This is a genomic window from Chitinophagales bacterium (assembly GCA_016787225.1).
Classification (GTDB): domain Bacteria; phylum Bacteroidota; class Bacteroidia; order Chitinophagales; family JADJOU01; genus CHPMRC01.
In genome coordinates this window covers 115,343-207,699 of sequence record JAEUUY010000006.1, presented here as the reverse complement: position 1 = coordinate 207,699, position 92,357 = coordinate 115,343, and the positions used below count along the sequence as shown (strand labels likewise).

Below are 92,357 nucleotides of genomic sequence, written 5' to 3'. Positions count from 1 at the left end.
ATAGGGCGAGGTCTGCAAAAGGGCGTTTTCTATTCTGCGCTTCATATAATCCGTTAAGTGTTCATAGCGAGCATTTGTCAGGTATTCGGTGTATTTTATAAATAGTTTATGTCTGCGCTTCTCATCTTCTTGGATATTTTTTTGGTTATTGAGGTATTTATAAAAGTTCTCGCGCTCTGCCATGAGCCGATCTATATCGGCTAGCATGATATAGTTTTTTATCAGCATGATTTTATACTGTGGAAAATAATAAATAGAGTCCGATGGATTGATAATTGAAATTTTTCTGAGCGATAGCTTGAAATCCTTTTTAGCAAAGGCTATCCGAGACTCAATTAAGTACTGAAAAGAGTCTTTCTGCGCAGGCGATATCACTTTTAGGCTCTCCTCTAATAGCTGCTCGGCTTTTTCTATAGTACCGTAGCGGAGTTCGAGTATAATATAAGAAATTAGTCGAACTAATGAGAATACGCCTTTTGAATGCATTACATTATTCTTATCAAAATACATAAATAACATATAATTTTCGTGTTCATTTAACTCATTTCCTTTGTGAACACTGTTATTTATATAATTTACAAGTACTGGTATTATTTGAGTTTTTATGTTTATAGATAAAGTTTCAAAATTATCATAAAGCAAATTTCTTAACAAGAAATAACTTGATTGGTCAATATTTAATTGTATATCTAGAATCAATGCTAGAATTTGAATTGAAACATTACTAGATTTTTTACCTTGAATTAACTTATTATTTATTTCACTTCTATCCAATAGGTAAACTTTATTTGCTTGATTTAAGAATGAAAATAATGAAATAAATAACTCTAGACTATAGTATTCGTAATACTCTTCGAAGGATTTGATTTGATCGAATTGACTAATTATTAGATTTTCATAATTTTTTTTTGTCAAAATTAAATGTTCGTAAAAAAATTTCTCTCGCTGATGAAAAAAAAGTTTCATTAAAGGATAATCATTATCTTCTATTTCTTTTTTGAAATTTGTGAGTTTCAACAATAAGTTCCTCTTAAGTCTATTCTCTATTAAAACCTCTCCCCATAATATTTCAGTATAAACATTTTTCTTTCTAACTTTTGACAAAATAACAAACTCCTTTATATGATTGATTAGTAGGTTATTATATGTAGTAAGCTTAGACACACTTTTAGTATCACCACCGAAAAGCTCGGCTTTGAGATAATCGGTGTCTAGCTTTGCCAGCATAGCCTGATGCTTGACATCCACCATTAATTTGTGTAGCTGGTAGAGCATATTGTTTTTACCTACTGTATTTTTCTGCAAATACAGGTCTAGTCCCTTGACTTCCTCTGTACTCAGGCTCTGATAAAGCTCACCCAATGTAGTTTGACTCAGTATCATCTTCTATTCATTTTTGACAAAACTAGTTTTTTTTCTTAATATCTCATCAATTATTCACGCTATTTTTGTCTCAGATTTTAGGAAGAATGTTTTAAAATCTATTAAACCGAGTTCTTTGACCTATTTTATTTCTTTCTGTCGTGGCTAGTGCATAAAGCTTAATGTACTCCAATGTATATAAGAATAGTTGGTAGTAGAAACGAATCCATATACTAGCATATAGTCTTTTCTGAACCGATTTATAGCCTTTAGAATGTATTCGTTTTCAAAAAGCTGCTTATTTTTATAGACAGATTTTCACCTGCTACGGTGCTTAGTTTAGCAAATTCCGCAGTTATCTGTATAAGGTCTCGTAATAGGATTGACAAAATCAACTATAAGCAAATTAATGTAATTTTTTATATTAATTAATTGTTTTACAAAGCCTTAATTTATCCACATATAGTCTATTCCCTAAAAAAAGCGGTAGTTATAAACTAATTTTTCCCTTAAACCTATTGGTTTTCTGTAGGACAATATTGACAAAAGGCATATTTTTTCCCTATTTTAGGTTATCCACATGCGCTAGATTTGCACTAGATTTAAACCCCCACAATAATCTAAAACACGAAAAAATGAAAAAATTAGTTTTACTCTTTATACTAGCTTTCGCCTTCAATCAAAATGAAATTCAAGCGCAGTCAATAGTTAATCCAGTTGAAGATGGATTTCCAGCATTTGATTTTAACGCTACAGATATCATATTAGAAAACAAATCGACCAGAGAGGTTTTGGTTTTCAGCACGACAGCAGAGTTGTATGCAAGCTGGTCTCGACTAAGCTCTGGCAGATATCAAGTAGAATATACTCTGCATAACGAAAGAAATAAAATAAACTTAACAATAAGAAATAATCAATAACGATATAAGAATCGTACTATACAGAGCTCTGCTGAGGCATTAAATATCATCCTTATCGGCAACTATCGGGAGTTCACAAAGATGTATAGAAGATTCTTAAAAGTACCAAAAAGTACAACATAGATTAGTATTTAAAAAAAGCGAGTTTGGGTTCTGTTGATGCATAAAATCTCACCCTTATCGATAGTTGTCGGGAAACAAACTCGCTAATACTAATAAAACTCTGAAAACAATAAACCTAAACTAAATCGTATGTGACCGGTGCAATGCCGTTTTATACATAACCTTTCATTTATACCTTTCATAAGCGCCTCCTTTACCTTTCTTCATATATCAGGGGGCGCTTTATTTTTTTTAGTTTGTTTAGCCACGAATTCACGAATTAAAATTATTTTATTCGATAGTCCGTAAGACTACCTTTGGTATGGAGATTTCCGTGATTTCCGTGTGATTTTAAAAAACTTAGTGAAACTCTGTGTTTCCTTTGTGTATCTTTATGTAATAATCAACTAACCAACTTTCAACTTCAAAAATTCTGTGATTTCCGTGATTTCCGTGAGAAAAAACTTAGTGAAACACTGTGTCTCCTTCGTGTATCTTTGTGAAACAACCAACATACGAACTTTCAACTTCAAAAATTCTGTGATTTCTGTGATTTCCGTGAGAAATAAAAAACTACATGCTCTAAGCTCGAGCAAACAAAATCTGACTACTGAGAACAGCCATTGCCCACTATTTTACCGCAAAGAACACAGAGTTCTCGCAAAGATTGCAAAGATTTTTTCTCAGGAAAATTAAGCATTAAACTCAAGAAAAGTTTGAATCCACCAATAATACCAATAGCGGTTTTAAAATGAGCCAACCCATTTTAAAACCTTGCTATGGTAAATGCCACAACTGTATTTGTTTAGTGCAATGAGCCATGCGACATTGGACTATTACTAATACGCTGACGGTATAAAAAACTTTGAAAAACCTATCTGACACCAAGGCAGGCTTTGTGCTCTACCCATCAGCAAACAAAAACTGACTTCTGAGAACTGCGACTACTCACTGACAACTGACAACTGCAAACTGACAACTGCAAACTAAACTATATGCTTCTCTGCATGATAGCTGCTACGCACCATAGGGCCGCTTTCTACATACATAAAGCCCTTTTCTAGCGCAATAATTTCATAGCGTTTAAAATCTTCAGGGGTAACATAGCGCTGCACCTCCAGATGTTTTCTGGTCGGTTGTAAATATTGTCCCATGGTCACGATTTCTACTTGGGCAGCTCTCAGATCATCTAGGGATTGAATAATCTCCTCATCCGTTTCCCCTAAGCCCAGCATAATTCCAGATTTGGTTCGGCGAATTCCATTTTCTTTTAAATACTTCAATACCTCAAGGCTTCTCTTGTACTGTGCTTGAATTCTCACCTGTCGGCTAAGCCTTTCTACTGTTTCAATGTTGTGTGATACCACCTCTGGGTTTACCTCAATAATTTTATCTAGCAAATCCGTCTTACCTTGAAAATCTGGAATCAAGGTCTCCAAAGTAACGCCTGGAGCCTGATGCCGAATAGCGCGTATAGTAGCCGCCCAGATACTCACTCCACCATCCACGAGATCATCACGGTCTACAGATGTTATAACTAAATGTTTCGCACCCATTAATTTGACTGATTTCGCTACGCGACCAGGTTCGAAGATATCGACATCCTCTGGTTTACCGGTCTCCACATTACAGAACTGACAGGAACGAGTACAGACATTACCCAATATCATAATCGTAGCCGTACCAGCCCCCCAGCATTCTTCTTTATTGGGGCATCGCCCGCTTTCACAAATTGTGTGTAATTTATTCTCCGATATATTTTTATTCAGCTCCGTAAAACTATTACCCGTAGGTAGTTTTATCTTGAGCCAATCCGGTTTTTTGATTCTTTCTTTTCTGAGTTGTTCTTGGAGCATCTTAATTTGATTGAACCTGCCCTATTTTGCGTGGGCTGAAGTTTTTAGATATGCGATAAAACTCCGCGATATGAGCTGGTGTGGTTCCACAGCAGCCTCCGACAATGTTCACCAAACCTTCTGACATGAACTGTTCTACCTGTCTGCCCATAAACTCAGGGGTTTCATCGTATTGTCCAAATTCATTGGGTAGGCCAGCATTGGGATAGGCGCTCACATGGAATGGCGCTTTTCTTGACAGCACTTCTATATATTGCTTCATAGTCGATGCGCCTAAGGCACAGTTAAAACCAATACTCAACAAGGGTACATGTGAAACGGAGATAAGGAAAGCCTCAGCCGTCTGTCCGCTCAGCGTTCTGCCACTAGCATCGGTAATAGTACCACTAACCATCACGGGTAGCTGAATATTTCTTTCTTCAAAAACTTCTTGTATAGAAAATAAAGCTGCTTTGGCATTGAGCGTGTCAAAGATCGTTTCTACTAAAAGAATGTCCACGCCTCCATCTATTAAAGCCTCAATTTGTTCTTTATAGGCTTTTGCCATTTGATCAAAGCTAACGGCTCGATAACCTGGTCTATTAACATCTGGAGAAATAGAACAGGTTCTATTCGTAGGACCGATAGCACCGGCCACAAATCGTGGTTTATCGGGAGTACTCATTTCTACCGCCACGTCTTTGGCTATTTTAGCAGAGCAAAAATTGATATCATACACCGCAGATTCTAACTCATAATCTGCCTGCGATATTGTAGTGCCACTAAAGGTGTTGGTCTCGATAATGTCTGCACCTGCCTCAAGATATTCTTTGTGTATAGCCTTGATAATATCAGGACGAGTAATGGACAATAAATCATTATTGCCCTTCAATGGAATTTTAGAATGGACAAATTTATCTCCTCTAAAATCTTCTTCTGTCAAAATATAGCGCTGAATCATGGTGCCCATGGCTCCATCCATGATGAGAATGCGCTCTCTTAGTAATTCTTGAATGGTCTTCATGGCTGAAACGCCTTATTTGAAAAGTGTTTTATAATCTTCTTCTGCGGTAGTTTTTTTCACCACAGGGTTTTTCTCTCCTTGTCTAAATCGATCGAATTGAGGCGCTTGATCTTCCGTTAATCTTCGACCTTGTTTGATTTCTTCCTCTTTCTTTCCTTTTTCTACAGCCAGTTGGGCTTCTTTCTCTTTCCTTATTTTTTCTTCTTCTTCGAATTTCTTTCTCAAATCATTATAATATTCTACAGACTTTTCATCTGCTTTATATTTATAAGTTTTCGCTACAGCGGCACTCGGCGTGCGAGCTTCACCATGAGCTATGGCAGAGGTGTTGGTGGGGGTATTATTAGGTTTTTTGCTTGATGACTTTTCATTTTCTATTTCAGTGGCAGGTTTGTTTTCAATATTTACCACTGGCAAATCAGAACAATTTTCATTACTAACAATTTTCGCCAAAGGCGACAAGTACATATCTTTCTTTAAATTTCTATTTGTATTAAATTTGTTACCAGCTTGCATATTTCCTCCAAAGTCTTTGTGAGCCATATTCATGTTAATATCCATATTCATCCGATAATAATAATGTATAAGAGAATAGGTTTCTGCATCATATATAAAATACCATTCTGGCATTGAAATCACAGGATCGAAAATAAGATAGCGAGGGTCGCGGTCTTGAATGGCCTTCTGGATTATACTTTTTTCAACATATTCAAACTTAAAGGGATAGTTCTTTTGAAAGGACTCCTTCGTTGGTAATATTTTTCTTCCTTTATCTACTAGAAGTGTTTTGCATTTCATTAACCCAAAGTTTGACTTAAATTTATCATTCATATATTCTCCTAATTTGGGAAGTTTTAGTCCCCGAAAATTATCTAACTTCAAAGTATCATAGTGTAAAATCAATGATTGAAAGTTTTTTACAATTAACGGAATTCTCCAGTGTATGTCTGGGAAATTGGGTTCACTACCAAAAAAATCATAAGGCATGCCGATATAAACAAGATCTTCCGCAAGGTTTTTTGCATTAAATTTTACATCATCTCCTGTGATAAACGTAAGTTGTTTCACTACATTTCTTTTATCCTTTATCAGTTCAAATTTGATTGCATTCATATATTCTTCTAAAGGTACTAAATAATTGAAATCCTTAGAAATTTTTTCTTTCGTGATATCTATGTTTACAAATTCATATTCAGACAATGTCCAACTTGATTTTATAGCATCACGTATGGCATTATCATAGTTCTTATCATTAATCAGGACAACTTTTAGTTTTCTTGATTTAATATCCTTCAAATCGGGAAGAGTTTTCTTTAAAACCCTAGTGGCATTTAAAAATGGAGCTATTTCGTAGACTTTAGAAAATCCGAAACCGATTCCAAAACAATTTTGAACACAACCAAGCAGTAAAATAATAAAATAAAAAGTCCTCATTCTTCTGTTTTTTTTTGGCAAATTTAATTACTTAAACGAAAAACAACAAGATTATTAACTTTGCCTACTATTATAAAAATCTATGTCCTTCCTATCCGGCCTCGAACCACTCATAATCTCCAAATCCTCCAATTTCGTCAATATCGGAGAACGCACCAATGTTACGGGTTCGGCCAAATTTCTAAAACTAATTAAAGAAGGAAATTTTGAAGAAGCCCTATCGGTAGCGCGTGATCAGGTAGAAGGAGGGGCTCAAATACTGGATGTCAATATGGATGAGGCCATGATTGATGGCAAGACGGCTATGGTCGAATTTTTGCATCTTATCGCTTCTGAACCGGACATTGCTCGTATCCCTATTATGATTGATTCTTCTAAATGGGAAATTATCGAAGCTGGACTCAAATGCATTCAAGGCAAAGGAATTGTCAACTCCATTTCCTTAAAAAATGGTGAAGAAGAATTTCTTTATCAGGCAAAAATGATTCAACGCTATGGGGCTGCTACCGTCATCATGGCGTTCGATGAACTCGGGCAGGCAGATACATACCAACGTAGAATTGATATCTGTAAACGAAGTTATGACTTATTGATATCCAAGCTAAATTTCAATCCCGAGGATATCATTTTTGATCCTAACATTTTCCCTGTGGCTACAGGAATTGACGAGCATAGAAATTATGCCTTGGATTTTTTTCGAGCTACAAAATGGATAAAAGATAATCTTCCAGGCGCCAAGGTTAGCGGTGGTGTGAGCAATGTATCATTTTCATTTAGAGGCAATAACACCGTTCGAGAAGCTATGCACTCTGCGTTTCTCTATCATGCTATTCAGAATGGTATGGATATGGGAATCGTCAATCCTACCATGCTAGAGGTCTATGATGAAGTACCACAAGACCTAATGGAATTGGTAGAAGATGTATTGCTCAATAGAAAAGATGATGCTACCGAGCGATTGCTCGACAAGGCCGAATCTCTTAAAAACACCAAAAAAGACAGTACTGCCAATATCCAAGAATGGAGAATAGGAACCATTGAAGAACGCATCAATCATGCTATTGTCAAAGGGGTCGTGGATTATATCGATTCAGATACTCTTGAAGCTCTGGAAAAATATATAGAGCCCATTAAGGTTATCGAAGGGCCACTGATGGCTGCGATGAATATTGTTGGCGACCTTTTTGGTTCGGGTAAAATGTTTTTGCCTCAAGTGGTAAAATCTGCTAGAGTAATGAAAAAGTCGGTTGCAGTGCTCGAGCCCTATTTGTTGAAATCTGCTGGCGGCTCAACCTCTTCTGGCAAAATACTAATGGCGACCGTCAAAGGCGATGTACATGATATTGGAAAAAATATTGTCGGCATTGTACTGCAATGCAATAACTTCGAAGTGATAGACCTAGGTGTCATGGTGCCTAAAGAAAGAATCTTAGAAGAAGCCATCAAACATCAGGTAGATGTCGTAGGGCTGAGCGGTCTAATTACCCCGTCCCTAGATGAAATGGTAGATGTCGCCACGGAATTTGAAAAACACAATTTAAAAATACCGATACTTATCGGGGGTGCTACTACAAGTGAGATTCATACCGCAGTAAAGATAGAGCCCGCATATAGCGGCGCTACCATTCATGTGCTCGATGCTTCGAAATCTGTGCCTGTAGCCACCCAATTGGTCAGTAAAGACCTAAAGGCAAACTATATCACAGAGCGAAAAAACCACTATGAAGCGATGCGAATTGATTATGCAAGTAAGAACAAAAAGGTGGAGCTCATTTCTCTTGAAGAGGCTCGCAATAATGCATTTCAGTATGATTGGGAGAATTATACTCCAGAAAAACCCAATCATTTAGGAGTAGATATCAATGAAAATTTGCCTATAAGTCTTGTAAGAAAATATATCGATTGGGGGCCATTCTTCAATAGCTGGGAATTGAAAGGAACATTTCCTCGTATATTTGAAAATGATAAATATGGTAGTGAAGCTAAAAAACTATACGATGATGCCAATACTTTGCTAGACCAAATAGAACAAGATAGAATACTAAGTATCAATACAATTTGTGGACTATTTGCATGTTCCAAAGAAAATGAAAGTCTAACACTTTTTGCTGAGGATGCCAAACAGAATGAGTTGGGCAAACTTCATTTTCTAAGACAACAAGCCAAAAAACAAGATGGGCAAAAAAATCAATCTTTGGTTGATTATATTTCTCCTAAAGGTGATTATATAGGTTTGTTTGCAGTGACCGCTGGCATAGGAATAGAGCGTTATTTGGAGCAATATAAAAAAGAGCATGACGACTATAAAGATATCCTTCTCAAGGCAGTAGCAGATAGACTGGCAGAAGCTGCTACAGAATGGCTTCATGAAGAAGTTAGAAAAAACTTGTGGGGATACGCTGCTGATGAAAACCTATCCAACGAGGACTTAATTCGTGAAAAATATAAAGGTATTCGTCCCGCACCGGGTTATGCTGCATGTCCAGACCATAGCGAAAAGGCAACTATCTGGAATATCCTAGAAGTTGAAGAAAAAACTGGCATTCAACTTACTGAAAACTACGCAATGTTCCCTACAGCATCCGTATCGGGATATTATTTTGCTCACCCAGACCTTGGATATTTTGGCATAGGTAAAATAGGAGAAGATCAAGTGGAATATATTGCTAAAGCTAAAAACATGTCTTCAGAGCAAGCTAAAAAATTTCTAAGACCTAATTTAGATTAATGCACCCCCTAAAAACTACCATTTTAGACTATTGTCTCTCTCTTCCCTATACGCAAGAAGACTTTCCATTTGATGATAAAGTATGGGTAGCCAAGGTCTATGGCAAGATATTTATTCTGATGAATTTGGTAGAAGATGATGTAAGATTAAATCTTAAGTGTGATCCAACACGAGCAGAAGAACTTCGTGCAGAATATGATTTTGTGAAACCAGGTTACCACATGAATAAGAAACATTGGAATACCATACATTGGATAGATTCTGGACTAGACTGGCTGACACTAAGAGAATGGATTGACCATTCTTATGACTTGGTTTTAAAATCTGTACCTAAATCTAAGCGCAGTTAGTAGTTTACGGTAATTCCCATAGCAATATTTCTTCCCAAATCATCAGTAAAATACCGCAAGCGATTTAAATAGTCTCTATACCTTGCATTGAGTAGGTTTTCCGTTTGAAAATAGATTTGAATTCTGGCAGACTTTATTTGGCGCTCTATGGATATTCTGCCTCCTAACAAGAAATAGGCTTCTGGCGCAGGAATAAAGTCTTGACCAGCTTTGAGATTATTTTGTCGAAAGGTATATTGTCCAGAAATGATTAATAAAGGGTTTTCCCACTTTCCCCATTTATGAGTTGATAGTTCTGCTTCGCCTCGAATACGATTAGCAGGCATAAAAATCAAAGGTAGATTTTCTGTTAAATTCATGCCTTTTAAATACGAATAATCTAACGTAAAATCCAGTCCTTCAGTTATTTTATATTTCCCTCTGAAATCTAGTCCATATATCTGAGCATGGGTTTGATCATATATAAAGACGGGATAAGCTCCCCGAATGGTTAGTCGAGATTGCGACTGTGGCTTTAGAAAAATAAAATCATTGATATTATGAAAATATATCTGAGCTTCTGTAGATAAATTTTCATTCCATATCGTTTGCATTGAAAGCGATGTTTTAAAAGACTTCTCAGCTGCCAAGTTTGAATTGCCCTCTTCTATGCTAGCTACCCCTTGATGAAGCCCAAAGGAATATAGCTCATTGACGGCGGGATTTCGGATAGTTAAACCTGTATTAAATAGTAGGTCGGTTTTCTTGTCTAGATGATACAAATAAGAGAGTGATCCTGTACCATTATGAAATACATGTGAAAATTCTACGTCCTGTCGAGGTATGACTCGTGTCGTAGTGAAAATGTGAAGCTTTTGCATATCATACCGAAATCCTAAGTCGAGCTTGGAGTTATCATAGCTATGACTATGTGTAATAAATACTGACGGCTCTATAGAACTATAATTTGGTATTAATGGTGTAATACCAGTTTCTGGTTGATTAATATTCTCTGTATATTGAAGTTGTAAGCCCGATTTCGTAATAGAATTTTTACGAGATTTGGTCCACTTCAGTTCGGCGAAATGACTATGCTGCATTATATATAGGGCTGGAATCTCGGATCGTCCACCTCGTCTGATATCGTATTCTTTTCTATTATTTAGCTGACCTCCATACATAAGAAATATAGCATTGTTAGAGTCTAATATTCTACTGCTGGTTATTTTCCATAAATGATGACTTACTTCTTGTCTAGGAGGAGCTATTTCTCTGCTAAAAAAATCTTCGGTAAAAAACGGACGATCTCGACCTATGGCTTCGTTCAAGTCCGTCGTATTGGTAATATGAGATCCTCTTAAGACTCCAAGCTCTGTATTAAAGCTGCTTAGATAAAGATTCGTTTTCCATGTATTAAACAAAGTTTTTTCTAATAAAGCAGAAAAGTTAATTTCTCTGTTGCCCGTATTTCTTAGATAATAATCTGCAGTCGATTTATCGCCTGTATTTTTGTAGGTACCAGTCAATCTCCAAGCAAGACTTGGGGAATTTTTCTCAATCTGAATATTTGTTCCAAATCCCAATCCATTGGTTTCAAAAAAACTGGATGCTTTTCCATGCAGGTGTGGGTCATCTCTAAATCGATTAGATTCTATAGAAATGATTGCACCGAGATTTACCCCCTTATATTCCACGGAAGATACGCCTTTAATTATTCGAATTTTATTGCCTGCTAATGGGTCAATCTCAGGGGCGTGGTCATTGCCCCACTGCTGTCCTGTCTGGGCTAAACCTTGATTCAGAATGGTCAATCTATTGCCATAGAGTCCTTGCACAATAGGTTTGGCTATATTGTTTCCGTTTTTTAGAGAACGAACTCCTGTCGTTTTTTCTAGCAGATTCGTCAAATTCTCTTTAGCCAATACATCCATTTGCGTTTGTGATACCATATCCACCATAGGATTTCGTCTCGCACCTACTTTTACTTCTTGTAGATGTTTATGATAGTGATGAAGATAAAATACTATAGATGTGTCCGTTTTTAGATCAAGGTGATGGGTTTCTGTATGACAGCCTAGATGGGAAAGACTGAGATGAAACTCCTTATCTGTAGATATTCTTAGAAAAAACGCTCCCTTGGAATCTGTCTGAGTTATAAGGTTTAATTCTACTATATTACAACTTACTTGCGATAAAGGGCTCTTGGTTATGGCATCAAGAACTAATCCACGAAGCAAATAAGAGCGGGACTTTGATAACACCGCCCCGCTACACAGTAGAAAAAAAACTAGAACTAATTTTTTCGTAATAAATTAGTTTACTGTGATTGGAAAGCTAATATCTACATCTGTTTCGCCTCCTGCATTGGTCACATCGCCGCCAGCCACACCTGCAGCAGACTTATTGGGCTCGTGTTTTAAAATCACTTTTAATGTCCCGGTACCAGCTGCGGCTGTTTTTAGATTGTTTGTGAGGCCAATTGGATTATTCGCAGCATCTTTATCATCATAAGTAACTACAACACCTGCCGCTGTTGAACTAAAGAAAAATTGATGTTTAGTGCCTTCCGATAATATTTCACTAGTTAAATCATCATAGTGATTATCGTGAAGGGTATAAAGTTTTATGCTACCAGTATAAGTCGTATTGGCTTTTAGTGTGCCCCCTACAATAACTGGAGCCGCTCCACCATCGCCATCAGGGTCATTAAAACTTAAGGAGATGGTTTCTGTACCAGCCTTTAATTCATATATGACACGATTGATGCTATCATGATCACTATGGTTATGGTCGTCTTTTTTACAACTCGTTGTGAATAGTAATGATGATGTTATAATAAAAATGGAATAAAATAAATTTTTCATTTGATTTGTTTTAAGAAATAATTAAATTGATTTCCTGTATTCACTATCGTGGTAATAATGGCAAATAAAGGATTTTAAGAAAGCTTATGATAAAAAACAGTTATCCTTTTCTCGGACAGTGTAGTTTTAAAATAAGCTTAAAGATAACATTGACTTTGGATTAAGTCTAACCAAGAGGTGGCCCTCGGAGTGAATGATGAATACATGCATCTAAAACAAGAGTCCTATAACTTGATAAATACTCAATCTCTTTCTGAATATCAAAACAGAAGTTATACGATAAAATAGCTACTTGGAAAATAGAAAACTCAAAGTCGCAAATAGCACATTCTTCTTGTGCTTCATTTATCTGACACTTGGACGTATTTTGAAATCTTGTTTTTTTCTCTAAATGATGAGTATGCGCAAACTTCTCTACCTGCGGATATATGAACAGGGAAAGTAGAAAAACCGCAATAAAAGACTTCTTGTTCAGCATTTAGGTGCCAAAATTACATGAGAAAAATTAATTCTTGCCTAAAATCTAGATACCTATTACCTTTACCTTATTATTTTGACTATGATCTATCTCAAAAGATTTTATCTTATACCATGGACACTTTGGTGTGGGCTTAGTTTTCTGGCTCTCAATATTTTGTTTTTTCCTTTTATGTACTTCTTCCTTTTATCAGGCCATCCCACCTTGTATCGCTGGACCCATCAGTTGCCGACTATCATCGGAAGAATTTCTGCCTTTTTATGGGGCATCCGAGTTGTAGAATCAGGAAGAGAAAACTTTGACCCTCATACACAATATATTTTTGTCGGCAATCATCGATCTTTCTTAGATGCTATCATATCTGGAGGCTTTATTTATAATTATAAAAAATTTATAGGCAAGGCAGAAATCTTAAAATGGCCCTTCATGGGATTCATTCTCAAAAGGCTTTACATTCCTGTAAAAAGAGAAGACAAAGACTCGCGAAAAAAGTCTATGGAACAATTAATCGAAAAAATGAAGGAAGGATATTCTATGGTGGTATTCTCAGAAGGAAAAACCAATACAACCGATGAGCCATTGCTGCCCTTCAAAGATGGCGCCTACAACACTTCTTGCGCTACAGGTATTCCTATAGTACCTTTCGTCATGTATGGAGCCGAAAACCTGTGGCCAAGAAATACTTTATTAATACGACCAGGTAAGATTTATCTCGATTTTTTACCTATAGTAGAATCCCTCAATAACGATGAGGAGGGTGTTCAGAGGCAAAAGGATTTGGTATTTGAAGCTATAAAGAAAATGTATTTGACTCGTAGTAGTATATAAAATGTTTTCTTGCTCTGTTCGGCGTAGTCTCACGACTACGTCGCAGTGTATCGAAATCTCCGATTTCATTCTTCATATTTATCAGAATACGAATATAGCCTTTTTATTTTGTAAATTACAAATTTACTAACGCACTGACGAAGTCAAAGACTTCGCCAAACCCTGCACGAATTTAACTATAGACTACGGCGAACTGAGGCTTAATTGTTAAATTTTATACTAAAAAAGGGCAGTTTGAGTTTTGTTTAAACCAAAATATCTGCTCTATGTACCGCTTGCCCATTTTAGTTTCTTTGTTTCTAGTTCCTTCGGTTTTTATAGCTCAACAGGAGCTGCGAAAGAAATACTATTTTGAAAACAATAGTTCTACGCTAAATACCAATGAAGAGTCTAAGCTTCGTTCAGAGCTAACACAACAAGACAGGTCAGTCTCAATCCTTGTTTTAGGATATGCCAATAAACTCGGTGCAGAAGATAAAAATTTAAACTTATCTCAAAGCCGTGCAGAGGCAGTAAGGAGTATTATTGCGTCACTTGGATTTGCGGAGAAAAATATCGAAGTTAGGTTTTTTGGTGAAAAAATGACGTCATTAACACCTGATGCTGAGGCCGAGTTTCGACGAGTAGATGTTATTATACGATCATCTGAATTTGAGAATTTTAATCCGCTCGAGGCACCAGATACACCTAGCGTCTTTACCATAGATGCTACTATGGATACTACAATTGTTTGTAGAAATGGCACAAAAATTTTTATTAAGGGGCGCTCATTGTACAATATGAATACTGGCGAATTAGCCGAAACAGTAACTATAAAAGTCAATGAGTATATAACTATGCTAGATTTTCTAGAAAAGGGTCTAAGTACCCGCAGCGATGGACAAGCGCTAGAGTCAGGAGGAATGATTCAAATCGAAGCCAATGAAAACAATCAAAATGTAGCAGTCAGAAAAGGAGGAAACATAAGGATAAGCGTCCCTTGCAATAATTGCCAGACAGGAATGTCCACGTTTTATGGTGTCAAAGAAAAAGGAACTATCAACTGGAAAACATCTTATGAAAAGCCAGGTAAAGTTATTTCTAGAAAAACTCTTCCAATATTTGCGGAGGGTCAAGAATCATTAAAGCATTTTATTCAACAAAACCGTCGATATCCGACAAGAGCATTTACAAAAGGAGTAGAGGGTGAAGTTAAAATTAAATTTCTAATCACTGAAAAAGGTGAAATTTTTGAGCCTAAACTAATAAAAGGAGTAGAGAGCTCCTTGGACAAAGAAGCACTGCGACTGGTGGAGCTTATGCCTCGTTGGACACCAGCCATGCTTGATGACAAACCGATAGATTATACTTACACTATTGCTGTTCCATTTAAAATAACTAGAGAGCCTTTTGGAGGCATGAATATCACTTCGATAGGCGGCGATGTGAGTGACTATAATGTAGATAAAGGAACGGATAGTATTCGAAAGGTTCGGGAGGAACAAGAAATGATCGCCAGAAAAGAAGCGGCTCAAGCTATTGTTGATTTTGGTTACTATGTAATAACAAGTGCCAATCTAGGGTGGATAAACGTAGATAAGTTTGACAGAAATCAAATGACAAACTTTATAGTAGATGCCAATACTATAGACTATGTTAAAGTGTATGTCATAATGAAGCAACAAAAATCATTGTTTCAAAATGAATATAGAACTAACTCTAAATTCAATTTTAGAAATATGGGATTAAATCAAGAAGTCTACGTGCTCGGCATTAAAATGGTGGAAGGGAAAATGCTATCAACACTCTTATCTGCGAATACTTCACAAAAGTCAATAATCCTCGACAATTATAAAGAAACAACTAAGGACGAAGTAAAAAATCAAATTTTAACTCTTTATGGACGCAATTAGGGTTTGCTGAAAAACACTCAATAAATGTAATAGTTTAGATTTAATCTGACGGTTGTTAAATCTAAACTATTACAATAAAGTATACCTTGGTTACACTTTAGCATCCGCTAAATCCATTGCACAATTTAATATATGCTCTAACTTATCCTTAGCCTCTACACAATTCTTAAAGATTGAGAATTCCAGTATAATATATTGACTGGTTTGTTTCATTGAACTCCCCACGGGATATTGTGCGAGATAATTGAGTATTTTTCCAAAAATTTCGGATTGATAAAACTCAGATTCTTGACTCTGAACTAAGTAACATCGCATTCGTCCATTCTTGATACTTATCCTTTCCATACCGAGTTTTGTTGCTATCCATTTTAGGCGAATAGCATCGCAAATATCGCGAATCTGTAATGGTAGTTTTCCGTATATGTCTTTTAGTTTTGCTAGGTAGTTGACTAACTCCTTTTCTGTTTTTATCTGATTAAGTTCAGTGTATACATTCAGTCTTTCTTGCGATCCTGTGATGTACTTATCTGGTATATACATATCATAATCTGTTTCTATTTGGCATTCCTTGACATATATTTTTTCCTTTTTCTCATCAGTATAAAGATCTTTGTAATCGACTTCTTTAAGTTCTGTGATAGCTTCATCCAGTATTTTCATAAATGTATCATAGCCAATATCTGATATAAAGCCAGATTGCTCTCCTCCCAGTAGGTTTCCAGCTCCTCTCAAATCTAAGTCTCGCATAGCTATCTGAAATCCAGAACCCAATTCTGCATTTTGTTCCATTGCGTTTAATCGTTGCTTGGCATCACTAGTTAAGGTACTGTATGGTGGTGATAAAAGATAACAATAAGCTTTGCGATCACTTCTCCCCACTCGTCCTCTCAACTGATGCAGGTCGCTCAACCCAAATTGATGTGCATTATTGATGATAATGGTATTCACATTAGATATATCAATTCCTGATTCTATAATATTCGTGCTGAGCAATACATCATACTTTTTCTCTATAAAGTCCATTATTGTTTGCTCTATAACTTCTCCTTCTAACTGACCATGCGCAAGAGCTATATCTAGATTAGGTAATATCGTCTGAAGCATTTCCTTCATTTGAAATAAGTCTTTGACCTTATTATGCACAAAAAAAACCTGTCCACCTCGTCCTACCTCATTCTGAATTATTTCTTTGAGGTATTCTGGATCTAAAACGGTTTGCTCAGTATAAACAGATTGACGATTAGGGGGAGGAGTTTGAATCAAACTATAGTCTCTAGCTCCTAATAATGAAAATTGAAGGGTTCTCGGGATAGGGGTAGCAGTTAAAGTGAGGGTATCTACATTGAGCTTTAGTTCCTTTAATTTTTCCTTGACCTGTACTCCGAATTTCTGTTCCTCGTCTATAATTAGCAATCCTAGGTCTTTAAATTTTACATTTTTACCCACGATAGCATGTGTTCCTATTAAAATATCTACCTGACCTAGCTCTAGTCTTTTGAGAATCTCATTTTTCTCCTTAGTGGTTTTGAATCTATTGATAAATTCAATATTACACGGTAAGTTTTCTAATCGTCTTTTGAAGGTATGATAATGCTGAAAAGCAAGTAGAGTAGTGGGAACCAATACTGCCACTTGTTTAGAATCTGCGACTGCCTTAAATGCTGCACGGATAGCTACCTCTGTTTTCCCAAATCCCACATCCCCACAAATAAGTCTATCCATAGGAATCTCCTTTTCCATATCTGTCTTCACATCTAGAGTAGCTTGTGCCTGATCAGGCGTGTCTTCATATTCGAATGATGACTCTAACTCTAGTTGCAGATACGTGTCTGGAGAAAAGGCAAAGCCTTTACTGGCTTTTCTTTTAGCATACAGCTTAATTAAATCTTCGGCTATATCTTTTATTTTTTTCTTGGTCTTGCGCTTGGTATTTTCCCAAGTATCGCTTCCCAAACGATGCATTCTAGGCTCGCTACCTTCTTTGCCAACGTATTTACTAATTTTATGTATCGAATTGATATGAACATAGAGAATATCATTATTGGCATAGATGAGCCGAACCGCTTCTTGAATATGCCCTCCTACTTCTAATTTCTCCAAACCAGAAAATCTACCTACTCCATGATCGATATGAGTTACATAATCTCCTGGAACTAATTCTTTAATTGATTTTAAGAGTTGTGCTTGTGCCGATATATTCGTTTGTGTAGACAATGAATCCCTCATTCTGCGAGCAAATATTTCATGCGTTGTGAAAACAGCTACTTTCTGGGTAGTATCTACAAACCCTTTCGATAACTCATGGTTTAATTCCATGAATGGAATACTTTCACCCAAATCATGAAAGATTGCGCGATAACGGTCATGCTGATTTTCATCTTCTGATTGAATATAAATTTGATATCCGCCATTCTTTAATTCACTGAGTGTTTGATGTAGTTTGTTAAAATTCTTATGAATTATAGGCGTGGGTTGAACTGTATTTTTTAATAGATCTTCAGGGTGAATCAAGGAAAAGACTTGAGGTTGGCTATGAATATTGGGGATTTGAGATTCAATTATTATTTCATTAAAATCGACAGAGTCTAGGGCTTTTATTGACTCCAGCTCTCGGGTTAGTTTTTGATAAAAAAACTGTTCTACCCATATAGTATCCTCCTTCCTGATGAGGTGAAAGGGGTGAATCTTTTCTGTCTTGCGATTGCGAGCGATGAAAGAAGGAGAGGGAGAGATGACAGCTTCTTTTCTCAATAAAATAGATTGCTGTGACTCTATATCAAATTCTCTGATTTCTTCGATGGCTATATCGAAAAGTTCTATCCTCAATGGATGCTGATGAGCAAAAGAATATATGTCTATAATATTTCCCCGAATAGCATATTGTCCGTATTCATAAACATAATTGGTTCGCTCATACTCTAGTTCTTCTAAAAAATGTATCCAGTCAGAAAGCTTTATTTCTTGTCCAGTTTTAACTTGCCGTCTTAAATCTTGCGAGGAACAGATGAGTGTATTCTCTATAAGGGATAAAGGATAAGCTATCAAAACGATTTCAGGAAGCTGTCTAAAAGACTCAAAAGCTCGTTGCCTCAAAATTTGCTTATGTCTAGTTGGTTCTAGGTGATTATTTTTTATCGTAAAGGACGGCTCTAATAAAACACACTCGCACTCGACATTTAAGCACTGTAAATCATGTAATAAGTTTTTTGCATCTTCTTCTGTATTCAAGAAAAACAAGTGTCTACCTTTATTTTTCTTTATTGTATGATAATAGACTAATGCATCAAAAGATGTTTTTGACAAATTAAGTTCCGCCTTTCCCAGTAAATCAATCCTTGAGTCTAGGTTATACTGGGAAATTAAATTTTGCATAATTATTCAGAGTTACTCTCTCTTTGTTTGCCACCACTTTTCCATAACCAAATTATCAAACCGAAAAAAATAAGCCAGCTAATAAAATAGGTGAATCCCCTCCCACTTGCATAATAATCTTGACTAGCCAAACCTTTATTGAGATTACCAATGGCCTTGGGTGCGTTACTTAAATTAACTATGAAAAACAAACCAGCTAATATTCTTTTAAACATAAACTTAGCTCATTAAATCCTCTATTTCTTCTACCTCTATTGGGCAATTTTGCATGAGATCTAAAACACTATTTGAGGTAATAACTAAATCATTCTCTATTCTAACTCCCAAATTTTCATCCCAAATATATATACCAGGCTCATTGGTTATCACTGCGTTTTCCGGCATTTTTATATAATGATTTCCCACATCATGTACATCTAAACCTAAATAGTGACCCAATCCATGAGGAAAATACTTTTTATAAAGCGGATTGTTTGGATCTTGATTTTTAACATCGACTTTATCTAACAAGCCTATTTCAATCAATTTTTGCTCCATTATTTTCTTGCCTTCATTATTCCATTCCATGAGGCTAAGGCTAGTGTTTGCGATTTCTTTGGCAGCCTTAAAAACATCTAGGGTAGCATTGTAAATTTGTTTTTGACGTGCAGAAAACTTGCCTCCTATAGGAATCGTTCTAGATAAATCTGAAGCATAGTTTGAATACGAACAACCAAAATCCATCAACAATATTTCTCCTTTGATTAATGGCCTATTGTTGTCATTATAATGTAAAATGCATGAGTTCTGACCACCAGCAATAATGGCATTGTATGCTTGAATCGCCTGATTCTTATGAAACTCATACAAAATAAACGCCTCCACTTCGTGTTCCGATTTGAAATTCTTTATTTCTTTTAAAAGTTTTACAAATGTCTCTGTGGTAATATCCGCCGCTTTTTGCATGACATCTATTTCTTCCTTGGTTTTTGCCATTCGCAATCTACCCAGAATAGGAGCACTTCGCTCATATTTATGTGCTGGAAAATCTCGTTGAATACCTCTCAACTTTCGCAAATCCATATAATCTCCATCATAACTTGCTCTATCGTGCTCATTCAGGTTTACATAGATGTGCTCTGCATAATGCATCATTGTTTTAAGCAAACTATCAGCACTCTTATTCCAATTGACATTCGCAATACCCGAGATAGTCTTAGCTTCTTCTAAAGTATATTTAAATCCTTCCCAAACTTTGATATATTCGCTCGTTTCACGTATAAACAACACCTCTTTCCATAAGGGGTTAGGTGCATCTGGAAATAAAACTAAAATGGTTTCTTCCTGGTCTATGCCAGATAGATAAAACGTATCTGGGTTTTGAAAAAAAGAAAAATTAGCGTCTGCAGATTTATGAAAGATATCTCCTGAATGAAAGATAGCAATTGAGTTTGGTTTTAGGTTTTTTAAAAACTGATTTCGCCTTTCTTGAAAAAAATCGGATGCTAAAGCTAGTGGTCTCTTCACTGTAGAAATTTTGACTAATGAAAAAAAAAGTCGGCCAAAAAGCCGACTCTATAATTTAATGTTATAATTAATTAAAAGTAGAAGCTCATAAGTGCTGCTATGCTTAGGCCTGTAAATTGCTTAGTATTAGTTGAGAATCTATTGTAAAACATCGCTCTTGGTGCTAAACTGAAGGCAGCATAGCTATTTCCTTCAAACTTAGTTTTGATACCAAATTCTGCTCTAGCGCCTAAGTTAAAATTGTCAAAGGTATTGTTCACTTGATTAGAACTAGCAGCGAAACTTCCAAAAGGGACAATGGTGAAGTTTGACTCCGATCTTAATGTAACGCTATTGATTAAGGTGAAGTTTGTAAAAAACCCTCTTGGAGACTCTTTTCCTAAATTAAAACCTAACCCTATTGGAACCTCTAATGCCGTTATTTGATCAAAGGAAGTTTTACTTTTAACAGAAGGATCATCATTTATCCATCTTTCAAAGCCTCCAGATGTGATTCCAATGCCTATAATACCATACGCTCTTTTCGAAAAAGTTTTATTAACCTCGAAGCCTCCATTCATGCCGAATCGACCACCTTTCATTACAGAGTGTTCACCTTCGTACATAAAATCCATAGAAGGGCCACCATATATGCGCATATTCAGTTTCTTAGTTACCGACACAGCATCCTTATCTGATATGTTCTTCAAAGATGTGGGATTGTCTTGAGCCTGGACAAAGATAGAATATGCTGCAAAACCAGCAACCATAGACAATTTTAATAGTTTATTCATAAATTTAGATTTTAGAATTTTAAGATTTTAGAACTATGGCAAAGATATAGAATTTATTAATATTGTATAAAATAAATTGCACAGTGTCTAATTTTAAGTTATACCTTGACCCAAACTTTTCACATTCAACGCATAAGATTGGTTTAAAAGACTCTATTTTCCTTATAGGATCTTGTTTTTCTGAAAACATTTTTGCTTTATTGTCCCAGCGGAAATTCTCTGTTATGTCGAATCCATATGGCATTTTATTTGACATTTTGTCTATTGAACGATGTTTTTCAGAAATTTACAACAAAAAAAAATACCGCTTGGAAGACCTTTTTCTTTATCATGATCTATATGGCAGTTGGAATCATCACACCAATTTTTCTAATTTATCTGCTCAAACCGCGCTGAAGAGTATTAATAATTCAATTATTAAAAGTGAAACCTTCTTATCTCAAGCACAACATGTAATTATTACTTTAGGAAGTGCCTTCTCATATTTTCATAACGATGAGAATATTTGGGTAGCCAATTGTCACAAAGCACCACAGAATGATTTTCGAAAAACTTTGTTACCAATAAACGATATTTTAAAAAGCCTAGAAAATATATATGACTTATTGCTAAAAATTAATCCAGGCATTAAGCTGACATTAACTATAAGTCCAGTAAGACATTTAAGAGATGGTGTGATAGAAAATAATCGCAGCAAGGCACGATTGATAGAAGCGATTAATCTAATTACCCAAAAACACCCTGAAATCTATTATTTCCCTTCCTATGAAATTGTAATAGATGTATTAAGAGACTACCGATTTTTTGACATAGATTTTGCTCACCCAAACTACTTGGCAACTAATATTGTATTTGACTATTTTAAAAACTTATGTATAGATTCAAATTCATACGAAGATATGGACAAATTTCATCAACTACACCTTGCAATGAATCATAGAGCAAAACATGGCGGCACAGTAGAACACATAAATTTTTTAAAATCCTATATAGCTAAAATATTTGAATATATGAAGTCTAATCCTCATATAAATTTTACAAAAGAACAAGAATACTTTGAGAATGAATTAAAAAATCTAGAAATTCGGTCTTAAACTTTCGTGCGCATAAAACTTTCGTACTACTGCCATCGCCTCATCGGTAGTATCGACAATTTCTAGAAAGTTTTCATCTCCATCGGATATATATTGAAACTCTTTCATGGTTTGAATAATCCATTCTTTTAAGCCACCCCAAAAGTCACTTCCGTATAAAACAATTGGTATTTTATCAATTTTATTAGTTTGCACTAAGGTCAGTACTTCAAACAATTCATCCATAGTGCCAAATCCCCCTGGAAAAATGATAAACGCTTGTGCGTATTTTACAAACATAACCTTACGTACAAAAAAGAAATTATAATCAAATGACTTATCGATATCAATATATTCGTTGGGTTTCTGCTCATGCGGTAAAACTATATTGAGACCTACCGATTTTCCTCCAGCGGCCTGAGCGCCTTTATTTGCAGCCTCCATAATCCCCGGCCCTCCTCCTGTAATAATGCCAAATCCCTCGTGAACTAATTTCATGGCCATTCGCTCCGCCTTCTCATAATAGGGTTCATCAGGCTTAGTACGTGCACTCCCAAAGATAGAGATGCAAGGCCCTATCTTGGGCATTTTCTCAAATCCTTCCACAAATTCGCTCATGATCTTGAACATCAACCATGATGATTCTGCTTTAACTTCACTCCAATTCTTTTCCATTGTTTGTATTATTTAAACTTAGTTTTACTTAGATTCCTGAACTACTCTACGCTGCGTCACGAATGACTGTTAATTACTAAAGTCAACTCACTATCTGTACTTTTGCATATTTTAGCATTATCTTCTTTATATTGCCATTGAAATCAATCGTGGCTATTTTCTTGTCTCCATCTCCTGAAATTTCTGTGATTTTTCCGTTGCCAAATTGAATATGTAAAATTTCCATCCCTGCTATGAGTTTGTCTGGACTATCTGCTACGAAGTTTTTAGCATCTACTGCAGATGCTAAATTAACCTGTCTTATTGTCTTGACCAAGGAATTAGGTTGGTATTGCAATGTTTTTTTCGCAAATGGATTTTGATCTAGTTCAGGGTTAGGCGCTCCTTTAAAGTCTATTATTTCCGAGGGAAGTTCTTTTAAAAATCGACTTGGTTCACTTGGGTTAATTTGACCAAATTTATACCGACTCGTCGCAAAACTTAGCATTAAATGCGACTCTGCGCGTGTCACAGCAACATAAAACAGCCTGCGCTCTTCTTCTAAGTCCTCTAAGGTATAGCTCGAACGCTGAGAAGGAAATAAATTTTCCTCTAAACCTACTAAATATACCGCCTTAAATTCCAGACCCTTTGAAGCATGGATGGTCATCAATTTAACAGAGGGCTTATCTTCAGTCTGTGTGTCTTTATCTGTAAGTAAGGTAACGGATTGTAAAAATGATCCCAGCGACTTATCGGTTGCCATTTCTTCATTTTCTATTACTTCATCATTTTCGACAAATTCTTTTATAGAATTCAATAGCTCCTGTAAATTCTCGTATCGACTCACGCCTTCTACTGACTTATCTGCATAGAGTTCTCCTAATAATCCGGATTGTTTTGCAATTTCTGTAGCTACTTCATGCGCGTTCCGTTCACTTTGCACTTGTTGCGCTCGAATCATAGTATAAAACTTTTCTATAGCTTCGGCCGTGCGACCTGTAACCACCTTATTTTCACTTATATTTTCTATGACATCCCATATCTTCATGTTATTACCAGAGGCATAAACCACCATTTTTTGAAAACTAGTGTCTCCTATACCTCTTAATGGATAATTGATAACACGTTTTAGTGCCTCTTCATCATATGGATTGACAATGAGTTTTAAATATGCTATTAAATCTTTGACCTCTTTTCGCTGATAAAACGAAATACCGCCATAAATAATATAAGGAATATTTTTTCTACGCAATGCTTCTTCAAAAGAGCGTGATTGAGAGTTGGTGCGATAGAGAATAGCCACATCCGCATAGGAAATTTGCTTGGTCATACAGAGATGAAATATATCATCTACTATTTGCTTGCCTTCATCATTGTCGGAAAACGTTTTAAGTAGTTTTATTTTTTCTCCTTGGCTATTCGATGTCCATATTGTTTTTTCTAGCTGATGCTGATTGTGCTTAATAATCTTGTTTGCAGCGTCTACGATGGTTTGTGTGCTTCGATAATTTTGTTCCAATTTAAAAACTTTGGTATCTGAATAGTCTTTTTGAAAACTCAAGATATTGTCAATACTCGCGCCGCGAAACGCATAAATGCTCTGACTATCGTCTCCTACAACACAAATATTTTGATAGACATCCCCCAACTTTTTGATAATTGAATATTGCGCGAAATTCGTATCCTGAAACTCATCCACCATTATGAACTGAAACTTGTGCTGAAATTCATAGAGCACTTCTGGGAAACGAACAATTAGTTCATAGAATTTCAACTGCAAATCGTCGAAATCCATCGCATTATTCTTAAAACATTTCTCTGAATAATGTCGAAACACATCTCCCATTCGTGGGCGATTGGCTTCTACATCCTCTGCTATCAAGTCTTCGCTAGTTGCGTAGAGTCGATAATTGATAAGATTATTTTTCAAATTGGAGATTCGACTATAGACATAATTAGCTTTGTACAAATCTTCATTCAATCCTAATTCCTTTACAATAGCCTTGATTACAGACTTGGTATCATCCGAATCATAAATACTAAAATTATTTGTATAGCCTAGCATGGAGGCCTTGGTTCTCAGTATTCTCGCGAATACACTATGAAATGTACCCATAAAAAGATTGCGCGCATCTGAACCTATTAATTTCTCAATTCGCTCCCGCATTTCCTTACTAGCCTTATTGGTAAAGGTTAATGCTAATATATTATATGGCTGGACTCCTTGTTCCATCATAAAGGCGATTCTATACGTCAATACTCTGGTCTTACCTGAGCCAGGTCCTGCATTGATCATTACGGGGCCTTCAAACTCCGTCACAGCCTGTCGTTGAATTTCGTTAAGTTCGTCTAAATAGTGCACTATTATTAATTATGAATTTATAATTCTAAATTTTGAATATTTGACTTGTAAAAATAGTTGAACTCTATTTAGTCTAGGATGGATTTTACCAACATTATACCAATCTTACATATTAAATAGTCCTAGTGTTTTATATGCATAGATTGGTAAATACCGTTGTGAATTGTGTTTAGTCCATTGGAGCGTAGCGTCCCGATAGCTATCAGGAGAACTATTACAGAATTCTAAACGGCATTAGATTATAAATAAGTCTGTATTTGATTGATATTTACTGTCGACTGAAGGCGTTGTTCTAGATCCTTAATAGTAACTTGCTTGCTATTAAATTCGTTTTCACCAATAATAATAGCATAGGTATAACCAGCCTTGTCTGCATAAGCGAGTTGCTTATCCATTTTAGCTATACTAGGATATAAATCTACGATTTTACCTGCGCCGCGAATTTCGCTTAGTAAAGAAAAATATTGGCTTGTCGCTGCCTCTGTCAAATTGAGTATCAGTGTCTTTTTTGCTTCAGAATTTTCAGGAAATCTCTTCAGTTCGGTCATAACATCAAAAACTCTATCTAATCCAAAGGAAATTCCTATTCCCGATATGTCTCGCAAACCAAATATTTCCGTTAAATTATCATAGCGACCGCCACCACCGATGCTTCCATAAGCCATTTCTGCAGAAACCACCTCAAGAACTGTACCAGTATAATAGTCTAATCCTCTGAGTAGTTTAAGGTCGAATTTTAGGTTTTCTGATTGCGCATGTGTGAAAATATATTTGAGCTCGGTGAGACCTTCCGTCAATTTTGAATTTTCAATTTTGAATTTTGAATTGAATTCGTCAAGAGTTTGAACAGACAGAATATTTAATAACTTGTTTGTTTTTTCTTCACCTATGATTTGTGCTAACTCTTCTTTTACCTTTTCTTCTCCAATTTTATCCCATTTGTCGAGAATGGTCGAAACCAATGTTATATTACTTTCTTCTATACCAATTTCCTCACATATTCCATTGTATATCTTTCTATTATTTATCCTTATTTCAACTTTTAGCTTAAGTTCTTGAAATACCGTTAGGAACAGAGAGGCCATTTCCACATCGCCTACCAGTCCTTTGGAGCCGACGATATCAGCATCGCATTGAAAAAACTCTTGATAGCGACCTTTTTGAGGTCTATCCGCCCTCCAAACAGGACCTATCACATAACGCTTAAATGGAAAAGTCAAATCATTCTGATACTGAGATACGAAACGAGCAAGAGGAACGGTATGGTCATAGCGAAGGCCTTTGGAAGAGATTTCTTGGGTAAGCTTTCCAAACTGAATAGGCTTAGTCTCTAAAATTTTTAATCCCTTTTCATCTAGATATTCACCTGAATTCAAAATTTTGAATAACAGTTTATCCCCTTCCTCGCCATATTTTCCTTGAAGGGTTTCTAATCGTTCAAATACCGGATTATAGATTGATTGAAAACCAAATAACTCAAAGTGTTTTCTCATGACACCAATGATGTATTCGCGTTTTCGATTTTCCTCGGGCAAAAAGTCTCTAACGCCTTTAGGGTTTTGTGGTTTGATTTTTAACATGGGGCGAAATTAAGGATTTTGTAGATAAATAGAATTATTTACATTGGAATATTTGTCTAGGTGTTGACTAGTTGAGGTATTGATTTGCCGAAAATTTTCTGCTTTCTATATGATTGCGCTAAAACATAAAACCACAAAAGAACGGGCATTAGAGCTCGAAATCCCCTAGCGTGAAGTATTTCCTGTTTAAACTCTTCAGGATAACCTGTTATGGAAGGAATAGCAGTAAAAAGCATGTAGCATACTAAAAATAAATAGCTCATAACCGTTTTTTTCTTTTCTATTAAATTCCACCACAGGGCCACAGCCGTTGACGAAATTATAATTGTAGGCGATTCTGAACTACTATTAAAAATGAAACAAGACAAGATCCCAAGAACCAACAATTCATATTTTAGGTTTTTAAAATACCAGTTTTTAACAAAGAGTGGGAATAATGAGAAGATTCCAAAAAGTAAAAAAAGCCATGTTGAAAAATTTATATAGTTCAAGTTTTTTCTAAACAATCCTGGCAAGGAATAATCTATCATAGAATTCGACTGGCAGTTCAATGAATCTTTTAGCTGAAGTGCCTTAAACCATTCATAATAAGAGTTTAAAGTATAATCAAGATTTGAGAAAATCGCAGGCAAAAAAACTGCTAAAAACAAACCAAAAACAAAGCCAAAAATAAACTTCTTTTCAGGCTTTTGAGAAAAAAACAAAAGGGTTACTACTGGAAAAAGTTTTATTGTAGAGAAAAAACCCGCTATAGACCCGGAATGAAAAAATCGGTGCCGCTCTATGAATATAAATGACAAAACAATAATACCCACCATGGCATTTGTGATTTCAAAAGATAACCCCGAAATGTATATGTCCTGGAAGCAAATAAATATCCACGAATAATAAAATCCCTTTTTATTATCGAAGATCTTATCCATAGCATAGATATACAAAAGACCATTAAAAACCACCCACAAAACTTTATCGACATGAAAATAAATCTGAGAAAAAGGAGCGACTATGAGAGAAAATGCAGGTCCATACAATAAAAAATCAAAATATTCCTCAGGATAAGCATTGTGTAATGGAAGCATTTCTATGAAATGAAAATAGGCTCCCTGAAAAATTTTAAAGTTGTTTTGATAATTTTTTGCCGTAAGGGCTCCAATAACAGCCAAGGTTATAGCTATGGAAATGCTAATTCTTCTTTCATTATTTATAAAAAACGCTGTTTTGTTATTCAAATTTTTTCAATATCTCTTTAAACCAAAAACTAAACTTTTCTGGCTCATTTTCAATCTCTTGGGACAAACTGTCTAAAGCTATCCATCTAATAGATTCAATCTCATCGGGGTTGAATGGAACATCTCCATCATAGATACCTTTATATACTACATCGTATTCATGTTCGATAAGACCTGTTTGTTCATCTTGTGCTTTATATACAAAGCGATATATTTCTTCTAATGAACATCTTATGTTTAGCTCTTCCTTTAATCTTCTCTCGGCGGCTTCCTGAAAACTTTCATTTTCTCGTGGATGTGAACATACCGCATTGGACCAGATCAGAGGCCAATGATATTTAGTCTTAGCTCGCTGTTGAATCAGCATTTCGCCCTGGGAATTGTATAAAAGAATACTAATAGCCCTATGAAGCATACCTTTTTCATGTGCTTCTATTTTGGGCATCAATCCCATAACTTCATTTTCCTCATTAACCAAAACTACGCTTTCTTCCATTTGCTATATTTTTTCGACAAAGGCTCTAAGACACATAAATCACTTTAAATTTTTATCTAATTTCTAATATCTCAAATCTATCTTCTAATTTTTTTTAAACCAAGAGCTGTACATGACATAATTATTCGAAATTCTTTCTAGAGTATCTTTTTGTAATTCTTCGTTGATATCTTTAATTTTTCTTGCCGGAACACCCGCCCACACTTCGCCAGATTTTATATGAGTACCTTCGGTAACGACTGATCCTGCACCAACGATAGAATTAGACTCAACAATTGCGTTATCCATTACAATAGCCCCCATCCCAATTAAGACATTATCGTGAATGGTACACCCATGGACTATAGCTCTATGGCCTATCGATACATTATTGCCGATGTTTGTGGGGCATTTTTGATAGGTGCAGTGAATGACGGCTCCATCCTGTACATTGACTTTATGACCCATTTTGATATAATGCACATCGCCACGCACGATTGCATTAAACCATACGCTGCATTCTTCTCCCATTTCCACCTCGCCCACTATAGTACAATTGGGTGCTATAAAGCACGATTTCGGAATATTTGGCGATTTTCCTTGGACAGGCAAGATAATAGCGGACATATATTTCTAACTTTTGTGGTTAAGGGCTTGTAATTTTTAGCAAATAATCTGTTTTTTTGGGTTCCAACTTAATGGTTTCTCGGTACAACTGTTCTGGTTGTATATCCTTTTCTATGTCTCCTGTGGTCCATAGTCCATCGTTGTTCATGTCTATAAGAATATCGAACTTCAATTCATCTCCATATACATTGTTAAGTTTCAGTTTCGCTTCTTTTGCTATCGGTATCCATTCATTATCAATAATCTGAAACAATTTAGCTTTTTTATTTGAAGCTAGATTCGGATCTAGGGTTATGGTTAATTCTTTATAATATTTTTCCTTCGGAAAGGTTGTTATTGTTTGGGTTAGAGGTAAATTATATCGAGCGGAAGAATATATCGCTTGGCTATCTATTATTAATTGATATTCTTGACCTAAATCTAATCCTAAGATTAAAAGTTTGTTTTTGTGTATAGAAAATTGCGATTTATTATTCAATGCTTTTGATTTTAGTTTGATTCTTGTGGTATCTATTTTGGTAATAAGTGCATTAAAGTGAATTTTTACGGTGTCCGCTGGAACTAGCTCCGTGCTTCGAGATTCAATTTTTGATAATTTTTCAATATATTTACTGGGTTTATTTGCCGCTAATTCTAAAGTTTCATATTTGTCTAATCCGTGTCTTATCCTAAGCGATTGTGCGGAAACACTCGTTTTTACAATTAACTTAAAATGACGGGGGCTTAGTTTTATCAATTCGTTTTCTAAATCTAACAGCTGCGGAAAAAAAATATCTTCACTTGCTGTAATATCGTATTCGGTTGTGCTAATAGGAGTTACAAAGAAATTCGTTTTCTTTTGGTTTTGCTGAAAAAGCTTGATTTTATGGTTTGTTCCCGCCTTGTGGGGTTCATTTAAAAATCCTATGGCCTCTGTTTTTTCCCAAGTCATATTCATGTTAGAATCCACAAAAGCATATACATAAAATGGCTCTTGAGTTAAACTGTAAAAATCTGACAAGCCATTTGACGCATTGGCAACATATTTATAATTTTTACCAAAAAAATCAGATTTGTTTTTCACTAAACATACCTTGGTCATATCACTAGACAGGCCTGTCTTAGCATCGTTTACAGTTACCAATAGTTTTCCCGAATCCAATCTGGGTCCTGTACTAAATGTTAATCTATAATTTGAAATTAAGTTGCCTTCATTAAAATCCTTAATGGCATTGTTAAAATCTATGGTGTAGGTTGTATTCTGCTTGAGCCCTTCTTCAAAGTTTAAAACCACCTTTTTTCCTATCACATTCGTTTTTGGCTTTATAATGGAATACGGAGAGACCGAAATGTTTGTTTGCGGTGTATTGAGCTCAACGAACTCATTGAAATGAAGGACAATTTTATTGTCTGAAAAGTTAACTGACTTATTTTCAGGAAAAGCTTTGATAATTTCTGGTGGTGTGGTATCTTTCGGTCCACCGCTTGGCATAACAATGGTAGCACAAGAATAAATCAAGAGCAGAAAACAAAAGACAAAGAGTTTAATTGTAAATTTCATCTCGTCTAGCAAAGGTAGTTGAAAGTTGAAAGTTAAAAGTTAAAAGTTTGAACAAATTTTTGTTTCTGTTCTTCTAGCTTTGAAATTACTGAATTCTAAAAATTACTTCAACTTGTTTTTCAATGCTAATAGTTTAGCCTGAAAATCATCTACCGGCTCATCTTTTTTCTTCTGCACAGTCTTATTGGTTTTAGTTGAAGTTTGATAATTCGATTTTTGGTTTTCACCTTTCATCGATAGAGAGACACGATTGCGAGCGATATCTACTTCTGTTACCGACACCATCACTTTTTGACCCAGCTTGACTACCTCATTGGGATCCGAGATGAAATTGTGGCTCATCTGTGAGATGTGCACCATGCCATCTTGCTTAACCCCAATATTGACAAACGCGCCAAATTTAGTGATATTGGTTACTATCCCAGGCAGGGTCATTCCTTCTCGCAAATCATCAATAGTAGAAATTCCGTCAGCAAATCGAAACTCCTCAATAGGCGAACGAGGGTCGCGACCTGGTTTTTCGAGTTCCTTTAAAATATCATTCAAGGTAAATAGTCCTGTTGTATCTGAAATATAGGCACTAGGTTTGATTTTCTCTCTTATTTCTTTATTTTGAATAAGTTCTGCTATACTACAGCCTTGATCCTTAGCCATTTTTTCTACGATATGGTAGCTTTCTGGATGTACCGAACTATTATCCAAAGGGTTTGCCGCTTTCGGTATTCTCAAAAATCCTGCACATTGTTCAAAAGCCTTAGTTCCAAGCAAGGCCACTTTTTTCAATTCCTGACGGGTTTTGAATGCACCATTCGATACTCGATACTCGACAATATTCTTGGCAGTAGAGGCCGTTAATCCTGACACATAAGACAAGAGATGTTTACTAGCAGAATTGACATCTACGCCTACAAAATTTACACAACTCTCCACTACCGCATCTAGGGAAGCCTTGAGTTTGGGTTGATTGACATCATGCTGATACTGACCTACGCCGATACTCTTAGGGTCAATTTTTACTAGCTCACTCAAGGGATCCAGCAATCGACGACCTATACTGATAGAACCTCGGACGGTCACATCTTCGTTGGGAAATTCTTCGCGCGCTACTTCGCTCGCCGAATAAATAGATGCGCCACTTTCATTGACCATAAAGATAGAAACATCTTTACCAAAATCGATACTGCGAACTAAGGCTTCTGTTTCTTTGCTGGCAGTGCCATTGCCATAACCAATGGCTTCAATATCATATTTATCCACCAGATGCATGAGCATGTTTTTGGCTTCGCTCCATTGGTTTTGGGGAGCATGGGGAAATATAGTTTCATATTTGAGAAAACTGCCATACTTGTCGAGACACACAACCTTGCATCCTGTTCGGAATCCCGGGTCTATCGCCATTACTCTTTTCTGACCTAGAGGTGACGCCAATAATAACTGGCGAAGGTTTTCGGAGAATACATTGATGGCTTCTTCATCTGCTTTTTGCTTGCTTGAAAGTCTAAATTCTGTTTCGATTTGCAATTTTAATAATCTGGCATAACCATCTTCTATAGCCTCAGCCACATGATCGGCGGCAGGAGTTTGGTTTTTGATAAAAATATGCTTGAGGCTAGCTTCGGCTATTTCTGGGGAAATACTAATATCCATAGCCAATATGCCTTCTTTTTCTGCTCGGCGAATAGCCAGCAATCTATGTGATGGACATTTCGCCAGCGGTTCGTCAAATTTGAAATAGTCGCGGTATTTCTGAGCTTCTTCCGTTTCTTTTTTGGTGGAAACAACTTTGGAACTCAAAATAGCGCCATCTGCGAAATGCTTTCGTATGATATTTCTGGCGCGCGCATCTTCGGTTATCCATTCTGCTATTATGTCTCTAGCGCCTTGGAGTGCTTCGTTGCTATCTTTTACCTGTTCGTTAATAAATTTTTCTGCTTCCGATACGGTGTCAAAATTCTCTTGTTCATATATCTTTTTTGCCAAGGGTTCGAGGCCTTTTTCGATAGCCATTGTCGCTCGTGTTTTGCGCTTTGGTTTATAAGGCAAATAAATATCCTCCAATATGGTGGCGTTCATGCAACCTTCAATTTTGGATTGGAGCTCGGGGGTTAGTTTCCCTTGTTCATCGATACTTTTGAGTATGGCGATTTTGCGTTTGTCTAGCTCGGTATAATAGGCGATTTTTTCTACGACGTCGGCTATTTGCACCTCGTCGAGATTGCCTGTAGCTTCTTTTCGATAACGTGCGATAAAGGGAATGGTGCAGCCTTCGTCCACCAATAATGATACCTGCTGGACTTGACGCTCTGAAATGGATATTTCTTTTGAAATGTGTAAAATATAATTGGACTCCACTGAAAAATTTTGAAGAGCGAATGTAGGAAAAATAGAGACAATTTGAGTTAGTTTTCTGTGAGGTTTTGTGTTATACACAGAGATTCACAGAGTTTTCTATGAGTTACACAGAGTTAAGGTGTGGAGCTCTTTGTGCCTTCGCGTTTTGGAGGCGAAATAAAACCTTATTTGTTTAATCTACCTTAGTTTTGCAGAACTTATGTCGGTCAGCATCAATAAATATATAGGTTCGTCGGGATACTGCTCACGGAGAGAGGCCGATGTGCTGATCGACGATGGTCGGGTAATGATCAATGGTCGCTTGGCTATGAAATCTGACCTCGTTTATGACGGCGACGAGGTACGTGTGGATGGACTGCACCTTAAGCCAAAAAAGAAATTTACTTATATCGCTTTTAATAAACCTATCGGCATAACCAGCACCACCGATCTCAAGGACAAAACCAATATTATCGATTTTATCAATCACCCCAATCGTATATATCCGATAGGACGGCTAGACAAAGATAGCAGCGGACTTATCTTGCTCACCGACGATGGCGATATCGTAAATCATATCTTGCGGGAAGAAAACTATCACGAAAAAGAATATCTCGTCTATGTCCGGCAAACCATTCAGCCTGACTTCGCACGACTTATGAGTGCTGGCACCATGTATATCGATGGCGTCAAGGTCAAGCCCTGCAAGGTTAAAGTGCTATCCAAGCATAGCTTCAAAATAACCCTGACCCAAGGCCTCAACCGCCAAATCCGCAAAATGTGCTCCAAGCTAGGCTATACCGTTTATGAGCTCCAGCGTGTGCGCATTATGCACATAGCACTAGGAAACCTCAAGATAGGGAAATGGAGAAATCTGAGTGAAGTGGAGGTGAAGGGTTTGATGGGAAAGGGATAATTCTAATTAACAATCTTCATCACAACTTAAACTCCACCCATAGCGGGTAATGGTCTGACATCATAAAGGATAGTGCTTGTTTAGCTAATTTTCGATTGGCGAGGGCCTTGCCTACAAAATCATAATTGCCTCCCGTTTTATAAGTCATAGATAGATTGGGAACTTTTTTAGCATTATTAAACCAAGCTATCTGATCATAATACTTCGTTTCATCAAAGATAGAGCGTGTGACGGTTTCGTTTTGTAGCTCTTTGGGGATAAACAAACCTTCCGAAATAAAAGTATCATTTAATAAATCGCCTCTCTTTTCTATATTAAAATCGCCAAGACAAATTAAATTTTGGTGAAAGACATTGACATTTTTTGCCCAGTCTGCCATCCATTTTGCTATGCCTTTCAGCTCCTTGATTCTATCTTTAGAAGCTTTGCCATAGAGTATGTGCAGTGTGACCAATATGAATGTTTGATGGTTTGATTTAAAGCTTACTCCATAGGGTGAGCGCACGAATTGTTCTGTCAGCGCATCTTCGGAGGCAATTTTCATCCATTCTTGTGGCACAACCAGTTCACATGCCAAGCCAGACATTTTCACTCTACGCATATCGAAAATATAACCCATGCGTTCATCATTGCCTGCATCGCCGCGATTGACATCCGTAATGATAAACGCCCAATGTTCACCTAGAACCTTCATCAAATCTCTAAGAGATTTCAGATTGCCTTTGATTTCTTGAATGGCTATCACATCAAATCGTTTGATGATTTCTGCAATGCAGAGCAAAGAATGAAAATCTCTTTTGGGGCTATCATTGGCAGCAGAGCGCTCCTTTTCAGTGATATCTCCAAAACCACGAATGTTCCAAGTGGCAATAAGGAGATTTTTATCTAATACTTTGGGTGGAATTTTAAGATCTAAATCATCGGATAAAAGCTTTAAATCTTCTAGTGTCGCCGGGGATGGCGTGTCTAAAATCTGTTTCATTGGTTCTAATTTATGTTGTGGCTAAGGTAGATAATTATCAAAATAGTTTTAAATAAATATTTTCTCTCATCAGACATTGAAAATCAGTATTTTATAACTAAAACCAAGAAAGGCTATCTCCCAATATGCACCATCAATATAGCGATATCACTAGGATTAATTCCGGATATGCGCTTAGCGGCTCCTAGGGTTTTAGGTCTTATCTTAGATAATTTCTGACGAGACTCCGTGGATAGTGAATTCACTTTTTCATAATTAAAACTCTCTGGAATAATGAGCCCCTCAAGGTTAAGCGACTTCTGGGCGGTGTCTTTTTCCTTGGCTATATAACCCTGATATTTATGTTCGATGACGGCTGATTCTAGTGCCGAAGCAGAAAACTTTTCAAAAGCTTGTTTGACCTTTTCTATCTCCATAAAATCTTCGATACCCAGCTCAGGACGAGTGAGAATCATTCCTAGAGGCATTTGCTGTTTGAGCTCCGTGGAATTTGTTTTTTCGAGTACTGGGCGAACTTCATCTGGATTGAGTTTGATCTCTCCGAATAAAGATATACATTTACTTATTTCCTCTTTGCGTTTTTCATAATTTGCTATCCTCTCTTGGCTGGCCAATCCAAGCTCTCTCCCTATCGGTGTCAAGCGCTGATCCGCACTGTCACCTCTTAATAAAATTCTATACTCGGCTCTACTGGTAAACATTCGATAAGGCTCATCCGTACCTTTATGAACCAGGTCATCGATTAATACCCCTATATAACTCTCATCTCTTTTAAGCACAAGAGGTTCTCTATCATCTAAAAATCTAGTAGCGTTTATTCCTGCAATGAGTCCTTGACCACCTGCTTCCTCATAGCCCGTCGTTCCATTTATTTGTCCTGCAAAATAAAGACCCTTGATTAATTTCGTCTGAAGAGAATTATCCAACTGCATAGGAGGAAAATAGTCATACTCTATAGCATATCCCGGCCGATACATTTTAGCATTTTCGAATCCTGGTACTAAACGTAAAGCTTTAAACTGCACATCATAAGGCAATGATGTAGAGAATCCATTTACATATATTTCATTTGTATTCCAGCCTTCAGGCTCTACAAAAATCTGGTGTCTTTCTTTGTCCTCAAAGCGATTAATCTTATCTTCGATACTTGGGCAATATCGTGGCCCTACTCCTTCGATACTTCCATTGAACATAGGACTTCTATCAAATCCTTCTTTAAGAGCCTCGTGGACTTTATCATTGGTGTAGGTTATCCAGCAACATCGCTGCTCTTTAGGCTTTTCTATATTCATAAAAGAAAATCCGTCTATAATAGGATCACCATCCTGAATTTCCATTTTTGTATAATCTAAACTCCTTCCATCAATTCTCGGGGGGGTTCCTGTCTTCATTCTACCACTTTCAAAGCCTAAAGAAAGGAGTTGTTCAGTAATTCCCGTTGCTCTTGATTCAGCAGCTCTACCACCACCAAATTGTTTATCACCTATATGAATTAAACCATTTAAAAAAGTTCCGTTTGTAAGAACAACGGACGGAGATTCTATCTCAATACCCAATTGTGTTTTGACTCCACAAACTCTATCACCTTTGACAATAAGTCCAGAAACCATTTCCTGATAGATATCAAGATTAGGAGTGTTTTCTAAACTATACCGCCATAATGAAGCAAATAGATTTCTATCATTTTGAGTTCTCGGACTCCACATTGCTGGTCCCTTACTTCTATTAAGCATACGAAATTGAATCATAGATTTATCTGAAATGATTCCAGACATACCTCCTAGAGCATCTATTTCTTTTACAATTTGTCCTTTTGCTACGCCACCCATGGCAGGGTTACAAGACATCTGTCCGATGACTTGCATATTCATTGTGACGAGTAAGGTCTTTTTACCAATAGTAGCTGCTGCATAAGCTGCTTCACAACCTGCATGCCCTGCACCTACTACTATGACATCATATTTATCAAACATATTTTTATATGTTCCACGTGGAACGTTTAATTTACTTTAATAATGATTATCGCACATGTTCCACGTGGAACATCTTTTCTTTAAATAATTCAAAAATTTATCTTCTTGCTTTCTCATCTCTTTCTTTTCATTTTTTGTTTCGTCATTAAATCCAGATAGGTGTAAAAAACCATGAATTAAAACCCTATTAATTTCGTCTTTTAAAGAAACTTGGTATCTTTTTGCATTCTTCCTAACTTGCTTTATAGAGATATAAACATCTCCAGTTAATTCACAATCATTATTAGATACATCGAATGTTAATATATCAGTATTGTAATTATGATTTTTAAAATCCCTATTCATCTTTATTTGATCTTTACTAGAAAGAAAATTATAACATATATTTACCGTTCTATTTCCACAACGTTTCCTTACATATCTAGATAAATCTCTTTTATTTATCAGTTCTAATACTTGCTTTTTATGTTTTGACTTTATAAAATTAAAAACTAACATACTAGAAAAATAAATATTTACCACTATCATCTATCTCTATGGTAGGCAACTGTCTTTTTCTATCGAAATAGTCATATCCCTCCTTTAAATTAGTCCAGAAATCTAAAATATCTAGTCTACCACTAAAATAATCCTTCTTCATTTTATTAAAATTATTTACTGATAACTTAGTAGGAAAAATATGAATAGGAATAACTTCTTGACCGACAGATTTCGAATAGAGGTTAATTAAATAAATGGATTCAATTAAATCATCTGTCATAGGTAGGCAACCAATAGTCTCACAACCACCATGTATATATATATCTCCTCCTAATTCACCCTGTGCCCCTAATATGCTATCACTTTTATTTGGATAAGAAACTTTTAATGAAAGATGATATTTACTTTGAGGATTAAAATTTTCAATGGTATAAAATCCCTCTGGTATTTGTAAATCTCCTTGCTTTCTCTTAGGACCTAAGTCACCGATAGTTTCACATATAGGTAGCGATTTTATCATTATATATTTACCGCTATCTCCAGAGAAAGCCCATAGCTCAAGCACTTTATTCCATTTAAACGCTCTCCAAAAAATTCTATTAGATGGAAATTTTATATTCTTATCTATAAACCATGTTTCTATTGTTGTATATTTTTTCATATTGGCTGAAGCAACACGTGGCTGTTGTAATTGATTGGTAAACCAATCCTGAGCAGTAAACGAGTTCGACATAACGATGAAGAAAAGGATAAAAAAAAATTTCATTGGACAAAATTAACAAGCTATACAATAAAAATAATTTATTTTTTTAAATAAGAAAAATTAGGTATTATTATTAGGAGTGTGTATTTATGGATAATTTCTTGTTTTAACTATTGACTTTTTCATAAGGAACAAAATAAATAAGTTATTCAACAAAGTATTAAAAATTAAAATATTGATAATTAAATTATAAGAGAAGGTTATATACAAATGTGAATTAAATAAATAAGAATAAGTTTTATTTCGTTAATTGTGAGTTAGAGATAAAAAAGTTAACATACTAATGCAAAGAATAGGGGAAAAATAACTACAAAATTCAAAGCTCAACAGGCCATGTTAATTTCTTTATATAAATCCATATTTTGTCCACGCATATTAACCGAAAATATTCATTCCTGGTATATCAGGTACAACCTTTTTTAATTCACTGATAATAAAGGATTCTGATTCTTTTAGTGACTTTTGAAGGGTTTCTTTCAAAATAATTTCTTGGTCAGACTTAGATAATTTAGAAAAATCATCGTGTAGAGAAAGAGAAGTAATATCTTTTTTACCATTTGTGGTTATAGTCACTAATTGTTTTTCATCAGAAATTGTGAAAGATTTTTCTTGTACGGTTTCTTTCAACTTAGCAGCTCTTTCTTTGATTTCACTGAATTTAGATAGAATGTCAAACATGTTTAAAATTTTATATTAAGGGTTATAAATATTTCCGCAAATTGTATTTTCTCTTGCACCAGTCACAGAAGCCAAAACGTTGAATTTATTCTCTAAAAATCGAACACCGATCAAGGACATAGCCAAGGCTTCTTTGTAATCTATTAGATGACTATCGATGGATAGGAGGTTTAATCCTTTTTCTTTTAATAATTCTAAAAGAAAGACGTTATGAGCACCGCCTCCAGTAATTAATATAGAGCGAGAGTCTGGGATAAAAAATAAAATTTGATCAACAATATGCTGGTAAAATGTTCTCAGGATATCGTATTCAGATAGTTTGCTTTTTTCACAGATAGCAATTATTTCTTGTGAAAAACTATTGTCTAAACTCTTAGGAAAAGGGGAATGAAAAAACGAAACCTGGTTCAACGAGTTTCGTAAATTCTGATTAATATTACCTTTTTTAGCTAGCTCGCCGTTTTTATCATAAGAGAAACCAAGCTTTTCGGCAAAAAAATTAATCACCTGATTACAAACACCAATATCAGAGGAAATAATAGATTCCTCTTGTTTTATGGAAATATTCATAATACCACCCAGATTGAGACAATATTTTATCTCTGGAAAAAAAAGCAAATCACAAATTGGAACAATGGGGGCTCCTTGACCACCAGCTGATACATCGCGTTCTCGAAGATTGGTAATCGTGCGATAACCAGAAGAAACGGCCAAGGATTGACCAGAACCTATTTGTTTCGTGATACCTTTATCGGGGAAATGAAAAGCTGTATGTCCGTGTGAACTTATGAAATCGAGTTTTATAATATTCTTTTTCGCTATAAATTCTTTGCATTGTTTACCCATCCATTGACCAAAATTATGGTCAAGAAGAGCTAAATTCTCCTCTGATAGGTCGCGACAATTTTTTAATTGAAGATAAAGAGAAGAAGAAAAAGGTATAGTAGTCCCAGAGAGAATTTTATAAGAATATTTATCATCTGACACCTCTATAGAAGAATAACAAATATCAAGACCATCCAAAGATGAACCCGACATAAGACCTAGAGAATAATAAAGCGGCATAGTTATTAGAAGTGCAAAGATAGGTTTGTTAATAAGAAAATTAAACGTAAAAAGTTTAAAAGGTATAGAATATCATACTTAATTCGCAAATGCTTTCTCAGCATGCCATCTACGTTTATTCTATTTTCTTTACTTTTTTGCGTCAAGGCAAAAAAGTAACAAAAAAAGTCAAGCCCTAACACTGCGAAGCCTAAAATTGTCTTCCTCTGAGCTAAAATTTCAAATTTCGTCGTTCCTCCTCTTGAAATTTTTACGCTCTTCCGTCGCAATTTTTACGGCTTCTCCGTTATGGGCGATCCCCAAAGTTCAACATCTAAGCTCATTTGCGAAACATCTGAGATATTCTAAAAAGGTATTATAAATATTAGGTTAGGTATAATATGTTGCTAATAATTGATTAGCTATAGTCAAAAACGGAAAACACCTTTTATCCAGTTGAAAAGTTTATATGGAGGATATCGAAAAGTCAAATCAATCCAATTGTAGGATCGCACAATACCGCGGGAATGAGAGAAAGCAAGAAAACCAGCTTTGCCATGGTAATGTCCCATACCGCTGGCACCAACACCACCAAAGGGTAAATTTTTATTTGAAAAATGAATTACCGTATCATTTACACATGCTCCACCAGATGGAAAACGAGCCAAAATTTTTCTAGCCCAAGAAGATGAACCAAAAACATAAAGCGATAAAGGCTTTTCTTTGGGATATAGGGATTCAAGATCCCTATCATTTTCATAGATAAGAACAGGTAAAATAGGGCCGAAAATTTCCTGGGACATAGAAAGGCTATCAGGACTAATAGGATATAGAATCGTGGGAGAAATATACAGGTTAGATATATCAGACTTACCACCATAATAAATTTCATTTTCATTTAGCATTCTTTTTAATCTCTCCCAAGCAATATCGTTGATAATCCTGCCATAGAAAGGAGATTCTGCGCTATCATTGGTATAAAACTTTTCAATCTCAGATGTAAGAATAGGTAGAAAATCACCAACAATATCGTTGTGTACGATTAGATAATCGGGCGCAATGCAGGTTTGCCCGGCATTGATGAACTTTCCCCAAGCAATACGTCGAGCTGCTAGAGTTAAGTTAGCCGTTTTATCTACTATACAAGGACTTTTTCCTCCCAGTTCTAAGATAACTGGGGTTAGATTTTCTGCTGCTGCAGCCATGACTTTTTTCCCAACAGTAGTGCTACCAGTAAAAAAAATCAAATCAAAAGGAAGCCTCACTAGTTCCTCACTGACAGCTTTATCTCCTTCTATAAAACAGACATAGTTGGAGTCGAAACAAGTAGATATTATCTTATGAATAACTTTATTCGTATGAGGGGTGTGTTCGGATCCCTTTACAGTAGCGCAGTTTCCTGCACCAATAGCGGCAACCAGTGGTAAAAATGCTAGCTGAAAGGGATAGTTAAATGGAACAATAATGAGACAAATACCAAGAGGGTCGTATTGGATATAACTACGAGAAGGCAATAAATAAAAAGGGGAAAAAACGGATTTTTCTGAAGACCAAGAATTAAGTTTGGAAATGAATAAATCAATTTCGTTTAAAACCAATCCAACCTCTGTAAAAAAACTTTCTTGCTTAGATTTATGTAGGTCTAAAAATAGGTTTGTATAAATATCATCCTCATTTGCCAAAATGGCGGACTTTAGTTTTTTCAATTGGTGCTTTCTAAAGTCAATGTCTTTAGTTTTTTGACTGGAGAAAAACAGTTTTTGGTCATAAAAAATAGAATTTTGTGTTTTTTCTTCCATAATTGTAAAATACAACTATCCTAGTAAAGATTGAAATTTTTGATTTTTATAGGTGTCGAGTCGTTTGTGAATCAGAAAAAACCACAAAGGAGGAATGGTGCTTAATAACATCATGCCAGGATAGCCGGTAGGCATTTGTGGGCTATCATCAAAATGTCGTAAAATTTGATATTTTCGTGTCGCTATATAATGATGATCAGAATGACGTGAGAGCTCGAATAGCAAAATTCTTCCAATAGGATGATTTGAATTCCAAGAGTGGGCGGGCATAGTTCTTTCATAATGACCACTTGGCTTTAGTTTTCTTCGAAGTCCGTAATGTTCAATATAGTTCACTGTTTCTAAAAGAAAAACACCGATAAACGCAGCGGCTAAATATGCTAGCAGTGTTTTAACGCCAAATACCAAATAGATAAAACATAAAAAACCAAGCTGAATGAGCGAAAACCAGATCATTTTGTTTTGAAAAGAAAAAAACATAGCACCCTTGCGCTTAAGAAGTTCAGCTTGAATTTTCCACGCTGAAATATAACCAGTAAATATCGATCGAAGGTGAAAGACATAAAGAGACTCACCCCGTTTAGCAGAAGCGGGGTCCATGTCGGTCGACACATTTTGATGATGACCATAATTGTGCTCAATAAAGAAATGCATATACATCGATGTCAATAACAAAGCTTGACTCATAGCTTTTTCATACCAAGAAACTCGATGACCTAGTTCGTGCGCGACATTGATGCCTAAAATACCGCAAGCCAGTCCCATAGAAAGGATTTTCCCGATGATTAAATAGGTTTCTGTTGTTTTATCAATGGTAAAAAGGAAATAAAAAACTAATGTAAACTGACAAGGAAGAAATAAATAAACCACCCAATCATAAAATTTAGATGAACCTTCGGAGACTTCTTGCTCTACAGAAAAATTGGAATCATCGGCGACAGAGAATAATTCTAACAAAGGAATTATGCCGAAAAGAAAGACAAGGGCAGTAAAAACAAATATAGAATTTGACCACAAAGAAAATCCAATGATTGCAGGGATAAAGAAACTAAATAAATATTTATATTTTGTCAAGTGTATTTAGTTTGTAACGTCAAATTAAAACCAGAATTAAGAGTTGTTTTTATTTTAATGAAATCTGAATTACCGCCGGAATGGGCTTACTATTACCGCCAATCGGCCAATGGCTTAAAAAATTATCCTTATCTTTTGATGTTTCACCAGGATGCTGTACGCTGAGAAAAAGTGTTTTATAATCAGGACTAAAATAGGGACCTGTAAACTCTGCGGCATTAGGCGCGGAGGCTATTTGAATGACTTTCCCAGCATTTTTACCTGATACGGGTACCATAAACAAGCCATTATTTTTAAAAGCAGTATATTGTTTCTTCTTTTGTGAACCAGCCGCTATATCGGAGGTAAACCAGAGGTTGTATTTATCATCGAAGGCGAGATTGTCTGGGCAAGAGAAGCCACTTTCTTCTCCTCCTGTGAGAAAATATTCGTGTTTAAATTTCATAGAGCCTGCATCGGCGTTTTCTTCCATAATTTTCAGGATGGATCCGTGGTAGTTTCCCTTGGGTTTATTGTTGGTCAAGCTCACAAAGACATCTTTAGAAACTGGGTGAATTTCGATATCTTCGGGTCTGGCGAGAGGAGTTGCATTCGCTATTTTAGCTGCGACACGAGTTTGGATTAATAATTCTATCTGGGAAGAATAGTGTTTATTCAGTTCCATATGAAGATCTTTGTCCAGAGGTATCCACTCGCCTCTTTCTAAATTCGCTACATATAAAACTCCTTTGTCTAGATTATCTTCAGAATCGGATATGAACTTATATAAATGTTCGTCATTGGTATCATCGCCGGTATAAACTACGACCTTACCATTTTTCGAACGTGTCGTCGTAGCACACTCATGAGCCATACGACCCATACTAATATGTTTTTTTGCCTCTCCTGTTATGGGATTTATCTCTACTACCCACCCGTAATGTTCAGGAGGGTTTTCGAAATGATTTTCCCAACCGAATTCACTTTTACGGAAGCTGGTCGTGCCATCTTTATGCACCGTTTCACCATAAAACAAATCATAATTCTCCTCACAAGTCAAAATAGTGTTCCACGGGGTCTTTCCACCAGCGCAATTGCCTAAGGTGCCCATAGTGATATTTTTACCTAAAATTTCCACGTTATTAGCAAAAGGAATTAAGGTTAAAGCCGAAAATCGCCTATTGTAGGGACTCTTTTTTAGGTATTCCCATTGATTTGTTTTTGTATTTTTCTTAATGTGAACAAGGGCACCACCCACAGAATACATTTCTTTTTCTACTTCTTCTTTTGTGGGCGTGTCAGTCATTTTATCTAAGATCATCAATCTATCAGGAGATTCGTGGTTTACCCAGAGGATACCTTCATTGCCATTTTTAGCCAATGGGACAAAATTGATAAAGTCATTATTAAAACCAAAACTATCCTTTTCATTTAAGGGATCTTGCCATTTAATCAATACAGCGTATTTCAGCTCCTTGGTTAAGATGACATTGTCTTCATTCGAAAAGGAAATCCCTTCAAAGTCTATTTCAGATAGCCTAGGATAGTGTTTTAGTTTAGGTAGTTCGGCAGCAAAACTATTGTCTAGAGCGGATACGGCAGTGGTGGCGGAAATAAATTTTAAGAAGGATCGTCGCTCCATATAATTACTTTTATCGAATGGTAAAGATAAAACAATTATTGAAATAAAATTAAAGGAAAGGTGAAATCTGATGATAATTTATAACAATAAGATAAAAATAGAGCTATCTTTGATTGTAAAATAACAACAATGAAAAAATACATTTATACAGCACTTATCATATTATCAAATATTCAACTGTTTTGTCAGGAATTCGAACTGCCAGAAAAATATGAATTCAAAGAAAAACAGGACTATGTAGATTACGAAGAAGATGTCATAAAAGCGATAGACTGGATATTCGCTACACCCATACACTCAAATAAAGAAAAAGAGAAGGCTGTACATGGATTTATAATATCATGGATAACGGGAAGTCCTACAGTAACCGTCGAGATAAAGCCAGAGATAGTAACTTTCATGGAAACCAATCCAGAACTCATGGTCATATTTATGTATGGCTGGACGAAATATGCGATAGAGTATAAGGAAAACAATAAAATACAAGGTAATATGAAAGGAATAGAAGCGGCTATAGATTTCTATAATGCCAATAAAAACGCCCTAGAGAAGGACAAGAATTTAGAAAAGTATATAAAAATCAAGGAACGGGGAGAGCTAGAAGAATATGTAACAAAAGTGGTGAAGTAAAGGAAGATTAGTCCCTATAGCTATCAAAGACGGTCTCTGTGCCTTAATTTAAAGAGAATGAAGATAGAAAAGCACAGACATCTCTTCGTTTATGTCTGCGCTAGATTGGTCAATTGTTGGCTTTGGAGGGCAGTTTACGGGGGATTTACCAAGTGGAGCAGTAACAAAAGCAGCAGATACATTATTCAAAAGATGAAAAGAAATTTAAAATATGAATTAATTCCCTTTGCAATTATTGCAATATTCTTTATAGTCGGATACATATACTATGGAAATAAGGATAAAAAGTTACTAAAGGAGTATATTTTCACAATGGCTAAAATCACAAAGTATGAAGGAGGAGGCAAGGGTATTGGTCACTTCGATTACTTCTTTTTTATTAACAACGAAAAGTATGAAGGAAAATATATTGTAAATTCTGCCAACACAAATCACTATACTGGTAAGTCATTCCAAGTTGTATACAGCCCACAAGACCCGTCAAATAATCAGTTGATTTTGACGAATAAGGATTATGAAAAATTTGGCTTGTCTTATCCTGATACTTTGCCTCCATTGAATTGGCGAGAAATGGGAAGAGAGTAAAATATGAATAGAAAACGAGGGTAATGGGTAATGTATCAAACTGACTGATAAGTTATATTTGAGATTTCAACTGATTGAAATTCAGAAATAAAAATAAGTTTCAGTCGTTTTTATAGGGTGGAGATAAAAATATTGTAATCTTAATTTTGATTGCTATAATTTTGTTTATAGTATTGTCAGGTGGCAACACCTGACAGAGCGAGGGGGCAAGAGGAGAGAAGCTAGCATATGAGTTTGGGCATATAGAGTATTATATACGAAGCTTCTATGAATACTATGATTATTTATTGCCAAAATTTTATGGCAGAAAGATTGAATATAGTACCTACGATGGACACAGCCCCGATGATCCGTCTGGCAAACTAGCAGATTTAAGACAAAGAGAATACAATAATCCTGATTTGAGAAAAAAAATTACTAAGTAATATGTACAAAAGGATTATTCTAACTTTTCTTAATACTTTCCCACTTCTCTTAATATCTCAGGTTGCATATATGGATGGTTGGGATAAAAAAATCGACACTGGTCGTTTAACTCTTTATTCTAGGTTTACCATTGTTTATGATTTATATCGAATGATGGATTTAGGTATTGACAATAAGGAATCAAAATATCTGACAACTATTTACAAATTTTCCGATTGTTTAAATTTAAAAAATGATATTGTAATCATTAAAACTCGAATAGATCTTAGACCAAAATATTTTTTATTAGTAGACAGCAAAACCAAAGAATTTATTGATACAATTGACAATAAATTAGGCCCTTTAGAATATAAAGATTCTATTGATTCATTAAGAGCCGAAAACAATGAATTTCTTAATGTTGGTTTTTACTTTCTAGCTTATGATTTTACTCGGGATAAGTACTATCGCTTAAAAGGTTATCAGAAATTAGATTTGAAGGAGTTTTTTAAACACAATAGACGACTTAAAAAGAATTCTAAACTATATTATGATGATTGTAATAAATTTTTAGACTTGAATAATAATCATCGTATTAGAATCTTATAATATGGTAATGTATCAAATTGACTGATAAGTTATTTTTGTAATTTCAAGTGATTGAAAATCAGCAATAAAAGTAGGATTCAGTCGTTTTTATAAGGTGGAGGCTGGGTAATACCGACGATACATAGTAAATAGTCCCATATTGATTGTCATAATTCAATGTATGTCGGTATTATACCAATACCATTCGGACTATATAAATTTTATAATTGGTATAAGTCTCCGCTTTTTTTATGTCTAAAATCTATTATTTATGGCTACACTCATGACCTCGTGTATCAGATTGACTGATACCCAGAAGTGTCCGTATTGCTCAAGTAAAAGCTTGATTAAAAACGGAAAAACGAAAACTGGCAAGCAAAAGTTTTATTGTAAATCTTGTGGTAAGTATCTTCTTAATTTTTATACTTACAAAGCTTATGATCCCTATTTAAGTCATAATGTATGTGCCTTAATTAAGGAGGGTTGTGGTGTTCGTAATATAGCTAGATTACTTATACCGAACCGAATATTTCTAAGTTCGTTCCTCACTAAGAAAATTCAAGGTCGGCATTATATTTTGTAATGTCTTTCAATAAGGTTAATATAAGATATCTACGAATACTTTCTATAGAAGATTATCTGCAATTTCTGAAAATATCTCCCTCCCTATGCTATTGAGCAATAGCATCTACGAAGTAGATGAAATGATACCGTAAGCGTATTAGTAATAGTCCAATGTCGCATGGCTCATTGCACTAAACAAATACAGCTACGGCATTTACCATAGCAAGGTTTTAAAATGGGTTGGATCATTTAAAACCGCTATTGGTATGAGAATTTTTATTAAGAGAAAGGAGAGGCTCTATTGGATAGTCCTCGCCTATGAAAGAGAATCAAAAAAAATAGTTCGATATGGTATTGGACGAAGAAATTTATCTAAGATACGCATGGTCACAGATAGTTTGGTATTGTCTAAAGCTCGCAAAATTAATACAGATAAATTAAATCTTTATAAAAGTGCACTACCTACCGAACTTCACTCTACTCTTCGATATGGTACTAATCGAATAGAACGCGCCAATTTAACTTTGAGATCAAGATTGAAATGCCTTCAGCACAGGAGGTGAATTACCTCTCAAAATCCTTAAACAACAAACTTGGCTGTATCTCGCTATTGTTTTGGTATTTGCCGCTTTTATAGTGTTCATACTCCCCATCAATACTATGATAGTAAATTTGACAAATTTCCACACCAGGATAAATTCGCAAAGGTTGAATGACAAATATCTCCAAAGTCCAGAAGCCAGAAAAACCGACATCGCCAAAACCGGCAGTGACATGAATAAACATCCCTAATCTACCAATAGAACTTCTACCTTCTAGCATAGGTACGTGTTCTTTGGTTTCGGTATATTCAAGGGTTCTGCCCAGATAGAGTTTGTTGGGTTCTAACAATAAACCGTCTTCAGGAATAAGGAGTTTTGTGGCTTTATTTTCTTTTTTCATGTCCAACTCATAGTTGTCATAAACCATCAGCTCATTATGCAGGCGAAGGTTATAACTATTGGGGTTGAGTTGGGAAGGGCTATACGGCTTAATGATGATATCCCTGCCTATTCTTTTTTCTATTTCTTTTCCACTTAAAATCATTCTTAGATTATTTCATCGTTATCGTCATCAAAGCATTACCCATAGCTGGAATCACGGCGGTCATTTTTCTGGCAAGTTTATATTTAGTGTCAATCCACATGGTCGTAATATCTGTAGCGTTATCAGTATTTATAATCTCCACTTTGCGCATACCATTATCCATACCTAGGCAATTAATCTGAACTAATTTAGCTTTACCAGACATAATATCGGGCATATTACATACGATAGAATATCCGTCGTCAAGTGGCAACCCCGCTATCATTAAATCTTGAATAGAGCCATCATAAATAGTAGCACCATCCCACTTAATGTCAAGTGTTTTTCCCATAAGACTACCAGTACAACTATTTTCTGTAAAGGTAAAAGTAGCATCTTGACCATTCTGTGACATGGTTCTGGTTTTGAGTTTAAAGTCTGGGGAGATAAGAGATTTATCTTTCATCTCACCCATAGGGCTTTTAGATATATCCTCTACTTCGAAATCATTACCTATTTTTTTAATGGATCGAACCATGGTCATAGGTATTTTTTGACCTTGAACCTCTAGCAAAACATCATAGGAAAGGTTGATTTCAATCAGAGGATTCACAATAGGCGGAAGGGTTTTCTCGGCTTTTAAATCTTTTTTTACTTCATACTTTACTTTGGAAACATCAACCGTGAGCTCTTTTAGTTTTTCTCCCACATCTTGAGGCATATCTTTTTGATATGGTGTGCCGATAACTTCGGATAGAAATTTTTCTATGCCAGCATACATGGCTTTGCTATTAAGAGGCTTATAAAAACCATGCCCTTCATCCTTGGCCAATAAATAGTCAACTTTTTTACCCTTATCTCTTAGTGCGATTACGATTTGGTCTGCTTCGGCTTGTTTAACTCTAGGGTCGTTTGCTCCTTGGATTACTAGAAGAGGCTTCACAATTTTATCTACATGAAAAAGCGGACTGGCTTGTCTTATAAGTTTTTTTCCATCTTCAGTAGATGGGTCGCCTACCATTTCATAGAGCATTGCTCTGCCGGCTTCCCAGTATGGAGGAATAGACTCTAGAAGTGTGAAAATATTACTAGGACCTACAATATCGACGCCACAAGCATAAAGATCTGGGGTAAAAGTAATACCAGCTAATGTAGCATAACCTCCATAGCTACCACCCATAATCACTAATTTTTTAGGATCGGCCACTTGATTGGTTATGAGGTGTTTTACGCCCCAGGTAATATCATCTTGCATGAGTTTGCCCCACTGCTTGTCGCCAGCATTGAGAAACTTTTTGCCATAGCCACCGCTGGCGCGGAAGTTGGGCTGAAATACTGCAAAACCACGATTGCAGAGGAACTGAACCTCAGCGCTATATCCCCAGTTATCTCTTGGGCCCTTGGGTCCACCATGTATTAAAGCTATCAAAGGCAGATTTTTTTTGCCACCTTTTGGATAAGATAAATAGCCGTTGATAATAGTTCCATCACTACTAGGATAGCTAATAGGTAACATTTCAACCAATTCAGATTCTATTGCTTTTAATTTCGGTCGAGGACAATACTGAAAGGTGAGCTCACGAGTTTTAGTGTCAAAATAATATACCTCCGGCACATATTTATCTCCATAGGTAGAAATAAGCATTTTGCTATAATCATTGGTGTAACTTGCGTAGCCAATTTCTCTACCCGGAAACTTAGTTTCTAAAAAAGAATGATTTTCTTCCCAGGCTTTATTTTTCCAGTATCGAATTCGTTTATCATTCGTGTATGAAGTATAAATTATTTCTCTGGTATTATCATCGACAAATAGTGAACCAAAGTCTACCTGTCCTTTCGGGTCTTTTTCTATTAACGTCAGTTGTTTTGTTTTTGGATTCATTAGATAGAGCTCAGACAAGTCCAGATCTCCTTTATTTGTCTCAAGATATACTTGGGTGTTGTCCTTGTTCCACATAAGAAATGCTGCGCCTTCTTTCACGTTGGTGCTGTATATTTCTTCTAACTTATTTCCTGCATCTATTCTGTATGTTACAGTATTGCCTTTTTCATCTGTTTTGCTCAGAAGTCTGAGTGTTTCGTCCCAGTCAAAATTGAAGTCAGTGATGCGCTCTTTATTTTCATAGATCATCTCGAGCTGTCCATTGGCGATATTTAATTTATATAAATCATGCCATTTTTTGTCTCTATTATTAATGCCAACGTATAAAATATTAGGGCTTTTTTTGCTGACCATTTGTATATTGGCTGTTATATCTTTCATAGGGGTAAGGTTTCTGGCTTCTGGCAATTTCCCTGCATAAGGATCAATAGCATATATGTTCATATTTTCATCGCCATCGTTGTCGCGCACAAAAAGGATAAATTTGGCATCCTCAGTCCAAAAATACCCATACATAGGTCGCTTTTGATTGGTTAGGGGTATCGCTTTTTCAAAAGGCTCATCAAATTTCTTAATCCATAGGTTCATAATGCCTTCATATTCTTTGAGAAAGGTCACATACTTGCCATCTGGGCTTAATTGACTTCCTGAAATTTCGGGATTGCCAAAGAAAAGTTCGCGATCAATCAGTTTAGCGTTTTGAGAGTTCATAATCGATGAGAAAAATAAAAAAAATAGCAAAAAAATACGATTCATAAAATGATAATTAAGGCAAAAATAATTTAAACACTACAATTAGTAGGTTAAACAAGGTAAAAGTTACAACTAGTTATAGTTACAACAAAAAAATCCCCAAAATAGGGGATTTTAATGATTAATAAAAAGGAGTAATTTTAATATGCTTTAGGGTCAGGGCCATATTGATTTTCGCCAGTATCTCCCTCTTTAACCATAAAATAGATCCATGGAAAAATACCGATGCAACAAAAAACAGTTAATCCGTAAAAAATAACATACAACCAGCCGGTTTTACCTACATCGTGGATTCTACGAACTCCAACAGCTATACTGGGAACCAGTAAGAACAAAGAAAAAAAGCTGCTCATATAACCAATACTCATCGGTATTTCCCTTCCCATTAAAGGGTAACTAAATTTATATGAGGTGCCTAGTAAACTATCTAAAATAGAGAAAACAATTGAAAAAATAATTGAGAAAAGTATAAACATCCAGAATTCTTTCCTTCTGGCTCTTCCTTTGAAATTAGCATAGTTTTTTAAACAGTGAATAAAATAGTTCATAATTTGTTTTTTTTGGTTAAGTAAATTTCCTACTCATCGGCTTTTCGGATACCGCCGCATTTTATGAATGCAAGGCAATATTAAGTTAATTTTAACAAAGGGAAAATTATTTTTTTTGCATGGAAAACGCATATTCAGATACCGCCCGAATTTCTTCCGTAGATAGGATATTTTTATACGGCGCCATAGCCCCTTTGCCATTCGTTACTTGATTGACAATTTCTTCTATGGTTTTCCTAGAGGAGGTTATGTCTTTTGCCCCGCCGAAGCCCAATTTTCCATCCATTCCATGGCAGGATGTACAGCGATCCATATATATGGTCTTTCCGTCGGGTTTAGTAGAAACCTCTTCTTTTTTTTCTAATTTACAGGAAAATATCAATAAAGAAAATATAGAAGGTAAGACAAGCTTAATTGTTAATCTCATATTGTGTGTGTTGGTTTTTATATAAAACATTGATATAATACTCGTGTATAAGGCGGTTGTATAATTCAACTTTGCTAGTGTTTAGAGCAATTTTACCCTCATTGATAGCGAGAATCTTCAATATATTTTTACCTTTTTGCGGAAGCAGTTTAAAAACTGCTTGTTCGTCTGTAAGCATATAGTTGTCTATAACAACAGTTTCATTAAACACTATTTTAACTCGATCACCGTCCACTTTTTGGTTGTCATAGATTTTTAGATAGAGGGTATCTGCACCAGCGTTGATTTCTACCTTGTCATTTTCCCGAACTTGAATAAAATTTGCTTCTTTTTTAATTTTTTGGCTAAGCAAATTAGCCAGTATCGTCTCTTCATCTTTTTCTGATAACAAGATAGGCTTTTTCTCCTCCTTAGGATACAGGTTAAAATTAAAATCACGACAGATGACATTGATATGACCAGAAGGACAATTCAGAGAATCCAAACTCTTAAAAATACCCGCTATGGTGTAAATGTTTTCCAGCAAATGATATACTTTGCCCTGAAAAAAAATAGCACAATCCGATTTATTACGAGCATATTCCCTCAAATAAATTGTTTTCTCTTTAGGTTCAAAATCTCCAGAAATAAGATGGTTCACCATATTTCCATTGACCTCTCTGCTTAGATTGCCCGACACTTGATAGCTAGAGTCAATATGTAAATACAATTCGCAGGGAAGGTTTTTCTTATCACTATACATGATGGAGCCGCTGAAATCATTTTTTTGACCGAATAGTGTATGGCTTAATCCCAAAATAAATAAGAGACCAAAGAGTTTATTCATCTTTTAAATAGCAAATGTCAAATTTAGACAAGAAGGCAGGCACAGGGTTTAATATAGCTCCTTATCTTGAATTTCACTATCATTCAGTTTCACCTTTTTATCAGTCGATTTGCGCATTCGCATATTGAGCATTTCTATGAATAAGGAGAAGATAATACCAAAGTAGAGATAGCCTTTAGGTATGCTATGCACCGCGATAGAGTGCATAATTCTCAAATGAGCCATATGCGCACCTTCGGCTACTAGCATGACTCCTATGAGAATAAGAAAGGATAAGCCTAGAATCTGAATTGTAGGGTGATTGTTGACAAATTCTGATACCGGACCAGCAAATTTCAGCATAATTAAAATAGAAATGATGACTGAGATAATCATAATCTCCATGCCCGTAGCATAGCCGAATCCAACAGGTGGTGGAGCCAAACTCACCAAACCAATAGCGGTCAAGATAGAATCAAAAGAGAAAACCAAATTTAAAAGAGCTATTTGAATAATAGCTTTCGATACAGACGAAGCAGATGATCCGGCACTATGCTCTGCGCCCTCCATTTTTTCATGTATTTCGGTTACAGACTTGTAAAGAAGGAAAAGTCCACCGAAAAAAACGATAAGGCTCTGTCCTGAGATACCTACCTCTATGAAATTATTATTAAAAGAAAGAAAGGGGTTGTTTAGTTTTAGAATCCAAGTCAGCCCAAAAAGCATAATTATTCTAAAAAAAAGTGCTAAAAAAAGACCAATTCTTCGGGCTCTGGGCCTATCGGCTTCTTTCAGCTTGCCAGTGACTATGGATATAAATACGATATTGTCTATACCTAGAATGATTTCTAGAAAAGTTAAAGTAAGAATGGCCATCAAAGAGGCGGTCGAGAAAAGAGAAGTGTCCATTTAGATATTTGAATAAAGGTAGATAGAATAAAAGGCGAAAATAACATAGAAAAACTAAATGCGTGAAGCATAGTGATTTTATAAGCTATATATAAAGCCAAAAAATTCAACGCAATTCACTCCTATAGGCTTATTTTTGAGGTAAAATGAGTTTTTAGACGAACTGACAAAATGGGTAATGCTATGAGTAAGACTCTCAACACATTAATAGTACTTTTTTTGCTTCTGACAAGTTGCAATAACTCGACAAAGGATGACAGGAAAAACTATGTTGAAAGTGAATTGACTTTTTTTGAGTTACGTAATGGTGACTGGCTAACAAATAAATGGATTAGAAAACCAGAAAACCTTTTAGCAATTCATGAGACATTTAAAAAATTTGGGTATTCAAAACTCATTTCCGATAACATGCTTTTTAACAATCCACTTATTATACAAGACATTTATATAAACAAAAAAGGCCGTCAGCTTCTTGACAGTTTAGAACAAACCTTTTACCAAAAAGACATAAAAGAAAAATATTACAGAGAATTTTGGCAAAGACGGAAAGCAGAAAAAAACGACAGCATTGTTTACCAAATTATAAAAGACATAAACTACGCATTTAAATATAAATTAAGTTCTGCTGGACTGTCAATGAACGCTAACAAAAAATTAGTTAATGACTCTTTGTTAAATCTTTTACAGATAGAGTATCGGACAGACAATTTAACTGAAGAACTTGCCATGATTGACTTCCAAACATTAAGACGACTTGGGTTACATCAATCAGCTTACAATTTGCTTTTTGAAACTTACAGATATCAAGACCTCAAATGGAACAAAGACAGTTTAGTGGGGACATTAAAACAATCGAACAAATTTATTTATCCTTGGCTTCAAGACGATACAAAATGACAACAAGAATAAGCACTAGCCCAATTGCGCAGAAATTAGCGCAGCGGTTTCCTATGTTAATCAGTCGCTCGAATAGAAGAAGGGCAAATCAATTATTTTATTTTGAAGAAAGAGTGATTTTGTGATCACCCCCATTTTGCCAGATTCTTTTCAGTATTATGAGGTAATAGTTGTTTAGTAAAATTGAGTGTATCTCTAGACAATTATTACATCAAATTCTCTCCAATAAACTGCAACTTCACTAAGCGAATATCATCTTCTGGTAAATCGTCGTCTATGAAGTTTTCATAGCATTCTTTGATATCCCCTGTTTCATTTTTTTGGAAAAATTCCATCATTTCGTCGATAACCTCATCGTCCAAAATCTCTTTCAGATAGTATTTTATATTGAGTTTAGTGCCATTGAGCACGATGGATTCAAGTTCATTGACTAATTCTGTAAATTTTAAACCCAACTCTTTCGCTATAGTTTCAAGAGAGATTTTTTTATCAATAGCTGCTATGATTTTTACCTTATCGCTGCTTTTATTGACAATGGTTTTGACCATGACATCGTCTGGTCTAATGATGTCGTTCTCTTCTACATAGTCTTGTATAACTCTACAAAATGACTTGGCGTATTTTGCCGCCATAGCCTTTGTGACTCCTGTAATATGCCCAAACTCTTCTTCTGTAATAGGGTATTTCAAACACATTTCTTCGAGAGACGGTGCCTGAATAATCACATAAGGAGGCTTATTGGCTTTTTTAGCCTCCACCTTTCTCACATCGAGCAGAATATTATAGAGTTCTTTATCCATGCTCGAAGTATTATTGCCCGCTAGGACGACATCGCCCTCACTTTCATAATCATGATTGAGTGAGATTTCGATATGAAATGGCTCTTTGATATAGGCTCGACCTTTGTCCGTGAGCTTAAGGGTTCCATACTCCTCCACTTCTCTGTACACCAAGCCGTGAATAACTGTTGTCCTTAAAACCGATGTCCAGTAGTGCTCGTTTTTATCCTTACCCTGTCCGAAAAATGGCATTAAGTCGTGTTTATATGAGGCAACACCATCAGATTTTATTCCCATAGCAATATTCATGATATGTGGCAGGTAGTGCGCCTCAATGCAAGAATTGATAATATTGAGAGATAGAGAAATATCATCTGTAACATCAACTTTTTCTTTTGGTTTTGCGCAGTTGTCGCACATTTTATTTTCTGTGCAGGCAGAGCTATTATATTCTTCACCGAAGTAGTTGAGTAAAAATTTGCGACGACACTCACCAGATTCTATATAAGCAACCGTTTCATCGATTAAAAGCATGCCGCGCTCTCTTTCTGTGACTGTTTTGTCGCTTAACATTTTTTCTACCTTATTGATATCCTTATAGTTAAAATAAGCGATACAGTTTCCTTCAAGTCCGTCTCTACCCGCTCGACCTGTCTCCTGATAATAGTTTTCAAGAGATTTGGCTATATTGTAGTGAATGACATAGCGTATATCCGGTTTATCTATACCCATACCGAACGCTACAGTGGCAACAATAACATGTATGTCTTCATTTAGAAATTGGTCTTGGGTATTGGCTCTAAGCTTGGCTTCTAGTCCAGCATGGTAGGGAGCCGCTTTTATTCCATTTAAGCAAAGGGTTTCGGCTATTTTTTCAGCGGACTTTCTATTTAAAACATAAATAATACCTGTTTTTCCTTCTTGAGTTTTTATAAATTGAATTATGTTTTTAATAGCCCAGTCATCGTTGATTTTATATCTAATTTCATAATAGAGATTTGCCCTATTGAACGAGGATATGAAAAGATTGTGGTTTTTAAGGGAGAGATTTTTTACAATGTCTGCCTGAACCTTAGGTGTAGCCGTAGCAGTAAGAGCCATGATAGGAACAGAATAAGGAATCTTTTTAATGGCATCTTTTATTTTTCTGTACTCGGGTCGGAAATCATGACCCCACTCAGAGATACAGTGCGCTTCGTCTATAGCTATAAACGAGATTTTAAATGACTTTAGAAACTCAATATTATCCGGTTTAGCCAATGTTTCGGGGGCTATATATAGAAGCTTGGTTTTGCCTTCTAATACTTCTTTTTCTACAGCGCGTTTCTGTCCTACATTGAGCGTACTATTATAGAAGTGTGCAATATTCTCATTTTCATTATAATTTCTTACGAGATCTACTTGATTTTTCATCAAGGCTATTAGCGGGGAAATAATGACCGCTGTACCTTCAGAAATAATGCCCGGCAATTGGTAGCAAAGAGATTTGCCGCCACCCGTGGGCATTAGCACAAAGGTGTCTTTACCAGATAAAATAGATTGAATTATTTTTTCCTGCTCACCTTTAAACGTGCTGAAGCCGAAATTCTTTTGCAGAAGTTCAGACAGATTGATTTGAGAAGAGGTATTCGGCGCCATGAGCATCAAATTTCGACTCTAAAGATAATATTTTTTTAACAAACACAAATAAATTATTGTTTAAACAAGAAAAAACATTCCACTATTTTGCAGACAAATAATTTTGCGTAAACCAAAATAGCAACGTGTATATTCTTATTTTAGATACAGCTACTAAGAGATTGTCTGCTTCATTGCTAGATGTTCTTTCCGAACAGACGCTTGCTTATTACAAGGAAACGCAAGACGAAAACAGCCATGCCAGAAAAATAAATATGGTAATACAAGACTTGTTGATTCAGGCAAAAATTGAAATAAAACAACTTTCAGCTATTGCGGTAAACCAGGGTCCGGGCTCATTTACAGGTCTGAGAGTGGGATCATCTACCTCTAAGGGCTTGTGTTTTGCCTTAGATATTCCGCTTATAGCTATTTGCGGTCTTACAGCTTACGTCAAATATTTGTACGAAGTTAAAGCCACCGATGTAACAGATATCTTTGTTTTGATGGATGCGCGGAGAGGCAACTATTTCTATAGTCATTTAAATCAAAGTAGACAATTATCATCAACCCTTTTCAAGCATATCACCGACATCGAAACTGAAATATATTTATCGCGAAACCCTTGGGTATATTATTTAGAAAAGGGGAACGATATAGAGCTAAGCGCAAAAGATTTAACAAAGGCAGTGCTTGAAAAATGGAATAACAAAGATTTTGTCGATATTCGCAGCTTCGAACCAGAGTATATAGTCAATAATTATATTGCTAAAAAATGATATTTGATCCGTTACGACTACAAAAATATAGATTGATTTATCTCAAATTGCGAGCGGTCAGCGGCACTAGTCGATTTTATTTATTGAGTCTTATTAATAATCAAAGCTCATTAAATGTAGGTAAAATAGTGGAACTCACCAATATGGATCAAGCTATTGTTAGTCAACAATTATCGGTATTGAAAAAAGCGGATTTAGTGCAGGTAAAGGCAAAAAAGAAAGAACGGTATTATCAAGTAAATAGAATAGAGATAGAAAAGATGATAGCTCTTTGTGCACGATTAAGAAACGAGGAAGACCTTAAAGCCATTGAATTAAAGAATGCTTATTCAAAAATATTTGAAACGTATAAGTATCTGAAATTACTTTTAAATCCAGTGAGGTTAGCGCTTTTAGAAATTATTGATCGAAATGGACCCGCAAGTGTGAACGAGTTAGCGAACCTTTCTGGTCAATCACAGTCCATCACATCTCAAAACTTGAAACTTTTAGCATCCTTTGATTTTATTTCTAAAAAAGAAGAAGGAAGAAAATCAATATATAATTTAAATTCTTCGAGATTTGAATTCTTAAATAGTATCATAGATAGCTATAGTTAAATACAATTTATACCAATAGCGGTTTTATTTGCTTCTGATTTTTTCTAGCAAAATTTATATCTGCACGAAAATATAGACAGGAGTATAGTAGTATGTTGCTAGATTTCTTTTGTTATAAATCAATACTGATTTAGCTTTGCTATATGAATAGAATTATCTATTTTTTTAGTATTTGCTTTCTTCTTTATATGAACTCTTGTAGCATTTTTAAGAAAAAATCAAAACCTGCTACGCCCAGAGAAACCTCAAGTACAAATAAAAAGAGCCTATTAGAAAAGTATAGCAAAATAATAGGTCAGAGCGTTTATGATGAAGCTTTATACGAATTTATTGAGGAATGGAGGGGTGTACCATATAAGTTTGGAGGAAAGACAAAATCGGGCGTAGACTGCTCTAATTTTAGTTGTACTTTATTGCGAGAGGTTTATCGTTTTCCGCAAACCTATTATTTTCCTTCTGCTAAACTGGCAGAACAGGGAAAAAAAATACAAAAGTCAGAGGCACAAGAAGGCGATTTAGTTTTTTTCTCAATCAATCAAAATTCGAAAATCTCTCATGTAGGGATTTATTTGGCAAATAATAAATTTGTGCATGCTAGTACGAGCCAAGGAGTAATAATAAACTCATTAGAAGAAGAATATTATAAAAAAAGATTCTCTTTTATAGCTAGGATTAGAAAACCGTGAGACAAAGTCCTCCTAAAATCTCCAATACTTTTGCTGAAAAGCGTCTAAGAAAACGGTAAAGCGCACTTGGCCAGATAGGTAGGCATCGCTTTGTGAAGGGTTGCCTCTGATGTCTTCAGGGCTGCCGATTACTCCAGGATATCGAGATTCGGGATTTCTGTTAGATAATGCGATAACCAAATCCGCTTTACTTGGGTCATAGTTATTTCGAAACACCGAAGGATCTACATAAGACTTACTGCTGACATCATCCAGATAGTCGGTAAAGGTATAAGTATAAGTAAAATCTATGCCAATAGAATAAACTCTACCAGGTTCGATAAAGCGTATTCCTAATGATAATGGCAAAATTAGTCCAGTCAAGCTGTATTTTTGACCATAGGGCTTAATACCTTGACCTTCGGTCCCTAATGGCTGTAATTCTATTTCTTCACCCTTATACCATGTTTTGGGGTTAAAACTAAATATACCCAAACCTGCTGCGGCATAAGGGGAAACAACCCAGCTATTATATTCACGGTTGTATGAGGTGCCCCAGGCATCTTCTGTTCTAAAGTGTTCGTAGCGCACATCTATAGATAAAGAGTTAACAGCAGTGTGAAAACTTAAATTGCGAACAAGCCTTGACCACTCTTCGTCATAAATCTCTTTGGATTTATTGTCAGAATCGTAGCCAGACAGGTAGAGGTGATTAAAGTTTGCACCAAGGCTAAATCGATTTAAAAAATTATAACGATAGCTCAAAGAATAAGCCATCTTATAATTTTTGGGATTAAAAGACTCAGTGATAAATGTAAAAGGATGCCTGTTGTGATTAACAATATTCAGGTCGCCAAAATAGTAGGCAAAACCTATGCCTCCACCAAGTTCGTGTGTTTGGCTAAAAAGCGTTATGCTTAATCCGAAAAATAAAATTAAAAATCCTTTCTTCATGTAGATTTTAGAAGACGAAATTAATAAAAAATGTGGAAAAAGCGATTAATAAATGTTTAACTTTAGATAAATCGTGCGGTATGGCTTGATTTAGAATTTTTTAGGTCAGAAACCGATCCTTGGAAAATCAAAGATCCTCCACCTTCCCCACCTTCTGGGCCTAAATCTATAATATAATCCGCATTGCGAATTATATCCATATTGTGCTCTATGACGATAACAGAATGTCCATTCCGCACTAATTTTTCCATAGCGATTAATAGTTTCTGAACATCATAGAAATGCAGACCTGTAGTCGGTTCATCAAAGATGAAAATGTGCTTGGCCATGCCAGTGTTCTTAGCTAAATAACTGGCTAATTTGACACGCTGTGCCTCACCGCCACTAAGGGTAGAACTTGATTGGCCTAATTTTAAGTAGCCAAGACCTATTTCCTCCAAAGGTTTAATTTTTTCTACGATTGATTTATGACCGTGGAAAAATTTTACAGCATCTTCAATGGTCATTTCAAGAACATCAAAAATATTTTTATCTTGATACACGACATCTAAGACGTGTGACTGAAATCGCTTGCCTTTACATTCATCACAGACCAGTTCTACATCTGCTAGAAACTGCATAGATACGACTTGTACGCCATCCCCTTTGCAACTTTCGCATCTACCGCCTACTACATTAAATGAAAAATCTTTAGGCGCAAGTTTAAGTAGTTTTGATGCAGGCAAATTGGCGAATAAATCTCGAATAGCATCATAAGCTTTGACATAGGTAACAGGATTGCTTCGGCTGCTGCGCCCAAGTGGATTTTGGTCAATAAGTTCGACATGTTCTATACTCTTTATATCCCCTTTTATCTCATTGTGAAGACCGGGTTTATATACAGGATTTCCAAGCTTGAGCATTAAAGCTGGATAAAGAATCTTTTTAATCAAAGTGGTTTTTCCTGATCCAGAAACACCTGAAACCACTGTAATGCAATTCAAAGGAATCTTAACATCGATATTTTTTAGATTGTGATGACTAGCACCGATAATCTCAATATATTTTCTAAAACCATGAAAATGTTCTGTTCGTCTGACTTGCTCTATTTGAGTGAGATATTGAGTCGTCAAACTGTTTTTATCGGAAGATAATTTATCAAAATCTCCTTGATAAACCACGCTTCCTCCATGCACGCCAGCTTTAGGGCCAATGTCAATAATATAGTCACTAGCTCGAATAATGTCTTCTTCATGTTCGACGACGATAACAGTGTTGTTTAAATCGCGCAATTTTCTCAAAAAAGTAATTAATCTTTTAGTATCTCGAGGGTGCAAGCCAATAGAAGGCTCATCAAGAATATACATCGAATCCGTTAAATTGCTTCCAAGGGTGCGTGTCAAATTGATTCGTTGGCATTCTCCTCCGCTGAGAGAGTTTGCCAGTCTATTGAGAGAAAGATATCCTAAGCCGACATCATTCATAAAACCTAGTCTATACTCAATTTCAAATAATATTCTCTTGGATATCTCCGTATCGGTGGGACTTAATTTAAGTTTCCCTATAAAATCAATCAGTTCCCAAATAGACATGGACAGCAGCTCTCCAATATGTGTGTTTTGAATTTTAACATTAAAAGCATCTTTACGAATGCGATGACCAGAACACTCTTTGCATAGGCTCTTGCCTCGATATCGAGAATATAGAATTCTGTATTCAATTTTATATAAATTACTCTCGACCATTTTAAAGAAATCATTGATTCCTTTCGTGGACTTATTCCCGTCCCACAATAGTTCTAGTTCTTTTTTTGTCAATAAATGATAGGGTCTATGAATAGGAAAACCATTGGCTTCAGCCTTTTTAATGAAGGCAGTATGATATTCTTTCGATTTTGCTCCTTTCCATGGTGTCACGCATTCTTCGAACAAGGTTCGAGTTTTATCTGGTATGACTAAATCTTCATCAATGCCCAATACATTGCCCATTCCTTCGCAATTTTGGCAAGCGCCATAAGAGTTGTTGAAATTAAAGAATTGAGGACTTGGCAATTCAAAAATGATTCCATCTGCTTCAAAGCGATTATTGAAATGATGAGATATTTTTTGATCAATATTGAACACAATACATTCCCCATGCGTTTCTTCAAAACAAGATTGAATGCTATCTGCGAGTTGTTGGTAGAAATCTTCGTTTGATTCATCCGATAAAGAAAATCTTTGAACTACAACCACAATGGTTTTTTCTTTTTTCCAATCAGACAAAGTCTCTAAAATATCTTCAATTTTTTCAAACGAATTTTTGCGATAAACTCTTTGAAAACCCTTTGATAACAATACGGTTAATTGTTGTTCTATAGATTTATCTAGTTTGATCTCAAATCCCAAAAACCATTTTTCTGATTGGTTTTGTTCTTTTAAAAAATTCACAACGTCTGAAACCTCGTCTTTACTAACTAATTTACCTGATTTAGGAGAATAGGTTTTCCCAATTCGTGCATACAATAGTCGGAGGTAGTCATATATTTCAGTCATTGTACCTACGGTCGATCGATTTGTGGCTCCTGCTACTTTTTGTTCTATCGCTATGGCAGGGCACAATCCTTTTATGTATTCTACATCGGGTTTATTCATCCTTTGCAGAAATTGACGAGCGTAACTTGAGAGGCTTTCGATATATTTTCTTTGACCCTCAGCATAAAGGGTGTCTATTGTGAGCGATGATTTCCCAGATCCAGATACACCGGTTATTACCACCAGTTTATTACGCGGTATAGTAACATCAATATTTTTGAGGTTATGTGTTTTAGCGCCTTTTATCTGAATATCTTGCATAAAATGAAAAACTACAAAGTTATTCAACAAATTGAATTTTAATTTAAAAAACTCACTAAGGAAATTAAGGATGATTGAAAATAATTACAATAAATTAACACAATATTCGTTTTGAAATTAAACTAATTCGAAAAAAAATATATCCTATTGTCATAAAATTGTATTATTTTTGTGATTGTAAAATTTAAAATAAGAAAATTGCCTATGGTTTAGAACCTCTACTCATAAAATTATTTATTCACTTTCTAAAAAACGTTTGAGTATGAGAACCAAGGTAGCAATGCAGGATATTGATCTTATCCACCAATACATTAGCGGAGATGATACCGCCTTTGAAGCACTTTTCTTAAAGCACAAAGACAAAGTTTACACGTCCATTTATATCATAGTTAAAGACCACGAGGTGGCCGATGATATATTTCAAGATACCTTTATAAAAGTCTTGCATAAGCTTAAAGAGGAAAAGTATGCTGAAGAAGGAAAATTTATACCATGGGTTATGCGTATAGCACATAACCTGTGTATGGATCACTTTCGTAAGAATCAAAAGGAAAAAATCGTTGCAAACGATAATCCAGAGTATGATATTTTAGATAATGTCTCCATTGAGGAATCATACAAGGAAGATCAGATTATAAGCGATGAAGAATCTATTGATATATCAAAATACCTTGAACTATTGCCCGATGAACAACGAGAAATAATAGTATTTCGACATTATTATGATTATAGCTTTAAAGAAATAGCCGATATGACGGGTACGAATATCAATACCGCTCTTGGTCGTATGCGTTATGCATTAATTAATTTGCGCAAGCTAATTAAGAAAGGGAAGTAGCGCTATTAATTATATTGATAGGCAGTAGTCCTAAACAATTTTTTGACTAACAATTTTTAATTTAAATAGCTTTGGCTATTTATGAACCAGCACCCTTTAAGCCAATTTGACTATCCAATAAATGAAACTAATATCGGCAGGCATCCTGCTGAACCTAGAGATGAGGCAAACTTATTCGTATATAACACGAAGACAGATGAGGTGATTTTTGATAAATTTTATAACCTCACCGAGTACTTACCAGAAAATAGTTTGATGGTGATGAATAATACTGGGGTCATTCCCGCTAGAGTTTTTTTCATAAAGGACACGGGTGGAAAAGTTGAAGGATTAGTTTTACTCAATGAAGGAATACAAGCCGATGGGACAATAGCTACCATCGTAAATAAAAAAGTAATTCCAGGCAGAGTGCTTATACTTGAGAATTACGAATTCGAGATAGTGAGGCAGAATCAACAGTATTTTTATTTAAAACCAAAATTTAATGTTGAGCTATTGCCAGAATTGCTAGTAAAATATGGCACTACGCCTACACCAAAATATCTTGGCAAATTAGATATGGATGAAAACACACTAAGAAATCGTTATCAAACTATCTATGCTAATGAAATGAAATCTGTGGCAGCACCTACGGCATCATTGCATTTTACACAGAGAGTATTCGACAAAATGATAAAAAAGAATATAGAAAAAGCAGAAGTGACTTTGCATGTGGGTATGGGCACATTTGCTGAGGTATCGGAAGAAAATATTACAAATAGAAAACTACACACAGAACCTATTTCTATCCCAGAAACCACTATAGTCAAAATAAGACAAGCTAAAGATAAAAGGCGTCCAGTAATTGCCGTTGGGACAACTGCCATAAGAACGCTCGAATCTCAACAAGAATCATTATTAGACGTAGATTATAGCAGTAATATTTTAACTAGCACCGATCTCTTCATCATGCCAGGCTTTCAGTTTAAAATAGCGGATATATTAATTACAAATTTTCATGTGCCAAAGTCGAGCCTTATGGCTCTGGTGCAGGCGTTTTTAGAGCAAAAAAAAGCAAAAAGTGACCTTGTAAGCCTATATAAAATAGCTTTGGAAAATGATTTTAAATTTTATTCGTTTGGGGATAGCATGCTCATACTTTAACCATTACCATCTCCCTATATTCAGTAAATATTCTGTTTTTGTGAGATTCATAGCTCCAATGTTTCCCTTATGAATATGATAGGTCCACCATATATTAAAGTAGACGGAAAAAAGAAAGTACAAGACAAAGACTATTTTAGTGTAAGTTTTTTGTAATGACTTTTCTATTAATGTGGCTAAAGGAAACGCCAATAAAGGAAAATACTGAATCATGGCGCGACCGGAGTACCACCCATAGTCTACACCATCCCAAGCCGCTATAATGTAGTGAGAAATAAATATGAGGGCAAGAATTGTCCATCGCTCTCTCCCATTACGAACATAATATAGCAATCCTATATATGCTAATATCATACTAGGGCTATATGCGAGAAAACCAGATTTCGGGCTAAAGAAGTATGAAAAAAAGTGTGGTCTTAGCCAAGAAAAACCTTGATTCTGATAAGGATAAACCACCCATTCTCCAAGAACATATTGCCAATAGCTCATTTGCAATGCAGCAAATAATATGAAGGGAATAATAGCTATAAGTACCCATTTTATTTTTGAAATCCAGAACGAAACTCGATGTTTAAAGTCGGTAAGATTATTTACACCCCACAATAAGGGGATGAGAATACAAATGATATCTGTCGGTCGGATAATAGTGGCAAAGCCACATAAAATAGAAAGGGATATACATTTGTAAAAACTAGGAGATGCATAAAAATTTATAGATAGATAAATGATTAAAGTGTATAAAAAGAATAAAAATGGATTCGCCTGTGCTTGGTCAATAGAGAGGTAGTTGAGAAGAGGGCTGCCAGCAAGAGTAAAAACTAATAAAATCCCCGTTGTCTTATCACTAAAATATTGTAATAAGATTTTTCTTAAAAATAATAGCGCTATCAGAGAATAGCAAAACATACCTAAGCCTATGCATACCTGATAAGGGTAGGAAAAGCCATCAGATGGATATAACTGAGAGCAAACGTTATAGATATGAGCTAAGAAAAAAAATGGAGCCATGGCAATTGCTTGACCATAGGTATATTGCATAATTCGGCCAGTAGTATGGTTGTATAAGCGAGCTTGTTCAAAATGGGGTGTAGGAGAGTATTTTTCACCTATTTCAGTTTGAAATTTACACTCTTTTAAATCGCCATAAATAAAAATTGCAGGTAAATACATATAGTAACCTGATACATCCCACGACAAGGTTGCTTCGCTACCGCCTTTGTTCCATTTTGGATAAAAAAAAGAACCAGTATAAAACATTATGAGATAGCATAATGTGAGACATATTAGTGAAAACCGATGGTTTATTTGATTAAATCTAACCATTCTAATTGTATGTTTTCAGTTAACTCACTTTTATAAAAATCAGATAATGCCTTTGATTTTACACCATAATTTTCCTCCTTGATGGGCTCTAAAATTTCTTTTGCCTTTTGAGAGCGAGGCCCCCAGCGAAATACTTCCGTTTGATTCTCATCGAGCGCAAAAACTATGGGAATAGATTTGGAACCATTAGTGAGAAAGAGATTCATTAAGTCTTCATTTTTATCTCTTGGATATATTTTTATTTCAATATCGGGTTTTATTATAGTTATGCCTCGCAGTAATGGCAAAATAATGCAAGCATCTAAACACCAAGGCTCGGTTATGAGATGAATGCTTGAAAAAACAGATTTTTGAATGGCATTGAAAAACTTTTTGTTTATAGTAATATTAGATTGAATATAGCTACCCAGCTGATTATTCTTTTCTATGTATGGATGCATATCCACGGCATATTCTTTATTATCTTTATCATGAATCACATGGCGAATGATCGTTTCATATTCGCTTAATGATAAGGCTCGAGAATTTTCTAATACAGATGCTAACATACCATTTGAATTTTATCAGAGGAAATTAAATCTTGTTGGTGGAAGGCACGAAATAGCTGAATAACCGCCACTACATCGTTTTGACAGTACTCGACGATTCTATTTATATCATTCTCATACCAATATACACGACCTACTTGGCTACCATCTATATCTGCTTTAGGAGTAGGAATATTAAAAATGGTAGTGAGTGTTTCTAAGGAAGTATAATTTTTATAGTCGCCAAACTTCCACAACTGAAGCGTATCAATCAGTTCTACCTCCCAAGGTTTCTTATCTTGAAAATCAAGAAGACTTGGTATAGAAATTCTATTGATAAGAAATCTACGACATAGATATGGGATATCGAATTCTTTGATATTATGGCCGCAGAACACATAGTTCTTTTTCAAATTATTGCAGAAAGTTTTAAAATCTTCCAGCAGTATTTTTTCATTTTCTCCAGCAAATGATTTAATTCGATAAGCATCGCTCGCCTTATTGTAGTATCCAATAGAGATGCAAATTATTTTACCATACTCAGCAAAGATAGCAGCTTTGGATTCGTAGGAAGCTTCTAGGCTAAGGGAATTTAAATATTCATTTTTCTCATATTTTTTCTCCCAAATTTTTCGAACTTCAATGGGAGCATCTTCAAATTTTTTATATTGAGATACAGTCTCAATATCTATAAATAGTATGTTGTCCGATTTCATGGTTTTCAATTTAGAATAAAAATAGCAATTTCGAATACAAGCTTATAGATATTTTTTTGGCCACCACTTTTTAAGCAATTGCAGTATTTCGTTTTCACGAGGATTTTTATTAGGATGATAAATTACCTCATTCTTGATTTTTTCGGGGAGAAAGTCTTGCTCAATAAAATTTCCTTCATAGTTATGGGCATATTGATAATTCTTTCCATAGTCGAGTTCTTTCATAAGTTTTGAGGGTGCGTTTCTCAGATGCAATGGGACAGGAAGATCTCCAGTTTCTCTTATCAATTTTTGTGCAGCCTTCAGAGCCATATAGGATGCATTGCTCTTAATCGAAGTGGCAAGATATACAACAGTATGTGCAAGATTGATACTGCATTCCGGGTAACCTATTTTAGTCACTGCTTCGAAACATGCATTCGCAAGTAATAGCGCATTAGGATTAGCCATGCCGATATCCTCAGAAGCAAATATAATCATACGACGAGCTATAAATTTGGGGTCTTCTCCTCCATCGATCATTCGGGTCATCCAATAAACAGCTGCATTAGGATCAGAACCACGCATAGACTTAATAAAAGCGCTTATGATGTCGTAATGAAACTCGCCATTTTTATCGTATTTGGCACTATTGCCCTGTGCTAATCTTTCAACCAATTCATTGGAAATAATAATCTTCCCACTATCGGCGCTTTGAAACATAAGCTCGATAAGACCTAGTAATTTTCTAGCATCACCACCAGAGTGTCTTAGCAGAGCATCCCATTCTTTTACGATAATTTCTTTTTGTGATAGCAGTATATCTCTTGTTATGGCGTTTAAGGCAATGGCCTTTAATGCATCGATACCCAATTCTTCTAACACATAGGTTTTACAACGACTCAGAAGTGCTCGATTCACCTCAAACGACGGATTTTCTGTCGTAGCTCCTATTAGTAAAATTCGACCTTCTTCTACTGCTTTTAATAATGAATCTTGTTGCGATTTATTGAAGCGATGAATTTCATCAATAAACAAAAGCACCTTCCCTAACTCATAACTTTTATCAATAACGTCTCTTATATCTTTAACTCCGGCGCTTATCGCTGATAGGGAATAAAATGGCAATTCTAACTCATGAGATATTAAATAAGCGAGAGTTGTTTTTCCCACGCCAGGATTTCCCCAAAAAATAAGTGAGGGACAATTTTTTTGTTTTAAAAACCCACTAAGTACACCTGTTTCGGAAATAAGCTTTTCCTGACCGATATAGTCTTCTAGTCTATTCGGACGCATGCGTTCAGCTAAGGGTGGTATTATTTCTTTACTTTTTTCCATTTTGCAATAAGGAGGGGTAAAAATACAGAGAACAAGATCAAAATGACGCCAGTATAAAATTGTAAATTAAATCCTTCGTGCTCCTGAAACAAAATGGCAGCGAAAATCAAACCATATATAGGTTCTAGATTGACAGTTAGCGTAATTATGAAAGGCTCCAGTTTTTTTAACGCATAGATAGAAAGTAAAAAAGGGACATTAGTGCAGATAAAACTAAGAATTAGTATATAAAAAACATCTGAGGAAGGAATTTTTTGAAGAAAACCAAAACTGGAAAAGAAAAATATGTATAGAAATAAACATAAACCTCCAGAGAGCATTTCTATAAAGGACAAAACTCCTGGTTCGGTATCATTCGACATTTTGCCATTCATTATAGTGAAGACTGAGGCCAATAGACTTGATAAAACCCCATAAAAAATAGCCCATTCATAGCGACTGGGAGTGTCTAGACTGAATTCTTGAATCTTGTTCCCATTAGCAATAAAACACATGCCAACAATAGCGATGACACTTATCAATATTTTTTGGAGAGAAATGGTTTTTGAAATTCTGGCAACATATTCTAACCAAATAACAAACATAGGACTTATACCTAGACAAACTAAGGCAATGGATGAAGAATTATATTCTTTAATAGATTGGTAAAAACATAACCAATGTAAACAGATAATAGCTCCGATGCCAATGAGTTTTATAAACTGATAGCGTGTAAGTTTTTTCAAATGAACTCTTGTCATGGGCAATATCAAAAAACCGAAGGCCGCTAGAAACATTCGAATAAAAACTAGTCTCAGCGTATCCATAGAGATTAATTTTCCAAGGATAGCGGTAAACCCCCACAAGAAAACAGCTAAGTGGATTTGAAATACAGGATGATAAAATATTCGAAGATTCACGCTAGAGTTATAATTTTGTAAAAGTATAAAAAACCAACCTATGAATCGCAAACAGTTTATTACAACACTAGGACTAGGCGCAGCAGCTATGCCTGGCCTATTAGAGGCAGAAATAAAACTAAAAACTAGGGCGAATACTTTTCCTACCAAAGACTGGGAACAAATAAGGAAACAATTTCCAGTGCTTAAAAAGCGCACCTATATGAATAATGGCACTATGGGAATAACCCCCATACCCGTATTAAAGGCTTTAGAAGAGGCATTCGAATATGTGGCAAATGAGGGGTATTATTCATCAGATGTAGAAAGTTTAAGAAAGCGATTAGCACCAATAGTAGGAGCAGACTATACCACATTAGCGATAACCAAGAATGTCACAGAAGGAATCAACATAGCATGCTGGGGACAAGAACTAAAGGCAGGAGATGAAGTATTGATGACGAAACATGAACATGTAGGAGGCTGCACAGCTTGGTTATATCGGGCGAAAACAGAAGGGATAAAAATAAGGACCTTTGAGTTGGGCAAAACGGCGGAAGCTACACTAATCAATTTTAAAAAAGCAATATCCCCTAAAACAAAAGTGATTGCGGTTCCGCATATTCCCTGCACCATAGGTCAAATTTTGCCCGTAAAGGAAATGTGTGCCGAGGCAAGAAGGCTAAATATCACTTCCATTATAGATGGTGCGCACCCTTTAGGGATGTTGAAATTCAATATATCAGAAATCGACTGTGATTACTATGCAGGCTGTCTTCACAAATGGCTTTTAGCGCCATTAGGGTTGGGATTTGTTTATATCAGAAAAGAGAAATTAGAACAGACCAAGGTTCACAATGTGGGGGCTTATAGCGTCCCGAATTTCGATATGACAGCCAATAACTTGACATCTGAAGATCTAGTTCCAACGGCTCAAAGATTTAGTACGGGAACATTCTGTGCTCCCCTATATGCTGCCGCAGAAACTGCTATTGATTGGTACCAAGCTATAGGTATAGAACGAATCGAAAAGCGAGTAAAAGAACTATCACTTTTTACGCAAGAAGAGTTAGAAAAGTTTAAAAATCATATTGAAATATTATCACCTAAAGAAGATGTTTCACGAGGTGCGCAGACTACCTTTCAATTCAAGAATAAAAACGGACCAGATTTCCTCAAATTCGCTTCATCGACTAAAGATGCATTTGTTTTAAGGCATGTTCATGAAGCAAAATTAGACGCCATAAGAGTTTCAACGCACTATTATAACGATTTTAGCCAAATAGAACGACTAATGGGATGTATAGCTGAGTATATAAAAAAATAACCACAAACCTCTCCTTTTATGACTAGAAAGGTTTGTGGTATAATGAAATCAGCCTAATTAATCGCTATTTCCTTGGTTACCTTTACTGCTTTTTCCTTTTTCGGAAGCAATATTTTGAGTTCGCCGTTTTCGTATTTGGCATCGATCTGATCGGTCTCTACCGTATCGGGAATAGTAAATGAACGCGAAAAAGAACTGTAGCTATACTCTCTACGAGTAAATTTACCTTCTTCTTTTTCTTCTTTTTCGGATTTCTGCTCTGAAGATATAGTCAGCACATTATGATTAAGCGCTATTTTAAAATCTTCTTTTTTGAGACCAGGAGCTGCTATACTCACAGTAAAATCTTTCTCGTTATCTTTGATGTTCACTGCTGGTATAGATGTACCAACTGCTACTTTATCAAAATAACTGTCATCAAACCAATCTTTGAAAAAGGAGTTAAAACTTGGTGTCATTTTGTTGTCGTTTTGCCATTTTAAGAGTGTCATAATTTTTAAATTTTAATTGTTAATGAAATATTTCTAGCATCACCATTAACCGGTATCAAGTGAATACAATATTTTAACTTTCAACTGTTATACCACATCCCAATAAGTCATTTTTGCTGACGCTAAGTCATGGTTGATAAGACATTAAGGCATTGATAACCAATAAACACCTGAATTTTCTGTCATAATTTCCATTTGAACCCCAAAAATTCTAAGCTACAATAATTTAGTCTCTTTAGGTTTATTTACTATATTTGTAAACTACAGGCGATTTTAACCAATGAATCAAGCAATGCATACGAAGAAGTTATTTGAGAAGTGTTATAATTTCACACGGGCAGATGAAGTAAAGAAGGCAGGAATATATCCTTATTTTAACCCAATAGAAGATAGCGAAGGCCCTTTGGTTCATATGAACGGCAAACAGGTCGTCATGGCTGGGTCTAATAATTATTTGGGATTAACCTCGCACCCGAAAGTGAAAGAAGCTGCCATAGCCGCCATCAATAAATATGGTACAAGCTGTTCGGGGTCTCGATATTTGACAGGAACGATAGATTTACATAACGAGCTAGAGACTAAGCTTGCAAAATTTGTTGGAAAAGAAGCGGCTCTTTTATTTAGTACAGGCTATCAGGCTGGACAGGGCGTTATAGCGCCATTAGTAGGAAGACACGATTATATTATCAGTGACAAGGATAATCACGCCTCTATTCAGACTTCTAATATGCTAGCCAAAGGAACTTTTGGCACTGAAATACTCCGTTACCACCACAACGACATGGTAGACCTTGAAAAGCGTCTCAATCAGATCAAGGATAAAGATGTCGCTAAATTTATTGTCACGGATGGTGTATTTTCTACCTTCGGCGATATTCCAGACTTGCCTAAAATAGTGGAACTCGCCAAAGCCCATGGTGCGCAACTTTTAGTGGACGATGCGCATGCCTTTGGTGTAATAGGCAAGGGTGGACGTGGTACAGCGAGCGAATTTGGACTGGACAATGAGGTTGATTTGATTGTATGTACATTTTCTAAAACATTGGCTTCACTCGGAGGCTTTGTAGCTGGCGAGGAGCGTGTTATCAATTATTTAAAACATCATTCTCCGGCGTTGATATTTAGTGCTTCGCCTACACCTGCTTCGGTAGCAGCGGCGCTTGCAGCACTGGATATTTTGATAGAGCAGCCTGAGCTCGTGAAGCAACTCAATGACAACGCCGATTATGTAAGACAAGGTCTTATAGGTATGGGTTATAATGTATTTCCATCGCGCACTGCGATTGTCTCTATCATCATTGGCAATGATGTCAAGGGATTTGAATTATGGAAAGGTCTCTATGATGCAGGTGTATTCGTCAATGTATTCGTGCCACCTGCCGCCCCTCCAGGCATGTCTATGATGCGCAATAGCTTTATGGCTAGCCATCGTAAAGAACATCTTGATGTGATATTGGATAAATATCAGGAGATAGGAAAGCGATTAGAGATTATTTAAATTTAATAACATGTTTGAAAAGAAAATTTTTTCTGGAATTGTGTCTGTATTCCTCTGCACTGCTTTATGGGCAGGTGATGGAGACACTACCAAAATCAATTTTTTCAAAAAATATGACCTTCAGCAGTGGAAAGGCAGCTGGCACCACAAGAAATTAGATTATCTAGACCCAAATAAAAATTTTAAACGAGCTTATCTAGTTCTAGAGTTAGGCTGTGCCAGCTATGGATGCTGCGTATGGGATTATGGCTTTCATGCCTATATCGGCAAGCCACTGGAAGGACATGACACCTTAAAATTTAGCAAAAAAGACACAGTAACATGGAATTCTGTAACGGTGGTTTTAGACTCTCTATGGATTACGCGAAAAACCAGTAATGTAGAAGTGGCAAGCCTCATTACGCCTTATGGCACCTATATGCGTGCAGGTTCTAACGGATTTACTAATAACTGGACACATCCTTATATCTTCGATGTCACTGATTACCTTCCTTTGATGAAAGATAGTTTTGCTCTAGTTATCGAGTCTGGTGGCTATGATGGCAAAAAGGGCTTCAACCTTACGGCTGATTTGATATTGATAGAAGGGAATATTCCGAATGCTCCCAAGCGGGTTATCAACGCTTATTACAAAGGAGTTAGTTATAAAAATGAAGTACAAATAGACACAGTAATCAAGCCATATAAATTTAAGCTATCTAGTGACGAAAAGCAAGCAAAATTTCGCACTATTGTGACTGGACACAATCAGGACGGAGAGTTTAGTCCTATCGAATATTATGTGGTAATTAATGGACAAGAAGTATTTTCAAAACGACTTTGGCGTAATGACTGCGACAAAACACATGTTCAGCCGCAAGGGGGTACATGGATTTTTAGTCGATGTAATTGGTGCCCTGGAGAAAAGGTTATTGATTTTGAAATAGACCTGACCCCAAATTTAAAATTTGCGGATAGCAATGAAATTAAAATTTCATTTCGAAATATGGAAACGACAAGCTCTAACATCCAAGCTAGCTATGCCATAGCCGGGAATATTATCACCTTTACCAATAAAAGTCCGTCAGACCTTTCTATCATAGATGTCATAGCACCGAGCAAGGATAAAACGTATTTTCTGCATAATCCATTATGCCAAGGACCAATTGTGAAAATTAGAAATGAAGGAACTAAGACAGCGAAGGAAGCCTATATTGATTACTGGGTAGATGGCAATAATAAGACAACATATGTATGGAAAGGAAATTTGCGACCTGAGCAAACTGAAATTGTGAATTTACCAGCGTTTCCATGGACGAATGTCAATTATTCTTCGCCAATATTTTTCGCAGCATTGCAAAAAACGACAGACAATATGGTTGTTTGGAATGATACTATTACCTCAAAGTTTGATATTCCCACCGTTTTTTCAGCACAGAAATTGAAATTTGAAATTAAAACCACCAATGATAATAAAGTCAATACGCTGAAGGTATATGACGAACTGAACCAAGAAGTCATGTCTAAAACTTATAACGGAGATAATAAAACCTATTCGGATACCATAACATTGCCTGATGGCTGTTATCGAATGGAATTGGTGGACTATGATGATAGACTAGAATGTGGCGATGGTCTCAATTTTTGGTGGTCCACGCAACAGCTATCAAAATCTTCTGGAAGTTTTACCATACGCAATGCGAATTCTAATGCTGTTTTGAAGACCTTCAATGCAGACTTTGGTGGAAAAATTAGCTTCCAGTTTACTTTAAATAATCTCAAAATAGGAGAGTATACAACTAAATCCAATTATGATTATCGGGCATTTAAATTTCCCGATATTATCAAAACTCAAATAGCAGCAGCCAGCGATGATTTTTCTTGGCATTTGAGTCCCAACCCTTCCTCGACTGGTATGCTGAGAATAGAGACAACCGCTGTGGGGCAGGCTATTTTGGGAGTTAAAGTCTTTAACCTAAACGGACAAATAGTTTATAACAGAGAAAAAACAGGAATTTCACCGAATGAAGAGTTGAACTTAAGTCATCTACCTAAAGGAACATATATCGTTCGAGTCAATATCAATGGGAGAGAAGATGAAAAGAAGTGGATATATAGATAAGATATTATTCATAGTTTTTCTATCTTTCTTTTCTTGTGCCATACAAGCTGCAAAAGACACGACCAAAATCATTTTCTTTCAAGACTCTAATATCCAGCAATTTCGTGGAGTCGAATGGCATCGGATAGCTCAAAAAATTCCAAAAGGAAATTATATCAAAGCTATACTGCAAGTGGATTTGGGGTGTGCCACCTATGGTTGTTGTGCTTGGGACTATACCTATCGCGGCTTTTTCTCAAAAAAATTAAACGATACGAGCTTTCAGGATATCGAAGTAGCGCGACTCATTACGCCATATAGCTCGTTTATGCGCAAAGGTAGATATGGCTATGATTCTACCTGGGTACATCCCTATGTTTATGATGTCACGGACTATTTACCTTTACTTAAAAATGATTCTATTTTCTACAGCGCCCTCACCGGTGGCTGGGACGACAAAGGAAAGTTTGGATTTAAACATACCGTAACGCTATATCTTATCAAAGGCGATACGCTGCGCAATCCAGTGCGAGTTATTCCTGCGTTTCAAGACAACTATCGCTACTATGATTCAGCGCAAATGGATAGTGTTATTCAGCCTTTTAAGTTCAGATTAAGAAAAGGAGAAAACTACGCAAAACTGCGAACTATAGTTACTGGACATGACCAAGAAGGCGAATTTTCGCCAATATATTTCTATGTGAAACTGAATGGAAAGCAGATTTATGAGAAGCGATTATGGAAAACCGATTGTGACAAAAACCCAATACAGCCGCAATCTGGCACTTGGATATTTTCACGCACAAACTGGTGTCCGGGTGAGAAGGTGAATGAAATAGAAGTGCATTTGCCGAATGTATCTAGCAATGAAGACAATGAAATAGAAATTGTTTTTGGTAAAATACAGACTGAAAGTAAAAAAATTAATGCGCTCTATTCCGTAGAATCGCATATCATAACCTATGGATACAAAGATTCCTTTGATGTATCGCTGGTTGATATTGTATCTCCAAGCACAAATCCAAACTATCGAATGTATAATCCGTCGTGTTCGGAAGTCAGGTTCAATGTGAGAAATGAAGGAACAGAGGAAGCGAATAAAATAGTAGTTGTGGGTGAAGATAATCAAGGTTTAGAATTTAGAGCCAATTATGACATTAGTCTATTACCTTATCATTCAGAACAATTGACTTTCTCATTGGTGCGTCCAATTACTTATCTAAAGTTAATTCTTGAAGAGAATAAACAAAACAAGAATAGAACTAATGATATATTATTATCTAATGGAAGGGAAGCATCTATTTTGCATGCAACAAACATAGTCTTTGAAATAACAACTACGAACGATAGCTCCAATAATGTGCTCGTTTTGCGAAATGCAGGAGGTGATACAATTCTTAATAGGAGGTATTTCAATAATAATACAACTTATAGAGACACCTTTCATTTAGCTCCAAATTGTTATCATTTAGAGCTTTTCGATTACGACAAAAACTATGAATGTGGCGATGGGTTGAGCTTTTGGTATTCTAGCCGCGTGATGAAAAAGACATCCGGTATTTTTAAAATCTATGACGCCAGCTCAGGTAGATTGTTGAAAGTATTTAATCCAGACTTTGGAGGTAAAATTAACTATGAGTTTCGAGTAGAATAGATTAACTGAAGTTTGTTAAGTAGATAAAAAACTAGCCATGTAATCATCAAATTTTTTATAGTTTTATCCGTTTAGAAAGAGACGAAAACCTATGATACGATATATCCTAACCATAAGCATCGCCATTTGTTTAAACTATTTACAATCGCAGAATGTGCGAATTTATGGCAACGTAATTGATGATGTCGACTATAGTACTGTGATACTCTCACCATCTGTGGCTTCCAAACTTTTAGACTCGAAAATAGAAACCTCTCCTAAGAAGGGCTATTTTGAATTTAACATTATTGTTCCTAACGCCTGCTTTTATAGATTATATTATAAATCGAAAAGGATAAATCTTTTCGTAAAGCCAGGAGCCAATATACAAATGACGATTGAAAATGCAAAAGAACAGAATTTCGTTATATTCTATGAAAACTTAGTGCAAGAGAATACAATGTTGCAATTAGAAACCACTCCGTACCTAGGTAATAAAAGTGATCGGCAATTATTTCGAAGTGCTGCTCAACAAGGAATCGAGTCTTATTTTAAGGAGGTGGACCAGCTAAAGAAAGCAAGACAAATAGAGTGGGATGCTATGACAGAAGAAGTTAATCTCGATGCTGACTTTATAGATTTATATCAGCGAAATTATATCGAAATGGCTTCATATTTATATAAATATTATTATCCCAAATATCTAGGATATTCTCAGGATTCTTTTGTAGTCAGCGAGGAGAACTATTTAGGATTTTATAAAGATATGCCGAATTCTTATGAATACTATTTTTGTCCATTATATTTTGAGAACAAAATGAATATCATAAAGGGTAAGGTAAATGTGAACAATAAGTCAAAAATTCTAAAAAATAGCATGGATGATCTAGAGCTCTTTAAAGGCTATATAGGTGAGGCAGGTTTAGTAAAAGAAGATTACGTAAGAGGTATACTTATCGAAAATCTTATAGGAGAATGGGTTAATAGTTTTGGAAGAACCTCGGATCTAAAAGAAGAAGTTGTAAAGTACATAGAACAAGTAGAGGATGTTGATAGGAAGAATAGTTTGAAGAAGCGACTGGTCAATCTGGCTCAGTATGAAACAGGGCAACCTGCGCCAAATTTTAGTTTTGAAGATTATTCTGAAAACAAAAGAAATTCAAGGGAACTGCTGGGCAAGATAGTTTATGTAATCGTATGGTCAAGTACAAATCCTCAAAGTATGAGCGAATGGACAGCTATTAAAGAAGTTTACGCTAAGTATAAAGATAATCAAGAATTAGTTTTCTTATTTTTGTCTATAGATGATAGTAAAGAAGCTTGGGGAAAAACCATTCGTGAACAAAAGTTATTTGAAGAAATACATGCTATCTCTTTTCCACACGGATATAATTCAGATTTTGCAAGAAAATATGCCATCCAATCCTTACCTTCATCTATTTTAATAGATAAAAGCGGAAATATAATTTCGAATAGAGTACCTAGACCAAGTCAACCTGAGAAACTCATTCCATTATTGAATAAACTTCTTGGTTTGTAGACTTAATTGAGCTTACATTTCCCACTGAATATAGTGTATTTGACTGCCTTGATCCTTATGAAGTCGTTCATAATAGGTTTGTACACGTAAGATATCGTCTATTTTTTTATCGCCACCATAAATATTCTCAATACAGCGATTGATTTTTTCACTGCGACCATCCAATACACCTGTAGCATAACGAAACAAAGGAAAATTATCTGTCTTGAGATGAAAGATTATTTTCTTACCATTCAATAAAGTTTTATAATAATTTAAAAACTTGGGAGATATTAAACGATTGCCTCTATCTGAAAAGCTAGGAAATGGATCTGGAAAGGTAATCCATACCTCGTCTATTTCTTCTCCATTAATGAATTCGTGAAGTAGCTCGATACGTGTTCTCAAAAAGCAAACATTGGTGAGATTTTTTCCCAAAGCTATTTTAGCACCATTATGTATTCGATTTCCCTTAATATCTACCCCAATAAAATTTTTATTGGGAAACATTTCTCCTAAAGCTACAGAATATTCTCCTTTGCCACAAGCAAGCTCTAAAACTAAGGGATTATTATTGCCGAAATGCTGTGTTTTCCATTTTCCTCGCGGATTATCTTCTTGATTATTTCGAATTAAATTAGGCTGTGTAAACGAAAAATTTTCATACACATTGGGCATCGATTTTAAGGCCTCAAATTTTTGGAGCTTATTTAAACTCATAATAAAAGAAATGATTATTCAGAGACTTTAATTCTTCTTTTAATGGAAGTATCCGCTTCTGTATTTTTCATTAGAGATTTATATAAATCTGACATATTGCTTTTATCCAGATTTGTTGCTGGTACTTTTGTAGATGCGTTATTCGCTGGTGGTGCTTTCAATATCACGACTCTCGGCTTTTGGGGCTCTCGGGGTATTTGTTTAGGTATTTCTTTTATTTCTTCAACGGTGGATGAATTGCTAATAGGTATTTGTTTAGGTGCAATAGCAGATGGAGATTCCGTTTTTATTGGAACGTTATTCCCTTCAGTTTTAGCATTATTTTCGTTTGCGGATTTCGAATCAACAATCGCAGGTATGCTAGTTTTAGGCACAACTGCAGGCTTAGCATTAAGATTTTCTCTGGTTGCTGGTATAGTTTTAGGTACAGATTTAACTTTGAGCGTATCTGTGATTTTTTGCGGAGAAACTTTTGGAGGAGGCATTTTAGGCTTACCAGCTACCTTACTATCCATATTCATATCTTCATTCGAATTGGGAACGTCAATCACTATTCCATTAGGATGCAAGGTATGTATACGAAGTATTTGACCAATTTTTAAACCTTGTTCTATTGTAATGGCATTCCAGTTTAATATATCGCTTACAGTGCAGTCATATATCTTTGATATTCTAAAGATTGTTTCTTTAGGTTTTACTTGATGGTTTATCCAAGCTTTATTTTGTGTGGTGGATAAAGTCTCAGTGGGAATACTTGTAATTGTTTTCGTTGGTATAGTATCTACGATTTTGTTGGCAGAAACTTGAATGGCTGCTATCGATGTATCTACTTTTATTATCTCGGGAGTGCTTTTTGGCAAATCAGGAACCATTTTGGATACTATTTCTTCAGTTGATTTAGAAACAGGAGTATCTATTTTGATAATAGGTTTTTCTTCAGGAATTGTGATTGGAATGAATAGAGAGAGATTTTTTTCTAATCGTTCCTTACTTACTTGATAAAAGGGTCGAGTTTGGATAAAGTCATCCCTTAACTTACTGAGATATATTACCTCTCCGACATTGGGCTGTTCCCAAGTTTCCAACTTATTGTATTTCCTTAGCAGTTTTAAGCTGACACCATAAATTTGAGAAATATCATAAAGACTTTCTCCGAGCAAAACAAGGTGTTTGTCTTTCAGATTCATTTTCCCTTTTTTCTGGAGAAAGAAATTTTGTCCTAAACGAATTGCTTGCTCTCCTTCTAAATCATTATACTCTATTAACTGGACTACACTGAGTTTTGAATTGGCAGCGACTTTATAAATATCAAAGGTTTCATCGACAATAATAAGGTCAAGGTTATTAGCCAACTCTTTTCTTAACTTGATTAATTCTGCTGTGCTTATTTGAGGTTTTACTTTTTCATTGGCTTTGGGCAAAGCGGCAGCTGGTTTTTCAAGGCCATAGTTATCAAATTTAAAAAGCTTGAAATCTTCGATGAATTTAATCAACATGGCAGGATAATTCGGATTGGTAGCATACCCAGCCTGCTTGAGGCCGTAAGCCCAAGAGCGGTAATCTGTCATGTCAAAACTGAATAGAGTGCTATATCGAGGCTTTAGTAAAAAAATAGAATGATCACGAAAAGACTCTTCGGCACTTTTATAAGCTCGAAAGCATTCGTTTTTAGTGTCATCATCTTTTATAAATGTAGGCCCCGTCCATTCCGCTTTGCATTTAATACCGAAATGATTATTCGCCTTAGTTGCGAGCAGCGAATTGCCACTTTCTGTTTCTATTAATCCTTGTGCTAAGGTGATACTGGCTGGGACTTTATAAAGATTCATTTCGTCGACTGCTAACTGATAATAGGTATTTATATACTCTTCAGGAGTCATTTTTTTCTGTGCTATCGCAGATGGACTAGAAAAAAAATATAAAATAAACAAAAACAGAAATCTCATTATAGTGTTATAAATCATTCAAATTTAAAATTAATACTATTTTATCAATTGGTAGTACTTTTCACTCAGGGTTTTGAAGTAAGGAGTAAGACCTACAGGTGTACGATGTATTTGAGTTTCGTTTTGTTTCTTCTTTTCTAGATATTGTTTGAGTTCCAAGGGCATTTCGGGCCTAATATTTTTAGCACGTTCACTTTCACGCCGCGTTTCCTCATCTTGTTCGCGCTCCGCTTTAGCAGACTCTAAGAGTTTTATTTGTATTTCACGTTGTCGCTTCATCATTTCGTCATAGAAACGTTTATTAACAAGGTCTTTCTCTGTTTGATTCATTTTGTCCATAGCATCTTTGAGCTCATTGCCAAATGGCTTTTTCCCAGATTTATCTGGCTGATTAGCCTGTTCTTCCATTTTTTTCAGTAGATTTCGAATTGCTTGTTGTTGAGCAGCTATTTTAGCAAACTCTGCAGCTTCCTTCGCATCTTGTTGCTTTTGGTTGGATGTTTGACCTTGCGCCCCATTCTGCCCATTTTCATTTGGTTTTTGACCAGATGGAGATTTACCATCTTTTCCTTTATCCTTCATCTGTTGCTGCAGTTTTTCCATTTGCTCATTGAGTTGTTGTTGCATTTCGCCTAGTTTTTCTAGGCTTATGCTTGGCTTCTTCTTTTTGCCTGATTTTGGATTATCGCACTGTTGATCTGAGCCAGGGCTATTTTCATCTTCATCTTCTTCTTGCATCTTCTTGAGTGACTCACTTAACATGAGGCCAAGTTGATTGTAGGCTGACATAGCAAATTGTTCATTAGAGATAGCTAAATCACTTCTCCTGTCTACGAGTCTTTTAATGGAAAGATCAGTATTGTTCGTTATCTTATCAGCTTCTTCGAAAATAAATTTTCGAATTTTTACCTGTCGGGATGCGATTTTATAAAGAGTGTCTTCTACTAGCTTAAAGTCTTCTTTCAATTTTTGTTGAGATTGAATGAGTTTGAGATAACTTGGACTTTCTTTTGGTGTCGTTTTCGTCTTATCTAATATTTTTTCCTGCTCGAAAGATAAATAAATGACATTCTCAAGAAGCCGACGCATCATTTTACCATCTTCTGCTTTTTGCTTTTTCTTCTGCTTCTTTTTTAGTTTTTCTAATTTTTCTTTTGCCTGTTTTATTTCTTCTGCAGCTTTCTTTTGTTTTTCACTACCAGATTTGGGGTTACCATTTTGCATGTTTTTCTCAGCGGCTTCTTGTTCAGATGCTGCTTCATCGAGGTCTTTCTTTACCTCCTCCATTTCCTTTTTATCAGTTTTATTGACTTCGTTGTTTAATTTATTTAGCTCTTCCATTTTCTTTTGAGTCTCTTTCATTTCTTCGTTTAGACCTTTTTGTTTTTCCTTGGTGTCTTTTTCTTGTTCTGTCTCTAGAGCCAGCTTTTCTTGTTCTTTGCTCATGACATCTAGTTTATCTATCATGTCATTTAGCTTTTGCTTGTAGTCGAGATTTTTATATAGTTGAAGCAATCTGTCAAAATTTTTCTCCATTTTTTCAGATTTATTGTCCATCTGATTGATGTTTTGTAAAAGTTCTTTTTTATCTTGTTTTTCGAGAAGCTCATTTAGTTTTTGAAGTAGATCTTTGAGCTCGGGATTTTTCATCTGTTCAATGATTTCTTCCAATTGTTTCTGCTGATCCAATAGTGATTGCTCTTGTTTGTTAATTTCATTTTTCTTATCAAAATTACGTTTGATATCGTCTTTACTATTCTCCAGTTTGTTTTGAAGGTCTTCTTGTTTTTTCAGCAAATCTTCAATTAATTTTTTATCATTGAAATCCAATTTATCTTTTTCTAGCATTTTCTTCTTGACTTGTTCGAGATCTTTTTGAAATTGTTTAGCATCTTGCAGTGACTTCGATATATCATTACGAATTTGAGTAGCATTATTATCTACTACTTTTTCTAATTCTTTTTCAGAAAGCTTTTTGATGGAGAAAGTGGAGCTGCGTGATGATTTGGGTCCGTGCACGCCATCGTTGTCATACACTTCAAAGTAATAGTTTATATCAGCTCCTCTAGGATATTTATCAAATAGTTTTTGTGTGGAGAAGTGAAATGAAGAGTTTCTTCCTGCAGGTATACTAATGCGATACTTTTCAGTTTTTCCATTATAACTGATAACAAAGTAAAGATTAGAGATGCCATAATCATCCGCTACATCGCCAGCATAATATTTGATTTCATTGATACTATCATTAAATTCATTTATCGAGATGGTAGGGTATGCATCGGTTGTCAACGAGAGATTATACTGTTGTGAATCTATGATGGATGAGTTGTTATTTTGAGTTAGGACGGTATAGTTGCCGCTATGCAACAAACTCGCTTTTATTCCATAGCCGTTGCTATATTTCTCTGCGTTTAGCCATTTATCTCTAAACTTTAATCTTATTTGGTCTATGTGTTCAGTCTTAAATTTCCATATAGCTGTGCTTCCTTCTGGAGCTTGGATATCACCTGTATTTTTCAAGTTAAATGGCTTAATGCCCGTATAGCTCGGCGGAATAACATTAACCTCAAAAGAAGAAATAATCGGTCTGGGGACAATATCTATGGAATACTCTTCAGAAATAAATCCAGCAGATTCTAATCTAAATTTTGAACTCGCTTCAATATTTTTTAAAGTAAAGTCGAAAATATCATTTTCGTTTTTTGCCATAGGATATTTAACGCCTTGGTAAAAAAGATTCAACTCTTCAGGTAGTACTTTTCCTTCAAGCTTTGCTTGTAGACTGAGCGATTCGAACTGTGGTACAGTTAAATTTTTATTGAGTAAAATGAAATCAAAAGGTGCTTTTGGGGCAAAGACCTGATTATAATGTAAAAGACGGTGGGTACTATCTGTAAATAGTTTGGGGATAAAAATTAATAGTAATAGACAAATAACAACTGGGAAAATGAGATACTTAGCGAGTTTTCGATTTCTAGCCCAGTCGATCGCATCATTAAACCTAACCCAGAGAAGCGATTGCGATTTCTGACGTATAGATGCTTGAATTAATTCTTGGGAGGCGAAGGTATCATTCATCTCTCCAAGATAAAGTACATTTAAAAGTTTGTCTTTGACTTCTGGGAAATGGTGGCCAATGATTTGCGCAGCTTGTTTATCATCCAGTCGACTGCGGTGTTGAAAGTACTGTATGACAGGACGCATTATCCACAAATAAAGTAGTGCTAAAAATCCAAGCAGAAAGAAAAAGAAAAGAAATTTTCGTATGGTGGGACTCAAATAAAGATTGTATTCAAGTGTAGTAGTTATAAGATAGAGGCAAATAAATACAAGCAAAAGCTTTAAGGAGCCTTTTATCCATCGCTGCTGATAGTAGGAGGCAATAAACTTTTGTAGTTTGTTTTTTAATAGGGTATAGTCATCAAGCTGATGTTCGTCTCGCATTATACAAAAATAGTAGTTTTTAAGCTATCTAGGCTAAATCTAGGTTTAAAGAGCGTTAAAAACAAGTAATACCGTTTGGAATTCTGTAATAGTCCTCCCGATAGCTATCGGGACACTACGCTTCATGAGACTAAACACAATTCACATCGGCATTTCCCACTTTAAACACTTAAAACACATTGGATTATTTTATATGTAAGATTGGTATAAGCCTATGATTTTTTTATTCTATTTTCAACATTAAAATTTGATTCCTATTGGAAAATTTTGGAGAACCTCGCATAATATACTTAAATCTAGTTTCTAAGATAAAAGGCCTATTTCTTCATACTGACCATATAGACTCCAATGAGAATAATAAGTAAGGATACAAAGTGAACCCAAGTAATTAATTCGCCGTCCATATATCCCCAAAAAATAGACATAAGAGGGATGAGGTAGGTATTGGTAGAGGCAAAGAGTGCATTGGTTTGTTTCAACAATCTATAAAACACATATGAAGCGATAAAAGAACCTACGAGTCCAAGGACAAACATAGCTTCAAGGGATAGCATTTTCTGGATTAAAGGATCTGAATTTGCTGTCCAAAAATTAAAAGAAAAATGCTGAATCGGGATATCCTTCAAAACACCCAAATAAACAATAATAGGTAGGTATATCCAACCTAAAATACCAAAAATGCCGGGCAAAATATCCCGTGAAGGTAAATGGCTTAACTTAACTTTTACTATATTCATATTAATCCCATACATCATCGTAGCTAGTAATGGAAATATGGCAAACTTTGACTGCGAAAAAACAGTATTTTTCTGTGCAAAAAGTATAAGAACACCAATAAAGCCTATAGTAATACCAGCCAAACTCAATTTGCTAGTTTTATACCTAAGCCATATCATGCCTACAAGTAGCGTGAATAGAGGCGTGAGCGAATTGATAACTCCATTGAGATTGCTATCCATTTTACTAGCAGAATGGGCATAGAATAAGCTAGGAATACCACTTCCTAACATAGCAGAAACAAACATCCAAAACAGAATAGTTTTATCATATTTCCTTATAATCGAAAATAAAAAAGGAAGAGCTAAAAAGCCTCCAAAAAACATACGCAGCGCTGAAAGCTCCAATGTGTTAAAGCTTCGCGTCCCTATTTTCATCAAAATAAAGGAACTGCCCCAGATACCACCTAGCAGAAATAACGTAAACCACTGTAAAGGGGTAACCCTAGTTCTTTCCACTTGTTTGAGTTATTAAGATTTGCTTAGGGATACCTTGCGAAATATTCTTTTCTTTAAACGCATTAATCACTAAACTATGAGTATCATTATAAACCGTCCAATAATCAGGCTGTGAACAATAAGGTCTAACAATAAGCTGGATAGAACCAGATTGTATCTGCTGAATATAAACTTCTGGTTTAGGACTTTTTAAAATAAGCTTGTGTTCTTTTAAAGCTTCGATAATTATTGACTTTGCGAGTTCTATGTCTATGTTAGCTTCAATATTAAATGGAACATCTACTCTTATCTTTCTATTGCGACTCCAGTTGATAATTATACCTGTAGATAGCATACCATTGGGAAGAAAGACTGTCTTCATATCACCAGTTAAAATGCATGTATTCAATATTCCAATTTCCTGCACCACCCCGCTGACTCCATTAAATTCAATAAATTCCCCGACTTTGATTGGTTGATAAATGATAATCATAAAACCACCTGCAAAATTTCCCAGTGAGCCATTAAAAGCTGAACCAATAGCCACGCCAAAGCCTGCTAGCATAGCGGCGATAGAAGTGGTTTGAATTCCTAAAACTCCTATAATAATGATAAATAGGACGATGCGCAGTCCTATACGAATGAAAGAAAGAAAAAAAGTTTCAACAGAAGGGTCGAATTCTTTAGCATCTAGTATTTTTTTGAAGACCCTGTAAGCCCATTTTATTAGCAAAGAACCAATCATCCATATTAGTATAGCACCTATAACTTTCGGTATAAGCACTTCGACGATTCCCTGAAATTGATCTAGATATTTTTGTGGGTTAAAAGACATGGGTTAAAAATATGGAATAATGTAAGTTAACGTTGGCTTTATAGTTAAGTTTACAGCTGTTTGGTTAAAATTTAACAACAGTTAATAAAGGCTTAGGATAAGAGTAAAATTCTAAACATTAATTTGTAGCAAGAGATACAAACTCAAATAATCCAGAATCTTTTCTTAATTTATTAAAATCATTAATTAAATAATATTTTGTTTCAAATTTTTCTTTCCCTTGATTAAATGCAATTTCATCGACTATAATTTTTTTTATGTAATCAAATCTTCTTTTATTTTCCATGCTAATATTTGGTTCAAGTAAAATTAAAAAGTCTAAGTAATCTTTATATAGTTTATAACTTCTCTCTGGTTTATGAAGTTTTCCTATATCACTTGAAACCAACAACTCTGTATGATCCGTGATTTCAAAAGAGAATAAATCTCTCTTTTTAAGAATTTTAAACAGAAATAAATCTGATATATATTTATCATTATCTTCAATATAAATTAACTCATCATTTGGATTTAGATTGCTTAGAAGTTCATTAATATTATTTATAATAAAGGATTTTGCTATTTCTTGAATTTTTGGAGGTAAGTAGTAGTTAGTAATACCCTCAGAATTTATTAAATTAGTAGTATTAAATATTAGGGAATATTTATCTCTTAATTTCATATTCCCATTTTCTATAATCTCTACTATAATTTCTTCAATTTTATTATTATCTAAATCAAGTGTTGTTGTTCGCTCTTTTCGATTATAATCCGATAAAATCTTATGGAAAACATTAAATTCATCATCAACTAACCTATTTTTTATACTATCAAAACTTGAATTTAATCCTAAATTTAAAAACTGAATACACTCTAAATATGTTTCTTTATCCTTTTTAAAGTTCAAGTCAGGTGAAATGTTATTACAAATAAAGCTATATAAATCTAAATATTGTTTTAAGCTATTGTTTAACTTATAAAAGTTTATACATGAGATTATAAGTTTTTGATTAAGGTTGTTTTCAAAAGGAACGGAGGAGTATTCTTTTTTAAGTTCATTTAAACCATTTAAAAAGCTCATGTAGTATTTATCTGGAATAGAAGTAAAATCAAAGCAAAAGTTAACTAACTCATTTAAAATTTTTAGATTAGTTGTTCCATAATAGTATTTTTTATTCTCTATGAAATGCTTCTCCTCAAAATTTTCGAAAAAGTGCATAAAATTAATAGCTTCATTTCTTTCTATTTGAGCATAAATGAATTCTATTAAGGATGAATAACTGATATCCCCTAATACATTGTCATTATAATACATTCGATACATTGCCCCATCTGAAAACCCAAATTTATGTATACTTTTAAATAGGAAAATTAGACAATCAATGCATATCTTAAAATCAATGTCGTCGATTTTTATATTATTTTTATTTAAGAAGTCTTTTAAATTTGTTTCTTGATCTTCGGTTAATAGTTGAGTCATTAGGCTTTCGGGCTTAGGCGAATTCTCCTTTGGGTCTAGATTTGTGCTAAAAGGTAGTAGACCTTGGTCATAAAGTATACTCAGGTATGAATCAATCCAATCAAATTTATATGTTAATAATTTATATACATAATAACATTGTATATTGAAATAATGATTTTTATTCTCATTATTCATTAATTTTAGTGAGAACTTAAAGGAATTTATAAAATGATCTACTTCTCTCTTGTTTGTAAAAAAGTCAGCTATTTTAACTGAATCATTATAGCTGATTTCGGCATCCAATTTTTCAGCAATAGAAAGATCTAACTGTTTCTTAATGGGATGCGATAAGGGAAATAAAATTTGATTTTCAGTTAATTCCATTTCTATATGTATTCAAAAAATATTTAGCTAAATCATTGCTATCTCTATTTGGCAGTCGGTAAATTAGGTTTATAAATTTATCTAAATAGACACTATCTTCATCAATCTTATCCTTTACCTTTTTATAGTCCATTCCAATAATGAATACAAAATTGGGGAAATGCGAAATTGTTCTAAGAATTTTTAAAACCATTAAAACTTCTTCCTTTTCAAGTCTATCCATATCGTCGATAAACACAAATGTAGTTTTATCTATCGCTTTAATACTTTCAACAATTTCTTCCTGTAATTCATATGCATTAGAGTTAGTATTAATTTTATCTGCGATTAAATCTAGTAATGAATTATCCCCCAATTTTAAAATCGAAGCTGTTAACTGATCTATTTGGTTGGTAATATTTCCTGAGTATTCACTTAACTTATCTTCAATCAAATTTAAAAATCCATTTGTTAATAAATCTTTATCTTTATATAGCCAAGGAGCAAACCAGCATGTGATTACCTCATTGTTCTCCTTAACAACTTTATAAATAGATTTTAGCAAGGTTGTTTTTCCTATACCATAAGGTCCATTTAAACAAATGGTAAATGAATTTTCACCTTTATAGTCGATAAAATCCTTTTCAATTAGCTTTTTAATTTTTAGAAAATCTAACTCACTGTCATCAAAATCATTTTTATCAATATTGTATTTTTTCCAATTAGATGAGGTGTATTTACTTCTACAGATGTAAAGAATAAAGTATAGAATACTAATGAATAATATTACATCTTCAAAATAAAAAGGAGTATTGGGGAGTTTAAGATAAATATTGTCATTGATACAAAACCTATAATAGATATAAATAATGCTTATAACAATTAGAAAATATCCTAGTTTTATAGATGGAATGTAGCGGACTCTAAGGTATACTGCAAAAATATAGAGTATTGTAAATATTAAAAGACAATACCCATATTTGAAGCTAGAATCAACTGTAATTATAGAAAGGTTGCAGATTTTTTGTGAGATAAAGCTGTAGAGTAAAACTGAAAAAGTTATTACAATTAATGGTAATATATAAGACTTTGGAGATAATTTATTCATTAATAAATTATGAGTTTATATAAATGATTAATAGAATTGAATGGTTAAATTATACTTTTTTATTTTAAATCAGCGATAAAGGTTTCTTCCTCATAGCCCAGATAGTAAGCCCTGCGCCGATAAGTATCATAATGATGGACATATACTGAGCTTGGGAGAGTTCAAAACCAAAGTAGTTGTATTTATTGTTGATTCTAACAAACTCGATAAGAAATCTTTCTATTCCATTAAATACCAGAAAGAGACCGGTAATAGCCCCAGGGTTAAATGTTAATCGCTTTCTTAAACTCCATAAAATAAGAAATAATAAACTAACAAAGATGGTTTCATAGAGTGGCGTAGGCAGATGTGGTTCCGCGAGTTTCATACAAAAAGTTTCATCACAACCAGGAATAAGAATCCCATCTCTATTCACATTATGATCATAAGTGTTTCCCCATAAAAAATCTGGAAGAAAAGCTGGTTTGGTCAGACCTGTGGTAGGGATTCCCCAGCAACCGTCACCTGAAAACTGGCAGCCTAATCGGCCGATGGCATAAGAAAGAAAGAAGGGAGGCGAAAGACTATCTATAAATGGTAAAACCTTTATTTTGTTTTTTAAAGCATAAAGAATTAATAGTATAGACACTGTAAATAATCCGCCTAGAATACTAAGGCCAGATGTTAGAGAAGCTATGGGATTCGCCATAAAATCAGACATAGAAGAGGGGTTGTCAATAGCATCGAGCAATTTCGACCCTACCACGCCTCCTATCATAGCAATGATAAGCACATCTCCGATACGGTCTTCTATATTGTTAGAGATGGTCTTTTTCTCAGGTATATCTTTTTTTGATTTCCATTGATTATAGGCCGTAAAACCACCAAATAGAAATGCGAAGAGCAATCCCCCAGACATGGAGCCTTGCAAGGATAAAATGTATTCTTGAACATTTTGAGAGATAGCAAAAAAATTCTGAAGCGCTCCGACTAGTTTTAAGCCTACAAAAAAACCTAATAGTCCATGGAGAATTACATCTGTAAAATTTATACCTTGACCAACGATTATCTCTTTTCCCGCTTTTGGGAAAATGCCAAGTTTAGTTTTTCTAGCCAACTCATTTCTAGCTAAGTAAATACCGACAATGAAAGCCATCGCCATCATAAAACCATAGGTGTTTGGTGGCATAGATGTAATATTGGTTCCGAAATGGTGGTTTACAAAATCCCAAATGGTGGCATAAGCCCTAAGTAGTATCATATATATGATTAATGTTATTTAATGTGTACTATCTCAATTTAACAATGACATTTGATTTTGTGCATGAACATAGTTTTCCATTAGAATTAAAGTCTAATTCTGTGATATTAAGATTAGAATCAAAGAAAATTTCTGATAAAAAAAGTTCATTCCTTTCAGCGCTGAGACTATATTTATAGAAGGTCTGACCATTTATAGTAGTAAAATTAGAGAGTCCAAGTATTCCATTCTCTAAAACGCCATTTAAATTTAGGCTATAAGTTGAACGATGGGGTATTGAAAATAAGCTTTGGTCTTTAGTATGGTTTAATTTAGTAGCGAATCCATCTAGGAGATAAAGGTTATTTTTATATTTGTAGATATAAAAGCTATGATTAGCTTCATTAGCAATCTGTAAATCATATTTATAAATAATGACTTGGGTTTTTAGGTAATTTAGTGGTTTAGATCCGGGGGTTACACTCAGAGAGACGCGCAATCCATTATTTGACTTACAAGTATATTCTAATTTTTGACCTATTAATATTTCGCAAAACAAAAGTATACCTATAATTACACTATATTTTTTCATTTGGTTATTTTTTATTCCAATTTTCATAAAACTTTATATCCTTAAGAGATGAGCTTGACTTTTTCTTTTTGATTTTTTTTGTCGATGTCTGTAGTTTTTTTTCAATCGGCTCTATAATTATATTTTTTAGAACACATTGGCTTGTTCCTAGATATGACTTTATTTCCATTTGATTAATATCCAGGGAATTGTCAAATATCATTCTTGTCACATTGAAATAAGAGAATGAAATGGCGCTAGCAGAATAAAAGTAAAATGACTTATTATTTAATTTCAACTTATCATCCATTTGTAAATCAACATCTGAAAAAACTCCTGAAACTTTTTCTAGAACTCTATTTTCTTCATTAAGGTCAAATAGAATTTGATCTTTGGTATAGTTTATTGTTTTTGCATCTTCATCAAGCAAGTAAAGTCTTCTATTGAATTTATAGGTATAAAAGGAATGATATCTTGCGGAGCCTATCATGAGATCATATTTATAAATATAAAACGACTGGCCGAGATAATCCATTGGTTCAGAACTGGCTGTTACATTCAAAAACACAGGTGTTCCATCTATCTCGGAGCACTGATATTCAAAATTGACTTGAGAATTTAGTTGAAAGAGAAGCATTAGAAACATTAAGATGGCATTTATCCTCATCGTTAGTTTTTCATTTATTTTTCAAACATAGCGATTAATATTGTTCATGAATACTAGGGAAGTTTCCAGATTGAACATCCGTTATATAGTTTTTAACTGCAGAATCTATGATTTCGTTTAAATTGGCATATTTACGAATAAACCTTGGGTTAAAATCAACGTTAATTCCGAGCATATCATGCATGACCAATACCTGTCCATCGACCTGACTACCAGCGCCGATGCCTATAACGGGTATAGAAATAGATTTAGCTACCTGATTTGCGAGTGAAGCAGGAATTTTTTCTAGAACCAAAGCAAAACAACCTAAGTTTTGCAATAATGTGGCATCTTTCTCTACTTGCTCAGCCTCTTTTTTATCTTTCGCTCGCACATTGTAGGTTCCAAACTTATAAATACTCTGTGGGGTCAATCCTAAGTGTCCCATGACAGGTATTCCTGCGCTTAATATACGTGCAATTGATTCTTTTATTTCCTCGCCTCCTTCTATTTTTATAGCATGAGCCCCCGATTCCTTCATAATGCGTATAGCAGAAGTAAGAGCTAATTTAGAATCTCCTTGATAATATCCAAAGGGAATATCCACTACAATTAGTGCCCGCTCAGCAGCACGAACCACTGATG

General features: G+C 35.2%; 78 protein-coding genes (1 of these 78 cut by a window edge). 24 read left to right on the top strand and 54 right to left on the bottom strand.

Annotated elements, in window-relative coordinates:
- The coding region (locus JNL75_01795; GenBank protein ID MBL7788549.1) for a hypothetical protein at positions 1-1,383 on the bottom strand (1,383 nt) is incomplete at its 3' end.
- Positions 1,384-1,997: 614 nt separating this feature from the next.
- Between JNL75_01795 and JNL75_01790 the strand changes: the two genes are divergently transcribed.
- On the top strand, positions 1,998-2,282 hold the full coding sequence (locus JNL75_01790; protein ID MBL7788548.1) for a hypothetical protein: 285 nt from the start codon (positions 1,998-2,000) through the stop codon (positions 2,280-2,282).
- A gap of 1,088 nt (positions 2,283-3,370) precedes the next feature.
- Here the strand turns inward: JNL75_01790 and lipA are convergent.
- Genes lipA through JNL75_01775 form a run of 3 tightly spaced genes read right to left on the bottom strand, consistent with a single transcriptional unit; the run spans position 3,371 to position 6,677 of the window.
- Positions 3,371-4,240 carry a lipoyl synthase gene (lipA, locus tag JNL75_01785; protein ID MBL7788547.1) on the bottom strand — a complete coding sequence of 290 codons (870 nt, stop codon included), beginning with the start codon at positions 4,238-4,240 and terminating at the stop codon, positions 3,371-3,373.
- A gap of 1 nt (position 4,241) precedes the next feature.
- On the bottom strand, positions 4,242-5,243 hold the full coding sequence (locus tag JNL75_01780) for a homocysteine S-methyltransferase family protein (GenBank protein MBL7788546.1): 1,002 nt from the start codon (positions 5,241-5,243) through the stop codon (positions 4,242-4,244).
- Positions 5,244-5,255: 12 nt separating this feature from the next.
- Entirely contained in the window at positions 5,256-6,677 is a 1,422-nt protein-coding gene (locus tag JNL75_01775; GenBank protein ID MBL7788545.1) for a hypothetical protein, read from the bottom strand.
- Positions 6,678-6,759: 82 nt separating this feature from the next.
- Here JNL75_01775 and metH point away from each other — a divergent pair, with 82 nt between their 5' ends.
- Both metH and JNL75_01765 read left to right on the top strand, forming a co-directional pair.
- The gene (gene metH, locus JNL75_01770) at positions 6,760-9,405 is read left to right on the top strand and encodes a methionine synthase (GenBank protein ID MBL7788544.1); all 2,646 of its coding nucleotides are present in this window, start codon (positions 6,760-6,762) and stop codon (positions 9,403-9,405) included.
- On the top strand, positions 9,405-9,755 hold the full coding sequence (locus JNL75_01765; GenBank protein MBL7788543.1) for an MmcQ/YjbR family DNA-binding protein: 351 nt from the start codon (positions 9,405-9,407) through the stop codon (positions 9,753-9,755). Before metH ends, JNL75_01765 begins: the two co-directional genes overlap by 1 nt.
- Here JNL75_01765 and JNL75_01760 read toward each other — a convergent pair.
- The 3 genes from JNL75_01760 to JNL75_01750 form a co-directional block, all read right to left on the bottom strand.
- A complete protein-coding gene (locus tag JNL75_01760) occupies positions 9,752-11,971 on the bottom strand; it encodes a TonB-dependent receptor (GenBank protein ID MBL7788542.1) in 2,220 nt (739 codons plus the stop codon). The two genes, JNL75_01765 and JNL75_01760, sit on opposite strands and share 4 nt — an antisense overlap.
- A gap of 75 nt (positions 11,972-12,046) precedes the next feature.
- Positions 12,047-12,598, bottom strand: a complete 552-nt coding sequence (locus JNL75_01755) for a hypothetical protein (GenBank protein MBL7788541.1) — start codon at positions 12,596-12,598, stop codon at positions 12,047-12,049.
- A gap of 166 nt (positions 12,599-12,764) precedes the next feature.
- Positions 12,765-13,076, bottom strand: a complete 312-nt coding sequence (locus tag JNL75_01750) for a hypothetical protein (protein MBL7788540.1) — start codon at positions 13,074-13,076, stop codon at positions 12,765-12,767.
- Between the two features lie 81 nt (positions 13,077-13,157).
- Here JNL75_01750 and JNL75_01745 point away from each other — a divergent pair, with 81 nt between their 5' ends.
- Together JNL75_01745 and JNL75_01740 are read left to right on the top strand one after the other, a co-directional pair.
- Positions 13,158-13,904, top strand: coding sequence for a 1-acyl-sn-glycerol-3-phosphate acyltransferase (locus tag JNL75_01745; protein ID MBL7788539.1), 747 nt, complete (start codon positions 13,158-13,160; stop codon positions 13,902-13,904).
- Positions 13,905-14,170: 266 nt separating this feature from the next.
- Positions 14,171-15,796: a TonB family protein gene (locus JNL75_01740; protein MBL7788538.1), complete on the top strand. Its 1,626-nt coding sequence runs from the start codon at positions 14,171-14,173 to the stop codon at positions 15,794-15,796.
- Positions 15,797-15,886: 90 nt separating this feature from the next.
- On the opposite strand, the gene mfd is transcribed toward JNL75_01740, so the two are convergent.
- The 4 genes from mfd to JNL75_01720 all read right to left on the bottom strand — a co-directional run bounded on the left by mfd (position 15,887) and on the right by JNL75_01720 (position 21,447).
- Positions 15,887-19,168 (bottom strand): transcription-repair coupling factor, encoded by a 3,282-nt coding sequence (gene mfd / locus JNL75_01735; GenBank protein ID MBL7788537.1) that lies wholly within the window; start codon positions 19,166-19,168, stop codon positions 15,887-15,889.
- 2 nt (positions 19,169-19,170) lie between these two features.
- Entirely contained in the window at positions 19,171-19,383 is a 213-nt protein-coding gene (locus tag JNL75_01730; protein MBL7788536.1) for a hypothetical protein, read from the bottom strand.
- Between the two features lie 4 nt (positions 19,384-19,387).
- Entirely contained in the window at positions 19,388-20,674 is a 1,287-nt protein-coding gene (locus tag JNL75_01725; GenBank protein MBL7788535.1) for an aminopeptidase P N-terminal domain-containing protein, read from the bottom strand.
- Between the two features lie 71 nt (positions 20,675-20,745).
- Positions 20,746-21,447 carry a hypothetical protein gene (locus JNL75_01720; GenBank protein MBL7788534.1) on the bottom strand — a complete coding sequence of 234 codons (702 nt, stop codon included), beginning with the start codon at positions 21,445-21,447 and terminating at the stop codon, positions 20,746-20,748.
- A gap of 83 nt (positions 21,448-21,530) precedes the next feature.
- Between JNL75_01720 and JNL75_01715 the strand changes: the two genes are divergently transcribed.
- Complete coding sequence (locus JNL75_01715; protein MBL7788533.1) at positions 21,531-22,541, top strand: GSCFA domain-containing protein; 1,011 nt, start codon at positions 21,531-21,533, stop codon at positions 22,539-22,541.
- On the opposite strand, the gene JNL75_01710 is transcribed toward JNL75_01715, so the two are convergent.
- The 8 genes from JNL75_01710 to JNL75_01675 all read right to left on the bottom strand — a co-directional run bounded on the left by JNL75_01710 (position 22,524) and on the right by JNL75_01675 (position 33,342).
- Entirely contained in the window at positions 22,524-23,195 is a 672-nt protein-coding gene (locus tag JNL75_01710; GenBank protein MBL7788532.1) for a TIGR00730 family Rossman fold protein, read from the bottom strand. The two genes, JNL75_01715 and JNL75_01710, sit on opposite strands and share 18 nt — an antisense overlap.
- A gap of 82 nt (positions 23,196-23,277) precedes the next feature.
- Complete coding sequence (locus JNL75_01705; protein MBL7788531.1) at positions 23,278-25,545, bottom strand: exodeoxyribonuclease V subunit gamma; 2,268 nt, start codon at positions 25,543-25,545, stop codon at positions 23,278-23,280.
- 233 nt (positions 25,546-25,778) lie between these two features.
- A complete protein-coding gene (gene hisS, locus JNL75_01700; protein MBL7788530.1) occupies positions 25,779-27,119 on the bottom strand; it encodes a histidine--tRNA ligase in 1,341 nt (446 codons plus the stop codon).
- Positions 27,120-27,175: 56 nt separating this feature from the next.
- Positions 27,176-28,348 (bottom strand): DUF2029 domain-containing protein, encoded by a 1,173-nt coding sequence (locus JNL75_01695; GenBank protein ID MBL7788529.1) that lies wholly within the window; start codon positions 28,346-28,348, stop codon positions 27,176-27,178.
- Complete coding sequence (gene idi / locus JNL75_01690) at positions 28,341-28,844, bottom strand: isopentenyl-diphosphate Delta-isomerase (protein MBL7788528.1); 504 nt, start codon at positions 28,842-28,844, stop codon at positions 28,341-28,343. Before idi ends, JNL75_01695 begins: the two co-directional genes overlap by 8 nt.
- 84 nt (positions 28,845-28,928) lie before the next feature.
- Complete coding sequence (locus JNL75_01685) at positions 28,929-29,450, bottom strand: gamma carbonic anhydrase family protein (GenBank protein MBL7788527.1); 522 nt, start codon at positions 29,448-29,450, stop codon at positions 28,929-28,931.
- Between the two features lie 19 nt (positions 29,451-29,469).
- Positions 29,470-30,990 (bottom strand): Ig-like domain-containing protein, encoded by a 1,521-nt coding sequence (locus tag JNL75_01680; protein MBL7788526.1) that lies wholly within the window; start codon positions 30,988-30,990, stop codon positions 29,470-29,472.
- Positions 30,991-31,092: 102 nt separating this feature from the next.
- Positions 31,093-33,342: an RNA-binding transcriptional accessory protein gene (locus JNL75_01675; GenBank protein MBL7788525.1), complete on the bottom strand. Its 2,250-nt coding sequence runs from the start codon at positions 33,340-33,342 to the stop codon at positions 31,093-31,095.
- 199 nt (positions 33,343-33,541) lie between these two features.
- Between JNL75_01675 and JNL75_01670 the strand changes: the two genes are divergently transcribed.
- Positions 33,542-34,237 carry a pseudouridine synthase gene (locus JNL75_01670; GenBank protein MBL7788524.1) on the top strand — a complete coding sequence of 232 codons (696 nt, stop codon included), beginning with the start codon at positions 33,542-33,544 and terminating at the stop codon, positions 34,235-34,237.
- Positions 34,238-34,256: 19 nt separating this feature from the next.
- Here the strand turns inward: JNL75_01670 and JNL75_01665 are convergent, their stop codons facing one another.
- The 9 genes from JNL75_01665 to JNL75_01625 form a co-directional block, all read right to left on the bottom strand.
- On the bottom strand, positions 34,257-35,219 hold the full coding sequence (locus JNL75_01665) for an endonuclease/exonuclease/phosphatase family protein (GenBank protein ID MBL7788523.1): 963 nt from the start codon (positions 35,217-35,219) through the stop codon (positions 34,257-34,259).
- 113 nt (positions 35,220-35,332) lie between these two features.
- Positions 35,333-37,192 carry a tRNA uridine-5-carboxymethylaminomethyl(34) synthesis enzyme MnmG gene (mnmG, locus tag JNL75_01660; GenBank protein MBL7788522.1) on the bottom strand — a complete coding sequence of 620 codons (1,860 nt, stop codon included), beginning with the start codon at positions 37,190-37,192 and terminating at the stop codon, positions 35,333-35,335.
- Between the two features lie 36 nt (positions 37,193-37,228).
- A complete protein-coding gene (gene ybeY / locus JNL75_01655) occupies positions 37,229-37,690 on the bottom strand; it encodes an rRNA maturation RNase YbeY (GenBank protein ID MBL7788521.1) in 462 nt (153 codons plus the stop codon).
- A 1-nt stretch (position 37,691) separates the two neighbouring features.
- Positions 37,692-38,438, bottom strand: coding sequence for a hypothetical protein (locus JNL75_01650; protein ID MBL7788520.1), 747 nt, complete (start codon positions 38,436-38,438; stop codon positions 37,692-37,694).
- Positions 38,439-38,810: 372 nt separating this feature from the next.
- Positions 38,811-39,113: a YbaB/EbfC family nucleoid-associated protein gene (locus JNL75_01645; protein ID MBL7788519.1), complete on the bottom strand. Its 303-nt coding sequence runs from the start codon at positions 39,111-39,113 to the stop codon at positions 38,811-38,813.
- Between the two features lie 15 nt (positions 39,114-39,128).
- A complete protein-coding gene (locus JNL75_01640) occupies positions 39,129-40,151 on the bottom strand; it encodes an anhydro-N-acetylmuramic acid kinase (GenBank protein MBL7788518.1) in 1,023 nt (340 codons plus the stop codon).
- A 434-nt stretch (positions 40,152-40,585) separates the two neighbouring features.
- A complete protein-coding gene (locus JNL75_01635; GenBank protein ID MBL7788517.1) occupies positions 40,586-41,863 on the bottom strand; it encodes an aldehyde dehydrogenase family protein in 1,278 nt (425 codons plus the stop codon).
- Positions 41,864-41,971: 108 nt separating this feature from the next.
- Positions 41,972-43,030 carry an alkane 1-monooxygenase gene (locus JNL75_01630; protein ID MBL7788516.1) on the bottom strand — a complete coding sequence of 353 codons (1,059 nt, stop codon included), beginning with the start codon at positions 43,028-43,030 and terminating at the stop codon, positions 41,972-41,974.
- 49 nt (positions 43,031-43,079) lie between these two features.
- The gene (locus JNL75_01625; protein MBL7788515.1) at positions 43,080-44,651 is read right to left on the bottom strand and encodes a DUF839 domain-containing protein; all 1,572 of its coding nucleotides are present in this window, start codon (positions 44,649-44,651) and stop codon (positions 43,080-43,082) included.
- Positions 44,652-44,780: 129 nt separating this feature from the next.
- On the opposite strand from JNL75_01625, the gene JNL75_01620 reads away from it, so the two are divergent.
- The 6 genes from JNL75_01620 (at position 44,781) to JNL75_01595 (ending at position 47,986) form a co-directional block, all read left to right on the top strand.
- Positions 44,781-45,281, top strand: coding sequence for a hypothetical protein (locus JNL75_01620; GenBank protein ID MBL7788514.1), 501 nt, complete (start codon positions 44,781-44,783; stop codon positions 45,279-45,281).
- A gap of 192 nt (positions 45,282-45,473) precedes the next feature.
- The gene (locus JNL75_01615; protein ID MBL7788513.1) at positions 45,474-45,866 is read left to right on the top strand and encodes a hypothetical protein; all 393 of its coding nucleotides are present in this window, start codon (positions 45,474-45,476) and stop codon (positions 45,864-45,866) included.
- 287 nt (positions 45,867-46,153) lie between these two features.
- The gene (locus tag JNL75_01610; protein MBL7788512.1) at positions 46,154-46,291 is read left to right on the top strand and encodes a hypothetical protein; all 138 of its coding nucleotides are present in this window, start codon (positions 46,154-46,156) and stop codon (positions 46,289-46,291) included.
- A gap of 70 nt (positions 46,292-46,361) precedes the next feature.
- Positions 46,362-46,880, top strand: coding sequence for a hypothetical protein (locus JNL75_01605; protein MBL7788511.1), 519 nt, complete (start codon positions 46,362-46,364; stop codon positions 46,878-46,880).
- A gap of 250 nt (positions 46,881-47,130) precedes the next feature.
- Positions 47,131-47,442: an IS1 family transposase gene (locus JNL75_01600; protein MBL7788510.1), complete on the top strand. Its 312-nt coding sequence runs from the start codon at positions 47,131-47,133 to the stop codon at positions 47,440-47,442.
- A 247-nt stretch (positions 47,443-47,689) separates the two neighbouring features.
- Entirely contained in the window at positions 47,690-47,986 is a 297-nt protein-coding gene (locus JNL75_01595) for a hypothetical protein (protein ID MBL7788509.1), read from the top strand.
- Between the two features lies 1 nt (position 47,987).
- Here the strand turns inward: JNL75_01595 and JNL75_01590 are convergent, their stop codons facing one another.
- From JNL75_01590 to JNL75_01565, 6 genes are all read right to left on the bottom strand, one after another.
- Positions 47,988-48,509, bottom strand: a complete 522-nt coding sequence (locus JNL75_01590; protein ID MBL7788508.1) for a dCTP deaminase — start codon at positions 48,507-48,509, stop codon at positions 47,988-47,990.
- A 7-nt stretch (positions 48,510-48,516) separates the two neighbouring features.
- Positions 48,517-51,126, bottom strand: coding sequence for a S9 family peptidase (locus tag JNL75_01585; protein MBL7788507.1), 2,610 nt, complete (start codon positions 51,124-51,126; stop codon positions 48,517-48,519).
- Positions 51,127-51,263: 137 nt separating this feature from the next.
- Entirely contained in the window at positions 51,264-51,671 is a 408-nt protein-coding gene (locus JNL75_01580) for a DUF805 domain-containing protein (protein MBL7788506.1), read from the bottom strand.
- 106 nt (positions 51,672-51,777) lie between these two features.
- Positions 51,778-52,098 (bottom strand): cytochrome c, encoded by a 321-nt coding sequence (locus JNL75_01575; GenBank protein MBL7788505.1) that lies wholly within the window; start codon positions 52,096-52,098, stop codon positions 51,778-51,780.
- A complete protein-coding gene (locus tag JNL75_01570; GenBank protein MBL7788504.1) occupies positions 52,082-52,924 on the bottom strand; it encodes a hypothetical protein in 843 nt (280 codons plus the stop codon). Before JNL75_01570 ends, JNL75_01575 begins: the two co-directional genes overlap by 17 nt.
- Positions 52,925-52,972: 48 nt before the next feature.
- A complete protein-coding gene (locus JNL75_01565; protein MBL7788503.1) occupies positions 52,973-53,812 on the bottom strand; it encodes a TerC family protein in 840 nt (279 codons plus the stop codon).
- A 183-nt stretch (positions 53,813-53,995) separates the two neighbouring features.
- Here JNL75_01565 and JNL75_01560 point away from each other — a divergent pair, with 183 nt between their 5' ends.
- Positions 53,996-54,709, top strand: coding sequence for a hypothetical protein (locus JNL75_01560; protein MBL7788502.1), 714 nt, complete (start codon positions 53,996-53,998; stop codon positions 54,707-54,709).
- A 206-nt stretch (positions 54,710-54,915) separates the two neighbouring features.
- On the opposite strand, the gene JNL75_01555 is transcribed toward JNL75_01560, so the two are convergent.
- Positions 54,916-57,126 (bottom strand): RecQ family ATP-dependent DNA helicase, encoded by a 2,211-nt coding sequence (locus JNL75_01555; GenBank protein ID MBL7788501.1) that lies wholly within the window; start codon positions 57,124-57,126, stop codon positions 54,916-54,918.
- A gap of 125 nt (positions 57,127-57,251) precedes the next feature.
- Here JNL75_01555 and tsaB point away from each other — a divergent pair, with 125 nt between their 5' ends.
- The 3 genes from tsaB (at position 57,252) to JNL75_01540 (ending at position 59,169) form a co-directional block, all read left to right on the top strand.
- Complete coding sequence (gene tsaB / locus JNL75_01550) at positions 57,252-57,884, top strand: tRNA (adenosine(37)-N6)-threonylcarbamoyltransferase complex dimerization subunit type 1 TsaB (protein ID MBL7788500.1); 633 nt, start codon at positions 57,252-57,254, stop codon at positions 57,882-57,884.
- Positions 57,881-58,483 (top strand): ArsR family transcriptional regulator, encoded by a 603-nt coding sequence (locus tag JNL75_01545; protein MBL7788499.1) that lies wholly within the window; start codon positions 57,881-57,883, stop codon positions 58,481-58,483. Before tsaB ends, JNL75_01545 begins: the two co-directional genes overlap by 4 nt.
- A 143-nt stretch (positions 58,484-58,626) precedes the next feature.
- Positions 58,627-59,169 carry a C40 family peptidase gene (locus JNL75_01540; protein ID MBL7788498.1) on the top strand — a complete coding sequence of 181 codons (543 nt, stop codon included), beginning with the start codon at positions 58,627-58,629 and terminating at the stop codon, positions 59,167-59,169.
- A gap of 12 nt (positions 59,170-59,181) precedes the next feature.
- Here the strand turns inward: JNL75_01540 and JNL75_01535 are convergent, their stop codons facing one another.
- On the bottom strand, positions 59,182-60,102 hold the full coding sequence (locus JNL75_01535) for a hypothetical protein (GenBank protein ID MBL7788497.1): 921 nt from the start codon (positions 60,100-60,102) through the stop codon (positions 59,182-59,184).
- Positions 60,103-60,164: 62 nt separating this feature from the next.
- Positions 60,165-62,915, bottom strand: coding sequence for an excinuclease ABC subunit UvrA (gene uvrA / locus JNL75_01530; protein ID MBL7788496.1), 2,751 nt, complete (start codon positions 62,913-62,915; stop codon positions 60,165-60,167).
- A 280-nt stretch (positions 62,916-63,195) separates the two neighbouring features.
- Between uvrA and JNL75_01525 the strand changes: the two genes are divergently transcribed.
- Positions 63,196-63,753 (top strand): sigma-70 family RNA polymerase sigma factor, encoded by a 558-nt coding sequence (locus JNL75_01525; protein ID MBL7788495.1) that lies wholly within the window; start codon positions 63,196-63,198, stop codon positions 63,751-63,753.
- A gap of 81 nt (positions 63,754-63,834) precedes the next feature.
- Positions 63,835-64,896: a tRNA preQ1(34) S-adenosylmethionine ribosyltransferase-isomerase QueA gene (queA, locus tag JNL75_01520; GenBank protein ID MBL7788494.1), complete on the top strand. Its 1,062-nt coding sequence runs from the start codon at positions 63,835-63,837 to the stop codon at positions 64,894-64,896.
- A gap of 3 nt (positions 64,897-64,899) precedes the next feature.
- Here queA and JNL75_01515 read toward each other — a convergent pair whose 3' ends face one another.
- From JNL75_01515 to JNL75_01495, 5 genes are read right to left on the bottom strand one after another with little or no spacing between them, the layout of a single operon-like run.
- Positions 64,900-66,153, bottom strand: coding sequence for a hypothetical protein (locus JNL75_01515; protein MBL7788493.1), 1,254 nt, complete (start codon positions 66,151-66,153; stop codon positions 64,900-64,902).
- Between the two features lie 44 nt (positions 66,154-66,197).
- On the bottom strand, positions 66,198-66,767 hold the full coding sequence (locus JNL75_01510) for a thioredoxin family protein (GenBank protein MBL7788492.1): 570 nt from the start codon (positions 66,765-66,767) through the stop codon (positions 66,198-66,200).
- The gene (locus JNL75_01505; GenBank protein ID MBL7788491.1) at positions 66,761-67,462 is read right to left on the bottom strand and encodes a ribonuclease H-like domain-containing protein; all 702 of its coding nucleotides are present in this window, start codon (positions 67,460-67,462) and stop codon (positions 66,761-66,763) included. The genes JNL75_01510 and JNL75_01505 overlap by 7 nt, the downstream gene beginning before the upstream one ends.
- Positions 67,463-67,504: 42 nt before the next feature.
- Positions 67,505-68,758, bottom strand: coding sequence for a replication-associated recombination protein A (locus tag JNL75_01500; protein ID MBL7788490.1), 1,254 nt, complete (start codon positions 68,756-68,758; stop codon positions 67,505-67,507).
- Positions 68,758-69,678, bottom strand: a complete 921-nt coding sequence (locus tag JNL75_01495; GenBank protein ID MBL7788489.1) for a DMT family transporter — start codon at positions 69,676-69,678, stop codon at positions 68,758-68,760. The genes JNL75_01500 and JNL75_01495 overlap by 1 nt, the downstream gene beginning before the upstream one ends.
- A gap of 40 nt (positions 69,679-69,718) precedes the next feature.
- Here JNL75_01495 and JNL75_01490 point away from each other — a divergent pair, with 40 nt between their 5' ends.
- The gene (locus tag JNL75_01490; protein MBL7788488.1) at positions 69,719-70,984 is read left to right on the top strand and encodes an aminotransferase class V-fold PLP-dependent enzyme; all 1,266 of its coding nucleotides are present in this window, start codon (positions 69,719-69,721) and stop codon (positions 70,982-70,984) included.
- A 53-nt stretch (positions 70,985-71,037) separates the two neighbouring features.
- Here the strand turns inward: JNL75_01490 and JNL75_01485 are convergent, their stop codons facing one another.
- Positions 71,038-71,475 (bottom strand): Hsp20/alpha crystallin family protein, encoded by a 438-nt coding sequence (locus tag JNL75_01485; protein ID MBL7788487.1) that lies wholly within the window; start codon positions 71,473-71,475, stop codon positions 71,038-71,040.
- Between the two features lie 292 nt (positions 71,476-71,767).
- On the opposite strand from JNL75_01485, the gene JNL75_01480 reads away from it, so the two are divergent.
- The 4 genes from JNL75_01480 (at position 71,768) to JNL75_01465 (ending at position 78,226) form a co-directional block, all read left to right on the top strand.
- Entirely contained in the window at positions 71,768-72,973 is a 1,206-nt protein-coding gene (locus tag JNL75_01480; GenBank protein ID MBL7788486.1) for an aminotransferase class I/II-fold pyridoxal phosphate-dependent enzyme, read from the top strand.
- A 10-nt stretch (positions 72,974-72,983) separates the two neighbouring features.
- Entirely contained in the window at positions 72,984-75,074 is a 2,091-nt protein-coding gene (locus JNL75_01475; GenBank protein ID MBL7788485.1) for a T9SS type A sorting domain-containing protein, read from the top strand.
- Positions 75,049-76,707, top strand: a complete 1,659-nt coding sequence (locus JNL75_01470) for a hypothetical protein (GenBank protein ID MBL7788484.1) — start codon at positions 75,049-75,051, stop codon at positions 76,705-76,707. The genes JNL75_01475 and JNL75_01470 overlap by 26 nt, the downstream gene beginning before the upstream one ends.
- 91 nt (positions 76,708-76,798) lie before the next feature.
- Positions 76,799-78,226, top strand: a complete 1,428-nt coding sequence (locus tag JNL75_01465) for a TlpA family protein disulfide reductase (protein ID MBL7788483.1) — start codon at positions 76,799-76,801, stop codon at positions 78,224-78,226.
- A gap of 12 nt (positions 78,227-78,238) precedes the next feature.
- Here the strand turns inward: JNL75_01465 and trmB are convergent, their stop codons facing one another.
- The 11 genes from trmB to panB all read right to left on the bottom strand — a co-directional run.
- Entirely contained in the window at positions 78,239-78,925 is a 687-nt protein-coding gene (gene trmB / locus JNL75_01460; GenBank protein ID MBL7788482.1) for a tRNA (guanosine(46)-N7)-methyltransferase TrmB, read from the bottom strand.
- Positions 78,926-78,939: 14 nt separating this feature from the next.
- Positions 78,940-80,871 carry a glucosaminidase domain-containing protein gene (locus JNL75_01455; GenBank protein ID MBL7788481.1) on the bottom strand — a complete coding sequence of 644 codons (1,932 nt, stop codon included), beginning with the start codon at positions 80,869-80,871 and terminating at the stop codon, positions 78,940-78,942.
- Between the two features lie 36 nt (positions 80,872-80,907).
- Entirely contained in the window at positions 80,908-84,315 is a 3,408-nt protein-coding gene (locus JNL75_01450) for a hypothetical protein (GenBank protein MBL7788480.1), read from the bottom strand.
- A 317-nt stretch (positions 84,316-84,632) separates the two neighbouring features.
- Positions 84,633-85,550: a DMT family transporter gene (locus tag JNL75_01445; protein MBL7788479.1), complete on the bottom strand. Its 918-nt coding sequence runs from the start codon at positions 85,548-85,550 to the stop codon at positions 84,633-84,635.
- Positions 85,537-86,364: a mechanosensitive ion channel gene (locus JNL75_01440; GenBank protein ID MBL7788478.1), complete on the bottom strand. Its 828-nt coding sequence runs from the start codon at positions 86,362-86,364 to the stop codon at positions 85,537-85,539. Before JNL75_01440 ends, JNL75_01445 begins: the two co-directional genes overlap by 14 nt.
- Positions 86,365-86,482: 118 nt before the next feature.
- Entirely contained in the window at positions 86,483-88,189 is a 1,707-nt protein-coding gene (locus JNL75_01435; protein MBL7788477.1) for a hypothetical protein, read from the bottom strand.
- Positions 88,176-89,276 (bottom strand): AAA family ATPase, encoded by a 1,101-nt coding sequence (locus tag JNL75_01430; GenBank protein MBL7788476.1) that lies wholly within the window; start codon positions 89,274-89,276, stop codon positions 88,176-88,178. The genes JNL75_01435 and JNL75_01430 overlap by 14 nt, the downstream gene beginning before the upstream one ends.
- Positions 89,277-89,340: 64 nt before the next feature.
- The gene (locus JNL75_01425) at positions 89,341-90,516 is read right to left on the bottom strand and encodes a prolipoprotein diacylglyceryl transferase (GenBank protein MBL7788475.1); all 1,176 of its coding nucleotides are present in this window, start codon (positions 90,514-90,516) and stop codon (positions 89,341-89,343) included.
- A 28-nt stretch (positions 90,517-90,544) separates the two neighbouring features.
- On the bottom strand, positions 90,545-91,087 hold the full coding sequence (locus JNL75_01420) for a hypothetical protein (protein MBL7788474.1): 543 nt from the start codon (positions 91,085-91,087) through the stop codon (positions 90,545-90,547).
- 4 nt (positions 91,088-91,091) lie between these two features.
- Positions 91,092-91,712, bottom strand: coding sequence for a hypothetical protein (locus JNL75_01415; GenBank protein ID MBL7788473.1), 621 nt, complete (start codon positions 91,710-91,712; stop codon positions 91,092-91,094).
- A gap of 55 nt (positions 91,713-91,767) precedes the next feature.
- A protein-coding gene (gene panB, locus JNL75_01410; protein ID MBL7788472.1) for a 3-methyl-2-oxobutanoate hydroxymethyltransferase crosses the window boundary here: on the bottom strand, positions 91,768-92,357 show its 3' portion. Its footprint extends 226 nt past the window's final position; only the last 590 of its 816 coding nucleotides appear in the window; its start codon lies off the right edge, out of view; the stop codon is at positions 91,768-91,770.

What these genes read in the sequence shown, in the direction of transcription:
- JNL75_01790 (MBL7788548.1), top strand. Translation starts at nt 1,998, where the DNA reads ATGAAAAAATTAGTTTTACTCTTTATACTAGCTTTCGCCTTCAATCAA.
- lipA (MBL7788547.1), bottom strand. Translation starts at nt 4,240, where the DNA reads ATGCTCCAAGAACAACTCAGAAAAGAAAGAATCAAAAAACCGGATTGG.
- JNL75_01780 (MBL7788546.1), bottom strand. Translation starts at nt 5,243, where the DNA reads ATGAAGACCATTCAAGAATTACTAAGAGAGCGCATTCTCATCATGGAT.
- JNL75_01775 (MBL7788545.1), bottom strand. Translation starts at nt 6,677, where the DNA reads ATGAGGACTTTTTATTTTATTATTTTACTGCTTGGTTGTGTTCAAAAT.
- metH (MBL7788544.1), top strand. Translation starts at nt 6,760, where the DNA reads ATGTCCTTCCTATCCGGCCTCGAACCACTCATAATCTCCAAATCCTCC.
- JNL75_01765 (MBL7788543.1), top strand. Translation starts at nt 9,405, where the DNA reads ATGCACCCCCTAAAAACTACCATTTTAGACTATTGTCTCTCTCTTCCC.
- JNL75_01755 (MBL7788541.1), bottom strand. Translation starts at nt 12,598, where the DNA reads ATGAAAAATTTATTTTATTCCATTTTTATTATAACATCATCATTACTA.
- JNL75_01750 (MBL7788540.1), bottom strand. Translation starts at nt 13,076, where the DNA reads ATGCTGAACAAGAAGTCTTTTATTGCGGTTTTTCTACTTTCCCTGTTC.
- JNL75_01745 (MBL7788539.1), top strand. Translation starts at nt 13,158, where the DNA reads ATGATCTATCTCAAAAGATTTTATCTTATACCATGGACACTTTGGTGT.
- JNL75_01740 (MBL7788538.1), top strand. Translation starts at nt 14,171, where the DNA reads ATGTACCGCTTGCCCATTTTAGTTTCTTTGTTTCTAGTTCCTTCGGTT.
- mfd (MBL7788537.1), bottom strand. Translation starts at nt 19,168, where the DNA reads ATGCAAAATTTAATTTCCCAGTATAACCTAGACTCAAGGATTGATTTA.
- JNL75_01730 (MBL7788536.1), bottom strand. Translation starts at nt 19,383, where the DNA reads ATGTTTAAAAGAATATTAGCTGGTTTGTTTTTCATAGTTAATTTAAGT.
- JNL75_01720 (MBL7788534.1), bottom strand. Translation starts at nt 21,447, where the DNA reads ATGAATAAACTATTAAAATTGTCTATGGTTGCTGGTTTTGCAGCATAT.
- JNL75_01710 (MBL7788532.1), bottom strand. Translation starts at nt 23,195, where the DNA reads ATGGAAAAGAATTGGAGTGAAGTTAAAGCAGAATCATCATGGTTGATG.
- hisS (MBL7788530.1), bottom strand. Translation starts at nt 27,119, where the DNA reads ATGTTAAAAATCAAACCACAAAACCCTAAAGGCGTTAGAGACTTTTTG.
- idi (MBL7788528.1), bottom strand. Translation starts at nt 28,844, where the DNA reads ATGGAAGAAAGCGTAGTTTTGGTTAATGAGGAAAATGAAGTTATGGGA.
- JNL75_01685 (MBL7788527.1), bottom strand. Translation starts at nt 29,450, where the DNA reads ATGTCCGCTATTATCTTGCCTGTCCAAGGAAAATCGCCAAATATTCCG.
- JNL75_01680 (MBL7788526.1), bottom strand. Translation starts at nt 30,990, where the DNA reads ATGAAATTTACAATTAAACTCTTTGTCTTTTGTTTTCTGCTCTTGATT.
- JNL75_01670 (MBL7788524.1), top strand. Translation starts at nt 33,542, where the DNA reads ATGTCGGTCAGCATCAATAAATATATAGGTTCGTCGGGATACTGCTCA.
- JNL75_01665 (MBL7788523.1), bottom strand. Translation starts at nt 35,219, where the DNA reads ATGAAACAGATTTTAGACACGCCATCCCCGGCGACACTAGAAGATTTA.
- mnmG (MBL7788522.1), bottom strand. Translation starts at nt 37,192, where the DNA reads ATGTTTGATAAATATGATGTCATAGTAGTAGGTGCAGGGCATGCAGGT.
- ybeY (MBL7788521.1), bottom strand. Translation starts at nt 37,690, where the DNA reads ATGTTAGTTTTTAATTTTATAAAGTCAAAACATAAAAAGCAAGTATTA.
- JNL75_01650 (MBL7788520.1), bottom strand. Translation starts at nt 38,438, where the DNA reads ATGAAATTTTTTTTTATCCTTTTCTTCATCGTTATGTCGAACTCGTTT.
- JNL75_01645 (MBL7788519.1), bottom strand. Translation starts at nt 39,113, where the DNA reads ATGTTTGACATTCTATCTAAATTCAGTGAAATCAAAGAAAGAGCTGCT.
- JNL75_01640 (MBL7788518.1), bottom strand. Translation starts at nt 40,151, where the DNA reads ATGTCGGGTTCATCTTTGGATGGTCTTGATATTTGTTATTCTTCTATA.
- JNL75_01625 (MBL7788515.1), bottom strand. Translation starts at nt 44,651, where the DNA reads ATGGAGCGACGATCCTTCTTAAAATTTATTTCCGCCACCACTGCCGTA.
- JNL75_01620 (MBL7788514.1), top strand. Translation starts at nt 44,781, where the DNA reads ATGAAAAAATACATTTATACAGCACTTATCATATTATCAAATATTCAA.
- JNL75_01615 (MBL7788513.1), top strand. Translation starts at nt 45,474, where the DNA reads ATGAAAAGAAATTTAAAATATGAATTAATTCCCTTTGCAATTATTGCA.
- JNL75_01605 (MBL7788511.1), top strand. Translation starts at nt 46,362, where the DNA reads ATGGATGGTTGGGATAAAAAAATCGACACTGGTCGTTTAACTCTTTAT.
- JNL75_01600 (MBL7788510.1), top strand. Translation starts at nt 47,131, where the DNA reads ATGGCTACACTCATGACCTCGTGTATCAGATTGACTGATACCCAGAAG.
- JNL75_01595 (MBL7788509.1), top strand. Translation starts at nt 47,690, where the DNA reads ATGAGAATTTTTATTAAGAGAAAGGAGAGGCTCTATTGGATAGTCCTC.
- JNL75_01590 (MBL7788508.1), bottom strand. Translation starts at nt 48,509, where the DNA reads ATGATTTTAAGTGGAAAAGAAATAGAAAAAAGAATAGGCAGGGATATC.
- JNL75_01585 (MBL7788507.1), bottom strand. Translation starts at nt 51,126, where the DNA reads ATGAATCGTATTTTTTTGCTATTTTTTTTATTTTTCTCATCGATTATG.
- JNL75_01580 (MBL7788506.1), bottom strand. Translation starts at nt 51,671, where the DNA reads ATGAACTATTTTATTCACTGTTTAAAAAACTATGCTAATTTCAAAGGA.
- JNL75_01575 (MBL7788505.1), bottom strand. Translation starts at nt 52,098, where the DNA reads ATGAGATTAACAATTAAGCTTGTCTTACCTTCTATATTTTCTTTATTG.
- JNL75_01570 (MBL7788504.1), bottom strand. Translation starts at nt 52,924, where the DNA reads ATGAATAAACTCTTTGGTCTCTTATTTATTTTGGGATTAAGCCATACA.
- JNL75_01565 (MBL7788503.1), bottom strand. Translation starts at nt 53,812, where the DNA reads ATGGACACTTCTCTTTTCTCGACCGCCTCTTTGATGGCCATTCTTACT.
- JNL75_01560 (MBL7788502.1), top strand. Translation starts at nt 53,996, where the DNA reads ATGAGTAAGACTCTCAACACATTAATAGTACTTTTTTTGCTTCTGACA.
- JNL75_01555 (MBL7788501.1), bottom strand. Translation starts at nt 57,126, where the DNA reads ATGGCGCCGAATACCTCTTCTCAAATCAATCTGTCTGAACTTCTGCAA.
- JNL75_01545 (MBL7788499.1), top strand. Translation starts at nt 57,881, where the DNA reads ATGATATTTGATCCGTTACGACTACAAAAATATAGATTGATTTATCTC.
- JNL75_01540 (MBL7788498.1), top strand. Translation starts at nt 58,627, where the DNA reads ATGAATAGAATTATCTATTTTTTTAGTATTTGCTTTCTTCTTTATATG.
- JNL75_01535 (MBL7788497.1), bottom strand. Translation starts at nt 60,102, where the DNA reads ATGAAGAAAGGATTTTTAATTTTATTTTTCGGATTAAGCATAACGCTT.
- uvrA (MBL7788496.1), bottom strand. Translation starts at nt 62,915, where the DNA reads ATGCAAGATATTCAGATAAAAGGCGCTAAAACACATAACCTCAAAAAT.
- JNL75_01525 (MBL7788495.1), top strand. Translation starts at nt 63,196, where the DNA reads ATGCAGGATATTGATCTTATCCACCAATACATTAGCGGAGATGATACC.
- queA (MBL7788494.1), top strand. Translation starts at nt 63,835, where the DNA reads ATGAACCAGCACCCTTTAAGCCAATTTGACTATCCAATAAATGAAACT.
- JNL75_01515 (MBL7788493.1), bottom strand. Translation starts at nt 66,153, where the DNA reads ATGTTTTATACTGGTTCTTTTTTTTATCCAAAATGGAACAAAGGCGGT.
- JNL75_01510 (MBL7788492.1), bottom strand. Translation starts at nt 66,767, where the DNA reads ATGTTAGCATCTGTATTAGAAAATTCTCGAGCCTTATCATTAAGCGAA.
- JNL75_01505 (MBL7788491.1), bottom strand. Translation starts at nt 67,462, where the DNA reads ATGAAATCGGACAACATACTATTTATAGATATTGAGACTGTATCTCAA.
- JNL75_01490 (MBL7788488.1), top strand. Translation starts at nt 69,719, where the DNA reads ATGAATCGCAAACAGTTTATTACAACACTAGGACTAGGCGCAGCAGCT.
- JNL75_01485 (MBL7788487.1), bottom strand. Translation starts at nt 71,475, where the DNA reads ATGACACTCTTAAAATGGCAAAACGACAACAAAATGACACCAAGTTTT.
- JNL75_01480 (MBL7788486.1), top strand. Translation starts at nt 71,768, where the DNA reads ATGCATACGAAGAAGTTATTTGAGAAGTGTTATAATTTCACACGGGCA.
- JNL75_01475 (MBL7788485.1), top strand. Translation starts at nt 72,984, where the DNA reads ATGTTTGAAAAGAAAATTTTTTCTGGAATTGTGTCTGTATTCCTCTGC.
- JNL75_01470 (MBL7788484.1), top strand. Translation starts at nt 75,049, where the DNA reads ATGAAAAGAAGTGGATATATAGATAAGATATTATTCATAGTTTTTCTA.
- JNL75_01465 (MBL7788483.1), top strand. Translation starts at nt 76,799, where the DNA reads ATGATACGATATATCCTAACCATAAGCATCGCCATTTGTTTAAACTAT.
- trmB (MBL7788482.1), bottom strand. Translation starts at nt 78,925, where the DNA reads ATGAGTTTAAATAAGCTCCAAAAATTTGAGGCCTTAAAATCGATGCCC.
- JNL75_01455 (MBL7788481.1), bottom strand. Translation starts at nt 80,871, where the DNA reads ATGAGATTTCTGTTTTTGTTTATTTTATATTTTTTTTCTAGTCCATCT.
- JNL75_01450 (MBL7788480.1), bottom strand. Translation starts at nt 84,315, where the DNA reads ATGCGAGACGAACATCAGCTTGATGACTATACCCTATTAAAAAACAAA.
- JNL75_01440 (MBL7788478.1), bottom strand. Translation starts at nt 86,364, where the DNA reads ATGTCTTTTAACCCACAAAAATATCTAGATCAATTTCAGGGAATCGTC.
- JNL75_01435 (MBL7788477.1), bottom strand. Translation starts at nt 88,189, where the DNA reads ATGGAATTAACTGAAAATCAAATTTTATTTCCCTTATCGCATCCCATT.
- JNL75_01430 (MBL7788476.1), bottom strand. Translation starts at nt 89,276, where the DNA reads ATGAATAAATTATCTCCAAAGTCTTATATATTACCATTAATTGTAATA.
- JNL75_01425 (MBL7788475.1), bottom strand. Translation starts at nt 90,516, where the DNA reads ATGATACTACTTAGGGCTTATGCCACCATTTGGGATTTTGTAAACCAC.
- JNL75_01420 (MBL7788474.1), bottom strand. Translation starts at nt 91,087, where the DNA reads ATGAAAAAATATAGTGTAATTATAGGTATACTTTTGTTTTGCGAAATA.
- JNL75_01415 (MBL7788473.1), bottom strand. Translation starts at nt 91,712, where the DNA reads ATGTTTCTAATGCTTCTCTTTCAACTAAATTCTCAAGTCAATTTTGAA.